Origin of the sequence: Ectopseudomonas guguanensis, from assembly GCF_900104265.1 — a bacterium.
GTDB lineage: Bacteria > Pseudomonadota > Gammaproteobacteria > Pseudomonadales > Pseudomonadaceae > Aquipseudomonas > Aquipseudomonas guguanensis.
Genome location: NZ_FNJJ01000005.1, coordinates 1 through 113,888 on the forward strand (window position 1 = coordinate 1; position 113,888 = coordinate 113,888).

The 113,888-nt window shown below is 65.7% G+C and carries 99 protein-coding genes and 1 other RNA gene (1 of these 100 running past the window's edge); 60 read left to right on the forward strand and 40 right to left on the reverse strand.

Annotated elements, in window-relative coordinates:
- From BLS61_RS23830 to BLS61_RS08745, 4 genes are all read left to right on the forward strand, one after another.
- The coding region (locus BLS61_RS23830; protein ID WP_244157926.1) for an HNH/ENDO VII family nuclease at positions 1–894 on the forward strand (894 nt) is incomplete at its 5' end.
- Complete coding sequence (locus BLS61_RS08735) at positions 891–1,352, forward strand: SMI1/KNR4 family protein (RefSeq protein WP_090429914.1); 462 nt, start codon at positions 891–893, stop codon at positions 1,350–1,352. The genes BLS61_RS23830 and BLS61_RS08735, both read left to right, overlap by 4 nt.
- A gap of 78 nt (positions 1,353–1,430) precedes the next feature.
- Positions 1,431–2,132, forward strand: a complete 702-nt coding sequence (locus BLS61_RS08740) for a transposase (RefSeq protein ID WP_090429916.1) — start codon at positions 1,431–1,433, stop codon at positions 2,130–2,132.
- 431 nt (positions 2,133–2,563) lie between these two features.
- Complete coding sequence (locus tag BLS61_RS08745) at positions 2,564–2,722, forward strand: DUF3309 family protein (RefSeq protein ID WP_036988588.1); 159 nt, start codon at positions 2,564–2,566, stop codon at positions 2,720–2,722.
- Between the two features lie 159 nt (positions 2,723–2,881).
- Here the strand turns inward: BLS61_RS08745 and BLS61_RS08750 are convergent, their stop codons facing one another.
- The gene (locus tag BLS61_RS08750) at positions 2,882–3,871 is read right to left on the reverse strand and encodes an NADPH:quinone oxidoreductase family protein (protein WP_090429919.1); all 990 of its coding nucleotides are present in this window, start codon (positions 3,869–3,871) and stop codon (positions 2,882–2,884) included.
- A gap of 155 nt (positions 3,872–4,026) precedes the next feature.
- Here BLS61_RS08750 and BLS61_RS08755 point away from each other — a divergent pair, with 155 nt between their 5' ends.
- Positions 4,027–4,431 (forward strand): flagellar basal body-associated FliL family protein, encoded by a 405-nt coding sequence (locus tag BLS61_RS08755; RefSeq protein ID WP_090429921.1) that lies wholly within the window; start codon positions 4,027–4,029, stop codon positions 4,429–4,431.
- A 153-nt stretch (positions 4,432–4,584) separates the two neighbouring features.
- Here the strand turns inward: BLS61_RS08755 and BLS61_RS08760 are convergent, their stop codons facing one another.
- From BLS61_RS08760 to BLS61_RS08800, 9 genes are all read right to left on the reverse strand, one after another.
- Positions 4,585–5,709, reverse strand: coding sequence for an ABC transporter permease (locus tag BLS61_RS08760; protein WP_090429923.1), 1,125 nt, complete (start codon positions 5,707–5,709; stop codon positions 4,585–4,587).
- A complete protein-coding gene (rbbA, locus tag BLS61_RS08765; RefSeq protein WP_090429925.1) occupies positions 5,709–8,414 on the reverse strand; it encodes a ribosome-associated ATPase/putative transporter RbbA in 2,706 nt (901 codons plus the stop codon). The genes BLS61_RS08760 and rbbA overlap by 1 nt, the downstream gene beginning before the upstream one ends.
- Positions 8,411–9,475, reverse strand: a complete 1,065-nt coding sequence (locus BLS61_RS08770; RefSeq protein ID WP_090429927.1) for an HlyD family secretion protein — start codon at positions 9,473–9,475, stop codon at positions 8,411–8,413. The genes rbbA and BLS61_RS08770 overlap by 4 nt, the downstream gene beginning before the upstream one ends.
- A 92-nt stretch (positions 9,476–9,567) precedes the next feature.
- Positions 9,568–11,406, reverse strand: coding sequence for a sensor domain-containing diguanylate cyclase (locus tag BLS61_RS08775; protein WP_090429929.1), 1,839 nt, complete (start codon positions 11,404–11,406; stop codon positions 9,568–9,570).
- 49 nt (positions 11,407–11,455) lie between these two features.
- The gene (locus BLS61_RS08780; protein WP_090429931.1) at positions 11,456–11,905 is read right to left on the reverse strand and encodes an EVE domain-containing protein; all 450 of its coding nucleotides are present in this window, start codon (positions 11,903–11,905) and stop codon (positions 11,456–11,458) included.
- A 380-nt stretch (positions 11,906–12,285) separates the two neighbouring features.
- Positions 12,286–12,882 carry a 5-formyltetrahydrofolate cyclo-ligase gene (locus BLS61_RS08785; RefSeq protein WP_090429934.1) on the reverse strand — a complete coding sequence of 199 codons (597 nt, stop codon included), beginning with the start codon at positions 12,880–12,882 and terminating at the stop codon, positions 12,286–12,288.
- Positions 12,883–12,931: 49 nt separating this feature from the next.
- Positions 12,932–13,110, reverse strand: a non-coding RNA gene (gene ssrS, locus BLS61_RS08790) — 6S RNA.
- 67 nt (positions 13,111–13,177) lie between these two features.
- Complete coding sequence (locus BLS61_RS08795) at positions 13,178–13,483, reverse strand: cell division protein ZapA (protein ID WP_024306451.1); 306 nt, start codon at positions 13,481–13,483, stop codon at positions 13,178–13,180.
- Positions 13,480–13,689: a TIGR02449 family protein gene (locus BLS61_RS08800; protein WP_024306452.1), complete on the reverse strand. Its 210-nt coding sequence runs from the start codon at positions 13,687–13,689 to the stop codon at positions 13,480–13,482. The genes BLS61_RS08795 and BLS61_RS08800 overlap by 4 nt, the downstream gene beginning before the upstream one ends.
- 336 nt (positions 13,690–14,025) lie before the next feature.
- On the opposite strand from BLS61_RS08800, the gene BLS61_RS08810 reads away from it, so the two are divergent.
- From BLS61_RS08810 to BLS61_RS08865, 12 genes are all read left to right on the forward strand, one after another.
- Positions 14,026–14,580 carry a YecA/YgfB family protein gene (locus BLS61_RS08810; RefSeq protein WP_090429938.1) on the forward strand — a complete coding sequence of 185 codons (555 nt, stop codon included), beginning with the start codon at positions 14,026–14,028 and terminating at the stop codon, positions 14,578–14,580.
- A gap of 19 nt (positions 14,581–14,599) precedes the next feature.
- Complete coding sequence (gene pepP / locus BLS61_RS08815) at positions 14,600–15,934, forward strand: Xaa-Pro aminopeptidase (RefSeq protein ID WP_090429940.1); 1,335 nt, start codon at positions 14,600–14,602, stop codon at positions 15,932–15,934.
- Between the two features lie 4 nt (positions 15,935–15,938).
- Positions 15,939–17,123, forward strand: coding sequence for a 2-octaprenyl-6-methoxyphenyl hydroxylase (gene ubiH / locus BLS61_RS08820; RefSeq protein WP_090429942.1), 1,185 nt, complete (start codon positions 15,939–15,941; stop codon positions 17,121–17,123).
- A 16-nt stretch (positions 17,124–17,139) separates the two neighbouring features.
- Complete coding sequence (locus BLS61_RS08825) at positions 17,140–18,357, forward strand: 2-octaprenyl-3-methyl-6-methoxy-1,4-benzoquinol hydroxylase (protein WP_090429944.1); 1,218 nt, start codon at positions 17,140–17,142, stop codon at positions 18,355–18,357.
- A gap of 137 nt (positions 18,358–18,494) precedes the next feature.
- The gene (locus BLS61_RS08830; RefSeq protein WP_090429947.1) at positions 18,495–19,496 is read left to right on the forward strand and encodes an extracellular solute-binding protein; all 1,002 of its coding nucleotides are present in this window, start codon (positions 18,495–18,497) and stop codon (positions 19,494–19,496) included.
- A 144-nt stretch (positions 19,497–19,640) separates the two neighbouring features.
- A complete protein-coding gene (locus tag BLS61_RS08835) occupies positions 19,641–21,257 on the forward strand; it encodes an ABC transporter permease (RefSeq protein ID WP_090429949.1) in 1,617 nt (538 codons plus the stop codon).
- 306 nt (positions 21,258–21,563) lie between these two features.
- Entirely contained in the window at positions 21,564–22,661 is a 1,098-nt protein-coding gene (gene gcvT / locus BLS61_RS08840) for a glycine cleavage system aminomethyltransferase GcvT (RefSeq protein ID WP_090429951.1), read from the forward strand.
- 94 nt (positions 22,662–22,755) lie between these two features.
- Positions 22,756–23,145 carry a glycine cleavage system protein GcvH gene (gene gcvH, locus BLS61_RS08845; RefSeq protein WP_090429954.1) on the forward strand — a complete coding sequence of 130 codons (390 nt, stop codon included), beginning with the start codon at positions 22,756–22,758 and terminating at the stop codon, positions 23,143–23,145.
- Between the two features lie 527 nt (positions 23,146–23,672).
- Complete coding sequence (locus tag BLS61_RS08850) at positions 23,673–23,987, forward strand: ArsR/SmtB family transcription factor (RefSeq protein ID WP_090429956.1); 315 nt, start codon at positions 23,673–23,675, stop codon at positions 23,985–23,987.
- Positions 23,984–24,418 (forward strand): YeeE/YedE family protein, encoded by a 435-nt coding sequence (locus tag BLS61_RS08855; RefSeq protein ID WP_090429958.1) that lies wholly within the window; start codon positions 23,984–23,986, stop codon positions 24,416–24,418. The genes BLS61_RS08850 and BLS61_RS08855 overlap by 4 nt, the downstream gene beginning before the upstream one ends.
- A gap of 2 nt (positions 24,419–24,420) precedes the next feature.
- Positions 24,421–24,840, forward strand: coding sequence for a DUF6691 family protein (locus BLS61_RS08860; RefSeq protein WP_090429960.1), 420 nt, complete (start codon positions 24,421–24,423; stop codon positions 24,838–24,840).
- Positions 24,841–24,854: 14 nt separating this feature from the next.
- Positions 24,855–25,043 carry a YgaP family membrane protein gene (locus BLS61_RS08865; RefSeq protein WP_004373268.1) on the forward strand — a complete coding sequence of 63 codons (189 nt, stop codon included), beginning with the start codon at positions 24,855–24,857 and terminating at the stop codon, positions 25,041–25,043.
- Between the two features lie 78 nt (positions 25,044–25,121).
- Here the strand turns inward: BLS61_RS08865 and aguA are convergent, their stop codons facing one another.
- The 5 genes from aguA to BLS61_RS08890 all read right to left on the reverse strand — a co-directional run bounded on the left by aguA (position 25,122) and on the right by BLS61_RS08890 (position 30,775).
- Positions 25,122–26,228 (reverse strand): agmatine deiminase, encoded by a 1,107-nt coding sequence (gene aguA / locus BLS61_RS08870; protein WP_090429962.1) that lies wholly within the window; start codon positions 26,226–26,228, stop codon positions 25,122–25,124.
- 70 nt (positions 26,229–26,298) lie between these two features.
- Positions 26,299–27,183 carry an N-carbamoylputrescine amidase gene (gene aguB / locus BLS61_RS08875; RefSeq protein ID WP_090429964.1) on the reverse strand — a complete coding sequence of 295 codons (885 nt, stop codon included), beginning with the start codon at positions 27,181–27,183 and terminating at the stop codon, positions 26,299–26,301.
- A gap of 263 nt (positions 27,184–27,446) precedes the next feature.
- Positions 27,447–28,088: a TetR/AcrR family transcriptional regulator gene (locus BLS61_RS08880; RefSeq protein ID WP_090429966.1), complete on the reverse strand. Its 642-nt coding sequence runs from the start codon at positions 28,086–28,088 to the stop codon at positions 27,447–27,449.
- Positions 28,089–28,160: 72 nt separating this feature from the next.
- On the reverse strand, positions 28,161–29,219 hold the full coding sequence (locus BLS61_RS08885) for a polyamine ABC transporter substrate-binding protein (RefSeq protein ID WP_090429968.1): 1,059 nt from the start codon (positions 29,217–29,219) through the stop codon (positions 28,161–28,163).
- 176 nt (positions 29,220–29,395) lie between these two features.
- Positions 29,396–30,775: a glutamine synthetase family protein gene (locus BLS61_RS08890; RefSeq protein ID WP_090429970.1), complete on the reverse strand. Its 1,380-nt coding sequence runs from the start codon at positions 30,773–30,775 to the stop codon at positions 29,396–29,398.
- A gap of 785 nt (positions 30,776–31,560) precedes the next feature.
- On the opposite strand from BLS61_RS08890, the gene BLS61_RS08900 reads away from it, so the two are divergent.
- The 7 genes from BLS61_RS08900 to BLS61_RS08930 all read left to right on the forward strand — a co-directional run bounded on the left by BLS61_RS08900 (position 31,561) and on the right by BLS61_RS08930 (position 39,952).
- Positions 31,561–32,919, forward strand: coding sequence for a glutamine synthetase family protein (locus BLS61_RS08900; RefSeq protein WP_090429975.1), 1,359 nt, complete (start codon positions 31,561–31,563; stop codon positions 32,917–32,919).
- Between the two features lie 127 nt (positions 32,920–33,046).
- Positions 33,047–34,414, forward strand: a complete 1,368-nt coding sequence (locus BLS61_RS08905) for an aspartate aminotransferase family protein (protein ID WP_090429977.1) — start codon at positions 33,047–33,049, stop codon at positions 34,412–34,414.
- 138 nt (positions 34,415–34,552) lie between these two features.
- Entirely contained in the window at positions 34,553–35,650 is a 1,098-nt protein-coding gene (locus BLS61_RS08910; protein ID WP_090429979.1) for a polyamine ABC transporter substrate-binding protein, read from the forward strand.
- Between the two features lie 212 nt (positions 35,651–35,862).
- Positions 35,863–36,954 carry a polyamine ABC transporter substrate-binding protein gene (locus tag BLS61_RS08915; RefSeq protein WP_090430402.1) on the forward strand — a complete coding sequence of 364 codons (1,092 nt, stop codon included), beginning with the start codon at positions 35,863–35,865 and terminating at the stop codon, positions 36,952–36,954.
- Between the two features lie 54 nt (positions 36,955–37,008).
- Positions 37,009–38,163 carry a polyamine ABC transporter ATP-binding protein gene (potA, locus tag BLS61_RS08920; protein WP_090429981.1) on the forward strand — a complete coding sequence of 385 codons (1,155 nt, stop codon included), beginning with the start codon at positions 37,009–37,011 and terminating at the stop codon, positions 38,161–38,163.
- The gene (locus BLS61_RS08925) at positions 38,160–39,068 is read left to right on the forward strand and encodes an ABC transporter permease subunit (RefSeq protein ID WP_394328139.1); all 909 of its coding nucleotides are present in this window, start codon (positions 38,160–38,162) and stop codon (positions 39,066–39,068) included. The genes potA and BLS61_RS08925 overlap by 4 nt, the downstream gene beginning before the upstream one ends.
- The gene (locus BLS61_RS08930) at positions 39,065–39,952 is read left to right on the forward strand and encodes an ABC transporter permease subunit (RefSeq protein WP_090429983.1); all 888 of its coding nucleotides are present in this window, start codon (positions 39,065–39,067) and stop codon (positions 39,950–39,952) included. Before BLS61_RS08925 ends, BLS61_RS08930 begins: the two co-directional genes overlap by 4 nt.
- Before the next feature lie 118 nt (positions 39,953–40,070).
- On the opposite strand, the gene BLS61_RS08935 is transcribed toward BLS61_RS08930, so the two are convergent.
- Positions 40,071–41,435, reverse strand: a complete 1,365-nt coding sequence (locus tag BLS61_RS08935; RefSeq protein ID WP_090429985.1) for a CYTH domain-containing protein — start codon at positions 41,433–41,435, stop codon at positions 40,071–40,073.
- A 112-nt stretch (positions 41,436–41,547) separates the two neighbouring features.
- Here BLS61_RS08935 and BLS61_RS08940 point away from each other — a divergent pair, with 112 nt between their 5' ends.
- The 4 genes from BLS61_RS08940 to argA all read left to right on the forward strand — a co-directional run bounded on the left by BLS61_RS08940 (position 41,548) and on the right by argA (position 46,135).
- The gene (locus BLS61_RS08940; protein WP_090429987.1) at positions 41,548–42,225 is read left to right on the forward strand and encodes a TIGR00153 family protein; all 678 of its coding nucleotides are present in this window, start codon (positions 41,548–41,550) and stop codon (positions 42,223–42,225) included.
- A 39-nt stretch (positions 42,226–42,264) separates the two neighbouring features.
- Entirely contained in the window at positions 42,265–43,536 is a 1,272-nt protein-coding gene (locus tag BLS61_RS08945) for an inorganic phosphate transporter (RefSeq protein ID WP_090429989.1), read from the forward strand.
- A gap of 69 nt (positions 43,537–43,605) precedes the next feature.
- Entirely contained in the window at positions 43,606–44,772 is a 1,167-nt protein-coding gene (argE, locus tag BLS61_RS08950) for an acetylornithine deacetylase (protein ID WP_090429991.1), read from the forward strand.
- Between the two features lie 64 nt (positions 44,773–44,836).
- The gene (gene argA, locus BLS61_RS08955) at positions 44,837–46,135 is read left to right on the forward strand and encodes an amino-acid N-acetyltransferase (RefSeq protein WP_090429993.1); all 1,299 of its coding nucleotides are present in this window, start codon (positions 44,837–44,839) and stop codon (positions 46,133–46,135) included.
- A 238-nt stretch (positions 46,136–46,373) separates the two neighbouring features.
- Here argA and rmf read toward each other — a convergent pair whose 3' ends face one another.
- The 4 genes from rmf to BLS61_RS08975 form a co-directional block, all read right to left on the reverse strand.
- On the reverse strand, positions 46,374–46,565 hold the full coding sequence (gene rmf, locus BLS61_RS08960) for a ribosome modulation factor (protein ID WP_090429995.1): 192 nt from the start codon (positions 46,563–46,565) through the stop codon (positions 46,374–46,376).
- Positions 46,566–46,720: 155 nt separating this feature from the next.
- Positions 46,721–48,301, reverse strand: coding sequence for a glutamate--cysteine ligase (gshA, locus tag BLS61_RS08965; protein WP_090429997.1), 1,581 nt, complete (start codon positions 48,299–48,301; stop codon positions 46,721–46,723).
- Between the two features lie 102 nt (positions 48,302–48,403).
- Entirely contained in the window at positions 48,404–48,790 is a 387-nt protein-coding gene (locus BLS61_RS08970; RefSeq protein ID WP_090429999.1) for a PaaI family thioesterase, read from the reverse strand.
- A complete protein-coding gene (locus BLS61_RS08975; RefSeq protein ID WP_090430001.1) occupies positions 48,787–51,111 on the reverse strand; it encodes a Tex family protein in 2,325 nt (774 codons plus the stop codon). Before BLS61_RS08975 ends, BLS61_RS08970 begins: the two co-directional genes overlap by 4 nt.
- A 206-nt stretch (positions 51,112–51,317) precedes the next feature.
- Between BLS61_RS08975 and ompR the strand changes: the two genes are divergently transcribed.
- The 3 genes from ompR (at position 51,318) to BLS61_RS08990 (ending at position 57,310) form a co-directional block, all read left to right on the forward strand.
- Complete coding sequence (gene ompR, locus BLS61_RS08980) at positions 51,318–52,055, forward strand: osmolarity response regulator transcription factor OmpR (RefSeq protein WP_004373226.1); 738 nt, start codon at positions 51,318–51,320, stop codon at positions 52,053–52,055.
- 76 nt (positions 52,056–52,131) lie between these two features.
- Positions 52,132–53,448 (forward strand): ATP-binding protein, encoded by a 1,317-nt coding sequence (locus BLS61_RS08985; protein ID WP_090430003.1) that lies wholly within the window; start codon positions 52,132–52,134, stop codon positions 53,446–53,448.
- Between the two features lie 97 nt (positions 53,449–53,545).
- Positions 53,546–57,310, forward strand: coding sequence for a bifunctional diguanylate cyclase/phosphodiesterase (locus tag BLS61_RS08990; protein WP_090430005.1), 3,765 nt, complete (start codon positions 53,546–53,548; stop codon positions 57,308–57,310).
- Between the two features lie 6 nt (positions 57,311–57,316).
- Here BLS61_RS08990 and BLS61_RS08995 read toward each other — a convergent pair whose 3' ends face one another.
- The 3 genes from BLS61_RS08995 to rimB are packed head-to-tail and all read right to left on the reverse strand — an operon-like array spanning position 57,317 to position 59,582.
- Positions 57,317–58,213, reverse strand: a complete 897-nt coding sequence (locus BLS61_RS08995; RefSeq protein WP_090430006.1) for a S66 peptidase family protein — start codon at positions 58,211–58,213, stop codon at positions 57,317–57,319.
- The gene (gene rimK, locus BLS61_RS09000) at positions 58,210–59,115 is read right to left on the reverse strand and encodes a 30S ribosomal protein S6--L-glutamate ligase (RefSeq protein WP_090430008.1); all 906 of its coding nucleotides are present in this window, start codon (positions 59,113–59,115) and stop codon (positions 58,210–58,212) included. The genes BLS61_RS08995 and rimK overlap by 4 nt, the downstream gene beginning before the upstream one ends.
- Positions 59,112–59,582, reverse strand: coding sequence for a retropepsin-like aspartic endopeptidase RimB (gene rimB / locus BLS61_RS09005; RefSeq protein ID WP_090430010.1), 471 nt, complete (start codon positions 59,580–59,582; stop codon positions 59,112–59,114). Before rimB ends, rimK begins: the two co-directional genes overlap by 4 nt.
- Positions 59,583–59,695: 113 nt before the next feature.
- Here rimB and BLS61_RS09010 point away from each other — a divergent pair, with 113 nt between their 5' ends.
- Positions 59,696–60,127 carry an RNA-binding S4 domain-containing protein gene (locus BLS61_RS09010; protein ID WP_090430012.1) on the forward strand — a complete coding sequence of 144 codons (432 nt, stop codon included), beginning with the start codon at positions 59,696–59,698 and terminating at the stop codon, positions 60,125–60,127.
- 78 nt (positions 60,128–60,205) lie between these two features.
- On the opposite strand, the gene BLS61_RS09015 is transcribed toward BLS61_RS09010, so the two are convergent.
- Positions 60,206–61,000, reverse strand: a complete 795-nt coding sequence (locus BLS61_RS09015; RefSeq protein ID WP_090430014.1) for a phosphatase PAP2 family protein — start codon at positions 60,998–61,000, stop codon at positions 60,206–60,208.
- A gap of 214 nt (positions 61,001–61,214) precedes the next feature.
- Between BLS61_RS09015 and hslO the strand changes: the two genes are divergently transcribed.
- The 3 genes from hslO (at position 61,215) to BLS61_RS09030 (ending at position 65,989) form a co-directional block, all read left to right on the forward strand.
- Positions 61,215–62,102, forward strand: coding sequence for an Hsp33 family molecular chaperone HslO (gene hslO / locus BLS61_RS09020; RefSeq protein ID WP_090430016.1), 888 nt, complete (start codon positions 61,215–61,217; stop codon positions 62,100–62,102).
- Positions 62,103–62,259: 157 nt separating this feature from the next.
- Positions 62,260–63,801, forward strand: a complete 1,542-nt coding sequence (locus tag BLS61_RS09025) for a phosphoenolpyruvate carboxykinase (RefSeq protein ID WP_090430018.1) — start codon at positions 62,260–62,262, stop codon at positions 63,799–63,801.
- Between the two features lie 259 nt (positions 63,802–64,060).
- The gene (locus BLS61_RS09030; RefSeq protein WP_090430020.1) at positions 64,061–65,989 is read left to right on the forward strand and encodes a RecQ family ATP-dependent DNA helicase; all 1,929 of its coding nucleotides are present in this window, start codon (positions 64,061–64,063) and stop codon (positions 65,987–65,989) included.
- 56 nt (positions 65,990–66,045) lie between these two features.
- Here the strand turns inward: BLS61_RS09030 and BLS61_RS09035 are convergent, their stop codons facing one another.
- Genes BLS61_RS09035 through BLS61_RS09050 form a run of 4 tightly spaced genes read right to left on the reverse strand, consistent with a single transcriptional unit; the run spans position 66,046 to position 69,481 of the window.
- Positions 66,046–66,645, reverse strand: coding sequence for an ABC-type transport auxiliary lipoprotein family protein (locus tag BLS61_RS09035; RefSeq protein ID WP_090430022.1), 600 nt, complete (start codon positions 66,643–66,645; stop codon positions 66,046–66,048).
- On the reverse strand, positions 66,642–67,559 hold the full coding sequence (locus BLS61_RS09040) for an MlaD family protein (RefSeq protein WP_090430024.1): 918 nt from the start codon (positions 67,557–67,559) through the stop codon (positions 66,642–66,644). Before BLS61_RS09040 ends, BLS61_RS09035 begins: the two co-directional genes overlap by 4 nt.
- On the reverse strand, positions 67,560–68,345 hold the full coding sequence (locus BLS61_RS09045) for an ABC transporter ATP-binding protein (RefSeq protein WP_090430026.1): 786 nt from the start codon (positions 68,343–68,345) through the stop codon (positions 67,560–67,562). It lies immediately after the preceding gene.
- Positions 68,342–69,481, reverse strand: coding sequence for an ABC transporter permease (locus BLS61_RS09050; protein WP_090430028.1), 1,140 nt, complete (start codon positions 69,479–69,481; stop codon positions 68,342–68,344). The genes BLS61_RS09045 and BLS61_RS09050 overlap by 4 nt, the downstream gene beginning before the upstream one ends.
- A gap of 158 nt (positions 69,482–69,639) precedes the next feature.
- Between BLS61_RS09050 and BLS61_RS09055 the strand changes: the two genes are divergently transcribed.
- The 4 genes from BLS61_RS09055 to BLS61_RS09065 all read left to right on the forward strand — a co-directional run bounded on the left by BLS61_RS09055 (position 69,640) and on the right by BLS61_RS09065 (position 73,877).
- On the forward strand, positions 69,640–71,127 hold the full coding sequence (locus BLS61_RS09055) for a flavin-containing monooxygenase (RefSeq protein WP_090430030.1): 1,488 nt from the start codon (positions 69,640–69,642) through the stop codon (positions 71,125–71,127).
- A gap of 144 nt (positions 71,128–71,271) precedes the next feature.
- The gene (locus tag BLS61_RS23635) at positions 71,272–71,436 is read left to right on the forward strand and encodes a hypothetical protein (RefSeq protein ID WP_167358708.1); all 165 of its coding nucleotides are present in this window, start codon (positions 71,272–71,274) and stop codon (positions 71,434–71,436) included.
- A 235-nt stretch (positions 71,437–71,671) separates the two neighbouring features.
- Entirely contained in the window at positions 71,672–72,592 is a 921-nt protein-coding gene (locus tag BLS61_RS09060; protein WP_090430031.1) for an aldo/keto reductase, read from the forward strand.
- Position 72,593: 1 nt separating this feature from the next.
- Positions 72,594–73,877, forward strand: a complete 1,284-nt coding sequence (locus BLS61_RS09065) for an NTP/NDP exchange transporter (protein ID WP_090430033.1) — start codon at positions 72,594–72,596, stop codon at positions 73,875–73,877.
- 170 nt (positions 73,878–74,047) lie between these two features.
- Here the strand turns inward: BLS61_RS09065 and BLS61_RS09070 are convergent, their stop codons facing one another.
- Positions 74,048–74,944, reverse strand: a complete 897-nt coding sequence (locus tag BLS61_RS09070) for a LysR family transcriptional regulator (protein ID WP_090430035.1) — start codon at positions 74,942–74,944, stop codon at positions 74,048–74,050.
- A gap of 256 nt (positions 74,945–75,200) precedes the next feature.
- On the opposite strand from BLS61_RS09070, the gene BLS61_RS09075 reads away from it, so the two are divergent.
- The 6 genes from BLS61_RS09075 (at position 75,201) to BLS61_RS09100 (ending at position 81,957) form a co-directional block, all read left to right on the forward strand.
- Positions 75,201–76,442: a 3-hydroxyacyl-CoA dehydrogenase gene (locus BLS61_RS09075; RefSeq protein WP_090430036.1), complete on the forward strand. Its 1,242-nt coding sequence runs from the start codon at positions 75,201–75,203 to the stop codon at positions 76,440–76,442.
- Positions 76,439–78,229 (forward strand): acyl-CoA dehydrogenase C-terminal domain-containing protein, encoded by a 1,791-nt coding sequence (locus BLS61_RS09080; RefSeq protein WP_090430039.1) that lies wholly within the window; start codon positions 76,439–76,441, stop codon positions 78,227–78,229. Before BLS61_RS09075 ends, BLS61_RS09080 begins: the two co-directional genes overlap by 4 nt.
- A 194-nt stretch (positions 78,230–78,423) precedes the next feature.
- On the forward strand, positions 78,424–79,587 hold the full coding sequence (locus tag BLS61_RS09085) for an iron-containing alcohol dehydrogenase (RefSeq protein ID WP_090430041.1): 1,164 nt from the start codon (positions 78,424–78,426) through the stop codon (positions 79,585–79,587).
- Positions 79,588–79,672: 85 nt separating this feature from the next.
- Complete coding sequence (locus BLS61_RS09090) at positions 79,673–80,107, forward strand: acyl-CoA thioesterase (protein ID WP_090430043.1); 435 nt, start codon at positions 79,673–79,675, stop codon at positions 80,105–80,107.
- Between the two features lie 42 nt (positions 80,108–80,149).
- Positions 80,150–81,205: a DUF2157 domain-containing protein gene (locus tag BLS61_RS09095; protein WP_090430045.1), complete on the forward strand. Its 1,056-nt coding sequence runs from the start codon at positions 80,150–80,152 to the stop codon at positions 81,203–81,205.
- A complete protein-coding gene (locus BLS61_RS09100; RefSeq protein WP_090430047.1) occupies positions 81,202–81,957 on the forward strand; it encodes a DUF4824 family protein in 756 nt (251 codons plus the stop codon). Before BLS61_RS09095 ends, BLS61_RS09100 begins: the two co-directional genes overlap by 4 nt.
- On the opposite strand, the gene BLS61_RS09105 is transcribed toward BLS61_RS09100, so the two are convergent.
- The gene (locus BLS61_RS09105) at positions 81,951–82,385 is read right to left on the reverse strand and encodes a hypothetical protein (RefSeq protein WP_090430405.1); all 435 of its coding nucleotides are present in this window, start codon (positions 82,383–82,385) and stop codon (positions 81,951–81,953) included. The two genes, BLS61_RS09100 and BLS61_RS09105, sit on opposite strands and share 7 nt — an antisense overlap.
- 131 nt (positions 82,386–82,516) lie before the next feature.
- On the reverse strand, positions 82,517–83,605 hold the full coding sequence (locus BLS61_RS09110) for a substrate-binding domain-containing protein (RefSeq protein ID WP_090430049.1): 1,089 nt from the start codon (positions 83,603–83,605) through the stop codon (positions 82,517–82,519).
- A gap of 198 nt (positions 83,606–83,803) precedes the next feature.
- On the opposite strand from BLS61_RS09110, the gene BLS61_RS09115 reads away from it, so the two are divergent.
- The 5 genes from BLS61_RS09115 to fdhD all read left to right on the forward strand — a co-directional run bounded on the left by BLS61_RS09115 (position 83,804) and on the right by fdhD (position 90,000).
- Positions 83,804–84,298 (forward strand): formate dehydrogenase subunit gamma, encoded by a 495-nt coding sequence (locus BLS61_RS09115; protein WP_090430051.1) that lies wholly within the window; start codon positions 83,804–83,806, stop codon positions 84,296–84,298.
- On the forward strand, positions 84,295–85,866 hold the full coding sequence (locus tag BLS61_RS09120) for a formate dehydrogenase beta subunit (RefSeq protein WP_090430053.1): 1,572 nt from the start codon (positions 84,295–84,297) through the stop codon (positions 85,864–85,866). The genes BLS61_RS09115 and BLS61_RS09120 overlap by 4 nt, the downstream gene beginning before the upstream one ends.
- Before the next feature lie 15 nt (positions 85,867–85,881).
- Positions 85,882–88,716, forward strand: a complete 2,835-nt coding sequence (gene fdhF, locus BLS61_RS09125; protein WP_090430055.1) for a formate dehydrogenase subunit alpha — start codon at positions 85,882–85,884, stop codon at positions 88,714–88,716.
- A 106-nt stretch (positions 88,717–88,822) separates the two neighbouring features.
- Entirely contained in the window at positions 88,823–89,071 is a 249-nt protein-coding gene (locus tag BLS61_RS09130) for a formate dehydrogenase subunit delta (protein WP_090430056.1), read from the forward strand.
- A 95-nt stretch (positions 89,072–89,166) separates the two neighbouring features.
- Positions 89,167–90,000, forward strand: coding sequence for a formate dehydrogenase accessory sulfurtransferase FdhD (fdhD, locus tag BLS61_RS09135; protein WP_090430058.1), 834 nt, complete (start codon positions 89,167–89,169; stop codon positions 89,998–90,000).
- A 175-nt stretch (positions 90,001–90,175) separates the two neighbouring features.
- Here the strand turns inward: fdhD and yrfG are convergent, their stop codons facing one another.
- Positions 90,176–90,838, reverse strand: a complete 663-nt coding sequence (gene yrfG / locus BLS61_RS09140) for a GMP/IMP nucleotidase (RefSeq protein WP_090430060.1) — start codon at positions 90,836–90,838, stop codon at positions 90,176–90,178.
- A 124-nt stretch (positions 90,839–90,962) separates the two neighbouring features.
- Between yrfG and nudE the strand changes: the two genes are divergently transcribed.
- Complete coding sequence (gene nudE / locus BLS61_RS09145; protein WP_090430062.1) at positions 90,963–91,529, forward strand: ADP compounds hydrolase NudE; 567 nt, start codon at positions 90,963–90,965, stop codon at positions 91,527–91,529.
- Positions 91,526–92,344 carry a 3'(2'),5'-bisphosphate nucleotidase CysQ gene (gene cysQ, locus BLS61_RS09150; RefSeq protein WP_090430064.1) on the forward strand — a complete coding sequence of 273 codons (819 nt, stop codon included), beginning with the start codon at positions 91,526–91,528 and terminating at the stop codon, positions 92,342–92,344. Before nudE ends, cysQ begins: the two co-directional genes overlap by 4 nt.
- Positions 92,345–92,433: 89 nt before the next feature.
- On the opposite strand, the gene BLS61_RS09155 is transcribed toward cysQ, so the two are convergent.
- From BLS61_RS09155 to gshB, 8 genes are all read right to left on the reverse strand, one after another.
- Positions 92,434–94,341, reverse strand: a complete 1,908-nt coding sequence (locus BLS61_RS09155) for a beta-ketoacyl synthase (protein WP_090430066.1) — start codon at positions 94,339–94,341, stop codon at positions 92,434–92,436.
- Between the two features lie 300 nt (positions 94,342–94,641).
- A complete protein-coding gene (locus tag BLS61_RS09160; RefSeq protein WP_090430068.1) occupies positions 94,642–95,913 on the reverse strand; it encodes a dihydroorotase in 1,272 nt (423 codons plus the stop codon).
- Positions 95,913–96,920: an aspartate carbamoyltransferase catalytic subunit gene (locus BLS61_RS09165; RefSeq protein WP_090430070.1), complete on the reverse strand. Its 1,008-nt coding sequence runs from the start codon at positions 96,918–96,920 to the stop codon at positions 95,913–95,915. The genes BLS61_RS09160 and BLS61_RS09165 overlap by 1 nt, the downstream gene beginning before the upstream one ends.
- 11 nt (positions 96,921–96,931) lie before the next feature.
- Positions 96,932–97,435, reverse strand: coding sequence for a bifunctional pyr operon transcriptional regulator/uracil phosphoribosyltransferase PyrR (pyrR, locus tag BLS61_RS09170; protein ID WP_090430072.1), 504 nt, complete (start codon positions 97,433–97,435; stop codon positions 96,932–96,934).
- A gap of 30 nt (positions 97,436–97,465) precedes the next feature.
- Entirely contained in the window at positions 97,466–97,903 is a 438-nt protein-coding gene (ruvX, locus tag BLS61_RS09175; RefSeq protein ID WP_090430074.1) for a Holliday junction resolvase RuvX, read from the reverse strand.
- Complete coding sequence (locus tag BLS61_RS09180; RefSeq protein ID WP_090430075.1) at positions 97,900–98,469, reverse strand: YqgE/AlgH family protein; 570 nt, start codon at positions 98,467–98,469, stop codon at positions 97,900–97,902. Before BLS61_RS09180 ends, ruvX begins: the two co-directional genes overlap by 4 nt.
- Before the next feature lie 131 nt (positions 98,470–98,600).
- Positions 98,601–99,497, reverse strand: a complete 897-nt coding sequence (locus BLS61_RS09185; RefSeq protein WP_090430077.1) for an energy transducer TonB — start codon at positions 99,495–99,497, stop codon at positions 98,601–98,603.
- Between the two features lie 88 nt (positions 99,498–99,585).
- On the reverse strand, positions 99,586–100,542 hold the full coding sequence (gene gshB / locus BLS61_RS09190) for a glutathione synthase (protein ID WP_090430080.1): 957 nt from the start codon (positions 100,540–100,542) through the stop codon (positions 99,586–99,588).
- Positions 100,543–100,784: 242 nt separating this feature from the next.
- On the opposite strand from gshB, the gene pilG reads away from it, so the two are divergent.
- The 8 genes from pilG to BLS61_RS09230 form a co-directional block, all read left to right on the forward strand.
- Positions 100,785–101,192 (forward strand): twitching motility response regulator PilG, encoded by a 408-nt coding sequence (gene pilG, locus BLS61_RS09195; protein ID WP_003458788.1) that lies wholly within the window; start codon positions 100,785–100,787, stop codon positions 101,190–101,192.
- A gap of 47 nt (positions 101,193–101,239) precedes the next feature.
- Entirely contained in the window at positions 101,240–101,605 is a 366-nt protein-coding gene (gene pilH / locus BLS61_RS09200; RefSeq protein WP_004373130.1) for a twitching motility response regulator PilH, read from the forward strand.
- Positions 101,606–101,650: 45 nt separating this feature from the next.
- Complete coding sequence (locus BLS61_RS09205; protein ID WP_090430082.1) at positions 101,651–102,187, forward strand: chemotaxis protein CheW; 537 nt, start codon at positions 101,651–101,653, stop codon at positions 102,185–102,187.
- A 223-nt stretch (positions 102,188–102,410) separates the two neighbouring features.
- Positions 102,411–104,447 carry a methyl-accepting chemotaxis protein gene (locus tag BLS61_RS09210; protein ID WP_090430407.1) on the forward strand — a complete coding sequence of 679 codons (2,037 nt, stop codon included), beginning with the start codon at positions 102,411–102,413 and terminating at the stop codon, positions 104,445–104,447.
- A gap of 60 nt (positions 104,448–104,507) precedes the next feature.
- On the forward strand, positions 104,508–105,368 hold the full coding sequence (locus BLS61_RS09215; protein ID WP_090430410.1) for a protein-glutamate O-methyltransferase: 861 nt from the start codon (positions 104,508–104,510) through the stop codon (positions 105,366–105,368).
- Positions 105,369–105,393: 25 nt separating this feature from the next.
- Positions 105,394–112,662 carry an Hpt domain-containing protein gene (locus BLS61_RS09220; RefSeq protein ID WP_090430083.1) on the forward strand — a complete coding sequence of 2,423 codons (7,269 nt, stop codon included), beginning with the start codon at positions 105,394–105,396 and terminating at the stop codon, positions 112,660–112,662.
- Positions 112,659–113,678 (forward strand): chemotaxis protein CheB, encoded by a 1,020-nt coding sequence (locus tag BLS61_RS09225; RefSeq protein WP_090430085.1) that lies wholly within the window; start codon positions 112,659–112,661, stop codon positions 113,676–113,678. The genes BLS61_RS09220 and BLS61_RS09225 overlap by 4 nt, the downstream gene beginning before the upstream one ends.
- Before the next feature lie 10 nt (positions 113,679–113,688).
- Positions 113,689–113,888 carry the start of a chemotaxis protein CheW gene (locus tag BLS61_RS09230; RefSeq protein WP_090430087.1) on the forward strand. 271 nt of this gene lie beyond the right edge of the window, so the window shows 200 of its 471 coding nt (coding positions 1–200); it begins with the start codon at positions 113,689–113,691; its stop codon lies off the right edge, out of view.

The following is a 113,888-nucleotide window of genomic DNA, read 5'->3' on the forward strand; positions in this document are numbered from 1 at the left end:
CTTCAGGAAAGTGGCTTGTTTAGCTACTCACTTAGTGAGCGGTTTAACGACGCGGTTTCCAGTCGTGGGGAGGGGCTTTATTACACCAGCGCTGCTGGCAGTGTCATTGGAGGCGCTGGCGGAGCTATCGTCTCGGGTGTCGGAGGAGCGGGAGCTTGTACTGTTTCCTTCGGGGTGGGGTGTGCACTCGGAGCGGCTGGTGTCGTGGGTGGCATCTCGGAATACAGCGACGGCTTGGATCGCATCAGCAACGGCTATACCTCCACGGAAGGCCAGAAAGTTATAGACTCGTTTAGGCCGGGAACGCATCAGGGCGATGTGAGCTTGGCTGGAAATATGGGTGACTTTGTCGTATCCGCTGCTGCTGATCTTGTGCTGCAGCGTGTTGGCGGTAAGGTTGTTGATCGTGTTGCCAAGGCCGTTGACGGGAAGCTGAATGTCCCCAAAACGGACTCTGGTGCTGTGGGGGGGAATGGTGCAAAAGGAACTGCCGCTGATGCTGGTTCGGTCTTTAGCCAGCAACGCAACTTCTGGTCTAAAGACCCAATCCAGTTCAACGGGAACAAGGTCTACCAGCGAGATGACTTGTTTGAACCGAACCTCATTAGTAGCTGGCGTGAAGGTGGGAAGGTTGTAACTGGAACCAATCTTGAGCGTATGGCGAGCGGTCGAGCCCCTATTGGCGTAGATGGAAAATCCGTCAACCTACATCACACGACACAAACTCAATCTTGGCCTATTGCTGAAATGACACAGACATTCCATCAGCAAAACAGTTCGGTTATTCATGTGAACCCAAATACTATTCCTTCCGGGATTGATCGTGCTGCCTTTGATAAATGGAAGACTCAGTATTGGCAGCAGAGGGCAGCTGGATATGGTGGTGCTCAATGAGTGCTTATAGTGCGGAAAAAGTTGAAGAGTTGGTGAAGGCGCACTGCGAGATAGTTGATTTTGGTGATGAATCTGGCGCAGTGGGTGATGAGTGGGTCAAGAGAGCCGAGCAAAGATTGGGGCTGGTCTTGCCGGCCTCATATAAATGGTTCTTGAGGAGATATGCCGGAGGGGAAATTGGTGGTGAGGAGATATACAGCCTCTACGGTATGGACTTTGATACCGTTAATGGCGGGGATATTGTCCATCAGCACTTGATTGGGCTGAGAAATGGTCTTGTGGATGATCAGAGCCTTGTGGTGAGTGAAACAGACTTCGGGGAAGTGTTCTTTTTTGATTTCTCTACGTACAAGGACGGGGAGTGTTCAATAAAAGTCAGAATTCCATCGGGGGAAAGTTTGCACTATGCGGGAAGCTTTTATGAGTTTCTGTGCAAGCGGATTTTGGCTCACGTTTAATTGCATGAGCGAAAAAGGGGACAGATTTATTTTCCGCCTGCTCGGCTAAGCTGAAGGTCTCAGTGGATGGAGGTCGTTATGCCAAGGATGGGGCGTATTGTGTTACCGAACTACCCACATCATGTGGTGCAGCGAGGGCATAACCGGCAGGTGGTGTTTGCCGCTGAACAGGATTATCAGCGTTACGTTTCTGATCTGCGTGAGCTGAAAGATGTCTTCGGGGTCAAGGTCTACGCCTATTGCCTGATGACCAATCATGTTCACCTGCTACTGGCACCCGGTGAAGCGATCTCCGGGCTGGGGCAGTTGATGAAAGCGCTGGCGGCGCGCGCCACCCGTTATCGGAATCGTTTAGAGGGACGAACTGGCACTCTCTGGGAGAGTCGCTACAAGTCCAGCGTGGTCGAGTCAGACGCATACTTGCTTACCTGCTGTCGCTATATTGAGCTGAACCCGGTTCGAGCCCGTATGGTTGCCGAGGCGGGTGATTATCCTTGGTCGAGCTATCGGACGCGGGTAACGGATCAGTCGGACAGCGATTGGCTGGACATGGACCCTTGCTTCTTCGCACTTGGCGACACGCCTGAAAGGCGTCGTATCCGTTACATGGAATTCATGCGACAAGCCGTTCCATCAAGTGAGCTTGATTTGATTCGTGCAGCACTGCAGAGGGGGCAGCTAACCGGCAGTGCTCGTTTCGTGGATGAGATAGAAAGAATCCAAGGGCTGCGGGTTGAGCTACGAGGTCAAGGCAGGCCGAGGCGTAATCCCGGAAAATAAATCTGTCCCCTTTTTCCCGTAGCCGCAGAGCGCGTGCAGCCCACTGCTTACTGGCTTGGCGGGTTTCACCCGCCCTACATGGTGCAGCGAAGCGTCATCACTTGCCCACCGTCTTGCTCTGACCGAGGGAAGCGATCGCTGCGCCGCCGCGTTTCAGGGAGGGTCGGGCTCCGTCCCGTCGCCTTGCCTCAGCCTATCCATGGGTTTTCGTCGCCACGTCCTGGCTCTGCGCCACCCATTTAAAGTTGGCACTTTCCGATTCGCTGCCGAGTCGTAACTGATGTAGGGGATGGCGAAGCATCAAGAGCATTGCCAGGTATTGGCTTCGCAGCCGTGTCATGCCCTGCGTACGAACGGCAGCCGGATAAGCGCTGCCGGTTCCAGGCGCGCCGCTCCTTCTTTGGCCGCCACAGACATGCGAGGAGATTGTCATGGGCTTGGGAACCATACTGCTGATCATTCTGCTTCTGATGCTGGTTGGTGCGCTACCGGCGTGGCCCCATAGCCGCGGCTGGGGCTATGGGCCTACAGGTGGCCTTGGGCTGGTGCTGGTCATCGTGCTGGTGCTGGTGCTGCTCGGTTACATATGAGCCTGCGCCTACATCGCTGACGGGCCGGCAACGCCAGTTGGATCTAGCAGTCCGTAGGGTGGGCTTCAGCCCACCAGCGGCGGTTGGTATGGGCTGAAGCGGATCGCCGCCCGGCCCACCCCACAAGGCTTGGCGCCCGGGGGCGGACCGTACCGTTCCCTAGGCGCCCTGGCGAACCTGCACCACCAGCTTGCCCACCGCCTTGCGCTGGCCGAGGGCATCGATGGCCTCGCCACCACGCTCCAGCGGGAAGGTCTGCGACACCAGCGGCTTGAGCTTGCCTTCGGCATGCCAGGCGAACAGTTGCTGGAAGTTCGCGGCGTTGTCCTGCGGCTGGCGCTGGGCGAAGGAGCCCCAGAACACGCCGACCAGGGAGGCACCCTTGAGCAGCGGCAGGTTGGCCGGCAGCGCCGGGATGCCACCGCCAGCGGCGAAGCCCACCACCAGGAAGCGGCCATTCCAGCCGATGCTGCGGAAGGCTTCCTCGAACAGCGCGCCGCCTACCGGATCGTAGATCACGTCAACGCCCTGGCCGCCGGTGAGCTTCTTCACTTCGTCCTTCAGGCTTTGTTCGCTGTAGTTGATCAGCTCGTCGGCGCCGGCGTTGCGCGCCACTTCCAGTTTCTCGGCACTGCTTGCTGCAGCAATCACTTTCGCGCCCATGGCCTTGCCGATTTCCACCGCCGCCAGGCCGACGCCGCCGGAGGCGCCGAGCACCAGCAGGGTTTCACCCGGTTGCAGGTTGGCGCGCTGCTTGAGCGCATGCATCGAGGTGCCGTAGGTCATGCCGAAGGCGGCTGCAGTAGTGAGGTCCATGCTCTTGGGCACCGGCAGTACGTTGTAGGCCGGCACGGCGACTTCTTCGGCGAAGCCGCCCCAGCCGGTCAGTGCCATGACCCGGTCACCGGCGCGCAGGTGGCTGACCTTCTCGCCCACGGCCTTGACCACGCCGGCTACCTCGCCACCCGGGGCGAAGGGGAAGGGCGGCTTGAACTGGTATTTGCCTTCGATGATCAGCGTATCGGGGAAGTTGACCCCGGCGGCCTGTACCTCGATCAGCACCTCGTTTTTCTTGGGTTCGGGGCTCGGCAGGTCTTCCAGTACCAGGGTATCGGCGGGGCCGAAGGCTTTGCACAGCAGGGCTTTCATCAAGGTCATTCCTCTTGCAGGGTGCCATGCAGTGTAGAAAGCACCCGCCGAGGGTCAACGAGCATGCCGGAGCCTGATAGGCCGGCATAAGCGTCGGGCTTGGGTGCTGGCCTGTGGATGGCTATGCTAGGCACATCCCCGATGGAGTACCGAATGTGAAACTGTTGACCGCCCTGTTGCTGAGCCTGTCGATCTGCCTGCCTGCCCTGGCGTCTTCGGAGAAGAAGGAAGAGGCGCCGACGACGCTCTATCACAACCTGTTTCCGGCGCTGATCGGCAATCTGGCGGATTCGGGCAACCGCCTGAAGTTCTTCAAGGCTGATGTGTCGTTGCGGGTGACCGGTACCGAGGCGGAGGAGAAGCTCAAGCAGCACGAGCCGTTGGTCCGTCACCAGTTGGTGATGCTGTTCTCGGCCCAGACCAGCGAGACCATCAACGCCCCGGATGGCCGCGAAAACCTGCGCCTGGAGGCCTTGAAGAGGGTGCAGGACGCGCTCAATGGCGAAGAGGGCAAGCCCATCGTCGAAGACCTGCTGTTCAACAATTTGATCATTCAGTAGTGGGCGCAGTCAGTTAAGCGTCGGCGCTGCGAATGCGTAGGAGCGGCGCCCCGCCGCGAACCAGGGTGAGGTGCAATTGAAAAGCTTCGCCTCGGGGGCGGGGCTCCTACGAAAAGCCGCTTTTTCGCGGCTGAAGCCGTTCCCACGGTTCTCTCAGGCCATCTGTGCCAGGGTCTTGCGAAAGCGGGCGAGCGCCGCGACGAAGAACAGCGTACCGATGCCGGCGATGGCCAGCATGTAGGGCCAGACGATGGCCAGGCCCGCGCCGCGATAGAGAATGGCCTGGGCCAGCGCGACGAAGTGGGTGGTCGGCGCCGCCAGCATGATCTGCTGCACCAGCTCCGGCATGCTCTCGCGCGGCGTGGTGCCGCCGGAGAGGATCTGCAGCGGCAGCAGCACCAGGATGATCAGCAGGCCCAGCTGCGGCATCGAGCGCGCCACGGTGCCGAAGAAGATGCCCATCGAGGTGGTGGCGAACAGGTGCAGCGCCGCGCCCGCCAGGAACAGCGCGATGGAGCCCTCGATCGGCACCTGCAGCCAGCCCTGCACCACCAGCAGCAGAGATAGCGCCGCCGCCGTCAGCACCACCAGGCCCATCGACCAGACCTTGGCCAGCATGATCTGCAGCGGCGTCACCGGCATAACCAGCAGGTGCTCCACGGTGCCGTGCTCGCGCTCGCGGATCAGCGCCGCGCCGGTGAGGATGATCGACAGCATGGTGATCTGGTTGATCACCTCCATCACCGAGCCGAACCAGCTGCGCGTCAGGTTGGGGTTGAACTGCACGCGCAGCACCAGCTCGGCCGGCTGCTGCAGCTCGCCGCGGTAACGGCGGACGAACTCGGTCACCTCGCTGATGCCGATGTTCTGGATATAGCCGGCGCCGGTGAAGGCCATGCTCACCTGGGTGGCGTCGACGTTGAGCTGGATCGCCGGGCTGCGCCCGGCCAGCACGTCGCGCTGGAAGTTCGGCGGGATGTTCAGGGTGAAGGTGTAGCGCCCGGAATCCATGCCGCGGTCCATCTGGCTCAGGTCGATGCGCTCCGGGGTGCGGAAATAGGGCGCCTGGAAGGCCTGGATCAGGCGTTCGGAGAGTTGCGACTGGTCCTCGTCGAGCACGGCGATGGCGGCATTGTGCAGGCTCTCCGGGATGCTGGTGGCGGCCGAGTAGATGCCCAGGCTGAAGGCCCAGAGAATCAGCAGCACCAGCGCCAGGTCGTGCTGCAGGCTGCGCAGTTCCTTGATGCCGAGATGCAGGATGTTGGCCAGGCGTTGCATCACACCTCCTGTTTGCGCAGCAGGCTGGCGCTGAGCAGGGTCAGCAGCGGCACGGTCAGCGCCAGGGCGGCGAAGTAGCCGGTAAGGTCACGCAGCTCCAGCGCCTTGGAGAACACCCCGCGGCTGATCACCAGGAACTGCGAGGTCGGGTAGAGCTGGCCGACCAGGGCGCCGATCCCTTCCAGCGAGGCCACCGGGTAGATCAGTCCGGAGAACTGGATGGCCGGCACCAGGGTGGCGATGGCGGTGCCGAACACGGCGGCGATCTGGCTGTTGGTGAAGGTCGACATCAGCAGCCCCAGGGCGGTGGCGCAGGCTACATAGAGCAGCGCGCCGAGGCCGAGGGTGAGCACGCTGCCCTTGAGCGGCACGTCGAACACCGTCACCGCCAGCAGCACCAGCAGGGCGCAGTTGAACAGGCCCAGGGCGACGTAGGGCAGCTGCTTGCCGATAAGAAATTCCAGGCGGGTGACCGGGGTGACGTAGAGGTTGATGATCGAACCCAGCTCCTTCTCGCGCACCACGCCGAGGGCCGTGAGCATGGCCGGGATCAGCATCAGCAGCAGCGGAATCACCGCCGGCACCATGGCCTTGAGGCTCTCCACGTCCGGGTTGTAGCGGTAGCGCACCTCCAATTCTGCGGCGCTGGCCGCCTGCGGTTGCGGCGAACGCCGGGCCAGTTCGGCCAGGTAGTGCTGGTGCAGGCCGGTGACATAGCCCTTGATGGTCTCGGCGCGGGTCGGCATGGCACCGTCGATCCACATGGCGATCTGCGGGCCGGCACCGCGCTTGAGGTCGCGGCCGAAGTGCGGCGGAATCTCTACCGCCAGGCTGATGTCGCCACTGCGCAGGCGTCGCTCCAGCTCGTCGTAATCACGTAGCGCCGGCTTCTCCAGAAAGTAGCGCGAGCCGGACAGGTTGCGGTGGTACTCCTGGCTGGTGGTGGTCTGGTCGCGGTCGAGCACGGCGAAGGCCAGGTCCTCCACGTCCAGGCTGATGCCGTAGCCGATGATGAACAGCAGCAACACCGTACCGAGCAGCGCCATGCCGCCGCGGATCGGGTCGCGGCGCAGCTCCAGCGCCTCGCGGCGGGCGTAGCTGAGCAGGCGGCGCAGGCTGAAGCGCTGGCGCTGTGGCGGCGGCGTCTGCTCCAGCGGCGGCGCCTCGCTGGCCGGCTGTTCGCCGAGTGCCTCCTGCAGGTAGGCGATAAAGGTGGCTTCCAGGCTGTCCAGTCCGCGTTTCTCCATCAGCCCCTGCGGCGTGTCGCTGTCCAGCACCTTGCCGGCGTGCATCAGCGAGATGCGGTCGCAGCGCTGCGCCTCGTTCATGAAGTGGGTGGAGATGAAGATGGTCACGCCGTCCCGGCGCGACAGGTCGAGCATCAGTTGCCAGAAGCCGTCGCGGGCCACCGGATCGACGCCCGAGGTGGGCTCGTCGAGGATCAGGATCTCCGGCTTGTGAATCACCGCCACGGCCAGCGACAGGCGCTGGCGGATGCCCAGCGGCAGGCGCTCCGGGAGCATGTCCATGACCGCGCCGAGGTCGAAGCGCGCGGCCATTTCGGCTACCCGTGGCTCGATCTCGGCGGCCGGGACATGGAACAGCCGGGCGTGCAGCACCAGGTTCTGCCGCACCGTCAGCTCGCCGTACAGGGAGAAGGCCTGGGACATGTAGCCGACCCGCTGGCGCGTGGCCATGTCGCGCGGGTCGATCGCCTGGCCGAACAGCAGCGCCTCACCCCCGGACGCCGGCAGCAGGCCGGTGAGCATCTTCATGGTGGTGCTCTTGCCGCAACCGTTGGAGCCGAGGAAGCCGAAGATTTCGCCGCGGCGGATGCGAAACGACACCGAATCGACCGCGACGAAGTCGCCGAAGCGCATGCTCAGGCCCCTGGCCTCGATGGCGATCTCGCTGCTGTCCCGCAGCGGGGGAATCACTACCTGCTGGTGCCCGCGGCGGCGCTCTTCCGGCAGCAGGGCGATAAAGGCCTGCTCCAGGCTGGCGCAACCGGTGCGCGTGCGCAGTTCGGCCGGGCTGCCTTCGGCCAGCACGCGGCCGGCGTCCATCGCCACCAGATGGTCGAAACGCTCGGCCTCCTCCATGTAGGCGGTGGCCACCAGCACGCTCATCTGCGGGCGCTGCGCGCGAATACGGGCGATCAGCTCCCAGAACTGGTTGCGCGACAGCGGGTCGACGCCGGTGGTGGGTTCGTCGAGGATCAGCAGGTCGGGGTCGTGGATCAGCGCGCAACACAGCCCGAGCTTCTGCTTCATGCCACCGGACAGCTTGCCCGCCGGGCGCTCGCGGAACGCGGCCATGCCGGTGCTGCGCAGCAGGTCGTCGATGCGCCGCTCGCGCTCGGCGGCGTCCTGGCCGAACAGGCGGCCGAAGAAGTCGAGGTTCTCGAACACCGACAGCGTGGGATAGAGGTTCTTGCCCAGGCCCTGCGGCATGTAGGCGATATGCGGGCAGACGCGGCGGCGGTGGCGCGCATCGGCCATATCGCCGCCCAGCACTTCGACCGTACCGTCCTGAACCCTGCGCGCCCCGGCGATCAGCGCCAGCAGGCTGGATTTGCCGACGCCATCGGGGCCGATCAGGCCGACCATGCGACGCGCCGGAAGCTGCAGATCGATCTGCTGCAGGGCGTGGGTCTGGCCGTAGCGCAGGCCGACGCCGGCCAGGCGTGCGACCGGCGTGTTCATTGCGGAACCTTGATCGCCAGATGCGCGGGCCACTCGGCGTCGGAGTCGAGGCGCAGGTAGGCCATGCCCGGTACGCCGGTCTTGACCTGCTGCAGGTGTTTTTGCAGCAGCTCGGGATCGATGCGCGCCTTGACCCGGAACATCAGCTTCTCGCGCTCGCTGGCGGTTTCCACGGTCTTCGGGGTGAACTGGGCGACGCTGGCGACATAGCTGACCCTGGCCGGGATCACGTATTGCGGCGCGGCGTCGATCACCAGGCGCACCTCGCTGCCGAGGGCGACGCGGCCGGCCTGGCGCTCGGGCAGGAAGAAGGTCATGTAGACGTCGGTGAGATCCACCAGGTTGAGCAGCTTGCCGCCGGCGCCGAGTACCTCGCCGGGTTGCGTGACGCGGTATTGCACGCGGCCGGCGCGCGGCGCCCTGAGCAGGCTGTCGTCGATGTCCACCTGCAGGCGTTCGACGCTGGCGCGGGCCGCCTCGCTGGCCGATTGCGCCTCGATGGCCTGTGATTGCGCCGCGGCGATGCCGGCCGTGGCCGCGCTGACCTGGGCGCGCGCTGCCGCCAGCGCGGCCTCGGCGCTCTGCAGGCGGGCCAGGTCATCATCCAGTTGCTGCTGGGCCATGGCGTTGCGCTGCACCAGGGTGGCGCTGCGCGCATGACGCTTGCGCGCCGCCTCCAGCTCCGCCTGGCGCTGGCGTACTACGGCCTCGGCGGCGAGCTTTTCGCTCTCGCGCAGGCGGATCTGGCTGGCTGCGGTGACTTCGCCGTTCTCGGCCTGACGCAGCTGGGCGCGGGCCTGGGCCAGCTGGGCTTCGAGCACCTGGGTATCCATGCGCGCAAGAATCTGGCCCGGCTCGACGAAGTCACCTTCGTCGACTTCGATGCTGGCGATGCGCCCGGCCAGCTTGGTCGCCACATCCACTTCAGTGGCCTCGATGCGCCCGTTGCCGCTGGCGAAACCCTCGCCCAGCCCGTCCGGACGCAGCTGCCACCAGGCGAACGCTGCCAGCAGGGCGAGCCCGGCGGCCAGCAGATAGGGCAGATGAGGTGGTTTTTTCATGGTCGCTGCTTCCCTTCGGTCACCCCCTTGGCGGGGCTTCATCGGCAGGCTTCCATTCTCGTCCGTCCGCTCCACGGCGGTCTTGATGCAGGTCAAGCGTCAGGCGGCTGCCACAGGTAGGTGCAATTGCGGCCGCGACGCTTGGCGCCATAGAGCGCCTGGTCGCTGCGCGATACCAGCTCGCCGGGCTGCTCGTCGTCGACCGGGTCGAGCACCGCCAGGCCGATGCTCAGGCTCAGGCGTCCCAGCGGGCTGGCAGGGTGGGCGATGGCCAGGCTGGCGATGCCGTCATGGATGCGCGCCGCCACGTGTTCGGCACCGTCCAGACCGGTGTCGGCCAGGATGATGACGAATTCCTCGCCGCCGTAGCGGCAGGCCACGTCGCCCTCGCGCTGCAGGCTCTCCTGCAGCACCGTGCTGACCTTGCGCAGCGCATCGTCACCGGCCAGGTGGCCGAGGGCGTCGTTGTAGGCCTTGAAGTGATCGATATCCAGCATCAGCAGGGCCAGTGGCGCGCCGCTGCGGCGCAGGCGACGCAGTTCGGAGGGCAGTTGCTGGTCGAAATAGCGGCGGTTGTACAGCCCGGTCAGGCCGTCGAGCTGCGACAGGCGCTGCAGCTGCGCCTCCAGTTGCAGGCGCTCGCTGTTGTCACGCGATACCGCGATGAGGAATTCGCGGCCGTGCAGCTGCACCAGCTGGGTGTTGATCTCCGCCGGCTGGCGGCTGCCATCGCGGCGGATCAGCTCGCGCTGGAAGATTCGCGAGAGGTTGTCGCGTTGCGCCTGGCGGGCCTGCTCCAGCCAGCGATGGAAGCCCGGCATGAGCTTTTCCGGAGTCTCGCGCAGCAGCTCGGCGAACTGCTCGGGGCGGTAGCCGAGCGTGGCGTAGGTGGCCTGGTTCATGTGCAGCAGCTCGCGGCTGTCGCTGTCGAAGATGAACAGGCCGTCGTGGCTGGAGTCGGTGAGGTCGAGCACCAGTTGCAGGCGTTCGCGGTTTTCGCGCAGGCGCTGTTCGGTTTCTTCGCGGCGCTCGGCCTCCACCTTGAAGCGCCGGTTGGCCGCCTGCAGGGCGTGGGCGCGACGGCTGTTCTCCAGGGCCAGGGCGAGGGCGGCGACCAGCAGCAGGCTGATCGCCAGGCTGGCGCCGAGCACCACGCCGGGCAACGGCGAACCCAACTGTTCGAGCAATTGCGCAGTGGGGCTCAGGCGCAGGGCGAAACCCTGGTTGTTGAGCAGGCTGATGCCCAGCTGCAGGCTGTGCCGTTCATCGGCCTGCGCCGCGCCATGACGAAACAGGCTGTGGCCGTTCTCCAGCAATTCGACGTTGAAGTCGTCGCGGTCGATCTGGGTGAGCAGTTGCAGCATCAGTGGCTCGACGCGAAACACGCCCTGGAGAAAACCGTCGAAGACCCGGGCGCCGTCCTGGGTACGATACAGCGGGGTATAGAGCACGAAGCCGCGGCCGCCCTGGACCAGTTCGAAGCTGTTGGAGAAGCGCTGCTCGCCGCTCTGGCGAGCCTCCATCGCCAGCGAGTAGTTGGGGTGTTGCGGGTGCAGACGAAAACTCAGCGCCGCCTCGTTGCCGGCCAACGGCAGCAGCCAGCGCATGCGCAAGTCGTCACCGACCCACTGAATCGACTGGTAGGCGGGGAAGCCTCGCAACGCGCGCTCCACCTCCTCGTCCCAGCTGGCGCGTGGCAGACGGCCGAGGCTGTTCCACAGGCGGGCGATGCGCTCGAGGCTGGCCACTTCCAGGTGCAGCGTGCTTTCCAGTTGGCGTACCAGGGCACGTGCCTGGTAACCGACGCGCTCGTCGACGCGTTGCAGCTGTACGGCCTCGATCTGCCGCCAGAGCAGCACGCTGGCGCTGCTCAGCACCACCAACAGGAAAGCCAGCGCAAGCCGCGCTGGCCAGACAGAAGATGCCGACATGGATAACTCCCAAGGCTCTGTGTGGTGATAGCACAGTGCTGTCAGCTACTCAACGCATGGCGAGAATCGCCTGCCATTGGCTTTCGCTCACCGGCATCACCGACAGGCGACTGCCGCGCTGCACCAGCGCCAGGTCGGCGAGCAGCGGGTTGTTCTTCAACTGCTGCAGGGCCAGTACCTCGTCGAAGGCCTCGACGAACTCCACGTCCAGGGCGCTCCAGGGATTCTTCTCGGCACTGGCCTTGGGGTCGTGGTAGTGGCTTTGCGGGTCCAGCGCGGTGGGGTCCGGGTAGACCTCGCCGGCAATGCGTGCGATGCCTGCGATACCCGGTTGCGGGCAGCTGGAGTGATAGAAGAAGAACAGCTCGCCCGCTTTCATCGTTCGCATGAAGTTGCGCGCTTGGTAATTGCGCACGCCATCCCAGCGCGTTTTGCCCACCCGCTTCAGATCGTGGATGGACAGTTCGTCGGGTTCCGATTTCATCAGCCAATAAGGCATGAACTTTGCTCCTGCAGGTCTGCCCGTAAGCGGACGCGTGTTTCAGTGAGATCTCCGACAGCCGGTTGGCGGCGGAAATTGCGTAGCGTCTTTTACTGGCGGAAAATGCCCGGCTAAACGCCTGGCGCCGTCATGTTGCATAGAACAATAACGCGCGACCAACGCGCGCATTGCCTGGAAGGGGGAGGCAATAGATGAAACGCAAGCCAGATCTTTTGTGGGTTCTCGTCGTACTGTTCAGTCTGGGCGTGGTTACCACGGGTTACACCCAGAGCCTTTGGGAGCGCCAGAGCGACGCTCCGATCAATGTAACGCAGCAGCCCTGACTCATCGGCTGCCGGCGTAGGCACCGCAGGGAGCGCGGTGCGCCGCTTCTGTTCTCAATACCAGGCCCTGTCCGTCACCGTCGCCTGCAAGGGCACGTCCCAGCTGGCCATCGCCAGTTCGTCCACGCGCTGACACTCATGCGCCAGGCCCAGTAGTGTCGGCATGTGCCAATTTTTGCGCCTGTGCAGATAAGCCAGGCTGCGGTCGTAGAAGCCGCCCCCCATGCCCAGGCGTCCGCCACGATCATCGAAGCCCACCAATGGCAGCAGCACCAGATCCAGCGCCCAGACCTTGCGTTGACGCTTGGGCTGCGGGCGCGGTTCGAGGATGCGAAAGCGATTGCCCGCCAGCTTCTCGTGCCGGGTGACGCGCTGAAACACCATCTTGGTGCGTGGCCAGGCGCTGAGCACCGGCAGGTAGGTGCGCTTGCCGCGTTTCTGCGCAGCAGCCAGCAACGGGCGCGGATCGATTTCGCCATCGTTGGGCAGGTACAGAGCGATATGCCTGGCGCGGCGAAATGCAGGACTCTGCACCAGTTGTCGATAAAGCTTGCGGGCGGCAGTGCGTTGCTGGCTGCGGCTGAGCGCTCGACGACGCTGGCGCAGCACGCGGCGCAGTTGCGGGCGACTGAGTGGTGCGGAGGCGGTCATGAGAACAGGAGGGGGCGAGGCAGGTAGCCGTGGCTACCGGGGGAAATGATGACTTCCCAGCGTGCCGCTGTCGGTTTAGCCCTTGAACCCGAAAGTTCAAGGTGGAGGTTGCAGGAGGCGTTAAGGCTTTCCGTCAGGCGGACATGCACACCGGCCCCAACATGCAACCCCCGTGGTTGTGCGTATCGGCTCAGGGACATCCCCGACTGGCGCACACCCCAGGAAGTTGCGCCCAGTATACCCGAACAGAGGGCTTGCGGGGCGGCCTGCGACGAACAGGCAGGCATTCCGGCGCTCAGGATGCCGAGTCGTCGGCCAGGGCCTGGTCAACGCGATCGAGCAGATCGCGCACCTGCTGGCGGGTGGAGCTGGCGTCCTGGTCCAGGCGTTGCTGCTTGTGCAGCAGGTCGTGGGTAATGTTCAGCGCGGCCATCACGGCGACGCGGTCGGCGCCGATCACCTTGCCGCTGGTGCGGATCTCGCGCATCTTGCCGTCCAGGTAACGGGCGGCGCTTTCCAGGTTGGCGCGTTCGTCCTGCGGGCAGGCGATGCAATATTCTTTGTCCAGGATGTGGACGGTCACGGTGTTCGACTGGGTCATGTGTCCTGCTCCAGGGCTTTGAGGCGCGAAATCATCGATTCGACCTTGTGCCGGGCCAATTCGTTCTTTTCGATCAGATGGGCGCGTTCCTCGCGCCAGGCCTGTTCATTCGCCAGCAGGAGTCGGTTGTGAGCCTTCAGCTGCTCGACACGCTGGATCAGCAGCTCCAGCTTGGCGGTCAATGCGTGCAGTTCGGCGTCTTCCATGGGCTCTCGCTATGGGAGGGAATGGCTGGACTATATAGGCCTGTCCCGTTCAGGGCACCTCTAAAAACTACCTGCGTTGTCATCACTGCGTTAAAAACAAGCTCAAAATGCTCATTTACAACTCGTAAACTGCGCTTTCTCGCTTGTTTTTGCCTTGTGCTGACTGCCTCGCCTACGTTTTTAGATGCGCCCGTCATGGGTCAAACCTCGGTCGGCAGGGGTGTGATGCAGATGGCGGCATCACACCGGCGGCCTCGGATGGTCTTGGCGCGTCTGCCGGTGCTAGGATACGAGGCCTCCATTCTAGAGATTGCGCCGCCTGGCGCCTAGCTATCTATGTCGATTCCAAGCTCTCCCTACGCCGCCTTCGCCGCTCTGCTCAGCAGCGCCGGGCATTCCGTTTCCCCTGCCGAACTGCATGGCCTGCTGCTGGGGCGCAGCTGCGCCGGTGCCGGCTTCGATGCCGATGCCTGGCTGCTTGACGCGGCCGATCTGCTCGGCGGCGAGCCGCAGGACAACGTGCGCCAGGCGCTGATCGGCTTGCAGGAGATGGTCAAGGGCGAGCTGTGCAGCGAGGACATCACCGTAGTGCTGCTGTTGCCGGATGACGAAACCCCGCTGGCGCAGCGCGCAGCCGCTCTGGGTCAATGGTGCCAGGGCTTTCTTGCAGGCTTCGGTCTGACCGCCCGTGACGGCGCGCTGAGTGCCGAGGCCATGGAAGTGTTGCAGGATCTCTCCGCCATCGCCCAGGTGCAGAGCGCCCTGGAAGAATCCGAAGATGGCGAGAGCGACTATATGGAGGTCATGGAGTACCTGCGTGTGGCGCCGCTGCTGCTGTTCACCGAGTGCGCCAAGCCCGTCGCGCCTGCCGCCAAACCCTCCCTGCACTGATTGCCTGTCGGAGCCTGCCTTGATCAGCATCCCCAAGTCCGAATATGCCCGTCGGCGCAAGGCGCTGATGGCGCAGATGGAACCCAACAGCATCGCCATCCTGCCGGCCGCGCCGGTGTATATCCGCAACCGTGACGTCGAGCACGTCTACCGCCAGGACAGCGATTTCCAGTACCTCACCGGCTTCCCCGAGCCGGAGGCGGTGATGGCGCTGATCCCCGGGCGCGAGCATGGCGAGTACGTCCTGTTCTGCCGCGAGCGCGACCCGGAGCGCGAGCTGTGGGACGGTCTACGCGCCGGCCAGGACGGCGCGATCGCCAACTACGGCGCCGACGATGCCTTCCCCATCGGCGATATCGACGACATCCTGCCCGGCCTGATCGAAGGCCGCGAGCGCGTCTACTATGCCATCGGCTGCAACCAGGAGTTCGATCACCGGCTGATGGAATGGATCAACCATATCCGCGCCAAGGCGCGCCAGGGTGCCACGCCGCCGAACGAGTTCGTCGCCCTCGACCATCTGCTGCACGACATGCGTCTGTACAAGTCGGCCGCCGAGGTGAAAGTGATGAAGGAAGCCGCCGAGATCAGTGCGCGCGCTCATGTGCGCGCCATGCAGGCCAGCCGCGCCGGGCTGTTCGAATACCACCTGGAAGCCGAGCTGGATTACGAGTTCCGCAAGGGCGGGGCGAAGATGCCGGCCTACGGCAGCATCGTCGCCGCTGGTAAAAATGCCTGCATCCTGCACTATCGCGAGAACGATGCGCCGCTCAAGGACGGCGATCTGGTGCTGATCGACGCCGGCTGCGAAATCGACTGCTACGCCAGCGACATCACCCGCACCTTCCCGGTCAGCGGCCGATTCTCCGCCGAGCAGAAGGCCATCTACGAGCTGGTCCTGGCCGCCCAGGAAGCCGCATTCAAGGAGATCGCTCCGGGCAAGCACTGGAACGAGGCGCACGAGGCCACCGTGCGGGTGATCACCGCCGGCCTGGTGGAATTGGGCCTGCTCAGCGGCGATGTCGACGAGCTGATCGCCAGCGAGGCCTACAAGGCTTTCTACATGCACCGCGCCGGCCACTGGCTGGGCATGGACGTGCACGATGTCGGCGACTACAAGGTCGGCGGCGAGTGGCGCGTGCTGGAGCCGGGCATGGCGATGACCGTCGAGCCGGGTATCTATATCGCCGCCGATAACGACAAGGTCGCCAAGAAGTGGCGCGGTATTGGCGTGCGCATCGAGGACGACGTGGTGGTGACCAGGCAGGGCTGCGAGATTCTCACCGGCGGCGTGCCCAAGACCGTCGCCGAGATCGAGGTGCTGATGGCCGCCGCACGTACCGAGGCCGCCTGAGCCCATGTCCCGCGTGAACCTGGCGATCATCGGTGGTGGGCTGGTGGGCGCCAGCCTGGCGCTGGCCCTGCAGGACACTGCGCGTCAGCGCGGCTGGCGCATTGCTCTGATCGAACCCTTCGCCCCGGGCAGCGAATACCAGCCCAGCTATGATGCCCGCTCCACCGCGCTGTCCTACGGCAGCCGGCTGATCTACGAGCGCCTGGGCTTGTGGCAGCGCATTGCCCAGCGTGCCGAGCCAATCCAGCAGATTCACGTATCCGACCGCGGCCGCTTCGGCGCCACGCGTCTGCAGGCCATCGAGGAAGGCGTGCCGGCGCTCGGCTACGTGGTGGAGAACGCCTGGATCGGCCATTGCCTGTGGCAGGCGCTGGATCAGGAACTGATCGAGTGGCGCTGCCCCGCCGAGGTGGTGGGCATGCAGCGCCTGGGCGACGGCTATCGCCTGACCCTGAACGATGAGACCTGCCTCGATTGCGACCTGGCCGTGCTCGCCGACGGCGGGCGTTCCGCTCTGCGTGAACAGCTCGGCATCAACGTCAGCAGCAAGCCCTATGGACAGAGCGCACTGATCGCCAACGTCAGCCCGCTGGAGGCGCATCGTGGTCAGGCTTTCGAGCGCTTCACCGATGACGGCCCGATGGCCATGCTGCCGCTGGAAGGTAACCGCTGCGCGCTGGTCTGGACGCGCAGCAACGCCGATGCCGAGCGCCTGTTGCGCGTCAGCGAGGCACAGTTTCTCGGCGAGCTGCAGCAGGCCTTCGGCTATCGTCTGGGCGCCTTGCAGCAGGTCGGTGCACGGCACCTCTATCCGCTGAGCCTGGTCGAGGCGCAGGAGCAGGTGCGGGCGCATTTGGTGGTGCTGGGCAATGCCGCGCACAGCCTGCACCCCATCGCAGGTCAGGGCTACAACCTGTCGCTGCGCGATACCCTGGCGCTGGCTGAAGTGTTGATCGCCAGCGAGGCGCCACTGGGCGATTTCGCCACGCTGCAGCGCTACCGGCAGCGGCAGCAGCTCGATCAGCAAATGACCGTCGGCTTTTCCGACCAGGTCACGCGGCTGTTCAGCAATGCCCAGCCGCTGCTGGCGGCGGGGCGCAACCTCGGCCTGCTTGGTCTCGACCTATTGCCGCCGGCCAAGCGCTGGTTCGCCCGGCAGGCCATGGGCATGGGCACGCGAAGTCTGTGACAGCCAAGGAATGAATATGCGAGCGGATCTGATCATCGTCGGCGCCGGAATGGTCGGCAGCACCCTGGCCCTGGCGCTGGAGCACAGTGGCCTGGACATCCTGATCGTCGACGGTGGCCCGCTGAGCGTATCGCCGTTCGCTGCGCAGGCGCCGTTCGAGCCGCGCGTCAGTGCGCTGTCCATGGCCAGCCAGCGCATCCTCGACCGCCTCGGCGCCTGGCCAGGTATCGCCGCACGGCGCGCCTGTCCCTACGGCGAGATGCGCGTGTGGGACGGCTCCGGTACCGGCAGCATCCACTTCGCCGCCGCCAGCGTGCATGCCGAGACGCTGGGGCACATCGTCGAGAACCGCGTGGTGCAGGACGCCCTGCTCGAACGCCTGCATGACAGCCAGATCGGCCTGCTGCCGGGCGCACGCCTGGAGCAGCTGCGTCGCTCCGGCGACGACTGGCTGCTGACCCTGGAGGGTGGCCGTCAGCTGCGCGCACCACTGCTGGTGGCGGCTGACGGTGGCAACTCCGCGGTGCGCCGCCTGGCCGGCTGCGCCACCCGCGAATGGGATTATCTGCATCACGCCATCGTCACCAGCGTGCGCTGCGAGCGCCCGCACCAGGCCACGGCCTGGCAGCGTTTCACCGACGATGGGCCGCTGGCCTTCCTGCCGCTGGCGGGGCCGGCTGGCGAGCACTGGTGTTCGATCGTCTGGTCCACCGTGCCGGTCGAGGCCGAACGCCTGATGGCGCTTGGCGATGAGGCCTTCTGCGCCGAGCTTGGCAAGGCCTTCGAGCATCGCCTCGGCAAGGTGCTGCATGCCGACCGTCGCCTGTGCATCCCGCTGCGCCAGCGTCATGCCAAACGTTACGTCGAGCCGGGCCTGGCGCTGATCGGCGATGCCGCGCACACCATCCACCCGCTGGCGGGGCAGGGCGTCAATCTCGGTTTTCTCGATGCCGCGGTGCTCGCCGAGGTGCTGCTGCACGCCGTCGAACGCGGCGAGAATCTCGCCGAAGAGCGGGTGCTGAGCCGCTTCGAACGTCGGCGCATGCCGCACAACCTGGCGATGATGGCGGCGATGGAGGGCTTCCAGCGCCTGTTTCAGGCCGACCCGCTGCCACTGCGCCTGCTGCGCAACGTCGGTCTCGATCTGGTCGACGGCCAGGCCGAAGCCAAGGCGCTGTTCGTACGTCAGGCGCTGGGGCTGTCGGGCGACCTGCCGGAGCTGGCGCGGGCCTGACGAGCGGCCCAACTCCGGGTTTCCCGGTGAAAATGCTTTGTAACAACTGGCCATCGCTGCAACGAAGGTTTCGTTGAGAAGGCAAATAACATTCACTACTATTCAGCCACTTTGCTCACCCACAAGAGGCTGGTCCCATGAAGGCTCGCAACGCGCTTCTCGCTGCATTCACTCTCAGCACCCTGGCTACTGCCGTTCAGGCTGCTGACGAAGTGGTGGTCTATTCCGCCCGTATCGACGAGCTGATCAAGCCGGTATTCGATCTCTACACCGAGAAGACCGGGGTCAAGGTGAAGTTCATCACCGACAAGGAAGCCCCGCTGATTGCCCGCCTCAAGGCCGAAGGTGCCAACACCCCGGCTGACCTCCTGATCACCGTCGACGCCGGCAACCTCTGGCAGGCCGAGCAGGAAGGCGTGCTGCAGCCGACCAAATCCGATGTCATCAGCGCCAACATCCCCGCTCAGTATCGCTCCAGCACCGACAGCTGGACTGGCCTGTCGCTGCGCGCGCGGACCATCTTCTACTCCACCGAGCGGGTCAAGCCGGAAGAGCTGTCCACCTACGAAGCCCTGGCCGACAAGAACTGGGAAGGCCGTCTGTGCCTGCGTACCAGCAAGAAGGTCTACAACCAGTCGCTGACCGCCACCCTGATCGAGACCCACGGTGCCGAGAAGACCGAAGAGATCGTCAAGGGTTGGGTCAACAACCTGGCCACCGACGTGTTCCCGGATGACACCGCGCTGCTGCAGGCCATCGATGCCGGTCAGTGCGACGTGGGCATCACCAACACCTACTACTATGGCCGCCTGCACAAGCAGCAGCCGGACCTGAAGGTCAAGCCGTTCTGGCCGAACCAGAATGACCGTGGCGTGCACGTCAACCTGGCCGGTGCCGGCGTGACCAAGCATGCACCGCATGCCGAGCAGGCCAGGAAACTGCTGGAGTGGATGACCACCCCGGAAGCGCAGAGCATCTTCGCCGGCGTCAACCAGGAGTTCCCGGCCAACCCGGCGGTCGCGCCGTCCGAGGAAGTGGCTGCCTGGGGCAACTTCAAGGCTGACTCGGTTGCCACGGAAGTGGCCGGCAAGCGCCAGGCTGAGGCCACCATGCTGATGGATCGCGCCGGTTGGCAGTGAGGCGGCTACAGGCTATAGGCCGCAAGCTCCAAGCCTGAAGCCTGAAGCCTGAAGCCTGAAGCTTGCAGCTTGCAGCCTCTGGCTGTTTTACTTCGACGCCCCGCCTAGCCGGGGCGTCGTCATTTGCGTAGTCGAGGAATCCGCGTGCCGCATCCCGTCCAGCGTCGCTGGTACCCCATCGTCCTTGCCGTTGCCGCCCTGGTACTGATGCCGCTATCGGTTTTGCTGCTGAGCTGGCATGAGGTCGATCAGCAGATCTGGACGCATCTGTGGCAGACGCAGATGACTCGGCTGATCGGCAATACCCTGACCCTGGTGCTTGGCGTCGGCCTCGGCGTGACACTGCTGGGCGTCAGCCTGGCCTGGCTTACCAGTCTCTGCGAGTTCCCCGGTCGGCGCTGGCTGGACTGGGCGCTGATGTTGCCGTTCGCCATTCCCGCCTACGTGCTGGCGTTCGTCTTCGTCGGCCTGCTGGATTTCGCCGGGCCGGTGCAGACGCTGCTGCGCGAATGGTTCGGCAGCGGTTTTCGTTTGCCCCGCGTGCGCTCCACCGGCGGCGTCATCATCGTTCTGGTACTGGTGTTCTACCCCTATGTCTACCTGCTTGCGCGCGGCGCCTTCCTGGCCCAGGGCAAGGGACTGATGGAGGCGGCGCGGGCGCTCGGGCAAAGCCCGTGGCAGGCCTTCTGGCGCGTGGCACTGCCGATGGCGCGCCCGGCGATCGGGGCCGGCCTGGCGCTGGCGATCATGGAAACCCTGGCCGACTTCGGCGCGGTATCGGTGTTCAATTTCGATACCTTCACCACCGCGATCTACAAGACCTGGTACAGCTTCTACAGCCTGACCAGCGCGACCCAGCTGGCCAGCCTGTTGCTGCTGGCCGTGGCCCTGGTGCTCTACGGCGAACGTCGCGCCCGCGGCGCCGCACGCCCGGCCAACGAACGCCCGCGCGGCAAGGCGCTGTACCACCTGCACGGCTGGAAAGCCTTCGCTGCCAGCGCCTGGTGCGGCCTGGTGTTCGCCTGTGCCTTCGTCATCCCGCTGCTGCAACTGCTGGTGTGGTTCTGGCAGCGCGGCCGCTTCGACCTCGACGAGCGCTATGCCGGGCTGATCCTGCATACCCTGTACCTGGGCGGCATGGCGGCGCTGATCACCGTCAGCGTGGCCATGCTGCTGGCCTTCGCCAGGCGTCAGGCGCCGACTCGTGGCATGCGTATCGGCGTGGCGCTGGGCAACCTGGGTTATGCCCTGCCTGGCTCGGTGCTGGCGGTGGCGATCATGCTGGCGTTCAGCTTCCTCGATCGCGAGCTGGTGATTCCGCTGTCCTCGGCCCTGGGGGGCGCCGGCAAGCCCTTGTTGCTGGGCAGCCTGGCGGCGCTGCTGGTGGCCTACCTGATCCGCTTCATGGCGGTGGCGTTCGGGCCGCTGGAAACCAGCCTGGCGCGAATCCGCCCGTCGCTGCCGGAGGCTTCGCGCAGCCTGGGCGTTGGCGGCTTTGGCCTGTTCTTCAGGGTCTACCTGCCGCTGCTGCTGCCGGGCACCCTCTCTGCCGCGTTGCTGGTGTTCGTCGATGTGCTCAAGGAAATGCCGGCGACCCTGCTGATGCGCCCCTTCGGCTGGGACACGTTGTCGGTACGCGTATTCGAGATGACCAGCGAGGGCGAATGGGCGCGTGCTTCGCTGCCGGCGCTGACCCTGGTGCTGGTCGGCCTGCTGCCGGTGATCCTGCTGATCCGTCGCTCGGCGCGGCGGGTCGGCTGAGCGCACGGTGACCCAGCCAGGCTGTAGGGCGGGTGCAACCCGCCAGTGTTGGGGCATGGCGGGTTGCACCCGCCCTACGACCTGAAGCCAGGATGACCCTCCGGGCGCATGCGGCTACAATGCGCGCCATTCGCGAGCCGGGGCAGCCCGGCAAGATTCATCTAGAAGCTATCCGACGACTGCATGGATGCAGGCGGTAGGGCGAAGCACGGAGCTTGAGCCGATGCCGCGCTGCAAGACGCAGGCAATGGCAACGCAGGTAGCTTCTAAGGGTCTGAATCGCCAAGCCCGGAAGGAGATTTACCCATGGGACAGCGTACCCCCCTTTATGACCTGCACCTGGCGCTGGGGGCCAAGATGGTGGACTTCGGCGGCTGGGACATGCCGCTGCATTACGGTTCGCAAGTCGAGGAGCATCATCAGGTGCGCCGCGACTGTGGCGTGTTCGACGTCTCGCACATGTGCGTGGTGGACGTTGCCGGCAGCCAGGCCAAGGCCTTTCTGCAACGCCTGCTGGCCAACGATGTGGCGCGCCTGGAAGGTCCCGGCAAGGCGCTGTACAGCGCCATGCTCAACGAGCAGGGCGGGGTGATCGACGATCTGATCGTCTACCTAACCGGCTCTTCTTCCCAGGAGCAGGGTTACCGCCTGGTGGTCAATGCCGGCACCCGCGACAAGGACCTGGCCTGGATGCACGCCCAGGCCGGCGACTTCGACGTGCAACTGCGCGAGCGGCGCGACCTGGCCATGCTCGCCATCCAGGGGCCGAAGGCGCGTGCGCGCGTCGCCGAGCTGCTGACCCAGGCGCGTGCGGCGCTGATCCACGAACTCAAGCCGTTCCAGGGCCTGGCCGAGGGCGACTGGTTCATCGCGCGCACTGGTTATACCGGCGAAGATGGCCTGGAGATCGTGCTGCCGGTGACCGAGGTGGTGCCCTTTCTCAACGACCTGGTGGGCGCCGGTATCTCGCCCATCGGCCTTGGCGCCCGTGACACCTTGCGCCTGGAGGCCGGCATGAACCTCTATGGCCAGGACATGGACGAGCAGGTCAGTCCGCTGGCCGCCAACATGGCCTGGACCATCGCCTGGGAGCCCGCCGCCCGTGACTTCATCGGCCGCGCGGCGCTGGAGGCGCAGCGTGCAGCCGGTTGCCCGAGCAAGCTGGTTGGCCTGGTACTGGAAGAGCGCGGTGTGCTGCGCGCACACCAGGTCGTACGGGTCGAGGGCATCGGCGAGGGTGAGATCACCAGTGGCAGCTTCTCGCCGACGCTGAACAAATCCATCGCGCTGGCGCGGGTGCCGGCCGTGACCGGGGATCGTGCCGAAGTGGAGATCCGCGGCAAGTGGTACCCGGTGCGGGTGGTGAGGCCGGGTTTCGTGCGTAATGGCAAAACCCTTATCTGAATCATCAGGTCGCGGCGCTGGCTTTCCCTCCTGCCGCGGCCTGCTAAATTGTCCTGACGGCCCGCTTGCCGTCATCGCTTACGAGGAAAGACACATGAGCAATATCCCCGCCGATCTGCGTTATGCCGCCAGCCACGAGTGGGCGCGCCTGGAGGCCGACGGCAGTGTGACCGTGGGCATTTCCGACCACGCCCAGGAAGCCCTCGGCGACGTGGTGTTCATCGAGCTGCCGGAAGTCGGCAAGCAGCTGGGCGCCGGCCAGGAAGCTGGTGTGGTGGAGTCGGTCAAGGCTGCCTCCGACATCTACGCCCCGGTGGGCGGCGAAGTGATCGCGATCAACGAGGCGCTGGTCGACAGCCCCGAGAGCGTCAACAGCGATCCGTATGGCAGTTGGTTCTTCAAGCTCAAGCCGAGCGATGCCAGCGAGCTGGACAAGCTGCTGGACGCGGCTGCCTATGCGGCTGCCGCTGACGCCGACGCCTGATTCATCTGGCTTCGACCCGGAAACCCGCCAAGGCGGGTTTCTGCATTTCTGGGCTCCGCTAATGAATTCGCATGTAGGGCGTCAGTGGTAGCCCGTATGTAACCCTGGGAGTGACGATACCCCATGTGGGAGGCGCTTCAGCGGCGAGCTCTCGTCGCGGCTAAAGCCCCTCCCACGATTTGTACCGTGCATGCATCGGTTGATGCAGGTAGGCGCGCTCTTGTAGGCCCGTTCAATCCCTAATGCTGTTCACTTAAGAAATGGTCGAGCTTGATCAGTCCCCTCGCCCTCCGGGGAGAGGGTTAGGGCGGGCCGCGTTCGGAGAGGGGGGAAACTGGCAGTTTTGCGGTGTCTTCTGCCCTCTCCCCCAGCCCCTCTCCCATAAGTGGGAGAGGGGAGCCACACGCGTGCAGCCTTAAGTGAACAGCATTATGTTCAATCCCCTCTTTAACCGCTGGTCAGCATGGGTAGCACCTTCACTCAATACAATATATAAAAATACATATTGTATTGAGTGAAGGTGTGCCGTGGCTGAGTCCATCGATATCCAGCAATTGCGTGCCAATGCCGATGCTGCCGGGCAGTTGCTCAAGGCGTTGGCCAATCCGGATCGCCTGCTGCTGCTGTGTCAGCTGTCGCAGGGCGAGCGCAATGTCAGCGAGCTGGAGGCATTGCTCGGCATTCAGCAGCCGACGCTGTCGCAACAACTGGCCGTGCTGCGCCGTGAAGGGCTGGTGGAGACCCGCCGCGACGGCAAGCAGATCTTCTATCGCATCAGCAGCCCGGCGGCGCTGGCGGTGATCGAGACGCTCTACCGCCTGTTCTGCGAGGGCCGGCAATGAGTATCGACTGGGCCGGCTTCACGCCCTGGAGCGCCCTGGCCGGCGGTGCCCTGATTGGCCTGGCGGCCGCCCTGTTTGCCCTGGTCAATGGTCGCGTGGCCGGCATCAGTGGGCTGCTCGGCAGTCTGCTGCAGCATCAGGGCGAAGGGCGAGGTGAAAAGCTGGCCTTTCTGCTTGGCCTGTTGCTGGCGCCGGGGCTCTGGGCGATGTTCGCCGCGTTGCCGCCGGTTCACTTCGACACCGGCAGCCTCGGCCTGATCTTGGCCGGCCTGCTGGTGGGCATCGGCACGCGCTACGGCTCCGGCTGCACCAGCGGTCATGGCGTATGCGGCATCTCGCGCCTGTCGCCGCGCTCGCTGGTGGCCACCCTGTGCTTCATGGTCATGGGTTTCGCCACGGTGTTTGTCCTGCGTCATCTGCTCGGGGGCTGAACATGCCCAGACTCAGCGCATTCATCGCCGGGCTGCTGTTCGGCCTCGGTCTGCTGCTGGCAGGCATGGCCGATCCGGCCAAGGTGCTGGCCTTTCTCGATCTGGCGGGTGACTGGGACCCATCGCTGGCACTGGTGATGGCCGGCGCCATTGGCGCGGCTGCGTTACCGCTGAATCTGGCGCAGCGGCGTACCAAGGCGTTGCTCGGCGGCGCCATGCAGTTGCCGAACCGGCGCGATCTGGATGCCCGACTGGTCGGCGGTAGCCTGCTGTTCGGGGTTGGCTGGGGCATCGCCGGCATCTGCCCGGGGCCGGCGCTGGCCATTCTGTTGACCGGGCACTGGCAGGCGGCGTTGTTCGTTGCCGCGATGCTCGCCGGCATGCTGATCTTTACCGCGCTGGAGGGCCGGCGCGGGCGTTGACCTGGAGAACCTCGATGAAAGCCAATGTTGGAACGCTCGACCGTAGCCTGCGCATTGCCGCGGGTCTGATTCTCATCGCCCTCAGCCTCGCCGGCGTGATCGGTCTGTGGGGCTGGATTGGCGTGGTGCCGCTGGCGACCGGTGTCTTCCGTTTCTGCCCGGCCTATCCCTTGCTGGGTATCAATACCTGCAAAGTGAAATGAAGCCTGTGCCTCGATGCAGCTGAACGAAAAACGCCCGGCATCTGCCGGGCGTTTTCATGCTGCTGCGGTGAGAAGCCGTCAGGCACCGTGCGGCGCCGGTTGCTGCTGGGTGATGCAGTGGATATTGCCACCGCCGAGCAGAATCTCGCGGCCGGGCACCATCACCACGCGATGCTCGGGGAAAATACGCTCAAGGATGGCGCGGGCCTCCGCGTCCTTCGGGTCATCGAAGCTCGGCGCGACGATGCCGCCGTTGACGATCAGGAAGTTGACGTAGGAGCCGGCCAGGCGCACTGCAGGGCTGCGCTCCTGGCTGCCTTCGGCGGCGTCGACACCGGCGCATTCCTCTTCGCTGGCGTGGATCGGGCCGGGGATCGGCATCTTGTGCACGATCAACTGGCGGCCCTTGGCGTCACGTACGCTCTCCAGCACGCGCATGGCGGCCTGGCAGCGCGGGTAGTTGGGATCGTTCTGATCATCGGTCCAGGCCAGCAGCACCTCGCCCGGGCGCACGTAGCAGCAGAAGTTGTCGACGTGGCCGTCGGTCTCGTCGTTGTACAGGCCGTCGGGCAGCCAGATCACCCTGTCGATGGCCAGGTGCTCGCGCAGCACGGCCTCGATCTCTTCACGCGACAGGTGCGGGTTGCGGTTCCTGTTCAACAGGCATTCTTCGGTGGTGATCAGGGTGCCTTCGCCGTCGACGTGGATAGAGCCGCCTTCGAGGACGAAGCCCTCGGTGCGATAGCGCTTGCAGCCTTCGATCTCGAGGATCTTGCGCGCCACCTGATCGTCGCGCTGCCACGGCCAGTACAGGCCGCCGTCGAAGCCGCCCCAGGCGTTGAAGGTCCAGTCCACGCCGCGCACCTCACCGCTGTCGTTGATCACGAAGGTCGGCCCGGTGTCACGCACCCAGGCATCGTCGGTGGTGATTTCCACCAGGCGGATGTTGTCGTCGTCCAGGCGGGCGCGGGCATTTTCGTACTGCGCGGCGGAGACGCAGACGGTCACCGGCTCGAACTGGGCGATGGCCTTGGCCACGGCGGTGAAGGCCGCCTGCGCCGGCTTGCCGCCGTTGCGCCAGTTGTCCGGACGCTCGGGCCAGACCATCCAGGTCTGGCTGTGCGGCGCCCATTCGGCGGGCATATGGAAACCGTCGGCGCGTGGTGTGGTAGTCAGGGTGGTCATGTCTCGGTTCCGTAGGGTGCGCCATGCGCACCGGCAAAGTGTCTGGAGGGCTAGGTGCGCACAGCGCACCCTAGGGGATCGACGGCGTTTCACCATCGAGCGTGGAAAGTGGCCAGTATAGGTTCGGCCGGCGGTCGCGGAACACACCCCAGGCGGTGCGCACCTTCTCCAGCTCGGTCAGATCGAAGCGGTGCACCAGCACGCCTTCCTCGCTCTGGCCCAGCTCCTCGACCTTCTCGCCGAACTGGTTGGCGATGAACGAGCTGCCGTAGAAGGTGATGTCGTAGCCGTCCTGTTCTTCGCGGCCGATACGGTTGCTGGCCACCAGCGGCATCAGGTTGGCGCCCGCGTGGCCCTGCTGTACGCGCTGCCAGTGCTCACGCGAGCTGATGGTCGGGTCATGCGGTTCGCTGCCGATGGCGGTGGGGTAGAAGAGGATTTCCGCGCCCATCAGCGCCATGCTGCGCGCGCATTCGGGGAACCACTGATCCCAGCAGATGCCGACACCGATCCTGGCGTAGGCGGTATCCCAGACCTTGAAGCCGGTATCGCCGGGGTTGAAGTAATACTTCTCGTGGTAGCCGGGGCCATCGGGGATATGGCTTTTCCGATAAATCCCGAGGTTGCTGCCGTCGGCATCGATGATGGCGATGCTGTTGAAACGGGCGCGGCCGGCACGCTCGAAGAAGCTGATCGGCAGTACCACCTTGAGCTCGGCGGCGACTTTGCGAAAGTGCAGGATCGCCGGGTTCTCCTCTGCCGTGGTGGCCAGCTGGGTGTAGTCGGCATTGGGCTTCTGGCAGAAGTAGGGCGTCTCGAACAACTCCTGAATCAGGATGATCTGCGCGCCCTGGGCGGCTGCCTGGCGTACCAGCCTTTCGGCGTTGGCGATATTCGCGGCGGTATCCCAGGAGCAGGCCATCTGGGTCGCAGCGACGGTAACGATACGGGACATAAAGCACCTCGTAGACTGGAAAGCGGTCGTCCGAGGCAGTCGGCGACCTGTGACGGGGCCGTGGCGGGTGGATCGACCATGGCGGATAGTCGATTTATATCCGATAAAAATCGGATTTAAAAGACTGAAAAGGCGTAGGGAGGGAAAAATCTCAGATTTTTATCGGATAAAAATCCGGGCGTGAGTCGTAAGGAGGCACGCGCCTAGGCCGTGCGTAATCGCAGACGCTCTGACAATGGGGAGGTTGGTGCGCACGGCGCACCCTACGTAAGCGGCGTGGCTCGTTTCGGCAGGGCGGCCGGCAGGTAGAGGCCCAGGTAGGCATCGAACACGCGCATGCCTTCCTCGGCCAGGCGCGGGGTGATTTCGCCGTGCAATTGCACCGAGCGCGCGTAGACGCGATCGCCCAGCGACATGGCCAGGCTGAATACGTCGATATCCGTCGGCAATTGCGGCAGGGGGAAATGGCGGTCGAACAGTGCGCGCATCAGGCGTCCCAGCTCCAGGTCGTGCTGGTGATCGGCCTGGGTGACTTCCGCCAGGCCGTGCTGGGCCAGGATCAGCTGGCGCGCGGCGGCGTCGGCGGCGTAGATCGCCAGCATGCGCTGCTCGATCAGGCGCGACAGGTCGTGCCAGCTGCGCAGGGCCGCATGGTCGACCGCTTCCAGCAGGCTGGCGCGGAAGGCCGCGTGCACGTCGGCGGTCAGCCCCTCGAGCAGGGCGGGCACGCTGGCGAAGAAGTGATACACCGAAGAGGGGGGAATGCCCGCACGCTCGGCCACCGTGTAGATCGACAGGTTGGCCATGCCCTGCTCGGCCAGCAGTTCGCGCGCGGCCGCCAGGATCACGGCGATACGGGCCTGGCTGCTGGCGCGCGGCTTGCGGGTGCTGGCGGGGCGCGACATGGTGAGCTCCTCGGTGGACGAGGCGCTATTGGACGTCAGGCGGTGTCGGCGAGGCAAGCCTCGCCGCGGTCATCAGCCGCCGTCGCGAAAGCGCTGCCAGACCTGGCTGCGCACCTGGGCGTGCTTTTCCGACAGCACCTCCAGCGGATACAGACGGCGCTTGGTGTCCTGATCCGGATAAAGGCCCGGTTGCTGCAGCAGGGCGTCGTCGATGAACGGCATGGAGTCGGCGTTGCCGTTGGGGTAGAGGGTTTCGGCGGTGATCCGGGCGATTACCTGCGGCTGCATCAGGTAATCGATGAAGCGGTGGGCGAGGTCCGGGCGGGCGGCGCTGGTCGGGATCACCAGGTTGTCGATGAACAGCACCGAGCCTTCGCCGGGCACCACGAAGCGCACCGGCTGGCCGGCCTGCGCCGCGGCCAGGGCGTCGCCGACCCAGGCCATGGCCAGGCACAGGCGGCCGTTGCTGAGGTCGTCGATGTAGCGCTCGCTGTCGACGTAGCGCAGGTGCGGACGCAGGGCTTCGAGCACGCTGCCGGCACGCTCGACGCGGCTCGGTGCGCTGCGCGCCAGGCTGCGGCCCTGGTAGTTCAGCAGCAGCGACAGGGTTTCATCCGGTGCATCCAGCACGCTGATGCCGCAACTGGCCAGACGTGCGCTCTGCCCGGCATCGAACAGCAGGCTCCAGCTTTCGGGCAGCGGCCCGCCGTAGGCGGCTTCGGCCCGAGGGATGTTGATCGCCAGGCCGACTGCGCCCCACAGGTAGGGGATGGCGTAGCTGTTCTGCGGATCGACGGCGGCCAGTTTGCTCAGCAGCTGTTTGTCCAGATGCTGGCGGTTGGGCAGCCTGGCCATGTCCAGGGGCTGGATGCGTGCGGCGCCGATCAGCGCCGGTAGTTCATTGTTCGACGGCACCGCGACGTCGATGGCCTCGCCGCTGTTCAACGCGGCGTTGAGCTCTTCGGCGCTGGCGAAGGTGTGGTACTCCACCGCGATGCCGGTGTCGCGGGTGAAGTCGTCCAGCACCTGCGGCGCGATGTAGTCGTTCCAGTTGTAGACCCGGATGCTGTCGGCAGCCTGAGCCAGGCCGCAGGCCAGGCCGAGCAGGACGGCGGCAAGTGCGCGTTGCATGAGTAGCTCCCCGTTGATGAAGGCAACAGTATCCGGCGGCCCTGGTCGCCGGAGGTTGATTCACGTCAGCGGAGTCGCCGTGCGGCGAACCGCTGTTCCCGACGCGAGGCGCCGGAGCTTTCGGTTGGCAGTTGGCAGGCAAAAAGAAGCCGGCTCTGCGGCCGGCTTTCTCGGTGTCACACGGTATGCAGGTACCAGTTGTATTCGAGGTCGGAGATGGTGGTCTCGAACTCCTGCAGTTCGGCTTCCTTGCAGGCGACGAAGATGTCGATGTATTTCGGATCGATGTACTTGTTCAGCACTTCGCTGTCGTCCAGCTCGCGCAGAGCGTCGCGCAGGTTGTTCGGCAGGCTGGGTTCGAGCTGCTCGTAGGCGTTGCCCTCGATCGGCTCGCCCGGCTCGATCTGGTTGGTCAGGCCGTGGTGAATACCGGCGAGGATCGACGCCAGCATCAGGTAAGGGTTGGCATCGGCACCGGCCACGCGGTGTTCGATGCGCACGGCGTCCGGGCTGCCGGTCGGCACGCGCACGGCCACGGTGCGGTTGTCCAGTGCCCAGCTCGGCGCGTTGGGTACGTAGAACTGCGCACCGAAGCGGCGGTAGGAGTTGACGTTGGGGCAGAGGAAGGCCATCGAAGCTGCCATGGTGTCGAGGATCCCGCCGACGGCGTGGCGCAACGAGGTGTTCTGCAGCGGGTCTTCGGCAGCGAAGATGTTCTTGCCGGTCTTCTTGTCCAGCAGCGAGATGTGCACGTGCAGGCCGTTGCCCGCCTGGCCCGGGTAGGGCTTGGCCATGAAGGTGGAATCCATCTCATGGTCGTAGGCGATGTTCTTGATCAGGCGCTTGAGCAGCAGGGCATAGTCGCAGGCCTTGATGGCGTCTTCGACGTGATGCAGGTTGACCTCGAACTGCGCCGGAGCACTTTCCTTGACGATGGCGTCGGCCGGGATGTCCTGCTCCTTGGCGGCTTCGAGCATGTCCTGCAGGCAGTCGACGTACTCGTCGAGGTCGTCGATCAGATAGACCTGGGTGGAGTGCGGCCGCTTGCCGGAGATCGGCGAGCGCGGCGGCTGCGGCCGGCCGTTCACGTTCTCCTGATCGATCAGGTAGAACTCCAGTTCGAAGGCTGCGCAGATACGCAGGCCCAGTTCGTCGAACTTCTGCACCACCTGGCGCAACACCTCGCGCGGGTCGGCGAAGAAAGGCGTGCCGTCCAGCTCGTGCATGGTCATCAGCAGTTGTGCGGTCGGGCGCTTCTGCCAGGGTTCGTTGCACAGGGTATTGGGGATGGGGAAGCAGATACGGTCGGCGTCGCCGATGTCCAGGCCAAGGCCGGTGCTCTCGACGGTGGAGCCGTTGATGTCGAGGGCGAAAAGCGAGGCAGGCAGGTTGATGCCTTTCTCGTACACCTTGTGCAGGGCGTTCCGGTCGATGCGCTTGCCGCGCACCACACCATTCATATCTGCAATAAGAAGGTCGACGAACTGGACCTCGGGATGTTCCTTGAGGAACGCGTTCGCTTCGTTAAGCTGAACGGCACGCGGGGGTACCGACATGATGCAACACCTTTTTGTTAAATATATCAATCATGCGACTGCATGGGTGTGAGTCAATCCGAAACGCACTTTACTGTCAAGCAGGCCACATGGTGCCCTGTAGTGGGGCATGATGGCCATTTTTGGGGCGTTCCAAGGCCTTTCAAAGGGGGCCAAACGCCGATCCTTCAGGGTGCTCAGTGGGGTGTGTTCAATTTTTTACAGGGCTATTGTGTAAAAAAATGAACAAGGCTAAGCTCCGTTCAAACCCATAACAGCAATAATACGGGTGTCTCATGTTTTGCCTGCCGGCCATCGGCGTCAGCGCCTGTGCCAGGATCCTCGGTCACGCTACCCCTTCGCTCGTCAACGCGGCGCGTGCGCGCTTCAGGCGGGAGCGAGTGGCCATCAACATGACCGTCGCAATGCGGCACTCTCCTTTCTCTGCGGCTGCCACGCCGCGCGACCTGCCCGTCGGGCAGGCGTTTCGCCCTTTATCTACCCTGCACGATAGCGTACGCAGCCGTACGGCGCTGCCTGGCACGCGTCCTGCCAGGTACGAGATGCGCGCTGACTTCGCCAGGCTCGTGCCATGCCGCGAGATAGACAGCTTGGTGTGCGAAGGTCAGGGCAAGCGATTTAATTTCGGTGGAGTGAAATGCGAGGTACCGGAGGTGCCGCACCCCTAGTAGCATCCACACGAATATCTCGCCTTCTTCCAGGCCTTTGGTGAGGCTTGCAGGGAGAGGGCGGGGCAACGCTGAGCCCACTGCAATCCAGGCGGGTTCTACAACCCTGAGGTCTCTATGAGTACCAAGCTAGACCAGCTCACGAGCTGGCTGAAAGAACGCAAAATCACCGAAGTCGAATGCCTGATCAGCGACCTGACCGGCATTGCCCGCGGCAAGATCTCGCCGACCAACAAGTTCCTCGACGAGAAGGGCATGCGCCTCCCCGAGAGCGTGCTGCTGCAGACCGTGACCGGCGACTACGTCGAGGACGACATCTATTACGACCTGCTGGACGAGGCGGACATCGACATGTTCTGCCGTCCGGACGCCAACGCTGTATTCGTCGTGCCCTGGGCCATCGAGCCCACCGCCATGGTGATCCACGACACCTTCGACAAACAGGGCAACCCCATCGAGCTGTCGCCGCGCAACATCCTCAAGAAGGTGCTGCAGATGTATGCCGACAAGGGCTGGAAGCCCATCGTCGCGCCGGAGATGGAGTTCTACCTGACCAAGCGCAACAGCGACCCGGACTTCCCGCTGGTCGCCCCGGTGGGCCGCTCCGGTCGCCCGGAAACCGGTCGCCAGAGCTTCTCCATCGACGCGGCGAACGAGTTCGACCCGCTGTTCGAGGACATGTACGACTGGTGCGAACTGCAAGGCCTGGATCTGGACACCCTGATCCACGAGGAAGGCCCGGCGCAGATGGAAATCAACTTCCGCCATGGCGATGCGCTGCACCTGGCCGACCAGATTCTGGTGTTCAAGCGCACCATGCGCGAGGCGGCGCTCAAGCACGATGTGGCCGCCACCTTCATGGCCAAGCCGATCACCGACGAGCCGGGCAGCGCCATGCACATCCACCAGAGCGTGGTGGACATCAAGACCGGCAAGAACATCTTCTCCAACGACGACGGGACGATGAGCGAGCTGTTCCTCAATCACATCGGCGGCCTGCAGAAGTACATCCCCGAGCTGCTGCCGCTGTTCGCGCCCAACGTCAACTCGTTCCGCCGCTTCCTGCCCGATACCTCGGCGCCGGTGAACGTGGAGTGGGGCGAGGAGAACCGCACCGTCGGCCTGCGTGTGCCCGAGGCGACCCCGCAGAACCGCCGTGTGGAAAACCGTCTGGCGGGCGCCGACGCCAACCCCTACCTGGTGCTGGCGGCGACCCTGCTGTGCGGCTACATGGGCATGGTTGGCGGGGTCAAACCCAGTGCGCCGGTCAAGGGGCGTGGCTACGAGCGACGCAACCTGCGCCTGCCGGTGACCATCGAGAGCGCCCTGGAGCGCATGGAAGCCTGCAAGGACGCCGAGAAATTCCTCGGCGAGAAGTTCATCCGTGGCTATGTCGCGGTCAAGCGTGCCGAGCATGAGAACTTCAAGCGGGTGATCAGCTCCTGGGAGCGCGAGTTCCTGTTGTTGTCGGTGTAGTTCCGGCGCAGCTGTAGGGTGGGCTTCAGCCCACCATTGCAGGCCGACTCGGTGGGCTGAAGCGGATCGCCGCCCGGCCCACCCTACAGTGCCGCGAGCCGGCAGGGCCAACAAATAAGGTGTGGTAATGAGTAAGCAAGCGAACAACCCCAAGACCTCGCAGTGGCAGGCCCTGAGCCAGGCCCACCACCTGGCGCCGTTCAGTGACTACAGGCAGCTGGCCGAGAAGGGCCCGCGCATCATCACTGAAGCCAAGGGCGTGCACCTGTGGGACAGCGAGGGCAACAAGATCCTCGATGGCATGGCCGGCCTGTGGTGCGTGGCGGTCGGCTACGGCCGCGAGGAACTGGTCGAAGCGGCAGCCCAGCAGATGCGTCAGCTGCCGTTCTACAACACCTTCTTCCAGACCGCCCACCCGCCGGTGCTGGAGCTGGCCCACGCCATCTCCCAGCTGGCGCCGGCCGGCATGAACCATGTGTTCTTCACCGGTTCGGGCTCCGAGGGTAACGACACCATGCTGCGCCTGGTACGCCACTACTGGGCGTGCAAGGGGATGCCTGCCAAGAAGATCATCATCGGCCGCGACAACGGCTACCACGGCTCCACCGTGGCCGGCGCCAGTCTCGGCGGCATGAAGTTCATGCACGAGCAGGGCGATCTGCCGATCCCCGGTATCGCTCATATCCCGCAGCCCTACTGGTTCGGTGAGGGCGGCGAGCAGTCGCCGGAGGAATTCGGCATCTGGGCTGCCGACCAGCTGGAGCAGAAGATTCTCGAGCTGGGCGAAGAGAACGTGGCCGCCTTTATCGCCGAGCCGATCCAGGGCGCCGGTGGCGTGATCATCCCACCGGAGACCTACTGGCCGCGGATCAAGGAGATCCTGGCCAAGTACGACATCCTGTTCGTCGCCGACGAGGTGATCTGCGGTTTTGGCCGTACCGGCGAGTGGTTCGGCAGCCAGTACTACGACCTCAAGCCGGACCTGATGACCATCGCCAAGGGCCTCACCAGCGGCTACGTGCCCATGGGCGGGCTGATTGTCAGCGACAAGGTTTTTGACGTTATCGAGGCGCACGGCGACTTCAACCACGGCTTCACCTACTCCGGCCACCCGGTGGCGGCGGCGGTGGGCCTGGAGAACCTGCGCATTCTCAAGGATGAGGGCATCGTCGAGCGGGTGAAAGCAGAAACGGCACCGTATTTGCAGCAACGCCTGCGCGAACTGGCGGATCATCCGCTGGTGGGCGAGGTGCGTGGCCTGGGCATGCTCGGCGCCATCGAGCTGGTGCAGGACAAGGCCACGCGCAAGCGTTACCCGAGTGACCGGGCGGTGGGCATGATCTGCCGCGGCCATTGCTTCAACAACGGCCTGATCATGCGCGCCGTGGGCGACACCATGATCATTGCTCCGCCACTGGTGATCAGCCGGGCGGAAATCGACGAACTGGTGGAAAAAGCACGCAAGTGCCTGGATCTGACCCTGCGTGACCTGTAGGTCTGAAAGCCCCGCAGTCACGGAAAGTTGTCAGCGGTGCCATGACCTTGCCAGACTGCGCCAGAGTGTGCGAGCCGGGCTGATTCGAACGGCTTGCGCGTCCTCTGGATTACCGACACAACAACAGGAGCTGTACGCATGAAAACATTCGGCAAGACCCTTCTCGCGTTGTCCCTGACCGCGGCCGTGGCAGGCGCTGCTCAGGCTGACAGCAAGGTGCTGCATGTCTACAACTGGAGCGACTACATCGCCGAAGACACCCTGGCCAACTTCGAGAAGGAAACCGGCATCAAGGTCGTCTACGACGTCTTCGACAGCAACGAAGTGCTGGAAGCCAAGTTGCTCGCCGGCAGCTCCGGTTACGACGTGGTGGTACCGTCCAACCCCTTCCTGGCCAAGCAGATCAAGGCGGGCGTGTTCCAGAAGCTGGACAAGTCCAAGCTGCCGAACTGGTCGAACCTGGACAAGGACCTGCTGCATGCGCTGGAGCCGAGCGACCCGGGCAACCAGTACTCGATTCCCTACATGTGGGGCACCATCGGCATCGGCTACAACGTCGAGAAGGTCAAGGCCGTACTCGGCGAAGACGCGCCGGTCGATTCCTGGGATCTGGTGTTCAAGCCGGAAAACATGGAGAAGCTGAAGTCCTGCGGCGTTTCCTTCCTCGACTCGCCGACCGAGATCCTCCCGGCCGCCCTGCACTACCTGGGCTACGCCCCGGACAGCAGCAAGGCTGACGAGCTGAAGAAGGCCGAGGAGCTGTTCCTCTCCATCCGTCCTTCGGTGGCCTACTTCCACAGCTCCAAGTACATCTCCGACCTGGCCAACGGCAACATCTGCGTCGCCATCGGCTACTCGGGCGACATCTACCAGAGCAAGGCGCGCGCCGAGGAAGCCAAGAACGGCGTGGAAGTCGGCTACAACATTCCTAAAGAGGGCGCAGGCTCCTTCTTCGACATGCTGGCCGTGCCGGCCGACGCCAAGAACGTCGAGGCTGCCCACGTGTTCCTCAACTATCTGATGGAGCCGGCGGTAATGGCCAACATCACCAACTACGTGCAGTTCCCCAACGGCAACGCCGCCGCCACGCCGCTGGTGGATGAGGCCCTGCGCACCGACCCGGGCGTGTACCCGACGCCGGAAGTGCTGAAGAAGATCTACACCTTCCCGGACCTGGCTCCGGCGGTGCAGCGCAACATGACCCGCAGCTGGACCAAGATCAAGTCCGGTCGCTGATCGCAGCAGCGCTACTACCCTGGCGGGCATGCCCGCCAGGTTTCTCAGTGACACTTTACAGGGCCACGACGGCCATCGATGTGCGCGTGTTCAGGCCGAGAGCCTTGGGGTGGTAACGGTGCGGCTTGATCTGGCAGTCGCTGATTCCCAACGCGTTTTCCTATAAAGTGCCGCGCTTTTTTCAGGCGGCGCACCAAAGCGAGGATGAAACTGTGCGAGTAACCCTGCCCAAGACTCTGATCGCCCTGGCAGCCGCTACCCTGAGTGGAGCCGCCCTGGCTCAGCAGACGGTGCACATCTACAACTGGAGCGACTACATCGGCGAACAGACGCTCGCCAGGTTCGAGGCGAAAACCGGCATCAAGCCGATCTACGACGTCTTCGACTCCAACGAAACCCTCGAAGGCAAGCTGCTCGCCGGCCGCAGCGGCTACGACGTGGTAGTGCCTTCCAACCATTTTCTCGGCAAGCAGATTCGCGCCGGCGCCTTCCAGCCGCTCGACCGTAGCAAGCTGCCGAACTGGAGCAATCTGGACCCGGCGCTGCTCAAGCAGTTGGAAACCAACGACCCCGGCAACCAGTACGCCGTGCCCTACCTGTGGGGCACCAACGGCATCGGCTACAACGTCGAGAAGGTCAAGGCCGTGCTCGGCGTCGAGGAGATCGACTCCTGGGCCGTGCTGTTCGAGGCGGAGAACATCAAGAAGCTCAGCCAGTGCGGCGTCGCCTTCCTCGATTCGGGCGACGAGATGATCCCGGCCATGCTCAACTACCTCGGTCTCGACCCCAACAGCACCAACCCCGACGACTACGCCAAGGCCGAAGCCAAGCTGCTGGAAGTGCGTCCCTACGTCACCTACTTCCACAGCTCCAAGTACATCGGCGATCTGGCCAACGGCAACATCTGCGTGGCGGCCGGTTTCTCCGGCGACATCCTGCAGGCCGCCGACCGCGCCGAAGAGGCCGGCAAAGGCATCGAAATCGCCTACGCCATTCCCAAGGAAGGCGCCAACCTCTGGTTCGACATGATGGCCATTCCCGCCGATGCCGCCAATGCCGAGCAGGCGCATGCCTTCATCAACTTCCTCCTCGATCCCGAAGTGATCGCCGAAGTCAGTGACTACGTCGGCTATGCCAACCCCAATACCAGGGCGGACGAGTTCATGGACGAGGAAGTACGCAACGACCCGTCCGTCTACCCGCCACAAGCGGTGCTGGACAAGCTGTACGTCTCTGCCGAGCTGCCAGTTCGCGTGCAGCGCCTGATGACTCGCACCTGGACCAAGGTCAAGTCGGGTCAGTAATCGTTCCTGCCCGGCCACCGGGGTCGGGCACAATCTTCCGGGAGTTTTCCGATAATGGCTGTTGCCTCCAGCGCCTACAAAAAAGCCCTCGAGGGAGATCAGACACCGAAAGAGGTGCTGGTCAAGATCGATCGGGTGACCAAGAAGTTCGACGAGACCGTGGCGGTCGACGACGTCTCGCTGACCATCAACAAGGGCGAAATCTTCGCCCTGCTCGGTGGCTCCGGCTCCGGCAAGTCCACGTTGCTGCGCATGCTCGCCGGCTTCGAGCGGCCCACCTCCGGGCGCATCATCCTCGATGGCGTGGACATCACCGACATGCCGCCCTACCAGCGGCCGATCAACATGATGTTCCAGTCCTATGCGCTGTTCCCGCACATGACCGTGGCGCAGAACATCGCCTTCGGCCTGCAGCAGGACAAGCTGCCCAAGGCCGAGATCGAAGAGCGCGTGGCCGAGATGCTCAAGCTGGTGCACATGACCCAGTACGCCAAGCGCAAGCCGCACCAGCTTTCCGGCGGTCAGCGCCAGCGCGTGGCCCTGGCCCGCTCCCTGGCCAAGCGGCCCAAGCTGCTGCTGCTCGACGAGCCGATGGGCGCGCTGGACAAGAAGCTGCGTTCGCAAATGCAACTGGAGCTGGTGGAGATTATCGAGCGCGTCGGCGTGACCTGCGTGATGGTCACCCACGATCAGGAAGAGGCCATGACCATGGCCCAGCGCATCGCCATCATGCACCTGGGCTGGATCGCCCAGACCGGCAGCCCGGTGGACATCTACGAAACCCCGACCAGCCGCCTGGTGTGCGAATTCATCGGCAGCGTCAACCTGTTCGACGGCCAGATCGTCAGCGACGAGGCCGATCACGCGATCATCGATTGCCCGCACCTGGACAAGCCGATCTACATCGGCCACGGCGTCAGTACCCGCGCCGAGAACAAGTCCGTCAGCTACGCGCTACGCCCCGAGAAGCTGCTGATGGCCACCGCGCTGCCGGATGACCACGAGCACCCCGAGTACAACTGGAGCCATGGTCATGTGCATGATATCGCCTACCTCGGCGGCCACTCGGTGTACCACGTCAAGCTGACCTCCGGGCAGATCGTGCAGTGCTTCATCGCCAACGCCGAGCGCCGCGGCAAGCGCCCGACCTGGGACGATCCGGTGGTGGTGTACTGGGAAGACGACAGCGGCGTGGTACTGCAATCATGAAATTGAGCAAACTGACGCGTCATCTGCCCGGAGGACGGCATGTCGTGATCGGCATTCCGTTCCTCTGGCTGTTCATGTTCTTCCTGCTGCCCTTCGTCATCGTGCTGAAGATCAGCTTCGCCGAAGCCGACGTGGCCATTCCGCCGTACACGGAAATCTACCAGTGGGCGGACAACAAGCTGACCCTGCTGCTGAACTTCGGCAACTACATCTTCCTCACCGAGGATGCCCTGTACCTGTCTGCCTACCTGGGCTCGCTGCAGGTCGCCTTCTTCAGCACACTGCTGTGTCTGGTGATCGGCTACCCGATGGCCTATGCCATCGCCCGGGCGCCGAAATCGCAGCAGACCGTGCTGCTGCTGCTGATCATGATGCCGACCTGGACCGCGATCCTGATCCGCGTCTATGCCTGGATGGGCATCCTCGGCAACAACGGCCTGCTCAACAGCCTGCTGCTGGGCATCGGCCTGATCGACTCGCCGCTGCAGATCCTCAACACCAACACCGCGGTCTACATCGGCGTGGTCTATTCGTACCTGCCGTTCATGATCCTGCCGCTCTACGCCAACCTGGTGAAGCACGACCCGAGCCTGCTGGAGGCCGCCTCCGACCTGGGCTCGAGCAACTTCAACAACTTCTGGCGGATCACCGTGCCGCTGTCGAAGAACGGCATCATCGCCGGCTCCATGCTGGTGTTCATCCCGGTGGTGGGTGAGTTCGTCATCCCCGAACTGCTCGGTGGTCCGGAGACCCTGATGATCGGCAAGGTGCTGTGGCAGGAATTCTTCAACAACCGCGACTGGCCGGTGGCGTCCGCTCTGGCCGTGGTGATGCTGGCGATCCTGATCGTGCCCATCATCCTGTTCAACCGTAACCAAGCGAAAGAGCTGGAGGGCCGCCCATGAAGCGTTTCAGTTTCTCCAGCATCATGCTCTGGGCGGGGCTGGTGTTCATCTACCTGCCCATGGTCATTCTGGTCATCTACTCGTTCAACGCCTCGCGGCTGGTGACGGTCTGGGGTGGCTGGTCGGTGAAGTGGTACGTCGGCCTGCTGGACAACACCCAGCTGATGAATTCGGTGATGCGCTCGCTGGAAATCGCCTGCTACACCGCCATCGCGGCGGTGGCGCTGGGCACCCTGGCGGCCTTCGTGCTGACCCGCATCACCCGCTTCAAGGGCCGTACCCTGTTCGGTGGCCTGGTCACCGCCCCGCTGGTGATGCCGGAAGTGATCACCGGCCTGTCGCTGCTGCTGCTGTTCGTGCTGATGGCGCAGCTGATCGGCTGGCCGATGCAGCGTGGCATGACCACCATCTGGATCGCCCACACCACCTTCTGCTCGGCCTACGTGGCAGTGGTGGTGTCGTCGCGCCTGCGTGAGCTGGACATGTCCATCGAGGAAGCCGCCATGGATCTGGGGGCGCGGCCGTGGAAGGTGTTCTTCCTGATCACCGTGCCGATGATCGCGCCATCGCTGGCAGCGGGCGCCATGATGTCCTTCGCCCTGTCGCTGGACGACCTGGTGCTGGCCAGCTTCGTCTCCGGTCCGGGCTCGACCACCCTGCCGATGGAGATCTTCTCCGCCGTGCGCCTGGGGGTTAAGCCGGAGATCAACGCGGTGGCCAGCCTGATCCTGCTGGCGGTGTCGTTCGCCACCTTCCTGGCCTGGTTCTTCGCCCATCGCGCCGAGGAAAAACGCAAGAAGGCCATGCAGCAGGCCATGGACGAGACCGCCAATCCGTCCTGGCAGCAGGTCATCGACAGCCGCCGCGGTGCCAGCGGCAACTGAGCATCAAGCTGAAAGCAGAACGGGCCCCGCGGGGCCCGTTTTTCATGGTGTCACTGATCGGGGCGGTACCGCGATCTGTAGGAGCGGCTTCAGCCGCGAAGGTTGTGAGGCCCAGCCGCTATTTCACCAGCGCCTTCCACGCCTTGAGGCTGCTCACGATCTGCGTCTGAGTTGCGCGCAATTGGCGCTGCTCGTCGTCCAGTTCCTGCTGCGCCAGCTCATACAGCTTGTTCAGCTCGCCATACAGGCGGTCGACCTCGGGGACTTCCAGCAGGCCACGGGCCAGACGCAGCCAGACCAGCAGGCGCTCCAGGCGCGGCATCTGCTCGGCCAGGTCTTCCGGCTGCTGCTGGTAGCGGCGCAGTTGCACAGCAGCCCCTTCTTCGCCCAGCAGGGTCGGCAGCCAGTTACCCAGTGCGGCGTTGCCCTGACGATTGCCGCGATTGTTGCGCTCTGTCGTCCAGCTACGTAGCAGCAGCCAGTGCGACAGCTTCAGCGACAGCAGGCCCCAGCGGCAGCCATCCAGTTCCGCGGCGAATAGCGCAGGAGCGTTGCGGCGCATGCTGTCGTCGTGCTGGCCAGCCGCCAGGCGCGGGCGCCAATCGTCGAGCAGGGCATCGAGCGCTTCGCGCAGCTCACGCGAGCTGGCGCGCGGTGCGGCCTGGCCGAGGCTGGCGAGCAGGGCACGCAGGTCGATCAGTTGCTCCAGCCATTGCTGCAGCAGGCTCCAGTGGCCGTTGAAACGGTACTGCTCGGCCAGGCGCTGGCTGGCGCCGAGCAGATGCCAGGCCAGCGCCGCGAAAGCGTCGTCCAGGCTCATTTCGGCCCTCAGCTCGGGAGCCGGCAGGCTCAGGCTGTAGCTGCCGGCATCGAACAGACGATAGCCACGCTCGGCCTTGCTGATGTCGCAGGGCATCAGCGGCAGCTCGGCGGCCAGCTCGCAGGCCAGCTCCAGCAGGGCTGCGGGCTCGCCCTGGCGCAGTTCCAGCTCCAGCTCGCAGATTTCTTCCTCGCCTTCGCCAGCGATCACCTTGCCCAGGTCCAGCGCGGCCTCGATGACCACCTTGGCCTTGCCACGGCCCCAGGCGATCTCGGCCTTTTCGCGGACGAAATCGGTGGTGAACAGCGGCTGCAGGGTGTTTTTGTCCAGCTCGGCCAGGCTGGCCGGCCAGCAACTGTCGTCGAGCTTTTTCAGGTCGAGCTTGGCCTTGCTCAGGTACCAGTCCCACTCGTTGCGCTCGGACAGGCCGGCCACGCTCTGGCCGCGACTTTTCAGGGTCTGGATGAACTGTTCGCCATCGCGGCGCAGGCGCAGGGCGACCTTGGCACTGGCCAGGTCGCGGTCCGGGGTGTCGTAGTACTGGTTGAACAGCGGGGTGCGTTGCCAGCCGCTCTTGTTGCGCTTCTTCAGCAGCGGATGCTCGCGCAAAGCGGCCAGGGTGGCACGACTGGCGCGCAGTTTGATTTCGGTTTCTTTGACCATGGTGGAGAGCTAGATAGCCTTTTATGAAAATGTGACAGACCGATGACACGCGCTGGCGGATGGCGAAGCCGGTCCCTATACTTGCGGCCTTCTCAAAACGGGGGCTTACCCTATGCCTATCAATCCCTTTGTCAGCCTGTTCGGCCGTTCACCCATCGGCCCCATGCAACAGCATATCGCCAAGGCCCACGAGTGCGCGGCGAACCTGGTGCCCTTCTTCGAGGCCGTGATGGCCGAGGATTGGGCCAAGGTGGAACAGGTACAACAGGAGATGTCCCGCCTGGAGCACGAGGCCGACAAGCTGAAGAAAAGCGTGCGCCTGCACCTGCCCAAGAGCCTGTTCCTGCCGGTGCCGCGTTCGGACCTGCTGGAGCTGCTCAGTGTACAGGACAAAGTCGCCAACCGTGCCAAGGACATCGCCGGCCTGATGCTCGGCCGTCAGATGGCCATTCCGCAGGCGTTGCAGCCGCTGATGCGTACCTACGTGCAGCGCAGCGTGGACGCCAGCGCCCAGGCGCTAAAGGCGATGAACGAACTGGATGAGCTGCTCGAAACCGGTTTCGCCGGTCGCGAGGCCGTGCTGGTGGAAACCCTGATCGAGGAACTCGGTGTCATCGAGCACGACACCGACCGCCTGCAGATCGAGGTACGCCGCAACCTGTTCGCGCTGGAGAAGGACCTTCCCCCGGTCGATGTGATGTTCCTCTATCAGATCATCGACTGGATCGGCGACGTCGCCGACCGCGCCCAACGAGTGGGCAACCGACTGGAACAACTGCTGGCGCGCTAAGCGCCAGTGTCCTTTCTGGGATCTACGGAAAACTAATTTATGTCTCTGATTGCGGACTACGGGCTGGTTCTGCTCGTGCTTGCCTGCCTTTTCGGTTTTTTCATGGCCTGGGGTGTTGGTGCCAACGATGTGGCCAATGCCATGGGTACATCCGTTGGCTCGCGTGCGCTGACCATCAAGCAGGCGATCATCATCGCCATGGTCTTCGAATTCGCCGGCGCCTACCTGGCCGGCGGCGAAGTGACCGAAACCATCAAGAACGGCATCGTCGATGCCGATCTGATCAGCCCTAACCTCATGGTGCTGGGCATGATGTCGGCATTGCTGGCTGCCGGCACCTGGCTGCTGGTCGCCTCGACCCGCGGCTGGCCGGTCTCGACCACGCACACCATCGTCGGTGCGGTGATCGGTTTTGCCGCCGTCGGCGTGTCGATGGATGCGGTGCACTGGAGCGGCGTCGGTCCCATCGTAGCCAGCTGGGTGGTCACGCCAATGCTGGCCGGGATCATCTCCTTCTGCCTGTTCGTCAGCGTGCAGAAGCTGATCATCGACACCGACAATCCCTTCCTCAATGCCAAGCGCTACGTGCCGCTGTACATGTTCATCACCGGTTTCGTGATCTCGCTGATGACCATGACCAAGGGCCTCAAGCATGTCGGCCTGAACCTCTCCAGCACCGAAGGGTTCCTGCTTTCGATCGGCATCGGTGTGCTGGTGATGTTGCTCGGTATTGCCCTGCTCAGCCGCATTCACGTCGATGTCGAGGCCGACAAGGCCTTCCATTTCTCCAGCGTGGAGAAAGTGTTCGCCATCCTGATGATCTTCACTGCCTGCTCCATGGCCTTCGCCCACGGCTCCAACGACGTGGCCAACGCAGTCGGTCCGCTGGCCGCCATCGTCGGCGTGATCCAGAGCGGTGGTGAGCAGGCCGCTGGCGCCAAGTCGCTGGTGCCGGGCTGGATCCTGCTGCTCGGTGCGCTGGGTATCGTGGTCGGTCTGGCCACCTACGGCTACAAGGTGATCGCCACCATCGGCAAGGAAATCACCGAGCTGACTCCCAGCCGTGGTTTCGCTGCCGAGCTGGCCGCCGCCACCACCGTGGTCAGCGCCTCGGGCCTGGGCCTGCCGGTTTCCACCACCCATACTCTGGTCGGCGCCATTCTCGGCGTTGGCCTGGCACGTGGCATTGGTGCGCTGAACCTGGGCATGATCGGCAAGATCTTCCTGTCCTGGATCATTACCCTGCCGGCCGGCGCGATCCTGTCGATCATCTTCTTCTTCATCCTGCGCTCGCTGTTCGGCGGAGTCTGATTCGACTTCGGCGGTTTCACCGACAGGACGATGCCCCTATGATGGGGCATCGTTTTCTGGAGATCGCCGATGCCCCTGCCGTCCTTCCGAGAGCAGTTCGCCGCGCTGATCGCAGCGCCATCGGTGAGCTGCACCCAGCCCAATTGGGACCAGAGCAACGCGCCCGTCATCGAGCTGCTTGCCGCCTGGCTCGGTGATCTGGGCTTCACCTGCGAAACCCAGCAGATCACCCCGGGCAAGTTCAATCTTCTCGCCAGTTATGGCTCCGGCCCCGGCGGCCTGGTGCTGGCCGGGCACAGCGATACCGTGCCCTTCGATGCGGCCCTGTGGCAGACCGACCCGCTCAAGCTGAGCGAGGTGGGCGACCGCTGGGTGGGCCTGGGCAGCTGCGACATGAAAGGCTTCTTCGCCCTGGCCATCGAGGCCGTGCGGCCCTTGCTCGACCAGCCTTTCCAGCAACCCTTGCTGATTCTCGCCACCTGCGACGAGGAAAGCTCCATGGCCGGTGCCCGCGCCCTGGCCGAGGCCGGCAGGCCACTGGGCCGTGCGGCGGTGATCGGCGAACCGACCGGCCTCAAGCCCATCCGCCTGCACAAGGGCGTGATGATGGAGCGCATCGACATCCTCGGGCGCAGCGGCCACAGCTCCGACCCGGCGCTCGGGCATAGCGCGCTGGAGGCCATGCAGGACGTGATGGGCGAGCTGCGCGGCCTGCGTGCGCAGTGGCAGCGCGAATTCAACAACCCGCAATTCGGCGTGCCGCAACCGACGCTGAACCTCGGCTGCATCCATGGCGGCGACAACCCCAACCGCATCTGCGGGCAGTGCGCGCTGGAGTTCGACCTGCGCCCGCTGCCGGGCATGGACCCGGAACAGCTGCGCGCGGCGATTCGCGGCAAGCTGCAGCCGCTGGCGCTCAAGCATCAGGTGCGCATCGACTATGGCCCGCTGTTCCCCGAAGTGCCGCCGTTCGAGCAGCGCGCCGACGCCGAACTGGTGCGCCTGGCCGAGCGGCTGACCGGGCATGCGGCGCAGGCGGTGGCATTCGGCACCGAAGCGCCTTATCTTCAGCGCCTTGGCTGCGAGACCCTGGTGCTCGGCCCGGGTGACATCGACTGCGCGCATCAGCCGGGGGAACACCTGGAGCTGGCACGCATCGAACCTACCGTGGCGCTGCTGCGCCAACTGATCCAGCACTATTGCCTGACCCGGAGCGAAGACGTGCAGCGACGATGAGACCGACCTTCTGACCGAACACGACGGCCATGCCGTCCTACGTCTCTACGCTAATGGATTGCTCATGCAAGACTACGTTACCTGGCTACGCCACGCTTCGCCCTATATCAACGCCCACCGCGACTGCACCTTTGTGGTCATGTTGCCCGGTGAGGGCGTTGCCCATCCGAATTTCGCCAATATCGTCCACGATCTGGTGCTGCTGCACAGCCTCGGCGTGCGCCTGGTGCTGGTGCACGGCTCGCGCCCGCAGATCGAGGCGCGCCTGGCCGCCCGCGGTCTGACCCCGCACTTTCATCGCGACCTGCGCATCACCGACGCGCCGACCCTGGAGTGCGTGATCGATGCCGTCGGCCAGCTGCGCATTGCCATCGAGGCGCGCCTGTCGATGGACATGGCGGCGTCGCCGATGCAGGGCTCGCGCCTGCGCCTGACCAGCGGCAACTTCGTCACCGCACGGCCGATCGGTGTGCTCGATGGCGTCGACTACCACCACACCGGCGAGGTGCGGCGCATCGACCGCAAGGGCATCAATCGTCAGCTCGACGAGCGCAGCATCGTGCTCTTGTCGCCGCTGGGCTATTCGCCCACCGGGGAGATCTTCAACCTGGCCTGCGAGGACGTCGCCACCCGCGCCGCCATCGACCTGGGCGCGGACAAGTTGCTGCTGTTCGGCGCCGAGGACGGCCTGCTCGACGAGCACGGCCAACTGGTGCGCGAGCTGCGCCCGCAGCAGGTGCCGGCGCACCTGGCGCGCCTGGGCAGCAACTACCAGGGCGAGCTGCTCGATGCCGCGGCGCAGGCCTGCCGCGGTGGCGTCAAGCGCAGCCATATCGTTAGCTATGCCACCGATGGCGCGCTGCTCAGCGAGCTGTTCACCCGCACCGGCAACGGTACCCTGGTGGCCCAGGAGCAGTTCGAGTCCCTGCGCGAGGCCAGCATCGAGGACGTCGGCGGCCTGATCGAGCTGATCAGCCCGCTGGAAGAGCAGGGCATTCTGGTGCGTCGTTCGCGCGAGGTGCTGGAGCGTGAGATCGAGCAGTTCAGCATCGTCGAGCGCGAGGGGCTGATCATCGCCTGCGCGGCGCTCTATCCCATCGCCGACTCGGACTGCGGCGAGCTGGCCTGCCTGGCGGTCAACCCCGACTACCGCCACGGCGGTCGCGGTGACGAACTGCTCGCGCGTATCGAGGCCAGGGCGCGGGCGCAGGGCATCAAGACCCTGTTCGTGCTCACCACCCGTACCGCCCACTGGTTCCGCGAGCGCGGCTTCGAGCCGAGCAGCGTCGAGCGCATGCCGGCGGCGCGCGCCTCGCTGTACAACTACCAGCGCAACTCCAAGGTGTTCGAAAAGGCTCTGTAGGCTGCGCCGTGCGCACCGAGCCAGGACGAAAAGCCCGGATGGCATCCGGGCTATGGGCTGAGGAGGCGGATTATCCGCGAGCTTCGTGGCTGAAGCCGCTCCTACGCTGGAGCGATGCAGGAGGTCAAGGCCGAGCATGTAGCCCGGATGCAATCCGGAGAGCGAGCCAGAATACCCCCGGATTTCATCCGGGCTACATCTGTCGCGGCTGAAGCCCCTTCCACCATGCGTTCAGAATTCAGGCGCTGTGCTGCTGCAGGCGCAGCTGCTCGAAGCCGTCGTCCCAGCCGGCCTCCCAGGCGGCGGCGGGGATTTCCTCGGGGTAGGGCTGGCGATTCTTGGCCTGGCCGGTGAGGCCGGCCATATAGCCTTGCTGGTAGGCCTTGGTCAGGCTCTCCAGGCTCCATTGCGGCGTGGCGTCTTCGGCCATGGGCGCTGCTCGTCTATCGTCCTTTACCCGGCAATGCTAGCTTGCCGGGCGGCCCGGCATATGGCCGCCCATCCCGGGTTTTGCCCCGCTGGTTGGCTTTGTGATGAAGTCGACCTTTTTGGCCTGCCATCCCTGGCCGCTAGCCGTCGGGCCGACTACACCGCCAGCGCCAGGATGCTCGCCTGGTAGGCGGCGACGAAGGCATCGAAATCACCCCTGGGCTGGGCCTCCAGTTCTGCCTGCTCGGCCAGGGAGTCGTGAGCGGCCTGCTCGAAGGCCTGCTGCCGCTCGGCGTCGAGTGGCCGGGCGCGGAAGTATTCGGCGTGACGCAGGCTCTGCTGCAGGGCGAAGTCGGTGAAGCTCTGGCCCTGCCGGAGAATCGCCAGCACCTGCGCCGAGGGCGTCATTTCCACGTCGGCGACCTTGGCCTGTTGTTGCGCCAGGGCCTCGACATGCGCGCCGCTGCCCTGGCTGCGGTCGAGCAGCTCGGCCAGCGGCAGGATGCGTTCGAGCAGCTCGCCGGCCCAGACCTTGAGTTCCACCTGTTGGCTGCCCTTGCGCAGATGCAGGCCGGGACGACGGCCTTCCTTGACCACCTTGAGGAAGTTGCTGGTGCAAGCGCTGCACTCGCCGTTTTCCAGCAGCGGGCTATCTGCCAGGGCACAGAACAGCAGGAAGGCGTCGATGAAGCGCGCCTGCGCCTCGTCGATGCCCAGCGGCAGGAAGGGGTTGATGTCCAGGCAGCGCACTTCCACGTACTGCACGCCACGGCTCATCAGCGCCTGGATCGGCCGTTCGCCGCTGTAGGTGACGCGTTTCGGGCGGATGCTCGAGTAGTACTCGTTCTCGATCTGCAGGATGTTGGTATTGAGCTGCAGCCACTCGTCGCCGCGCTTGGTACCGGCCTCGACATAGGCCGGGTAGGGCGTGCCGACCGCCAGGCGCAGGCTATCGGTGTAGCTGGCCAGGTCGTTGTAGCAGGGGGTCAGGCCGGATTGCGCGCTGCTCTGGTAGCCCAGGTCGCTCATGCGCAGGCTGGTGGCGTACGGCAGGTACAGGGTGCTGGCGTCCAGCTCCTGCAACTGGTGCGGGCGGCCGCGCATGAAGCCCTTGTCCAGGGCCGGCGAGGCGCCGAACAGGTACATCAGCAGCCAGCTGTAGCGACGGAAATTGCGGATCAGCGCGATATAGCGCGCCGACTGATAGTCACGCGCACTCTGCTCGCTGCCTTCGCTGTGCTGTTGCAGCTGCCACAGCCTCTCGGGCAGGGAGAAGTTGTAATGGATGCCGGCGATGCACTGCATGGTCTTGCCGTAACGCAGCGCCAGGCCCTTGCGATACACGTACTTGAGGCGGCCAATATTGGAGTTGCCGTAGCGGGCGATGGGAATGGTCTCCTCGTCCGGCAGGGCGCAGGGCATCGACGGGCTCCACAGCAGTTCGCCATCGAGCTTGTCGTAGGCGAAGCGGTGGATGCTGTCCAGTTCGGCGAGGGTGGCGGCTGGATCATTGGCGGTGCCGGTGATGAACTCCAGCAGCGACTCGGAATAGTCGGTGGTGATCTGCGCATGGGTCAGCGCCGAGCCCAGGGCCTGCGGGTGCGGGGTCAGGGCCAGTTGGCCATCGCGGTCGACGCGCAGGCATTCGCGCTCGATGCCGTGCAGACACTCACCCAGCAGGGACAGGTTGGCCGGCTCGCCGAGCTGAGCCAGGCGGCGGGAGAGAAGATCGCTCAAGATGCAATTCCTAACTGGGCAGTCGCCACAATATGGGGATCGCCCCTGCACTCTGCAAGGGGCGAACGGTTTGCCAGATTAGACCAGACCGAGCGCGGGCGATTACACGCAGGCGAAGGTGCCTTGCGCCTTGGCGACCAGCTTGTCGCCCTGCAGCACTTCGGCTTCCACCACCTGTGTGCGGCGACCGGCGTGCAGCACCTTGGCGTGGCACAGCACGTTGCCCTCGGATACCGGGCGGATGTAGTTGATCTTGCACTCCAGGGTCACGCTGCTCGGGCCGCCATCGCCCAGGCTATGGCTGGCCTGACCCATGGCGGTGTCGATCAGCGAGAACAGCGCGCCGCCGTGCAGCTTGCCGTGCAGGTTGCGCAGCTCGTCGGTGAGAGTCAGGCGCACGCGCGCCTCGCCGCCGCCGACCTGGAGAATCTCCAGCCCGAGCAGGCGGGAGAAGGCGCTGCTCGCGCCCACCTCCTGTGCGCTGCTCATCGCTTGAGCTGTTTGGCGTTGGCGAATAGCGCGGCCATGCCGCCCGTGGCGGGAGCCGGCTTGTCCTGGCTGGAGTGGCGCTCGTTGCGTGGGGTATTGCCGCCACGGTTGCCGCCGCGCGCACCACCGCGTGCGCCCTCTACCTTCTCGCCCGGGGTATCGCCCATGCGCATGGACAGGGCGATGCGGTTACGCGGGATGTCCACTTCCATCACCTTGACCTTGACCACGTCGCCGGCCTTGACCGCCTCGTGCGGGTCCTTGATGAACTTCTCCGACAGCGCGCTGATGTGCACCAGGCCGTCCTGGTGCACGCCGATGTCGACGAAGGCGCCGAAGTTGGTGACGTTGGTCACCACGCCTTCGAGCACCATGCCCAGCTTGAGATCGTTCAGCGTTTCCACGCCTTCCTGGAACTCGGCGGTCTTGAACTCCGGGCGCGGGTCGCGGCCGGGCTTGTCCAGTTCCTTGAGGATGTCGCCGACGGTGACGAGGCCGAAGCGCTCGTCGGTGAACTTGGCTGGATCCAGTCGCTTGAGGAAGGCCGAGTCGCCGATCAGCGAGCGGATGTCGCGGCCGGTGTCCTGGGCGATGCGCTCGACCAGCGGGTAGGTTTCCGGGTGCACCGCCGAGGCGTCCAGCGGGTTGTCGCCGTTCATCACACGGAGGAAGCCGGCGGCCTGCTCGAAGGTCTTCTCGCCCAGGCGCGGCACCTTCTTCAGCTCGGCGCGCGAAGCGAAGGCGCCGTTGGCGTCGCGGTACTGCACGATGTTCTGCGCCAGGGTCGCGTTGAGGCCGGAAATGCGTGCCAGCAGGGCGGCGGAGGCGGTGTTCACATCGACGCCGACGGCGTTCACGCAATCCTCGACCACGGCGTCCAGGCTGCGCGCCAGCTTGAGCTGGGAGACGTCGTGCTGGTACTGGCCGACACCGATGGATTTCGGGTCGATCTTCACCAGCTCGGCCAGCGGGTCCTGCAGGCGGCGGGCGATGCTCACTGCGCCGCGCAGCGACACGTCTAGGTCGGGGAATTCGCGGGCGGCCAGTTCCGAGGCCGAGTACACCGAGGCGCCGGCTTCGGAGACCATCACCTTGGTCAGCTTGAGGCCCGGCACCTTCTTGATCAGCTCGGCGGCCAGCTTGTCGGTTTCGCGGCTGGCGGTGCCGTTGCCGATGGAGATCAGGTCGACGCCGTGCTTGGCGCACAGTTTGGCGAGGATCGCCAGGGTGCCGTCCCAGTCGTTGCGCGGGGCGTGCGGGTAGACGGTGGCGGTTTCCAGCACCTTGCCGGTGGCATCGACCACCGCCACCTTGCAGCCGGTGCGCAGGCCCGGGTCGAGCGCCAGGGTGGCGCGCGGGCCGGCCGGGGCGGCCAGCAGCAGGTCGTGCAGGTTGCGGGCGAACACCGCAATCGCCTCGTCCTCGGCCTTCTCGCGCAGCTCGCCGAGCAGGTCGGTTTCCAGGTGGTTGTACAGCTTGACCTTCCAGGTCCAGCGCACCACCTCGGCCAGCCACTTGTCGGCGGCGCGGCCCTGGTTCTGCAGGCCGAAGCGCTCGCCGATCATCATCTCGCAGGGGTGCAGGGTGCCCGGCAGTTCTTCGCCGACCTTGAGGCTGGCGCTGAGAATGCCTTCGTTGCGGCCGCGGAAGATCGCCAGCGCGCGGTGCGACGGCACGCCCTTGAGCGGCTCGTCGTGCTCGAAGTAGTCGCTGAACTTGGCGCCCTCGTTCTCCTTGCCCGGCACCAGGCGGGCGCTGAGGGTGGCGTTGTCCTTGAGGAAGCTGCGCAGCTTGTCCAGCAGGCTCGCATCCTCTGCAAAACGCTCCATGAGGATGTACTTGGCGCCTTCGAGCACGGCCTTGACATCGGCGAAGCCTTTCTCGGCGTCGATGAAGCGCTCGGCTTCCTGCTCCGGGGTCAGGCTCGGATCGTTGAACAGCGCATCGGCCAGCTCGCCGAGGCCTGCTTCCAGGGCGATCTGGCCCTTGGTGCGGCGCTTCTGCTTGTACGGCAGGTACAGGTCTTCGAGGCGCGTCTTGGTGTCGGCCAGGTCGATCTCGCGCTTGAGCTCGGGGGTCAGCTTGCCCTGCTCCTCGATGCTGGCGAGGATCGCCACGCGGCGCTCGTCCAGCTCGCGCAGGTAGCGCAGGCGCTCTTCCAGATGGCGCAGCTGGGTGTCGTCGAGGCTGCCGGTCACTTCCTTACGGTAACGGGCGATGAAGGGCACGGTGGAGCCTTCGTCGAGCAGGGCCACGGCGGCGGCGACCTGTTGCGGGCGCACGCCCAGCTCTTCGGCGATGCGGTTGTTGATGCTGTCCATAGATAAAGCTACCCACACTGGAACGACTAGGGTGGCCGCAGGGATGCAGGCCAGATACAAAAGCGGCGCATTATAAACACCGCGTTCAGGGGTGCTGGGAACCGTTCGGGGAAAAATCTGCTAACAATGGCTAAAGCGCCCACTCAAGCGCCTGAGCGATAATGCCGCCACTTGCCGTCCTTAGTACGGCTGTCCAAGGAGACGCCATGACCCAGACCGCTGCTACTGTCGCCGAAGGCGAGAAGATTCTCATCGTCGATGACGACGCCCGTCTGCGCCGCCTGCTCGAGCGCTTCTTCGACGAGCAGGGCTACCGGGTACGCGCGGTGGAGAACGTCGAGCAGATGGACCGTCTGCTGGCGCGCGAACTGTTCAATCTGGTGGTGCTGGACCTGATGCTGCCCGGCGAGGATGGCCTGTCCGCGTGCCGCCGCCTGCGCGAATCGAACAACCAGATCCCGATCATCATGCTCACCGCCAAGGGCGACGAGTCCAGCCGTATCCAGGGCCTGGAACTTGGCGCCGACGATTACCTGGCCAAGCCCTTCAACCCGCGCGAACTGCTGGCGCGGATCAAGGCCGTGCTGCGTCGCCAGGTGCCGGTGGTGCCGGGCGCACCCGGTACCGAGGACGAGAGCGTGAGCTTCGGCGAGTACGAGCTGTCGCTGGCCACCCGCGAGCTGAAGAAGGGTGATCAGGTGCACATGCTCACCACCGGCGAATTCGCCGTGCTCAAGGCCCTGGTGCAGCACGCTCGCGAGCCGCTGACCCGCGACAAGCTGATGAACCTGGCCCGCGGCCGCGAATGGGACGCCCTGGAGCGCTCCATCGACGTGCAGATCAGCCGCCTGCGCCGCCTGATCGAGCCGGACCCGTCCAAGCCGCGCTATATCCAGACCGTCTGGGGTGTGGGTTACGTGTTCGTTCCTGACGGCAACAAGTGACGCGTAGGAGCGAGCGCGGCTCGCGAATTGAAGTAACGTTTCCGCGAGCCGCGCTCGCTCCTACGGTTCTGTGCTGATGAAAGCCCCCTACTGGTTCCCGCAAAGCTTCTTCGCCCGCACCCTGTGGCTGGTGCTCATCGTCGTGCTGTTTTCCAAGGCACTGACGCTGGTGTACCTGATGATGAACGAGGACGTGCTGGTCGATCGCCAGTACAGCCATGGCGCGGCGCTGACCCTGCGTGCCTACTGGGCAGCGAACCCCGAGGACCGCGACCATATCGCCCAGGCCGCCGGGCTCAAGCGCATCCCGCGCGACAAGGTGCCGGCCAGCGAGCAGCACTGGCCCTACAGCGAAATCTTCCAGCGGCAGATGCAGACCGAACTTGGCCCCGACACCGAAACCCGGGTGCGCGCCACCACGCCGCCGGCGCTCTGGGTGCATGCGCCGAGCCTCGGCGATGGCTGGGTGCGGGTGCCGATGTACCCGCATCCGCTGCGTGGCCAGCGGATCTGGAGCGTGCTCGGCTGGTTCCTCGGCATCGGCCTGCTTTCCACCGCAGCGGCCTGGATCTTCGTGCGTCAGCTCAACGCACCGCTCAAGCGCCTGGTCTACGCCGCGCGCCAGCTTGGCCAGGGCCGTAGCGTGCGCCTGCCGGTGGGCGATACACCGAGCGAGATGACCGAGGTGTACCGCGCCTTCAACCAGATGGCCGAGGATGTCGAGCAGGCCGGCCGCGAGCGCGAGCTGATGCTGGCGGGGGTTTCCCACGACCTGCGCACGCCGCTGACGCGCCTGCGTCTGGCCCTGGAGTTCATGGACAACGATTCCGAGCTGACCGAGGACATGGTGCGCGACATCGAGGACATGGACGCCATCCTCGATCAGTTCCTCGCCTTCATCCGCGACGGCCGCGACGAGCCGGTGGAGGAGGCCGACTTCCCCGAACTGGTGCGCGAAACCCTGGCGCCCTACAACCAGGGCGGCGAGCGGGTGCGCCTGTGCCTGGAAGCGATTCCGCCATTCCCGCTGCGCCGCGTGTCGACCAAGCGCCTGCTCACCAACCTGGTGGAGAATGCGCTCAACCATGGCGGCGGCGACGCCGTCGAGGTGGTCGCCAGCCTGGCCGGTGATCACAGTGCGCCCTATGTGGTGCTGAGCGTGCTGGACCGCGGCAACGGCATCGATCCGGCCGAGCTGGACAGCATCTTCAACCCCTTCATCCGTGGCGACCGGGCCCGTGGCGGACGCGGTACCGGCCTCGGCCTTGCCATCGTCAAGCGCATCGCCGCGCTGCATGGTGGCAGCGTCGAATTGCGCAACCGCAGCGGCGGCGGTCTCGAGGCGCGGGTGCGTCTGCCGCTGGGGCTGCTGTTGCCGCGCGACGCGGTCTAGGCGGAGCGTCCCAAGACCGCGCCCTGGTGCTGGCAATCTGCTGCCAAGCACTTCGGCGCTGGGCTATGCTGTGCCAGCGCATCAACTCGAGGCCCGCATGCCCGCCGCCTTCCCCGACCGCTTGCCCAACTGGACCTGGTGGCTGCCGCTGCCGATATTCCACCTGGCAACCTGGATTTCCCTGGCGACCCGTCTGAACGACGGCGTGGCGCTGTGCTACCTGCCCCTGGTGCTCGGCCTGGCGCTGTGCCTGTGGTGGGGGCCTCGGGTGCTGCCGGCGCTCTACCTCAATGCCCTGTTCAGCGTGCCGTTATGGGGCCTGCCCTGGCAGTGGGCGCCGCTCTATGCCGTGCCGGAAACCGCCGCCGTGGCCCTGGGCTGGTGGTTGTTGCAGCGCCAGTCGTTCGATCCGGCACTGGGGCGCTTGCGCGATGTGCTGAGGTTTCTCGCCTTCGCCGTGCTGATGCCGGCCACCCTGGTAGCCCTCGGCCTGCAGAGCAATCTCTGGCTTACCGGCTTCCAGGGCGATGAGCAGTGGGCGCAGGCGAGCCTGGCGGTCTGGTTGAGCGACACCATCAACCTGCTGGCGCTGACGGCGCCCTTGCTGGCCCTCTGCACGCCGCTGCTGCATGCCCGCGGCTGGCTGCGCGAGCGGGGTCGGGTCAAGGCCTCGCCGCTGGCCATCAGCCGCTCGCCAGGTGACTGGCTGCTGGCCGCCGGCGTGCTGCTGGTGCTGATGACGCTCAGCGCCAGCCTGCCGGCCCAATTCGCCCTGCCGCTGCTGGGGCTGAGCATGCTGGTGCTGGCGTTGCGTCATGCCTTCGTGGGCGCCCTGTATGGCGTGCTGCTGGTGTACGCCGCCACCCTGCCATTGCCGCTCTGGCGTGACCGCTTGAGTTTTGCCGAAGTCGACCTGCAGCTTAATCAGCTGCATTTCGTCGTGCTGTTGCTGATGGGCGCGACACTGGTGGTGGGGCGTGCGCTCAGTGACCTGCGCCAGGCGCTGGCGCGTAGCGCGCAGATGCAGCAGCAACTGGCGCGCGCCAACCTGGCCATGGAGGCCACCCCGCTGGGCGTGACCATCGCCGACGCGCGCCAGGCCGACCTGCCGCTGGTCTACTGCAATGCGGCGTTCAGCCAGATAACCGGCTACCGCGCCGAGGAGGTGCTGGGGCGCAACTGCCGCTTCCTGCTCGGCGAGGATCGCGCCCAGCTCGAGCTGCAACCCCTGCGTGCGGCCCTGCGCGATGGCCGCAGTGGTCATGCCGTGGTGCGCAACTACCGCAAGGACGGCCAGCCGTTCTGGAACGAGGTGGTGCTGGCACCGATGCGCGACGATCAGGGCATCAGTCATTTCGTCGGCCTGCAGCAGGATGTCACGGCGCGCGTGGAGCTGGCGGCGCAGGTCGAGCAGCAGCGCTCGCAACTGCTGCGGCAGAACCACCTGTTCAGCCAGACCGAGGACATCGCCAACCTGGGCGGCTGGGTGTTCGAACTCGGCGATTCCAGCCTGTTCTGGAGCGACGGCTGCTACCGCATCGTCGAGCGTGACATCCATCTGGGGCCGCCCAGTTTCGAACAGGCGCTGCATTACTACGACGCGCCGAGTCAGGCGCTGATCATCGAGACCCTGCAGGCGGCGCTGGGCGAGCTCGACGAGTTCGACATCGAACTGCGGCTGGCGGCGCGCCTCGGCGGGCGTCTGGTGCGGGTGCGGGGCATGGCCGAGCGCGATGACGACGGCAGCCTGGTGCGCATCTATGGCGTGGTGCAGGACATCAGCGAGCGCCGGCGTACCGAGTCGCAGCTGCGCGAGCGTGACGAGCGCCTGCGCCTGTTTTTCGAGGCGCCGCTGATCGGCATGGCGCTGACCACCCAGAGCTTCGGCTGGGAAGAGGTCAACCAGAAACTGTGCAGCATCCTCGGGCGCAGCCGCGACGAGCTGTTGGCCAGCAGTTGGCAGCAGCTGTCGCACCCGGAGGACCTGGCGGCCGAGCAGGCCAGCGTGGAGCAGGTGCTGCTGGGCGACAGCGACGGTTTCGAGATGGACAAGCGCTTCCTGCGCGCCGACGGTCAGGTGGTGTTCACCCGCGTCAGCCTGCGTGCCGTGCGCGCTACTGCCGGGCGGCAGACCCTGTTCCTGCTGCTGGTCGAGGACATCAGCGCGCGGCACCAGGCCGAAGCGCGTTATCGGACCCTGGTCGAGCATGCGCCCGAGGCGATCCTGCTGTTCAACCCGGATGGCGGCATCGTCGAGTGCAACGAGAACGCCCTGCGCCTGTTCCGCTATCGCCGCGAAGAGCTGCTCGGCAAGACGATCCAGAGCATCAGCCCGTTGCGCCAGGGCGATGGTCGTCTGTCCTCGCGCGCCGGCAGGGAGCATTTGCAGCGGGCCATCGCCGGTGACACGCCGGTGTTCGAGTGGACCCACCGTGACAGCGCCGGGCGCCAGCTGCCCTGCGAGGTGCGCCTGGTACGCATGCCCGGCGAGGAGCTGCTGGTTCGCGCCAGCGTCACCGACATCTCCGAGCGCCAGCGTTACCAGCGCGAGATCGAGCGCCTGGCCTACAGCGACGAGCTGACCGGCCTGCCCAACCGGCGCCTGCTGCTCGACCGCCTGCAGCATGCCATGGACCGGGAGAATCGCGAGGGCAGCCTGGGCGCCCTGCTGTTCATCGATCTGGATCACTTCAAGACGGTCAACGACAGCCTCGGCCACCTGGTCGGCGATGCCCTGCTGGTCGAGGTGACCACCCGCCTGGCTGGCGAACTGCGCACCGAGGACACCCTGGCGCGCCTGGGGGGCGACGAGTTCGTGGTGCTGCTCGAGGCGCTCGGCAACGAGCCGCAGGCCGTTGCCGAACAAGCCGCCGCGGTGGGCGAGAAGTTGCTGCGCGGCCTGCAGGGCAGTTGCCTGATCGACGGTCACGAGCTGGCGATCAGCGCCAGTATCGGCATCGCCCTGCATCCGCTGGGCCTGCAGCACGCGGCGGACATTCTCAAGCAGGCCGACACGGCCATGTACCGGGCCAAGCATGCCGGGCGCAATGCCCTGCACTTCTTCGCCCCGGAGATGCAGGCGGCCATCGACCAGCGCCTGCAGCTGCAAAGCGAGCTGCGCCAGGCCATTGCCCGTCAGCAGCTGCAGCTGGTGTTCCAGCCGCAGCTGATGCTGGCCGAAGACTCGGTCGCCGGTGCCGAGGTGCTGCTGCGCTGGATACACCCCGAGCGTGGCGAGATCGCGCCGGATCAGTTCATCCCGCTGGCCGAGGAAACCGGGCTGATCCAGGATATCGGCCAGTGGGTGCTGGAGCAGGCCTGTGCGGCCCTGGCGCGCTGGCAGGCGCAATGGCCGCGCCTGGTGCTGGCGGTCAACCTCAGCCCGCGCGAACTGCGCCAGGCCGGCTGCGTGGAGCGCGTCGAGCGCTGCCTGCGCGATCACGGTGTGCCGGCGCAGGCGCTGGAGCTGGAGATCACCGAAGGCGTGCTGCTCGAGGACGTCGAGCGCTGCATCGGCCACATGCAACGGCTCAAGGTGCAGGGGGTGCGCTTCGCCATCGACGATTTCGGCACCGGCTACTCGTCGCTGACCTACCTCAAGCGCCTGCCGCTGGACCGCCTGAAGATCGACCGCAGTTTCGTCGCCGACCTGGACGGCGCGGCCAGTGGGCGCATGCTGGTGCAGACCATTCTGATGATTGCGCGCAATCTGGATCTGGAGTGCGTGGCCGAAGGCATCGAGCACGACAGCCAGCTGGCGCTGCTGCGCGAGCAGGGCTGCGCGCTGGGGCAGGGCTATCTGTTCGGCCGGCCGATGACCGAGACGGAGTTTCTCGCCTGGCTGCAGGCGCGCTCGCGCTGAGGCGAATCACCAGCTCAGGCGGTTGGCGCTGAGCCGCGCCTTTTGCCCGTAGGGCCAGGGATGGTTGAGGTCACCATGGCCGCTGGGCAGGTCGCCGTACAGCGGTACGCCCAGCGGTGCCAGGTATTCGCCGATGATCTGCTCCAGGCTGTGGTGCACGCCGCGCCGCGGGCAGTCGGTGAAGCTGCCCAGGCACACCGCCCGCGGCTTTCTCCCGGCGAAGCTGTGCAGCAGTTGCCAGAGACTGCGCTCCAGACGGTAGTAGGGCTCGCCAACGTCTTCCAGAATCAGGATCGAATCCTCGGCCAGACGCATTCCCGCGTCCGTGCCGCAGACGCTGGCCAGCGCCGTCAGGTTGCCGCCCTGCAGGGTGCCCTCGATGGCATGTTGCGGGCCGCTGATATGGCGCAGCGGCAGCTGCCGGTGCTGGCCCTCGAGCAGGCTCCACAGTGCCTGCATCGAAGCCAGGCGTTCGCGCTGGCCTCCTGGCGCTGACAGCACCTGATGGCCGAGCGCGGTGGCCACCGGGCCATGAATGGCGGGCAGACCGCGCCGGGCAAAGGCCTCCAGCAGAATCGACAGGTCGGAGAAGCCGATCAGCGGGCGCGGGCTGGCCTGGCTCAGCAAGGTCCAGTCGATATCCGCCACCAGTTGCGCGCAACCGTAGCCGCCGCGCAGGCACCAGACGGCGGCGATATCGGGCAGGGCGAAGGCCTGGTGCAGATCCTCCAGGCGCTGCTCCGGCGTGCCGGCCAGGTAACGATGGCGGGCGCGCACGTGGCGCCCCAGGTGGTAGCGCAGACCCAGTACATCGAGCTGCGCCAGGGTCGCTTCCAGTACGTCTTCGGCAATGGCGGCGGCGGGGGCGATCAGCGCCAGGCGGCCGGCGAAGGCTCGGCTCATCCGCGGCCCTTGGTGCGGGTCTGGCCGGGCTCGGCGTTCTTTTCCAGATGCTCGATGATCATCCCGGCGACGTCCTTGGCGGTGGTGGTCTCGATGCCTTCCAGGCCCGGCGAGGAGTTCACCTCCATCACCAGCGGGCCGTGGTTGGAGCGCAGGATGTCCACCCCGGCGACGTTCAGGCCCATGACCTTGGCCGCGCGCACCGCGGTCATGCGCTCTTCCGGGGTGATCTTGATCAGGCTGGCACTGCCGCCGCGGTGCAGGTTGGAGCGGAACTCGCCGGCCTTGGCCTGGCGCTTCATCGCCGCGATCACCTTGTCGCCGACCACGAAGCAGCGGATGTCGGCACCGCCGGCCTCCTGGATGTACTCCTGAACCATGATGTCCTGCTTGAGGCCGAGGAAGGCCTCGATCACCGACTCGGCGGCCTTGCTCGTTTCGGCCAGCACCACGCCCATGCCCTGGGTGCCTTCCAGCACCTTGATCACCAGCGGCGCGCCACCGACCATCTGGATCAGGTCGGGAATGTCGTCGGGGGAGTGGGCGAAACCGGTCACGGGCAGGCCGATGCCCTTGCGCGACAGCAGCTGCAGGGCGCGCAGCTTGTCGCGCGAGCGGCTGATGGCCACCGACTCGTTGAGCGGGTAGACGCCCATCATCTCGAACTGGCGCAACACCGCGCAGCCATAGAAGGTCACCGAGGCGCCGATGCGCGGGATCACCGCATCGAAGCCTTCCAGCGCCTGGCCGCGGTAATGAATCTGTGGCTTGTGGCTGGCGATGTTCATATAGGCGCGCAGGGTGTCGATCACCACCATTTCATGGCCGCGCTGCTGACCGGCCTCCACCAGACGGCGGGTGGAATACAGACGCGGGTTGCGCGACAGCACGGCGATCTTCATTGGGCACCTGGAACGGACGAGGAAAGTGAGGGTTTGTCCTGCACGTAGCTGAGTGCAGGATTGACCACCAGTTGGCCGGTGATCAGCGCCTTGGAGCCGAGTAGTACGCGATAACGCATGGTCTTGCGACAGGCCAGGGTGAATTCCACTGGCCACAGGCGATTGCCGAGGGCCAGATCGGTACGGATCACGTAGCGGCTCTGTGCCTGGCCGTTGGAACTCTTGATGCGTTTGACCGACACCAGCGGCGCCTCGCAACGATGGCGGCGCTGCACCTGGGTGCCGAGGTAGGCGGTGAAGCGCACCCAGTCCTCACCATCGCGCTGGAACGGCTGGATGTCGCTGGCGTGCAGGCTCGACGTGCTGGCGCCGGTGTCGATTTTGGCGCGCAGGCCGATGATGCCGAGCTCGGGCAGGTTGATCCACTCGCGCAGGCCGATCACGCTGAGCTGGTCGAAAGTCTTCAAGGTGAGAGTGTCCCCTGCGGCCTACACGGCCTATGATTCCGCGCATTCTAGTTGTGCCTTATGACAACTGCATCAGGCGCCCGTGCCGGATGCGAAATCCATCAGAGAGCCAGATGAGCGAAAAAGACGACGACAAGGTGCGCCTGGACAAATGGCTGTGGGCGGCGCGTTTCTACAAGACCCGCGCGCTGGCCAAGGCGGCCATCGAAGGGGGCAAGGTGCATCACCGCGGCGAGCGCTGCAAGCCGGGCAAGGAGCCCAAGGTCGGCGATGAGTACGTGCTGCGCACCGGCTTCGACGAGCGCACGGTGGTGGTGCTGGCGCTATCGGCGGTACGCCGCGGCGCCCCCGAGGCGCAGCTGCTGTATCGCGAAACCGACGAGAGCATCGCTCGCCGCCAGCAGGCCGCGGCCATGCGCAAGGCCGGCGCCCTGGGCGTGCAGACCGATGGCCGGCCAAGCAAGAAGCAGCGCCGGCAGATCCATCAGTTCAACGAACAGCAGGAGGGTGGCCTGCGCCACCCCTGGGCGGACGAGGACGAATAGCCTCGTATGTACGTAGGGTGCGCTATGCGCACCGAATCCTCACCGATTGATGTTGGTGCGCACGGCGCACCCTACGCTTCAGCGCCCGCTGACAATGCTCAGGCGGCCCAGCAGCGGCAGTCTGGCCAGGCGCGAGGTGATCGGCAGGGTGACTTTTTCCAGCCATTCGCTGGCGCGGTAACCGAGTGGGGTGTAGCAGCTCCACGCCAGGGCCAGCAGGCTGAGGAACACGCCGCCGACGAAGGCGTCCGCGCCCCAGTGGGCGCCGGCCACCAGGCGCGGCAGGATGCCGATCGCGGTAATCGCCCAGACCAGCAGCAGGCGCCAACCGCGGGCGAAGAAGCTCATGAAATAGGCCCAGATCAGCAGCACGGAGGCGTGATCACCGGGGAAACTGCGGCTGGCGCTGTCCTTCAGGTCCCAGCGTTCTTCCCAGGCCGGGAACATCTCGGTCAGGCGCGCGCTGCCTTCCACCACCAGCGACGGGCTGGCGTGTTGCCAGCCCATGTATTCGACCAGGTCGGCGAACAGCACACGCATCAGCAGCATCACCGTCAGGGCGACGAGAAAGGCGAACAGCGCGCGACGTACCTGGGCACCGGTGAAGATCAGATCGGCCTTGAGCATCACCGCCAGCATCACCACGCCGACCCCGGCATCGACCGGGCGCATGCTGCCGATGGCCCAGACATGTGCCCACAGGCCGCCGGCGTGTACCGGGTCGTTGAGCAGCTTGAACAGCCACAGATCGAAGACGTTCCACAGCTCGCGGGTAGGCTGCCACAGCCAGCTGGCGAGCAGTGCGAAGGCCACGACATGGCAGACCAGCAGGGCGCGTGGCTGCCAGTGACGATTGATGAACGTGCTCGACATGAAAGATCCCTTTGCAGATAGATGACAGGCCCTGTCCCGGGCGCGCGGATGATAGGTCGTGCTGACCGTCGTACAAGGGCGGCAGCGTGCTTGTTCAGCCAGGGTTCAGGGTGCAGTCGTGCCTGTGAACAGCCGCACATGACGTTCGGCCCTTGGTTGTGCTGGCGTTTGTGCATAAAATCGCCAGCCCTTTTGCAGACCCGGGCCAGCCGCCATGAATGACTTCAGTCAACGCTTTCTCTTCGACGACACCGACGTGCGCGGCGAGATGGTCGCGCTGCGCGAGAGCTACGCCCATGTGCTGGCCAAGCACGCCTACCCGCAGCCGGTGGCGCAGCTGCTCGGCGAGCTGATGGCCGCTGCCGCCCTGCTGGTCGGCACGCTGAAGTTCGACGGCCTGCTGGTGCTGCAGGCGCGCGCCGAAGGCCCGCTGTCGCTGCTGATGGTCGAATGCTCCAGTGCCCGCGAGCTGCGCGGCATCGCCCGCTACGACGCCGAGCAGATCGGCGCCGACGCCGACCTGCAGAGCCTGATGCCCAATGGCGTGCTGGCCATCACCATCGACCCCACCCGCGGCCAGCGTTATCAGGGCATCGTCGACCTTGACGGCGTCGACCTGGCCGCATGCCTGACCAACTACTTCGCCAGCTCCGAGCAGTTGCCGACCCGCTTCTGGCTCAAGGCCGATGGCCAGCGCGCCCGCGGCCTGCTGCTGCAGCAGCTGCCGCCGCACCACCAGAGCGAGCCGCAGGAACGCGCCGAGAGCTGGAACCACGTGCTGACCCTGGCCGATACCCTGACCGCCGAAGAGCTGCTGGGCCTGGACAACCCGACCCTGTTGCATCGCCTCTATCACCAGGAAAACGTGCGCCTGTTCGACGGGCAGCCGCTGCAGTTCCGCTGCAGCTGCTCGCGCGAGCGCTCGGCCAGCGCCCTGGCCAGCCTCGGCCAGGCCGACGCCGAGCTGCTGCTGGCCGAGCAGGGCGGCAGCGTGGTGATCGATTGCCAGTTCTGCAACGAGCGCTACGCCTTCGATGCCGCCGATATCGCCCAGCTGTTCGCCGGTGCCGGCAGCGAAGCGCCGTCGCAGACACGCCATTGATGAACTTTTCTTCCTTATAGAAGTTCTCTATCGGATCGGAGGCTGCCAAGCGATTCGCTTTTCTGGCATACTCCCGCGACTTTTTTACCGTGTAGTGCAGTTGCCCCTGCACTACACAACGTTCGGAAGACTCGGCCAGCGGCCGACGGGGACCCTCATGACGCAAGCCAACAACGCCGTGTATACCGACATCAGCGCCGCGCAACTGGTCGAAGAAGCCATTCGCCGTGGTGAAGGGGAACTGGCCGCCAACGGCGCGCTGGTCGTTCGTACCGGTCATCGCACTGGCCGCTCGCCGGCAGACCGCTTCATCGTTCAGGAGCCGAGCACCGAGGCGCAGATCGCCTGGGGCAACATCAACCGTCCGTTCCCGGCCGACAAGTTCGATGCCCTGTGGGATCGCGTGGAAGCCTTCAACAACGCCCAGGAACACTTCGTTTCCCACGTTCACGTAGGCTCTGCCGAAGCGCACTACCTGCCGGTGAAAATGACCACCGCCACCGCCTGGCAGAACCTGTTCGGCCGTCAGCTGTTCATCAACCCGAGCGCCTACAACCCGGCCGGCAAGGCCGAGTGGCAGATCCTCAACGTGGCCAACTTCGAGTGCGTGCCGGAGCGTGACGGCACCAACTCCGACGGCTGCGTGATCATCAACTTCGCCGCCCGCAAGGTGCTGATCGCCGGTATGCGTTACGCCGGCGAGATGAAGAAGGCCATGTTCTCCGTGCAGAACTTCCTGCTGCCGGAAAAGGACGTGCTGCCGATGCACTGCGCCGCCAACATCGGCGAAGATGGCGACGTGACCCTGTTCTTCGGTCTGTCCGGCACCGGCAAGACCACCCTGTCCGCCGACGAATCGCGTTACCTGATCGGTGACGACGAGCACGGCTGGGGCGAGGACGTGGTGTTCAACATCGAAGGCGGCTGCTACGCCAAGTGCATCGACCTGTCCGAGAAAAACGAGCCGGTGATCTGGAAAGCCATCCAGTTCGGCACCGTGCTGGAGAACGTGGTGCTCGATGAGCAGCGCACCCCCGACTACAGCGACGACAGCCTGACCCAGAACAGCCGCGCGGCCTACCCGCTGGAGTACGTCGAGAAGCGCAGCGAGAAGAACCTGGGCGGCGAACCGAATGCCGTGATCTTCCTGACCTGCGACCTGACCGGCGTACTGCCGCCGGTGTCGATCCTCAACAACGAGCAGGCGGCCTATCACTTCCTGTCCGGCTACACCGCGCTGGTCGGTTCCACCGAAATGGGTTCGGGCGGCGGCATCAAGTCGACCTTCTCCACCTGCTTCGGCGCGCCGTTCTTCCCGCGTCCGGCCGGCGTCTACGCCGAGCTGCTGATCAAGCGCATCAACGCCTTCGGCTCCAAGGTCTATCTGGTCAACACCGGCTGGACCGGCGGTGGCTATGGCGTCGGCAAGCGTTTCAACATCCCCACCACCCGTGGTGTGATCGCGGCGATCCAGAGCGGGGCGCTGATCGGTGCCGAGACCGAGCACCTGCCGATCATCAACCTGGACGTGCCCAAGGCCGTGCCGGGCGTCGAGACCAACCTGCTCAACCCGCGCAACACCTGGGCAGACAAGAACGCCTACGACGAAGCCGCCAAGGGCCTGGCCAAGCTGTTCATCGACAACTTCGCCAAGTTCGATGTCAGCGAAGCGATCAAGAACGCCGGCCCGCAGCTCTAAGCTGGGCAGGGCAAAAGAAACCGCCTTCGGGCGGTTTCTTTTTTTTAGGCTGCAGGCTGCAGGCGGCAGGCAAGAGCAAAAGCAGCAGGCGTAGGGCGGGTGAAACCCGCCATGGCCGCAGCGCGGGTTGCACCCGCCCTACGAGACTCGGGCCGTAGGCTGCGCCGTGCGCACCTTGTTTGTTGGCGGCGCACATGGCGCACCCTACGCAACCGCGTTATGGTCAGGGGCCAATCCGCAGTCAATGGAGTGACGGCCCATGTCCACCCTCAAACGTGTCTTCGGTTTCGATCAATTGCGCCCCGGCCAGGAGGCGGTGATCAGCGCCGTACTCGCCGGACGTTCGGCGGCGGCGATCTTCCCCACGGGCTCGGGCAAGTCCCTGTGCTACCAGCTGCCGGCGCTGCACCTGCCGCACCTGACCCTGGTCATCTCGCCGCTGCTGGCGCTGATGCAGGATCAGCTGGCCTTCCTGCACGCCCATGGCATCGCGGCAGCGAGCATCGACTCGGCGCAGAGCCGTGAGCAGAGCATGGAGGTGATGAACCGCGCACGCAGCGGCGAGCTGAAGATTCTGATGATCTCGGTGGAGCGCCTGAAGAACGAGCGCTTCCGAAACTTCATCGCCCAGGTACCGATCTCCCTGCTGGTGGTCGACGAAGCGCACTGCATTTCCGAGTGGGGCCACAACTTCCGCCCGGATTACCTCAAGCTGCCCGACTATCAGCGCCAGTTCGGCATCAAGCAGGTGCTGCTGCTCACCGCCACGGCCACGCCCAGGGTGATCGCCGACATGCGCGAGAAATTCGCCATTGCCGAGGCGGATGTGGTCACCACCGGCTTCTATCGGCCCAATCTCAACCTGCTGGTCGAGCCGGTGCCTGGTGGTGCCAAGGCGCAGCGCCTGCAGCAATGGCTGGCGCCGCGGCGCGGTCAGGCGAGCATCGTCTACGTCACCCAGCAGAAAACTGCCGAGCAGGTCGCCGAGTGCCTGGCGCGTGACGGTCTGGCGGTCAGCGCCTACCACGCCGGCATGGGCCATGAGGTACGCGAGTCGATCCAGCGGCGCTTCATGGCGGGCGAGCTGGAGTGCATCGTCGCCACCATCGCCTTCGGCATGGGCATCGACAAGCGCGACATCCGCAACGTGGTGCACTTCGACCTGCCCAAGTCGGTGGAGAACTACAGCCAGGAAATCGGCCGCGCCGGGCGCGATGGCCAGGCCTCGGACTGCCTGGTGCTGGCCAGCCGCGACGGCCTCAGCGTGCTGGAGAACTTCGTCTACGGCGATACCCCGGAGCTTGCCGGCATTCGCGCGGTGCTCGACGACCTGCGCGCAGCCGGCACGGGCGGGCAGTGGGAGCTGATGCTCGGCCAGCTCTCCGAGCACAGCAATATCCGCGCGCTGCCGCTCAAGACCCTGCTGGTGCAGCTGGAACTACGCGGCATCATCGCGCCGCGTTATGCCTACTTCGCCGAGTATCGCTTCAAGCTGCTGCTGGAGGACGAGGCCTTGCTGGCGCAGTTCGAGGGCGAGCGGCGCCAGTTCGTCGAGGCGATCCTTGCCTGCTCGAAGCGCGCGCGTACCTGGTCGACGCTGGACTTCGACGCGCTGTATCGACAGTACGGTGCCGAACGCGCGCGGGTGGTCAAGGCGCTGGATTACTTTCAGGAAAAGGGCTGGCTGGAGCTGGAAAGCAAGCAGATGACCGAGGTCTACGTCGTGCTCGACGGCGGCTTCGAGAGCGAGACCCTGGCGGCCGATCTGCATGCGCATTTCTGCGCCCACGAGGCCAGCGAGATCGGCCGTATCCAGGCCATGCTCGGCTTGTTCGAGAGCCGCGAATGCCTGAGCCGACGTCTGGCGCTGTATTTCGGCGACGAGCAGGCGCCCGAGCGTTGCGGGCATTGCTCCGTGTGTCAGGGGCACGTCGCGACCTTGCCGCAACCACCGGAATTACCGCCCTTGAGCGGTCGCGACGCCCGGGCGTTAGGCGCCGCCTTCGTCGAGAAGCACCGGCAATACGCCGGGCACGAACCGAGCCATGAGTGCCTGACGCGTTTTCTCTGCGGGGTGACCACGCCGTTGTTCACCAAGCTCAAGGCACGCCAGCTGGCCGGCTTCGCCGCGCTGGAGGAATACCCCTACGCCGAAGTGCGCGGTTGGTTGACGGCGTCGTTCGTGTAGGGACTCTTGGCCGTGTGCACCGGATTACGCGCAGGCATTGGTGCGCACGGCGCACCCTACGGGGTAGCGCGCTGCCCCTGGTTCAGCGTCCAGTCCACCAGTTCGCGGGACAATTGATCGGCAGCCTTGCCGAAAGCCGCCACCACCGCGGCAATCGAGGTATCGCCAGCCGCCTGGCTGGCGCTGAAGCGGCGGCTGGCGATGATCTGCTGGCTGCGCGTATCGACCAGGTTGACCTCGAGACGGATCAGCGCGTGCGGGGTGCCGTCGCGGTATTCGCTGTGGAAGCTGCGCAGATCGCTGACCAGTTCCAGATCGGCCTGCAGGCGCTGCTCCTCGTTGCTCAGCGCCTTGATCCGCCCGTCATCCTGGAAGGCGTCGAGCAGGCGGCCGCGCAACAGCTGCGGCGTGCGCTCGCTCCAGCGTACGCCCTGGTAGGTGTTGACCCGCCCTGGCTCGGGCAGCACGACGATGCGCGTGCCGTCGAGCAGCTGGTTGCTGACCGGGCTGTTCACCCGCAGCGACCAGTCGACCCGTTGCGTCTGCGGCGGCAGCGCAGTGGCCGGCAGCAGATAGATATCCAGCGGTTCGCTCTGCGGCAGGATCGAGCAGGCGCCGAGCAGGGCGGCGGCCAGCAACAGGGTGAGACGCTTCATGGTTGGAACTCCTTGATGCTGTCGCTGCGCAGCAGGTAACCGCTGGGGTCCTGCTCCAGGCGGCGGGAAAAGCCGCGCAGGGCGCCGAGGGTTTCGCGCAGCTCGCTGATCGTCGGGCCGAGATCGCCGAGGCCCTGCAGACCGCTGTCCAGTGCGCCGCGGTTGTTCTGCAGCAGCTCCTCGATATTGCGGCTGCTGCGCTCGAGCGAGGCCATCAGGCGCTCGGCGCTTTCCAGCACCTGGCTGCCCTGGCTGTCGAGCAGATGATTGGCGTTCTTCATCAGCGCGGCGGCTTCGCGGGTGGCGGCGCTGGTCTGGCGCAGGGCCTCGCTCAGCTCGCCACGCTGGTCGGCGAGGCCGGCGGTGGCCTGTTCGAGGTTCTCCAGGGTGCGCGCCACCCGCTCGACGTTGTCCCGCGAGAGCAGGTTGTTGGCGCGGTTGAGCAGGCGCGTGACGCTGCTCACCAGGTCCTCGCCATTGGCCATCAGCCGCGACAGCGGCGAGCGGTCGGCGACTATGATCCCCGGCTGACCGTCCTTGCCCTTGAGCGGCGGACTTTCCGGGCTGCCGCTGTACAGCTGGATCACCGCCAGGCCGGTGATGCCGGTGATCGCCAGGCGAGCGCGGGTATCCTGCTTGATCGGCGTGTTGCCGACGATGCGAATGCGTGCGCGCACCGTGCGCGGGTCATCGGGGTCGAGGCCGAGGCTGATCACGTCGCCGACCTTGATCCCGCTGTACTGCACCGCGCTGCCCTGCGACAGACCGGTGACCGCCTCGTTGAAGATCACCTCGTAATCGGTGAAGGCGCGATCCGCTCCGGCCTTGTTCAGCCACAGGCCGAACAGCAGCGCGGCGCCAACCGTGAGCACGGTGAACAGGCCGATCAGTACATGATGGGCTCTGGGTTCCATTCATCGACTCCCTGCCGCCGCAGCGGCCTGTGCAGCCGCGCGTCCACGCGGGCCGTGAAAATAATCCTGAATCCAGGCGTCGTCGGTAGCGGCCACCACATCCAGGCGGTCGGCCACCAGCACCCTCTTCTGCGCCAGCACCGCGACCCGGTCGCAGATGCTGTAGAGCGTGTCCAGATCGTGGGTGACCAGAAATACACTCAGACCCAGGCTGTCACTGAGGGTGCGGATCAATTGGTCGAAGGCCGCCGCTCCTATGGGGTCGAGGCCGGCGGTGGGCTCGTCGAGGAACAGGATGTCCGGGTCCAGTGCCAGGGCACGGGCCAGGGCGGCGCGCTTGACCATGCCGCCGGACAGCGAGGCGGGATACTTGTCGGCAGCATTGCTCGGCAGTCCGGCCAGGGCGATCTTGACCCGCGCCAGGCGCTCGGCCGCGGCGCGCGACAGGCCGGCATGCTCGATCAGCGGCAGGGCGATGTTCTCGCTGACGGTCAGCGAGGAGAACAGCGCGCCGCGCTGGTAGAGCACGCCGAAACGCCGTTCCAGCTGCGAGCGGCGCTCGGCCGGCAGGCTCAGCAGCTCTTCGCCGAACACCCGCACGGTGCCGGCGTTGGGCTGGCGCAGACCGACGATGCTGCGTAGCAGCACCGACTTGCCGGTGCCCGAGCCGCCGACCACACCGAGTATCTCGCCGCGATAGAGGTCGAAATCCAGATGCTCGTGCACCACCTGGCTGCCGAAGCGGTTGTTCAGGCCGCGCACCTCGATGACCTTGTCCCGACTCACCAGCCCATCTCCATCAGAAACAGCGCGGCCAGGGCGTCGAGCAGGATGACCACGAAGATCGACTGCACCACTGCCGAGGTGGTGTGCTCGCCCACCGATTGCGCGCTGCCGCTGACCTTGAAGCCTTCGCGGCAGCCGATCAGGGCGATCAGGAAGGCGAAGATCGGCGCCTTGAGCAGGCCGACCAGAAAGTGCTGCAGCAGGTCGCTGTCCTGCAGGATCGACAGATACATGGTCACCGGAATGTCCAGCGCCACGGCGCACACCACGCCGCCGCCGAGCATGCCGCTGAGCATGGCGATGAAGGTCAGGATCGGCAGGGCGATGAGCATGGCGAACACCCGCGGCAGCACCAGCAACTCGATCGGGCTCAGGCCCAGGGTGCGGATGGCGTCGATTTCCTCGTTGGCCTTCATCGAGCCGATCTGCGCGGTGAAGGCGCTGGCGGTACGTCCGGCCATGAGAATGGCGGTGAGCAGCACGCCGAACTCGCGCAGGAAGGAGAAGGCCACCAGGTTCACCGTGTAGATGCTGGCGCCGAAGTCGGCGAGGATGGTGGCGCCGAGAAAGGCCACCACGGCGCCGACCAGGAAGGTCAGCAGGGCGACGATGGGCACGGCGTTGAGCCCGCACTGTTCAAGGTGCGCGGCCAGCGAGGTAAGGCGCCAGCGCATCGGGCGCACCAGGATCACCAGCATGCTGACCAGGGTCAGGCCCATGAAACCGAGCAGTTCCCGGGCATGGCACCAGGTGGTTTCCACTGCCTCGCCGATATGCCCGAGCACCTCGCGCAGTGCCGACGGCGTGGCGTGTTCCTGCGCCTGCTGGCTGCCGGCCATGGCATCGGCCACCGCCAGCAGCAGGGCGCGACGCTCGGTGCTGAGGTTGTCCTGTTGCGCCAGTTGGCGCAGGCGCTCGCTGCCCAGCAGCTCCACCAGCAGTGCCGCACCGGCGGTATCCAGCGCGGCCAGGCCGCCGAGATCGACGCTTTCCTGGCCGTGCAGGCGTTCGCGCAGAGCCAGTACCTGAGGTTCGAGTCGGCTGTAATGGGCCAGCGTCCAGTCGCCACCGATGTGCAGGCCGCTGGCGGCGTCCGTGCTGCTGGTCGGTTGCGAGGTCAGGTAGGGAATGGTCATCGCTACAGCTTAGCGCCGCATAGCGGCCGCAGGCCAGTCGCGACGTCGAGCGGCCGGCCATGGCGCCGCGCATCAACCGCCTGGCCACACCAAAGATCGGATGACAGACGCATGGACTAAGGTGATCCTCAATGTCCCGAGCCGAGCGAGGCTGAGTCATGTCCACCGAGCATCTGGATGTCCTGATCATCGGCGCCGGCCTGTCCGGAGTCGGCGCCGCCTGCCACCTCCAGCGCCTTTGCCCGGGCAAGCGGTTCGCCGTTCTCGAAGGACGCGAGGCCTTGGGCGGCACCTGGGACCTGTTTCGTTATCCGGGCATCCGCTCCGATTCGGACATGTACACACTCGGCTACAACTTCAAGCCCTGGCGCGAGCCGCAGGCCATCGCCGACGGCCCGTCGATTCGTCGTTACATCGAGGAAACGGCGGCCGAGCATGGCGTCGACCGCCTGATTCGCTATCGGCACAGGGTGCTCGAGGCCAATTGGTGCAGCGCCAGCGCCACCTGGCAGTTGCGGGTGCAGCGCGGCGAGGAGAGCGAGCCGCTGCGCATGAGTTGCCAGTTCCTGATGATGTGCACCGGCTACTACCGCTACGAGGCCGGCTACACCCCCGAGTTCGCCGGGCGCGAGGACTACCGGGGCACCTTCATCCATCCGCAGCGGTGGCCCGAGGGCTTCGACTACAGCAACAAGCGCGTGCTGGTGATCGGCAGCGGCGCCACCGCCGTGACCCTGGTGCCGGCCCTGGCCGAGCGCGCGGCGCAGGTCACCATGCTGCAGCGTTCACCCAGCTACGTGATCAACCTGCCGCAGCGCGATGCGCTGTCCAACGCGCTGCGCCGTGTGTTGCCGGAGAAGTGGGTGTATCGCCTGGCGCGGGGGCGCAACGTGACCCTGCAGCTGGTCTTCTACAAGCTGGCCAAGCGCTTTCCCAATCTGGTACGACGGATACTGCTGGGGCTGGTGCGGCGCCAGCTGGGCGAGCGGGTCGATATGCGCCATTTCAGCCCGTCCTACAAACCCTGGGACCAGCGCGTCTGTGCGGTGCCCGATGGCGACCTGTTCCGCGTGCTGCGCCAGGGCAGGGCGCAGGTGGTCACGGCCGAGATCGAGCGTTTCACCGCGCAGGGGATTCGCCTGAAGAATGGCGAAGAGCTGGCTGCCGACGTGATCGTCAGTGCCACCGGTCTGCAGCTGCAGCTGTTCGGCGGCATCGAGGTAAGCGTCGACGGGGTGCCCTTCGAGGCGCCCAAAAGCATGGGCTACCGCGGCATCATGCTGCGCGATCTGCCCAACCTGGCGGTGGTGATGGGTTACACCAACGCCAGCTGGACGCTCAAGGCCGATCTTTCCAGCGAGTACTTCTGCCGCTTGATCAGGCACATGGACGCCATCGGCATGCGCCAGGTGACGCCACACGACAATGGCGGCGGCGTCCGCCCGCAGCCCTTTCTCGATCTGCAGTCGGGCTATATCGAGCGCGCCGCGCACCTGTTGCCGGCGCAGGGCGACCGGGTGCCGTGGAAGCTGCACCAGAACTACCTGCTCGATCTGGCGCTGCTGCGCTACGGCCAGCTGGAAGACGACTATCTGGTGTTCTCTGCGCCCCAGGCAGAACCGCAAACGGCAGTTTTGCAGCCCTGAGTGGAAGGTGCCAATGGCGAATGTCCTACAAAAAAATGCACAATCGCGCCGCTTACTTTTCTGGCACAGCGCCACTACACTTTTGCGAGCTGTGTCACGGAAGCACAACGAAGCGCCAAGCGCCCATTCAATGAGAGGTCGGCCATGAAGGAACAGCGCCATCTACCCGCACTGCGTGCTCATATCGAGCAACTGCTGAGCAAAGGCTGGATCATCGCCAGTCGCAGCCCTCTGATGCTGCAGAACGGCCATCGTTGCTACCTCGTTTCCCACGGCATGCTGATCAGCGAATCCACACGCGCTGCCTGACCGCTTTCCCGACCGCTGCGCCCTCAACCCCATCTGGCGCAGCGGCGTTTTTGGTTACCGGATATTGCTCCGCTGCCCCTCCTCGATTCCCCTCTTCGCCCCGTGACAAGCGGGCTGCAGCCGTTCCAGCGGCCTCTCATCGCCTCTCTCCGCATGCTCCTTTGCTGGTGTAACGCCTTGGTCGGCGCGTGGTCAGTGCCTATAACCAACCGGTCACCGAGAGAGGAGCCACGTCATGCCCAGTCGTCGTCGAGTCCTGCAAGCGGGCGCCAGCCTGACCGCGCTGGCCGCCCTGCTGCCCTGGTTGCCAGCGTCCGCCTTCACCGCCGGCACCCTGTTGAGTCGGGCGATCCCCAGCAGCGGCGAGCAACTGCCGGTAATCGGCCTGGGCACTTCGCGCACCCACGACGTGGCGCTGACCGACGAAGCCTTGCAACCTCTGCGCGAGGTACTGCAGGCCCTGGTCAATGGCGGCGCCAGCCTGGTGGATACCGCGCCCAGCTACGGGCGCGCCGAGGCGGTATGTGGCGCGTTGGCCGCCGAGGACGACATGCGCAAGAAGCTGTTTCTCGCCAGCAAGGTGTCCTCTACCGGGCGCGCGGCCGGCGAGCGTCAGGTCGAGGCCAGTTTCGCCGCCCTGCGCACCGACACCATCGACCTGATGCAGGTGCACAACCTGCAGGACACCGGCACCCAGCTCGGCCTGCTGCGCGAGCTCAAGGAGCAGGGCCGGGTGCGCTATGTCGGCGTCACCCATTATCTGGATTCCGCTCACGAGCGCCTGCTCGAGGTGCTGCGCCAGGAGCCGGTGGATTTCGTCCAGTTCAACTATTCCATCGGCGAGCGCAACGCCGAGCGCGAGCTGCTGCCCTACTGCGCCGACAAGGGCATCGCGGTGCTGGTCAACCGGCCCTTCCAGCGCTCGGTGCTGTTCGACCGGGTAAAGGGCAAGAACCTGCCCGACTGGGCTGCCGTGGAGCTGGACGTCACCTCTTGGGCGCAGCTGATGCTCAAGTTCATCCTCGCCAACCCGGCGGTGACCGCGGTGATTCCGGCCACCTCCAACCCGCGTTACATGGCCGACAACATTCTCGCCGGGCAGGGACGCCTGCCCGACGCGGGGCAGCGCAAGCGCATCATCGAGCTGTTCGCCTGAGATGCAGGCGCTCACCCGGCGCCTGGCGCGGGCCATCAATGCCGAGGGGCAGGAGCTGACGGCGGTGCTCGCCGGCTTCGCCCTGTTCTTCTGCCTGTTCGCCGGCTACTTCATGCTGCGCCCGATCCGCGAGGCGATGGGCATCACCGGCGGGGTGAACAACCTGCAATGGCTGTTCACCGCCACCTTCGTCGCCATGCTGCTGGCGGTGCCGCTGCTGGCCTGGCTCAACTCGAAGGTGCCGCGCATCCATTTCATCGACTGGGTGTACGGCTTCTTCTGCCTCAATCTGCTGGTCTTCGTCCTGCTGTTTCGCCTCGATCACGACAGCGTCTGGCTGGCGCGGGTGTTCTACGTGTGGATCTCGGTCTACAACCTGTTCGTCGTCTCGGTGGCCTGGAGCCTGATGGCCGATGTGTTCGACGGCGCCCAGGCCCGCCGACTGTTCGCCTTCATCGCCGCGGGCGCCAGCGTCGGCGGGTTGTGCGGGCCGCTGCTGAGCGCTCTGTTGATCGGCGCCATCGGCGAATCCGGGCTGATGCTGATGGCCGCCGTGCTGCTCGCTGCGGCCATGGCGCTCAAGCGCTACCTGATGGCCTGGCGTGAACGCCAGGGCGCCGGGCGGCCGGGAGCGGCGCCCAGCGAGAGCCCGCGCAGGCCGGTGCCGGGCAATCCGTTCAGCGGGCTGACGCGCATGCTCGGCTCGCGTTACCTGCTGGGCATCGGCGCATTCATCCTGCTGCTGACCTCGGTCAGCACCTTCCTCTACTTCGAGCAGGCGCGTCTGGTGGCCGAACTGTTCCCGGATCGCGCCGCGCAGGTGCGGGTGTTCGGCGTGATCGATTTCGTCGTGCAGGCCGGCGCCCTGGCCTCGCAGCTGTTCATCACCGGCCGCGTGGCGCAGAAGCTCGGCGTACGCGTGTTGCTGTCCGTCGTGCCGGCACTGGTCTGCCTGGGCTTTATCGGCCTGGCGCTGGCGCCGACCTTCGCCATGCTGGCGGGGTTGATGATCGTGCGGCGTATCGGCGAGTACGCCTTCGTCCGGCCGGGGCGGGAGATGCTCTTCGCGCCGCTGGATGCCGAGAGCAAGTACAAGGCGAAGAACTTCATCGACACCGTGGTCTACCGCGGCGGCGATGCCCTCAGCGGCTGGGCCAAGGCCGGCCTGGACATGCTCGGCCACGGTGCCTGGCTGGTGGCCATGGTCGGTGCGCTGTGCGCCGCGCTCTGGGGCATGCTCGGCTGGAATCTGGGCGGCCGCGCAGACAGGCAGGCGCAAGGGTGATCGTTGGGCTGGCGGGTTGCACCGGCCCTACGCAGCCCGTAGTCCCAATGCGATTTGGGCGGCCAGGCAAGGATTTCCCGGATTGCATCCGGGCTACGCGGACGGTCAGCGCAGGTAGGGCGGGTGAAACCCGCCATTGCAGGCTGGCGGGTTGGTGAATCACACCTGCCCTACGCCACTGCGACGATCTCCTCGATCAGCCACTGCAGCGCGGCGTCGCGCTGACGTTGCGCCAGGCTGACGATCTCCAGGTGGAAGGGGCCCAAGGCGAAGGGCAGGTCGAACAGTTCAAGCGGCAGCAGGGTGGCGAAATGCCGGGCCAGGGCAGTGGGCAGTACCGCCGCCAGCTCGCTGCCGGCGACGATGTGCGCCGCCTGCAGGTAGTTCGGCGTGGTGTAGAAGATCTGCCGCGACAGGCCCTGTTCGCCCAGCCACTGATCGACCATGCCGCGGGTCTGCCCGCCGTGCACCCAGAGGTGGCGCAGGCGCAGGAAGGTCTCCAGATCCAGGCTGCCCCGACGCAGCAGCGGATGCTCGCGGCGTACCGCCAGCTTGAGCGTCTCGCTCATCCAGTCACGGCGGGCAAAACGCGCCGGCATCTCGTCGAAGCGGCCCAGCACCAGGTCCAGCTCGCCCTTGTCCAGCGCCTCCATCGGCAGGCTGGGGCTGAGGTGGCGAATATCGATGCCGATGCCCGGTGCCTTGTGGCTGAGGCGGTCGAGCAGGCGCGGCATGCACACCAGCTCGACGTAATCGGTGACGGCGATGCGAAAGCGCTGGCGGCTTTCGCCCGGCTCGAAGGCCTCGCCGGCGCTCAGGCTCTGCTCCAGCTGGCGCAGCGCGCTGCGAATCGGCGCCTCCAGCGCCAGCGCCCGCGGGGTGGGCTGCATGCGCCGGCCCACGCGCACCAGCAGCGGGTCGCCGAGCAGTTCGCGCAGACGGCCCAGGGCATTGCTGACCGCCGGCTGGCTCAGCGCCAGGTGCTCGGCGGCGCGCGAGACGTTCTGCTCGCGCAGCAGGGCGTCTAGCACGCGCAGCAGGTTGAGGTCGAAGTTGGTGAAATTCATCTACTGAATACGTCGTATCACAAGACTAAATTTCAAAAATAGTAGCGGCTTGCTTATCGTGACCCAAGCTTCTGGGCGCCTTTAAAAACGTAGGCGAGGCAGTCAGCGCAATACCGATGGCGGCCCCGCAAAAACAGGCGAAGAAGCGCAGTTTACGTGCTGTAAATGAGCATTCTGAGCCTGTTTTTAACGCAGCGATGACAACGCAGGTAGTTTTTAGAGGTGCCCTGTCCGTGCGTAATCGAGAGGAAAAACAATGACTAAAGTCGTCTCGCCGCTTCGCTGTGCCGCCGTGATTGGCGCCGGCACCATGGGCCGCGGCATCGTCATCAGCCTGGCCAATGCCGGCCTGCAGGTGCTGTGGCTGGACAACAATCCGCAGATGGTCGAGCAGGGCCTGGCAATGGCCGAGGAAACCTGGGAGCACAACGTCGCCAAGGGTCGCATCGATGAGGCCGAAGCCGCGGCGCGACGCGCCAGAATCCATGCGGTGCAAAGCTATGCGGCCCTGGCCGACGCGGATTTGGTGATCGAGGCGGTGTACGAGAATCTCGAGCTCAAACAAAACATCTTCCGTGAGCTGGACGCGGTGCTGAAGCCCGGCGCCATCCTCGCCAGCAACACATCGGCGCTGGATGTCGACGCTATCGCTGCAGTCACCACGCGGCCAGAATCGGTGCTGGGCCTGCACTTCTTCAGCCCGGCGCACATCATGAAACTGCTGGAGATCGTCCGCGGCGGCAAGACCGCGCCGGCCGTGTTGCAGGCCGCACAGGAGCTGGGCGAGCGCATGGGCAAGGTGGCGGTGGTGGCCGGCAACTGCCACGGCTTTATCGGCAACCGCATGCTGCACACCTACGTGCGCGAGGCACGCATGCTGTTGCTCGAAGGCGCCTGGCCGCACCAGGTGGACGCGGCGCTGCAGGGCTTCGGCTTCGCCATGGGGCCGTTTCGCATGTACGACGTGGTCGGCATCGACCTGGAATGGCGCGCCCGCGAGCTGGCCGGCCAGGGGCAGGATGATCCGGCGGTACAGGTGGACAACCGCCTGTGCGAGCTGGGCCGCTTCGGCCAGAAGAGCGGTAAGGGCTACTACCTCTATGCGCCCGGCAGTCGCCAGGCCGAGCATGACCCGGTCGTCGACGGCTTGGTGCAGATGCAGTCGGAGCGCCTCGGCTTCACCCGCCGCGATATCGGCACCGAGGAGATTCTCGAGCGTTGCCTGCTGGCGCTGGTCAACGAGGGGGCGAAGATTCTCGAGGAAAACATCGCCGCCAACAGCCGCGACATCGATCTGGTCTATCTCAACGGCTACGGCTTTCCCGCCGAGCGCGGCGGCCCAATGGCCTGGGCCGATGGCGAGGGCGTCGCGGCGATTCATCGGCGCCTGCTGCAACTGACCGAGCGTTTCGGCGCGCACTGGCAGCCGGCGGCGCTGATCGAGCGCCTGGCTGCCGAGAACAAACATTTCAGCGACGTACAGGAGGGTCGGGTATGAGCTATCAGGCGCCATTGCGCGATATGCGCTTCGTGCTGCATGAGTTGTTCGACGCTGCCGGCCACTGCGAGCGCCTGGGTAACGGCCTGGACCGTGAGCTCATCGACGGCGTTTTGGAAGAGGCGGCGGCTTTCGCCGCGGGCGAGGTCGCCCCGCTCAATCGCAACAGCGACGAAGAGGGCTGCCGCCTGGAGAATGGTCAGGTCAGCACGCCCAAGGGCTTTGCCGAGGCCTACCGGCAATACGTGGACAACGGCTGGGCGAGCATGACCGGGCCGGTGGAGTACGGCGGCCAGGGCTTCCCGCAGCTGGTGGCCTTCGCCTTCCACGAAATGCTGATGGGCGCCTCGCTGTCCTTCCGCGTCTACTCCGGGCTGACCGAAGGCGCCGTACTGGCGCTCCACAAGCACGGCAGCGAAACGCTCAAGCAGCAGTATCTGAGCAAGCTGGTCAGCGGCCAGTGGACTGGCACCATGTGCCTGACCGAGCCGCAGGCCGGCACCGACCTGGCCCTGCTGCGCACCCGCGCCGAACCGCAGGCCGATGGCAGCTACAAGGTCAGCGGCAGCAAGATCTTTATCAGCGGCGGCGAGCAGGATCTGTCGGAAAACATCGTCCATCTGGTGCTGGCGCGCCTGCCGGATGCGCCGGCTGGCGTGAAGGGCATTTCGCTGCTGCTGGTGCCGAAGTTCATCGCCGCTGCCGATGGCACGCCGGGTGAGCGCAACAGCCTGTCGTGCGGGGCCATCGAGCACAAGATGGGCATCAAGGGGGCCTCCACCTGCGTGATGAACTTCGACGGCGCCACCGGTTGGCTGGTGGGCGAGGCCAACCAGGGCCTGGCCTGCATGTTCACCATGATGAACGACGCGCGCTTTCAGGTCGGCCTGCAGGGCCTCGGCATTGGCGAGGCGGCCTTCCAGGGTGCGCTGCGTTATGCCCGCGAGCGCCTGCAGTCGCGTGGCCTGGCGGGTGTGCAGGCGCCTGACAAGGCGGCCGATCCGATCATCGTTCACCCCGATGTGCGGCGCATGCTGCTGACGCAGAAGACCCTGGTCGAGGGCAGCCGCATGCTCGCCGCCTACACTGCGCGCCAGCTGGATCTGGAGCACGGCGCCGAGTCGGCCGAGGCGCGCAAGGCGGCCGGCAAGCGCGCGGCGCTGCTGATTCCCATCGTCAAGGCGTTCTTCACCGACATGGGCCAGGAAGTGGCCAGTCATGGCGTGCAGGTCTATGGTGGGCACGGTTTCATCCGCGAATGGAGCATGGAGCAACTGATGCGCGACAGCCGCATCACCCAGCTGTACGAGGGCACCAACGGTATCCAGGCGCTGGACTACATTCGTCGCAAGCTGCTGGGTGACGGCGGCGCCGAATTGAGCGCGCTGCAGGCAGAGTTCAGCGCGCTGTGCGATGCCCAGACCACGCGCCCGGCGCTGAAGGAAATGGCGACCGTCGTGCAGGCGCGTCTTGGCGAATGGCGTGAGCTGAGCACGCAAGTGATCGCCGCCTGCCAGCGCGACCCGCAGGAGATCGGTGCCACTTCGGTGGACTTCCTCCAGTACTCGGCCTACGTGCTGCTCGCCGGTTTCTGGCTGCAGGCCGCGGCGCGGGCGCAGGATGCGCTGGAGGCAGGGAGCGGCGAGGCCGCGTTCTACCAGGCCAAGCTGCACAGCGCCGAGTTCTATCTGCGCCGCGTGCTGCCGCGCGCCAGCGCGCACCGCGAAGTCCTGCTGGGCGGCGCGGATTGTTTGATGGCCATGGATGAGGGCAGTTTCGCCTTTTAGAACCCTCTCCCCCAGCCCCTCTCCCGCAAGCGGGATAGGGGAGTAATAACGCCTTATTCAGGCCTACCACGGACAGCTCCCTCTCCCATTTATGGGAGAGGGCTGGGGAGAGGGATCGTAGCCCGGATGTAATCCGGGGAAATTTGCATGACCGGTCCCGGATTGCATCCGGGCTACAACAAGAGGAGCACCCCATGCATCCCTTCAGCTTCGCCACCACCGCGCAGATGCTCTGCGAATCCGGCGCCAGCCTGCGTCTGGCCGAACTGTGCCGCGAGCGCGGCGCACAGCGCGTGCTGATCGTCACCGATCCCGGCATCACCCGCCTGGGCCTGCTGGAACCCCTGCTGCCGGGCTTCGCCCGCGCCGGTATGGGCGTGCAGGTGTTCGACCAGGTGCTGGCCGATCCGCCCGAGGCCGTGGTGCTGGCCGCCGTGGCTCAGGCCCGCCAGCTGCAGGCGGAGCTGGTGGTCGGTTTCGGCGGCGGCAGCTCGATGGATGTGGCCAAGCTGGTGGCCTTGCTGGCACATCCCGACTGCGGCCAGGCGCTGAGCGAGATCTACGGCGTGGGCAATGCCCGCGGCCGGCGCCTGCCGCTGATCCAGGTGCCGACCACCGCCGGCACTGGCTCCGAGGTGACGCCAATTGCCATCGTTACCACCGGCGAGACCACCAAGATGGGCGTGGTTTCGCCGCTGCTGCTGCCGGATCTGGCCCTGCTCGATGCTGACCTGACCCTCGGCCTACCGCCTGCGGTCACCGCCGCCACCGGCATCGACGCCATGGTGCATGCCATCGAGGCCTATACCAGCGCGCTGAAGAAGAACCCGCTTTCCGATCTGCTGGCGCGCGAAGCGCTGCGCCTGCTGGCGGCCAACCTCGACGAGGTGGTGCGCAACGGCGGCAACCGCGAGGCGCGCCAGGCCATGCTGCTCGGCGCCTGCCTGGCCGGGCAGGCCTTCGCCAACGCGCCGGTGGCAGCGGTACATGCGCTGGCCTACCCCCTGGGCGGGCATTTCCATATTCCCCACGGGCTGTCCAATGCTCTGGTGCTGCCGCAGGTGCTGGCATTCAATGCGCCGGTGGCTGCGCCGTTGTATGCCGAGCTGGCGCCGCTGGTATTGGGCGAGCAGTTGCGGGCCGGCAATGCCGCAGCGCAGACCGAGCAACTGATCGAGGCGCTGGCAGCGTTCAGTCAGCGCAGCGGCCTGCCGACGCGCCTACGCGATGCCGGAGTGAGCGAGGCCATGTTGCCCACGCTGGCGGCGGACGCCATGCTGCAGCAGCGCCTGCTGGTGAACAATCCGCGCGAGATGAACGAGCAGCAGGCGCTGGCCATCTATCAGGCTGCCTATTGATTCAGGTCGCGGCTAAAGCCCCTCCCACAAGAGCGCCGCAGTCTGTGGGAGGGGCTTTAGCCGCGATACCAACCCAAGGATCATCATGAGCCAACCCCAACACCTGCGTGGCGACTATCGCCACTTCCAGCCGATCACCACGCGCTGGCACGACAACGACATCTACGGTCACGTCAACAACGTGACCTACTACAGCTACTTCGACAGTGCGGTGAATGCCTACCTGATCGCCGAGGGCGGGCTGGATATTCATGGCGGCGAAGTGGTCGGCTTCGTGGTCAGCTCCAGCTGCGACTACTTCGCCTCCATCGCTTTCCCTGACGCCATCGAGGTCGGTCTGCGCGTCGGCAAGCTGGGTAACAGTTCGGTGCAGTACGAGCTGGCGATCTTCAGGGCCGGTGAGGAGCAGGCCTGCGCCGCCGGGCGTTTCGTCCATGTGTTCGTCGATCGGGCGAGTAATCGTCCGGTGAGCATCCCCGAGCCGCTGCGCTCGGCGCTGGAGCGTCTGCTGGCCGCCTGAGGCGTGCTAGGCTGTGGCGATTCATGCCGCCAGGGAGTGCCCATGTCCGATCTGCAACGCGAGCAGGCGCAACGCCGTGCCGAGCGCATCGCTGCGTTCCGCGCCGAGCTGGCCGAGCTGCACCGCGAGCAGGTGTTGCAGCTGAGCACCGAGCAGGAGCAGGGCCTGACTGCCTATCACGAGCAGTTGCTGGCGCATTACCGACAGACTCTGGATATCGACGCCGATGCCCGCGCGCGCCAGCTGTCGCTGGGCATGCGCCTGGCCTCACTGGTCGGTGCGCTGGCCCTGGCAGCCGGGTTGTTCTTCCTCTTCTACCAGTTCTGGGGCCTGTTCGATGCCGGCGTGCAGGTCGCTGTGCTGCTCGGCAGCTCACTGGGCAGCCTGCTGCTGTGCTTCTGGCTGCAGGCGCGCGACGCTTCCGGTTACTACGCCAAGCTGGCGGCGGTGCTGGCATTCGTCTGCTTCGTGCTCAATCTGTCGATGCTCGGGCAGATCTTCAATATCACGCCCTCGGACAAGGCGCTGTTGCCCTGGGGTGCGCTGGCGCTACTGCTGGCCTATCAATGCCGCCAGCGCCTGCTGCTGGTCATCGCGTTGCTGTGCTTCGGCCTGTTCCTCGCTGCGCGGTTGAACGACTGGACGGGCCTGTACTGGTGGTCGCTGGATGACCGCCCGGAGAACTTCCTGCCGGCCGCGCTGCTGTTCGTGCTGCCACAGTTCATCGATCAGACGCGACGGATCGGGTTCGCCGCCTGCTATCGGGTGGTCGGCTTGCTGTACCTGTTCGGGCCGGTGCTGATCCTCAGCTACTGGGGCCAGGGCAGCTACCTCGATTGGCCGCCGCGCTGGGTGGAGGCCTTCTACCAGACGCTGGGCTTCGTCCTGGCGGGGCTGGTGATCTGGCTGGGCGTACGCCGCGGCTGGGCCGAGGTGGTCAATACCGGGTTGGGCTTCGCCCTGGTGCTGCTGTTCAGCAAGCTGTTCGACTGGTGGTGGGAGCTGCTGCCACGCTACCTGTTCTTCCTCCTGCTCGGGCTGATCGCGCTGTTGTTGCTGGTCATGCTGCAGCGCTGGCGTCGTGGAGGTGCAGCATGAACCGCCCACTTTGGCTCGGTGTCGGGCTGATCCTGGCGAGCAATGCCGTGGCCCTGGCGGGCGTCTGGTACAACCGCAGCGGTGAGCCGCAGGCACAGCTGCAATTGAGCGAGCGGGAGATCCAGCTGCCCTACGACAGCTGGCTGCGCGGCGAAGAGAACAGCGGCCTGCGTCTGCAACTGGCCTGGCGACAGGCGGATGCCGACTGGTCCTGGCTGGACGAGGCCAAGCTACGGGAACTGGGTTTTGCGCCGAACGACCTGGGCCGCAGCGCGGAGCGGCCGCTGTGGCTGGTGCTGGAACTGGATGGGCCGAGCTATCGAAAGCAGGTCGAGCGGGCCAAGGCCGCACTGGCCAGTGCGCAGGCGGTGCTGGCCTTACGACCGCAAGACGAGAGCTTGCGCCAACAGCGCGATCAGCGCCGGCTCGAGCTGCGGCACGAGCAGCAGCAAGCCACGCGTCTGTTGCTGGTGGATGCCGGCCTCGATGCCGAGGCTCTGCGCCAGGCCTGGCCGGATCGTCAGCGCCAGGTCATCCTGGCGGGTCGCCTGACCCCCTATCGCTATGGCGACATGCCCAACTACAGTGCCAGCGTAGTGCTAGAGAGTGATCGCATCAGCGTGCCCAGGCGCTACCGCGAGGCCTTCGCTCAATGGCGGCTGCGCGCCTATGACGAAAAAAGGCCCAAGGTGCAGGTCGAAGTTGCCTTCGGCCGGCGCCATGAGCCCTGGTTGATCGGCGTCGGTCAGTGACGGCGCCAGTGTTTCTTGTGCTTCTTGCCGTGGTAGTGACGATGCTTGTCGCGGCGGGCATCGTCGTAGCTGGCATTGCCCATGTGGTTGCCCAGCGCGCCACCGGCGCCGCCACCGACTGCGGCGCCAACCACGCCACCGGTATTGCCGCCCACCTGCTGACCGATCACGTTGCCGCCTGCCGCGCCCAGCGCGCCGCCGATGGCCGCCTCGGTACGGCTGCGACGATCCGCGCCGACCATACTGCCGGCCGCGCCGCCGAGGCCGGCACCCACTGCCGCGCCGGTATTGCCGCCGACCTGTTGGCCGACCATGGCGCCCACTGCGCCGCCCAGAGCACCGCCAAGGCCGGCTTCGGTATTGCCCGCCAGGGCGACGCCGCCACTGGTCAGACCCAGAGAGAGGAGGAGCAACTGCAGAGATTTCATGGACACCTCGATCACGGGAGCCGCTTTGCGGCGGATTTGCTCCATTGACCCAAACGGCTCGCCCGTGGTTCCCGACCTCCCGTCGGCAGCCTGCCGACAAGCGGAACGGGTTCACAGTGTCGCTCAACTGCTTACAGCGGGCTCTCGCGGCCCCACTGTTCCAGCGCCTGGGTCAGCGGCAGCACCTCGCCGGGGCGGCTCAGGGCGTAGCCGGGCAACTGGCCGATACGCGCCTGGAACTCCGGGTTCTGCAGTACCCGCAGCAGCGCGGCCATGGCCGGCAGCTCGAGGCTGTCCTCGCGGCACAGCAGGCAATAGTGCTCGCGCGCCATGGGAATGAAGTCTAGGCCGAACTGGCGCGCCGCCGCTTCGACACCGAAGCCGACATCGGCCATGCCGCTGGCCACAAAGGCCGCCACTGCCGCATGGGTGAATTCCTCGTTGTGGAAACCCTTGATGGTCGCGCTGTCCAGGCCACCTTGCTGCAGCAGGTCCTGCAGCAGCAGGCGCGTGCCCGAACCCGGCTCGCGATTGACGAAGCGCAGCTCGCCGCGTGCCAGGTCTGCCAGGCCGCGCACGCCATGCGGGTTGCCGGGAGCGAGCATCAGCCCCTGGGTGCGCACGACGAAGGTGATCACCCGCTGGTCGGGGCGCAGCCAGGGCTGGATGCGGCTCATGCTCAGCGTACCGAGCGGCCCGGCCGGCACGTGCAGGCCGGCCACCTCGCAGTCGTGGCGGTGCAGGGCGATGATCGCCTCGCTGCCGCTGCGAAACTGCACCTCCCACTGCCAGCTGGCGTCGCGTTCCAGCCATTCGCGCAGTGCCGCCACGGCGAAACCGTGGCTGGCGTGGATGCGCAAGCCGGGATTGCTAGCCTGCAGCACGCGGTTGAGCTCCAGCTCCAGCTCGCCGGCCAGGTTGTCCAGCTGCGGCGACAGCCTGGCGCGAATGCGCTGGTCGGCCCACAGCAGCCTTTCCCCCAGTGGCGCCAGGCGTGCGCCCTTGCCGCGCTCCAGCTCGATCAGTGGGCTGCCGAAGAACGCCTGCCACTTGCCCAGGAGGTTCCAGGCATGGCGGTAGGAGTAGCCGACGCGGGCGGCGGCCTCGGTCAGCTTGCCGGTGTCATGCACGGCCTGCAGCAGCTCCAGACCCTGCGGATCGAGGCTGTTGCCATCGCGCTGGTGAAAGCGCAAACGCGGTTGAATATCGATACGGATCATATGCTCAAGGATTCATATTTGTTCGGCCGATTACCCATGATAATTTGCGTCGCATGGGCGCTTTATGACCCAGTATAAGAACTTTACTTCATATGTGGCGAGCCCAATGGCTGCGCCTGGGATAAGCCGACCAGCAGCCGTGACTGGCCGGATTATCTCCTGACAGTACCGGTATAGCCGCCGGCTGGAGCATCGAACATGGCCCTTCTTCCCCAGCGCTTCGCCCCCGAGCAGTGCGAGGCCGTCGCCCGTGAGGTGCTGGCCGCCCACCGCGGTCAGCCCGGCGCCCTGCTGCCCATCCTCCACGACATCCAGGACCGCCTCGGCGCTGTACCGCCCGAGCTGTTGCCGCTGATCGCCGAGGACCTCTGCCTGTCGCGCGCCGAGGTGCACGGGGTGGTCAGCTTCTACCACGACTTCCGCGCCACGCCGCCCGGCCGCCAGGTGCTCAAGCTGTGTCAGGCCGAGGCCTGCCAGTCGATGGGGGTCAAGGCGCTGACCGCCGAACTCGAGGAGAAGCTCGGTCTGCCCCTGGGCGAGACCCGCGAGGACGGCAGCCTGAGCTTCGAGCCGGTGTACTGCCTGGGCAACTGTGCCTGTGCGCCGAGCGTGATGCTCAATGGCGAACTGCACGGTCGTGTCGACGCCGAGGAAGTGCTGGCGCTGCTGGCCGAACAGGAGGCCCAGGCATGAGCGAACCGATCAAGATCTTCGTCCCGCGCGATGCCACCGCGCTCAGCCTGGGCGCCGACAAGGTAGCCCAGGCCATCGCCGCCGAGGCCGCGGCACGCAATATCGAGGTGCAACTGGTGCGCAACGGCTCGCGCGGGCTGTTCTGGCTCGAACCGCTGGTCGAGGTCGCCACCGAAGCCGGTCGCGTCGCCTATGGCCCGGTCAAGGCACGCGACGTTGCCGGCCTGTTCGACGCCGGTTTCCTCGAGGGCAAGCAGCACGCGCTGGGTCATGGCCTGACCGATGAAATCGACTACCTCAAGCGCCAGGAGCGCCTGACCTTCGCCCGCGTCGGCATCACCGACCCGCTGTCGCTGGAGGACTACATCGCCCACGACGGCTACCGCGGCCTCAAGCGCGCCCTCGGCATGACGCCCGAAGCGATAGTCGCCGAGGTCACCGAGTCCGGCCTGCGCGGCCGTGGTGGTGCGGCATTCCCCACCGGCATCAAGTGGCGCACCGTGCTCGGCTGCCAGGCCGAACAGAAGTACATCGTCTGCAACGCCGACGAAGGCGACTCGGGCACCTTCTCCGACCGCATGGTGATGGAAGACGACCCCTATGTGCTGATCGAGGGCATGACCATCGCCGGCCTCGCGGTGGGAGCTACGCGCGGCTACATCTACCTGCGTTCTGAATACCCGCACGCCGAGGCGGTGCTGCTCGAAACCATCGCCCGCGCCACGGCCGCCGGCTACCTGGGCGATGATGTGCTCGGCAGCGGCAAGGCCTTCCATCTGGAGCTGCGCCGCGGCGCTGGCGCCTATATCTGCGGCGAGGAAACCGCGCTGCTGGAAAGCATCGAGGGCAAGCGCGGCACCGTGCGGCCGAAGCCGCCGCTGCCGGCCATCGAGGGCCTGTTCGGCAAACCGACGGTGATCAACAACGTGATCTCGCTGGCTTCGGTGCCGATCATCCTCGACAAGGGCGGCGCCTACTACAAGGACTACGGCATGGGCCGCTCGCTCGGCACCCTGCCGATCCAGCTGACCGGCAACATCGCCTGCGGCGGCCTGATCGAGAAAGCGTTCGGCATCACCCTGCGCGAGCTGCTGTATGAATACGGCGGCGGTTCGGCCAGTGGCCGGCCGATCCGCGCGGTGCAGGTCGGCGGCCCGCTCGGCGCCTACCTGCCCGAGTCGCAGTTCGACACCCCGCTGGACTACGAGGCCTTCGCCGCTCTCGGCGCGGTGCTCGGCCACGGCGGCATCGTGGTGTTCGACGACACCGTCGACATGGCCGACATGGCGCGCTACGCCATGGAGTTCTGCGCGGTGGAATCCTGCGGCAAGTGCACGCCCTGCCGGATCGGCTCGACCCGCGGCGAGGAGCTGCTGTCGCAGATCATCGTGGCCCGTTCCGAAGGTCCGCAGCCGGGTCGCATCGAGCTGCTCAAGAGCCTCTGCGACACCATGCTCGGCGCCTCGCTCTGCGCCCTCGGCGGCATGACACCCTATCCGGTGCTGAGCGCCATCAACCACTTTCCCGAGGACTTCGGCGTGTCGCAAGACAGCGCCGAAGCCCGCTGATCCGGAGGCGTCCCCATGGCCCTGTATCGTGAACTCGACTATGGCACCCCTGCTCGCAGCGGTGCCCCGGTAACCCTGGAAATCGACGGCAACGCCATCACCGTGCCGGCCGGCACCTCGCTGATGCGCGCCGCCCAGGAGGCCGGCATCGCCGTGCCCAAGCTGTGCGCCAGCGACAGCCTGGAGCCGTTCGGCTCGTGCCGCCTGTGCATGGTGGAAATCGAAGGCCGCCGCGGCTTCCCCGCCTCCTGCACCACCCCGGTGGAGCCGGGCATGGTGGTGCGCACGCAGAGCCCGAAACTGGCCGAACTGCGTCGCGGCACCATGGAGCTGTACATCTCCGACCACCCGCTGGACTGCCTGACCTGCTCGGCCAACGGCAACTGCGAGCTGCAGGACATGGCCGGTGTGGTCGGCCTGCGCGAAGTGCGCTACGACCCGGTGAAGACCCACCTGGCCGAGGCCAAGGACGAGTCCAACCCCTATTTCAGCTACGACCCGTCCAAGTGCATCGTCTGCAACCGCTGCGTGCGCGCCTGCGAGGAAGTGCAGGGCACCTTCGCCCTGACCATCGACGGCCGCGGCTTCGATTCGCGCGTGGCCGCCGGCCAGGCCGAGGATTTCCTCGACTCCGAGTGCGTGTCCTGCGGTGCCTGCGTCAACGCCTGCCCGACTGCCACACTGATGGAAAAGTCGGTGATCGAGCTGGGCCAGGCCGAGCGCAGCGTCACCACCACCTGCGCCTACTGCGGCGTCGGCTGCTCGTTCAACGCCGAGGTCAAGGGCAACACCGTGGTGCGCATGGTGCCGAACAAGAACGGCCACGCCAACCACGGCCACGCCTGCGTCAAGGGCCGCTTCGCCTGGGGCTACGCGACCCACCCGGACCGCATCAAGACCCCGATGATCCGCGACAGCATCCACGAGCCGTGGCGCTCGGTGAGCTGGGACGAGGCCATCGGCTACGCCGCCCGGCGCTTCAAGGAAATCCAGGCGCAATACGGTCGCAATGCGGTAGGCGGGCTGACCTCCTCGCGCTGCACCAACGAGGAAACCTACCTGGTGCAGAAGCTGGTGCGCGCCGCCTTCGGCAACAACAACGTCGATACCTGCGCCCGCGTCTGCCACTCGCCGACCGGCTACGGCCTGAAGGTGACCCTCGGCGAGTCCGCCGGTACCCAGGATTTCGACTCGGTGCTGTCCGCCGACGTGGTACTGGTGATCGGTGCCAACCCCACCGACGGCCACCCGGTGTTCGGCTCGCAGCTCAAGCGCCGCCTGCGCGAGGGCGCCAAGCTGATCGTCGCCGACCCGCGCGGCATCGACCTGGTGCGCAGCCCGCACATCCGCGCCGAGCATCACCTGCAGCTGCGTCCGGGCAGTAACGTCGCCCTGCTCAACAGCCTGGGCCATGTGATCGCCACCGAGGGCCTGATCAACGAGGCCTTCGTTGCCGAGCGCTGCGAGGCCGAAGCCTTCGAGCAATGGCGCACCTTCGTCAGCGAACAGCGTAACAGCCCCGAAGCCATGGAGGCCTTGACCGGCGTGCCGGCCGCTTCGGTGCGCGCTGCCGCGCGCCTGTACGCTACCGGAGGCAACGCGGCGATCTACTACGGTCTGGGCGTCACCGAGCACAGCCAGGGCTCGTCCACCGTGATGGCGATCGCCAACCTGGCCATGGCCACCGGCAATATCGGCCGTCCGGGTGTCGGCGTGAACCCGCTGCGCGGACAGAACAACGTGCAGGGCTCCTGCGACATGGGCTCCTTCCCCCACGAGCTGCCGGGCTACCGCCACGTTTCCGATCCGGTGGCACGGCCGCAGTTCGAGGCCGCCTGGGGCGTGAAGCTGCTCGACGAGCCGGGCCTGCGCATCCCCAACATGCTGGCCGCGGCGCATGCCGGCACCTTCAAGGGCATGTACATCCAGGGCGAGGACCCGGCGCAGTCCGACCCCGACACCCGGCACGTCACCGATGCGCTCAAGGCCATGGAGTGCGTGGTGATCCAGGACCTGTTCCTCAACGAAACCGCCAAGTACGCCCACGTGTTCCTGCCCGGCGCCTCCTTCCTGGAGAAGAACGGCACCTTCACCAATGCCGAGCGGCGCATCTCGCCGGTGCGCAAGGTGATGCCGGCGCTGGCCGGCAAGGAAGACTGGGAAGTGACCGTGGCGTTGTCCAACGCCCTCGGCTACCCGATGAACTACAAGCATCCGTCCGAGATCATGGACGAGATCGCCGCGCTGACGCCGACCTTCAGCGGTGTCAGCTACGCCAAGCTCGACCGCCTGGGCAGCATCCAGTGGCCGTGCAACGACGAGGCGCCGGAAGGCACGCCGATCATGCACGAGGACGCCTTCGTGCGTGGCAAGGGGCGCTTCGTGGTCACCGAGTTCATCCCGACCGAGGAGCGCACCTCGCGCAAGCGGCCGCTGGTGCTGACCACCGGGCGTATCCTTTCGCAGTACAATGTCGGCGCGCAGACCCGGCGTACCGCCAACAAGGCCTGGCACGCCGAGGACATCCTCGAGCTGCACCCGGTGGACGCTGAGGATCGCGGTATCAAGGATGGCGACTGGGTCGGCATCAACAGCCGTGCCGGCGAGACGGTGATGCGCGCCAAGGTCACCGAGCGCATGCAGCCGGGTGTGGTGTACACCACCTTCCACCACCCGGAATCCGGCGCCAACGTGATCACCACCGACAACTCCGACTGGGCCACCAACTGCCCGGAGTACAAGGTCACCGCGGTGCAGGTGCGCAAGGTCGAAGTCCCGTCGCAGTGGCAGCAGGAGTTCGACACCTTCACCCGCGAGCAGGTCAGTCTGCTGCCGGTGGTGCAGCTATGATGCCGCTGGCACCGGTAACGGCAGCGGCCCGTAGGGTGCGCCGTGCGCACCACTGCCACGCCGGCCTATTCTTTGCGGCTTCCCGGTTATTCAGCGGAGCACGTCCATGGGTATGAACGCCACCCAACTGATCAAGATGGCCAACCAGATCGGCGCCTTCTTCGCTTCCCAGCCTGACCCCGCCCAGGCGCGCACTGAATACGCCCAGCATCTCAAGCGCCAATGGGACCCGCAGATGCGCACGGCGCTTTACGCCCACCTGGACGCCAGCGACGGCGAGGGTCTGAGCGAGTTCGCGCTGCAGGTGCTGCGCGATTTGCGCGGGCAGATCGAGCCACGGGCTGCTAGTGTCTGAACGCTCCATGAACTGCACGTGGCCTTTGGGTGTCTCGTGAGGTGCTAGGGGCTGGTGCGCACGGCGCACCCTACGACCGCGAGGAATCCGCATCCATGTCACGCCGTACCGCCGACCCGCTTACCGATGATCGCGCCGCCGCTCCGGCGCCGGACGGTTACGCCTATGTCGAGCTGGACGAGACGGCGCTCCATGGTCACGCCGTGCTGGCCGAGGAATGCGCCCTGGCCATCGCCTACAACGGCATCAGCCATGCGGTGATGATGGTTTCGCCCAGCGCGCTGGAGGATTTCGTCGTCGGCTTCAGCCTGACGTCTGTAGTCGTGGCGGCGGCCGAGGACATCTACGACATCCAGCTCAAGCGCGCCGGCGAGGCGTTCAGCGCCGAGGTGCAGATCGCCAGCCGCGCTTTCTGGGCGCTCAAGCAGCAGCGGCGCAATCTGGCCGGCACCAGTGGCTGCGGCCTGTGCGGCGTCGAGGCGCTGGAGCAGGCGCTGCCGCAACTCGATACCCTGAGCCTCAACCCGCTGCCGCCGGCCGCGCACCTGGCCGACCTGCGTACGCGCATCAGCCAGGTGCAGAAGCTGGCGCGTCAGAGCGGCGCGCTGCATGCGGCATTGTTCGTCGATGAGTCTGGCGAGATCGTCCTGTGCCGCGAAGACATTGGCCGGCACAACGCGCTGGACAAGCTGATCGGCGCGCTAAACCGTGAAAGCCGCGACGCCCGCCGCGGCTTTGCCGTGGTCACCAGTCGCTGCAGCCTGGAGCTGATCCACAAGGCGGTACGCGCCGGCTTCGCCAGCCTGGTCAGCCTGTCGGCGCCGACCGATCTGTGCGTGCGCTGGGCACGCCGGCACCGTCTCAACCTCATCCACCTGCCGCACCACAGTCCACCGCGGGTCTATAGCCCGGCCCCGGATTACGCCTAGGCTAATCCAGGCTACGAGTTTCTCCACCCCGGCAGGTAAAGCAGACGAACGGCCATGGCCGCGCAACGTTGTCTGCCAAGCTCGTAGGGTGCGCCGCGCGCACCAGGCACCTAGAGCCGCCAGTGGTGCGCACGGCGCACCCTACAGGGTTGTCGCATCACAGTGCGCCACGGATCTACAACCCCTCGATCAGCGCCCGGTAATCCTCCACCGCGTCGAATTCCTCGGTGTCCTTGGGCTCGGCCTGGCTGTCCGGCTGGTGCACGGCGAGCAGATGGGCGATGCCGAAGCGACCGGCGCTACGAAGAATCGGCAGGCTGTCGTCAATGAACAGACTGCGCGCCGGATCGAAGTCCACGTCCTGACGCAGGGCAAACCAGAACTGCTGGTTCTCCTTGGGAAAGCCGTAGTCGTGGGAGCTGATCAGGCGTTCGAACCAGGGCGCCAGCTCGACGCGCTCCAGCTTCAGCGACAGCGAATCGCGGTGCGCATTGGTGATCAGCACCACGCGTTTGCCGGCCTCGCGCAGGGCGCGCAGGAACAGCTCGGCATCCGCACGCAGGGCGATCAGATGGGCCACCTCGCGCTTGAGATCGCGGATCGAGAGCTTGAGCTCGCGGCTCCAGAAGTCCGTGCAGTACCAGTTCAGCGTACCGGCATGTTGGCGAAACAGCGGCAACAGCTCGGCCTCGGCCAGCGCCAGGCTGGTGCCATGGTGCTCGGCATAGCGCTGCGGCAGGTGCTTGAGCCAGAAGTGGTTGTCGAAATGCAGGTCGAGCAGGGTGCCGTCCATGTCCAGCAGGACGGTGTCGATCTGGTGCCAGGGGAGTGAAGGCATGGGCGCGCCCAGTGATGAGAGTCGTGAATCTGCCGGCCCGCGTCGCGATCATGCAATCTGCGCCGGGGATAATCGCAAAAGCCGGGGTATGATAACCCGCCAGGTCACGCCAAGGAGTTGTCCCATGCGTCAGAAGCCCACGGTGCTCGCCCGTGAAATAGTCGCCAGCAGTCGCCTGTTCCGCGTCGAGGAACTGCAGCTGCGCTTCTCCAATGGGGTCGAGCGTACCTACGAACGCCTGGTGGGCAAGGGCGCCGGCTACGGCGCGGTGATGGTGGTGGCCATGCTCGATGCCGAGCACGCGGTGCTGGTGGAGGAATACTGCGGCGGCACCGACGACTACCAGCTGTCGCTGCCCAAGGGGCTGATCGAACCGGGCGAGGACGTGCTGGTGGCGGCCAATCGCGAGCTCAAGGAGGAGGCGGGGTTCGGCGCACATGAGCTGGAGTACATCACCGAGCTGAGCCTTTCGCCCGGTTACATGAGCCAGAAGATCCAGGTGGTGCTGGCGCGCGATCTGTACGAGGAGCGCCTGCCCGGCGACGAGCCGGAGCCGATGCGGGTCGACCGCATCAACCTGCGCGAGTTGTCCAGCCTGGCCCAGCACGCCCAGTTCAGCGAGGGCCGCGCCCTGGCCGCGCTGTACCTGGTGCGTGACCTGCTGAGTCAGCGCGGGGAGTTCGTGCAGTGAGTCATCCCCATATTCCCCGGGTGATCGAGCTGGTACGTGCCGCAGGTGCGGCGACCCTGCCGTACTGGCGCAGCGACCTGGCCGTGACGGAGAAGGCCGATGCCTCGCCGGTCACCGCTGCCGACCTGGCCGCCCACCATATCCTGCTCGATGGCCTGCGCGCGCTGGCGCCGGATGTGCCGGTGCTGTCGGAAGAGGCCGCCGACATTCCGCTGGCCGAACGCGCGGCCTGGACGCGCTGGTGGCTGGTCGATCCGCTCGATGGCACCAAGGAATTTATCGCCGGTTCCGAGGAGTTCACCGTCAATGTCGCGCTGATCGAGCGTGGCCGCGTGGTCTTCGGCGTGGTCGGCATTCCGGCCAATGGCCGTTGCTATTACGGCGGTGCCGGCCTGGGCGCCTGGCGCAGCGAAGCGCCGGGCGATGAGCGGCCGATCAACGTGCGTCTGGCGCCGGCGCAGGGCTTTACCCTGGTGGCCAGCAAGCGCCATTCGAGTCCGGCGCAGGAGCGCTTGCTCGGTGAGCTGGTCGCGCGCTTCGGCGAGCCGGCGCTGGCCAATATCGGCAGTTCGCTGAAGTTCTGTCTGCTGGCCGAGGGCAATGCCGACTGCTACCCGCGCCTTGCGCCCACCTCGCAGTGGGACACCGCCGCGGCGCAGGGCGTGCTGGAAGGGGCGGGCGGCGCAGTGCTGAATCTGGCTGGCGAAGTGCTGACCTACGAGGCGCGCGAATCCTTTCTAAACCCTTCGTTCCTGGCCTTGCCGGCGGCCGCCGAGTGGCGTGGCGAGCTGATCGAATTGGCGAGGACGTTGTAGGGTGCGCTGTGCGCACCGATGACGAGGCGGATTTGCTGGTGCGCACGGCGCACCCTACGGATTGTGTAGGGCGGTTGCCGTGCTGAGCCTCAATCGAGCATATCGCTGTAGCGCTCGTCCTTCCTGAACACCAGCGGTTGGTCGAAACCCGGCACCTTGATCTCTTCAGTGGTGATGGAGATCGCCTGGTCGTCGATCATGTCGTTGCCGAAGTTGTAGATGATGTCCAGCTTGCCCTGCAGCGCCTGCTGGTCGTAGGCAGCTGCGGCGGCGCGGGTGGCTTCGCGGCGGGCCAGGTAGGCGTCGAAGGCGGCCTGGCCGTGGCGCTTGCGCAGCATGCGCTCGACCACGTGCGGGGCCAGCACCAGGGCGCTGGCGTTGTTGCCGCCAAAACCCTTGGAGTTGATGAAGGCCACGTCCAGTGCCTGCTCACCCACCTTGCGATCGACGGTGGACAGGCTCAGGTGCTCCTGATGCACGTCGCCGGCGACCGCGTCGATGGTCTTCAGGCCCGGCACGATGCCGTACTTGAAGGCGCCGAGGGCGGCGATCACCTGGTCGCCGCTGGCGGTGGCCAGGGAGTGGCCGACGAAGGCCTTCACCGCCGTGACCGGCCACTGCTCGATGCCGAAGGCCGCCGCGACGCGGTCGAGAATCTCCGACTCGGTGACGCGGTTGGCCGGGGTGCTGGAGCCATGGGCATGGACGAAGCTGCGGCTGCGTACGGCATCCAGGCCGAGCAGTTGCACGGCGCTGGCCACGGCCTTGGCCACGGTCAGGTAGTTGCCCGGGCCGGGAGCGGAGATGGACTTCTTGAAACCGTCGGCATTGATGAACACGTCCGGCACCGCGCCGTGAATGTCGGCACCCAACTCCAGCGCAAGCTCGTCGTCCATCAGCACCACGAACTGGCAGGCTTCGGCCAGGGTGAAGCCGCAGTTGTCGCCGAACGGGCGGCTGGCGCGGCGGAAGTCCACCTCGTCCTTGCCCTCGATCTGGCGCAGGCCTTCCTCGGTGGCCAGCGCGCCCATGGCGCCGTAACCCTCGATGCACTCCTGGTTGATCGGCGCCTCGCTGCTGCCGACGATGACCACGCGCGCCTTGCCCGAGGCGATCTGCTCGATGCCCTTCTGCAGGTTGTAGAGGAAGGTGGCGCAGGCACCGGTGATGCTGCCGGTGGTGCCGACGCTGCCGAGCACGTAGGCGTTGATGAAGTCGGCCGGCATGGTGTTCAGGCCCAGGGCCAGTTGCTTGGCGGTTACGCGGCCGCCCTTGAGGCGCGACTGCATCATGCCGCCGAAGCCGTTCTCGTCGAGCTGGCTCATGATGCAGCTGGCGAACACGGCGATCTCGTCCGGGGCGACATGTTGAACGATGCGCTGCCAGTCGATGCCCACCGAACGCAGCGCGTCGGTGACGCCGACCACGGTCATGGCCAGGCCGCGCGGATGGAAACGCGAGTTGTACAGCTCGCTCGGCTCGAAACCGGTGGGCAACTGGCCGGCGGACTTCACCGCCAGCGGGCGGTAGCTGTCGACCTTGAATTCGCAGCTGTCGTGCAAGGTGACGCGCACTTCATTGCTGTCGAGCTCTTCTACCGACCAGTTGGCCGGCAGTGGCTCGGGCAGTTGTTTGCGCTGGGTGATGAAGCTCAGGTTGGCGCCATTGGCGGGGGCGACGCCGATGCTCTTCTGCCAGTGGGCGGCGTCCGGGTCCAGATGCTGCTTCTCGATGCGGCGCACCAGGGTGCCTGCGAGAATGTCCTTGGCGTAGCGGCTTTCGATGTCGGCCAGGCTCAGCGGCTGGCCATCCTGATCGCGGTACTGGCCATCGACCACGCGTACCAGCTTCATCATCTGCGCCAGCCCGGCCAGGGTTTCCTGGCGTGCCTGAGGCTCCAGCGACTCCTGCACGGTACGACGGAAACCGTGGTGGAAGGAGCTGCGCCCGGCTGCGTTGTAACCCCCAAAACCCACGATCACAGGTAAGCGCGACATAACTCAAAAGCTCCTGAACAAGGCCAGCGCGACGCCAGGCCGGCGCCATTGGGCGCGAGCGGAGTCATAGGGCGGTGGCGTTTGGAAATATTCGGCTGCCTAACCTGACGTGGATCATGACTGTCGAGTCACTCATTCGTCCAATGTCGTGGCGAGTGCAAGGCGTGTCGCGGGTGGGAAGGTCGTTAGCGGGTAGGGTGCGCCGTGCGCACCGCTGCCCTCAGAGGTTGGTGCGCACGGCGCACCCTACGGGACAGCGTATTTCGCTGGCGAGCCCGCCGGCTGGCGGGCTCGAAGGGCTCAGCCCTGGTAGCTGATATGCCCGTCGACCAGGGTGTAGCGCACCGCGCCGGGCAGGCAATGGCCGATGAACGGGCAGTTGCTGCCCTTGGAGTACCACTGCTCGCCGGCGACGGTGGAAGCCTCTGCATCGAACAGCACGATATCGGCGGCGCTGCCGACGCCCAGGCCGCCGGCCGGCAGGCGCAGGGCCGCGGCCGGGCCGCTGGACAGGCGCGCGAGCAGTGTCGACAGATTGAGCAGGCCGTCCTGTACCAGGCTCATGGCCAGCGGCAGCAGCAACTGCACGCTGCTGATGCCTGGCTCGGTGGCGGCGAAGGGCGCCAGCTTGGCGTCGCGCTCGTGCGGCTGGTGGTGGCTGGCGATGGCCGTGATCACCCCGGCCTTCACCGCCTCGCGCAGGCCGTCGCGATCAAAGCGCGAACGCAGCGGCGGCTGCACGTGGTAGAGGCTGGAGAAATCGATCAGCGCCTCATCGGTGAGGATCAGCTGGTACAGCGCCACATCGGCGGTTACCGGCAGGCCGCGGGCCTGAGCATTGGCGATCAGTTCGGCGCCGCGGGCGCTGGTGATCTGGCTGAAGTGCGCGCGCACGCCGCTCTGTTCCACCAGCAGCAGGTCGCGGGCCAGGGCCACGGTCTCGGCGGTTTCCGGAATGCCGGCCAGGCCGAGGAAGCTGGCGGTCGGGCCTTCATGCGCCAGGCCGCCTTCGGCCAGGTCGGCATCCTGCGAGTGGAAGATCACCTGCAGGTCGAAGGTGGCCGCGTATTCCAGCGCGCGGCGCAGGGTGCGGGCGCTGCGGAAGTTGTCCAGGCCGTTGCCGAAGGCGACGCAGCCGGCATCGCGCAGGGCGACCAGCTCGGCCAGCTGCTCGCCGGCGAGATTCTTGCTCAGTGCTCCGATGGGGAAGACCTTGGTGTGCCCGGCTTCGCGGGCGCGATCGAGGATCAGCTCGGCCACCGCCGGAGTGTCCAGCACCGGCTTGGTCAGCGGCGGGCAGCACAGGCTGGTGACGCCGCCGGCCGCGGCGGCCAGGGTTTCCGTGGCGATGCTGCCCTTGCGGCTGTAGCCGGGCTCGCGCAGGGCCACGGACAGGTCGACCAGGCCGGGGGCGGCGATCAGGCCCTGGGCGTCGAGCGTCTTGTCGGCAGTGAAACCGGCCGGGGCCTGGCCGATGGCGGTCAGCTTGCCGCCGTCGATATAGAGGTCGGCGACCCGGTCCAGGCCGCTGGCCGGGTCGATCACGCGGGCGCCGAGGATTGCGGTACGCATCAGTTGGCCTCCTCGGCGTTGAGTTGACGTTGGGCGTTCTGCCCGCTCATGGCCATGGACAGCACGGCCATGCGGATGGCGATGCCGTAGGTGACCTGGTTGAGGATCACCGACTGCGGGCCGTCAGCCACCGCCGATTCGATCTCCACGCCGCGGTTGATCGGGCCCGGATGCATCACCAGGGCATCGGGCTTGGCCAGTTTCAGGCGCTGCTCGGTGAGGCCGAACAGGCGGTAGAACTCGCCCTCGCTGGGCAGCAGGCCGCCCTGCATGCGCTCACGCTGCAGGCGCAGCATGATCACCACGTCGACATCCTTGAGGCCTTCGTTGGCATCGGTGAACACGCGCACGCCGTAGCTTTCCTCCAGGCCGATGGGCAGCAGGGTCTTCGGCGCGATCACGCGGATATCCGGGCAACCCAGGGTCTTCAAGGCCAGCATGTTCGAGCGCGCCACCCGCGAGTGCAGGATGTCGCCGACGATGGCCACCGAGAGCTTGTCGAAGTCGCCCTTGTGGCGGCGGATGGTGAGCATGTCGAGCATGCCCTGGGTCGGGTGCGCGTGACGGCCGTCGCCGCCGTTGATGATCGCCAGGTTCGGGCACACGTGCTCGGCGATGAAGTGCGCGGCGCCGGAGTCGGCATGGCGCACGACGAAGATGTCGGCGGCCATGGCCTCGAGGTTGCGCAGGGTGTCGAACAGCGTCTCGCCCTTGCTGGTCGAGCTGGTCGACACGTTGAGGCTGATGACGTCGGCCGACAGGCGCTGGGCGGCCAGTTCGAAGGTGGTACGGGTGCGCGTGGAGTTCTCGAAGAACACGTTGCACACGGTCTTGCCGCGCAGCAGCGGGACTTTCTTTACCGCGCGCGCGCCGACTTCGAGGAAGGAGTCGGCGGTGTCGAGGATTTCGGTCAACAGCTCGCGGGGCAGGCCGTCGAGTGAGAGGAAGTGACGCAGCTGACCTTGGTCGTTCAGCTGCAGCGGGCGCTTGGCGGCGAGTGGCGTCATCGCGGGGAGTCTCAGTTGGCGAGCGTCTGGAGTTCGAGGGTCAGCGGCGTGGGGCCGGACAATTTTACCCGCTCGTTGGCCGCCAGCGACAGGGTAGCGCCGACCACGTCGGGGCGGATCGGCAACTCGCGGGCATTCAGGTCGAGCAGGCTGACCAGGGTCACGCTGGCCGGGCGGCCGTAGTCGAACAGCTCGTTCAGCGCAGCGCGGATGGTGCGCCCGCTCATCAGTACATCGTCGATCAGCACCAGGTGCTGGCCTTCGATCTCGAACGGCAGTTCGGACGGTTGTACCTGCGGGTGCAGGCCGTTCTGGGTGAAATCGTCGCGGTAGAAGGAGACATCGAGGATGCCCAGGGCGTCATCGCGTCCCAGCACCTGCAGCAGGGCCTGGGCGACCCAGACGCCGCCGGTGCGGATGCCGATGAAGCGCGGCTCGCTGATCTGGCGTTGGTTCAGATGCTGGGTCAGGGCGCTGGCCATGGCCGGCAGCAGGTCGTTGGGGTTCGGTAGCATGGCGAAACTCCTTGGTGCGGGCCGACTCGCTCAGCCCGGACAGTTTTCCTCTAGCCAGCCTTGTAGCAAAAGGGCGGCAGCAATGGCATCGACGGGGCGCTCGCGGTAGCCGCCGCTCTGGCCTTCGCGCAGGCGCTGGCCCTTGGCCTCGAAGGTGGTCAGGCGTTCGTCGTGGGTATAGGCCGGCAGGTTGAAGCGGCCATTGAGGCGGCGGGCGAACTTCTCGGCGCGGGCGCTCATCTCGCTGGGCGTGCCGTCCATGTTCAGCGGCAGACCGACCACCACGGCGTCCGGCTGCCATTCCTTGATCAGTGCCTCGACGCGGCTCCAGTCCGGCACGCCGTTCTGCGCCTTGAGCACGCACAGCTCGCGGGCCTGGCCGGTGATTACCTGGCCGACGGCGACGCCGATCTGCTTGGTGCCATAGTCGAAGCCCAGTAGCAGGCGCAGTGGCTTGTCGCTCATCAGGCGTGCCCGACCTGCGAGGTGAGCAGGCTGAGGTTGACCCCCAGGCGTGCTGCCGCGGCATTAAGGCGCTGATCGAAGGGCAAGTCGAAGAGAATGGCGCTGTCGGCCGGGCAGGTCAGCCAGGCGTTGTCGGCCAGCTCCGCCTCCAGCTGCCCGGCCTCCCAGCCGGCGTAGCCAAGGGCGATCAGGTACTTGTCCGGGCCAATGCTGTCGGCGATGGCGAACAGCACGTCCTGCGAGGTGGACAGGCCCAGCTCGCCCAGCTCCAGGGTCGCCTGGAACTGCATGCCAGCCGGATGCAGGACAAAGCCGCGGTCGGTCTGTACCGGGCCGCCGGCGAAGATCGGCAGGCTGTGGCACAGCGCTGCCGGCTCTTCCTCGGGGCGCAGCTGCTCCATCACGTCGGCCAGGCTGAGGCCATTGGGCTTGTTGATCACCAGGCCCATCGCACCCTGCTCATTGTGTTCGACCAGGTAGGTGACGGTCTGCGCGAAGTTCGGATCGGCCATGTGCGGCATGGCGATCAGGAAGTGATGCTTGAGCGAGATGGGGGCTGAATTCTTCATGGCGCCTAGTTTGGAGCGACAAGCCTCGGGCTACAAGCCATCCCGTAGGATGCGCCGTGCGCACCGGCCAATGCTGTCGCTTGAAAAATGGTGCGCACGGCGCACCCTACGTCGGGCCAGTGCCGTTGTCGCTAGTTGCTCGAAAGCCGATCGCCGCGTTCGAAGCGCCAGGTGCGGATGATTTCCAGGCGGTCGATATCGGCCAGGTCGCCGGTGAAGGGGGCGTAGGGCGCGGCCAGGCGCACGATGCGTTGCGCGGCCTGGTCGAGCACCGGCTGGCCGGAGGACTCGAGCACCTGGACTTCATAAAGGCTGCCATCACGGTTGATCGACACCAGCAGGCGCAGGCTGCCGTAGATGCGCTGGCGGCGGGCATCGTCGGGGTAGTTGAGGTTGCCGATGCGCTCGACCTTCTTGCGCCACTCGTCCTTGTACCAGGCACCCTTGTCGCGCATGGTCGAGGCGGCGTTGAGGCGGTGGATCTTCGGGCGCTTGGCGTAGGCCTGGACCTCCTGCGCCAGTTCGGCCTCCAGGCTGGCGATCTCCGCCGACAGCTGAGTGGCGTCGAACACCGGGGCCGGGCGCGTTTCCGCAACCGGTTTGCTTTCCTCGCGTTTGACCGGTGTTTTCTGCTGCTGCGGCGCGCGGGTGGCGACCGCGGCCTTGGGCGCTTCCTGCCGGGTGGCAGGCTGCTGCGGAGTGGCGGGCGGCGTGACCTTGCGCACCTCGCTGTCCTGGAAGGGCGCCTGTTCGGTGGTCTTCGGCGCGGCGGCATGTTCCAGCGTACCGCTGCCCTGCTGGTTGTCCTGCGCCAGGAAGTCCGCCTCCTTGGGCTTTTCCTCGCTCTTGAAGGTAGACAGGGTGATTTCCAGCGTCTTGCTGATTTCCGGCGGCGACTCCAGGGTGAAGCCGACGCCGAGGATCAGCGCCACGTGCAATGCGGCAGCGAGAAACAGGGTGAACCCCAGGCGATCCGCCGGTCGGACGGTGGCGGAGGACATGGTCGGTGGGGTGGCTGCTGCGTTCATCGTGTTTCGGGTCTGCGTTCGAATGGGGCGCAGTCTGCCGGGTAGCGGTGGGCGCCTGCAAGTTGCAGGCGCCAGGCTGCCACCTGCGTCAAGCTTTTGCTCCGCGCTTGCTGGCGATGCAGTCCATCAGGCGTTCGCCGATGCGGGTATCGAAGGCCGCATCGATCTCGCGGATGCAGGTTGGGCTGGTGACGTTGATTTCGGTCAGGTGATCACCGATCACGTCCAGTCCGACGAAGATCAATCCCTTTTCGCGTAGGGTCGGGCCGACGGCCGCGGCAATCTCGCGATCGCGCTCGGTCAGCGGCCTGGCCTCGCCGCGCCCGCCGGCCGCCAGGTTGCCGCGGGTTTCTCCGGCGGCGGGAATGCGTGCCAGGCAGTAGGGTATCGGCTCTCCGTCTATCATCAGGATGCGCTTGTCGCCGTCCTTGATGGCGGGCAGGTAGGCCTGCACCATGATCTGCTGCTGGCCGTGCAGGGTCAGGGTTTCCAGAATCACCGAGAGATTGGGGTCGCCTGCGCGGTGGCGAAAGATCTGCGAGCCGCCCATGCCATCAAGGGGTTTGAGAATGATGTCACGGTGCTCATCGGCAAACTGGCGCACAATGTCGGGGCGCCGACTGACCAGGGTCGGTGGTGTGTATTGGGGAAACTGGGTGGCGAAGAACTTTTCATTGCAGTCGCGCAGGCTCTGCGGCCGATTGACCACCAGTACGCCATCGCGCTCCGCCTGCTCGAGCAGGTAGGTGGAGTAGACGAACTCGTTATCGAAGGGCGGATCCTTGCGCATCAGGATCACGTCCAGTTCGGCGAGCGGCGTGTCCTGTTCCATGCCAAGGGTGAACCAGCGCTGCGGATCGTTGAACACTTCCAGCGGGCGCATGCGGGCGCGAGCCTGGCCGCGAACCTGATACAGATCCTGCTGCTCCATGTAGAGCAGCGACCAGCCGCGTGCTTGAGCGGCCAGCAACATGGCCAGCGAGCTGTCCTTCTTGAAGGAAATGCTGGCAATCGGATCCATGACGATCCCGAGACGAAGGCTCATGGGGGTAACTCTCCGCGAGATAAGAGGGTAGAGGCCGGGTTGGCCATGCCGTAAGAAGCTGTCAGGGTGGCGTTGGCCGGGGCCTTGGTCAAGGGTTGGCGCTGCCCCGGCGGGCTTATAGATTGCATCTGGAGAGTGTGCTAAAAAGGCCCGACGATTGGGTCAAGCCCCATCGGCGACTGGGCCTCAGGCATACTGATAACGCGAATATAACGACTCACCGAGGCGATGGTAGGGCGAACATGGAACAGCATTCCGAGGGTTTGAAAGTGATGGTGATCGACGACTCGAAAACGATTCGTCGCACCGCCGAAACTCTGCTGAAAAAAGTGGGTTGTGACGTCATCACCGCGGTCGATGGCTTCGATGCCCTGGCCAAGATTGCCGACACTCACCCCAGCATCATCTTTGTCGACATCATGATGCCGCGTCTCGACGGGTATCAGACCTGTGCCCTGATCAAGAACAACAGTGCCTTCAAATCCACCCCGGTGATCATGCTGTCCTCCAAGGACGGCCTGTTCGACAAGGCCAAGGGTCGTATCGTCGGCTCCGATCAATACCTGACCAAGCCCTTCAGCAAGGAAGAGCTGCTCGGTGCGATCAAAGCCCACGTGCCGGACTTCACCCCGGTGGAACAAGCCTCCTGACGTAGCGGCCTTGCGGCCCCCGCGTCTCTTCTGCATTGGGAAACACCATGGCTCGAATTCTGATTGTTGATGACTCCCCGACCGAGATGTACAAGCTGACCGCCATGCTGGAAAAGCACGGTCACCAGGTACTGAAAGCGGAAAACGGCGCCGACGGCGTGGCCCTGGCCCGTCAGGAGAAGCCGGACGCGGTCCTGATGGATATCGTCATGCCCGGCCTCAATGGCTTCCAGGCGACTCGTCAACTGACCAAGGACGCCGAAACCAGCCACATCCCGGTGATCATCGTCACCACCAAGGATCAGGAAACCGACAAGGTCTGGGGCAAGCGCCAGGGCGCCAAGGATTACCTGACCAAGCCGGTCGACGAAGAAACCTTGCTGAAAACCCTCAATGCGGTGCTGGCCGGCTGATGCCGTGCCGTCCGCGTATTAGATAAGAAGAAGGCCACGGCTGGTATGTCGGACGCGCAGACTCCCTTCCAGATTCTCCTCGAGATCGACCAGCGTTGCCGAGCCCTGGCGGCCGGCCTGCCGTCGCAGCAGGCGGCGGTGCAGACCTGGAGCGGTATCGGCTTTCGCATGGGCGAGCGCTTCTTCGTCGCGCCGATGGGGGAGGTGGGGGAGGTGCTGCACGAGCCGCGCTATACCCTGCTGCCGGGTGTGAAGGGCTGGGTCAAGGGGGTGGCCAACGTGCGTGGCCGCCTGTTGCCGATCATGGACCTGTGCGGGTTCTTCGGTAATGAACTTTCGCCGTTGCGCAAGCTGCGGCGTGTCCTGGTGGTCGACCATCAGGAAATCTTCGCCGGCCTGACGGTCGACGAAGTCTTCGGTATGCAGCATTTCCCCGTGGATGCCTTCTCAGAACAATTGCCGCCCCTCGAGGCGAGCATTGCGCCGTTCATCCACGGTGTCTTTCAACGGGAACAGCCCTGGTTGGTGTTCAGCCCGCATGCGCTGGCGGCCGATCCGGGCTTTCTCGATGTTGCCTATTAGCAGGCTGTTTGAAGGCGTAGGCGAGGCAGGCAAGACAAGGCGAAAGTCGGCGGACAGTGCAGCTCATGGCAGTAGATGAGCGAACTCAAGGCACTTTCGAGGCAGGATTGCCAGAGCAGGCGGTCGTTGCAGAGCCTGCGGATTTTTCGGTTGGGTCGGTTCTTCCGACCTTTTGGCGTTACATGGGAACCCTAGTGCGGTCGGTCCAGGCGGGGGCCAGATGATGAAAAAACTCAATGCAGGCAATTTGTTGGCGGGGGCACGCAGCAGTACGCTGATCGCAGCGCTGTTCGTCGTGCTTATCGTTTCCATCGTGCTGTTGTTCGCGAACTTCGCCTACATCAACACCCAGTCCAGCTACGATACCGAGTACATCGGCCACTCCGGTGAGCTGCGCGTACTGTCCCAGCGTATCGCCAAGGATGCCACCGAAGCGGCAGCGGGTACCGCCGCGGCCTTCGGCCTGTTGCGCGAAGCCCGCAACGACTTCCAGCAGCGCTGGGGTTATCTGACCGATGGCGATGCCAGCACCGGCCTGCCGCCGGCGCCGGCAGCCGTGCAGGCGCAGATGGCCGCGGTGCAGCAGGACTGGGATGCGCTGCGGCAGAACACCGACGCCATTCTCGCCAGCGAGCAGACCGTACTGTCGCTGCACCAGGTAGCCGCCACCCTGGCGGAAACCATTCCGCAGCTGCAGGTCGAGTACGAAGAGGTGGTCGACATCCTGCTGGAGAGCGGTGCGCCGGCAGCCCAGGTTTCCGTGGCCCAGCGTCAGTCGCTGCTGGCCGAACGTATCCTCGGCTCGGTGAACAAGGTACTGGCCGGTGACGAGGATTCGGTGCAGGCCGCCGACATGTTCGGCCGCGACGCCAGCCTGTTCGGCCGTGTACTGGCCGCCATGCTCGAAGGCAACGCGGCGATGGAGATCAGCCAGGTGACCGACGAGGAAGCCCTCGAGCGTCTGGCGGAGATTTCCGAGCTGTTCGAATTCGTATCCGGTTCGGTGGACGAGATTCTCGAAACCTCGCCGGAACTGTTCCAGGTGCGTGAATCGGCGAACGCCATCTTCACCGTGTCGCAGACCCTGCTGGACAAGGCCTCGCAACTGGCTAACGGCTTCGACGATCTGGCCTCGGGGCGTGCGCTGAACACCCTGTTCGGTTACGTGCTGGGCGCCCTGGCGCTGGGCTCGATCATCCTCATCGGCCTGGTGATGGTGCGTGAGACCAACCGCCGACTGGCCGAAACCGCCGAGAAGAACGAACGTAACCAGGCGGCGATTCTGCGTCTGCTCGATGAAATCGCCGACCTCGCCGACGGTGACCTGACCGTGGCCGCGACGGTAACCGAAGATTTCACCGGTGCCATCGCCGACTCCATCAACTACTCCATCGACCAGCTGCGCGACCTGGTAGCCACCATCAACCTGACCGCCGTTCAGGTAGCCGGTGCGGCCCAGGAAACCCAGGCCACGGCGATGCACCTGGCGGAAGCGTCCGAGCACCAGGCGCAGGAAATTGCCGGCGCCTCCGCGGCGATCAACGAAATGGCCGTGTCGATTGACCAGGTATCGGCGAACGCCTCGGAATCCTCTGCGGTAGCGGAACGCTCCGTAGCCATCGCCAACAAGGGCAACGAAGTCGTACACAACACCATCACCGGCATGGATAACATCCGTGAGCAGATCCAGGACACCTCGAAGCGGATCAAGCGCCTCGGTGAATCGTCCCAGGAGATCGGTGACATCGTTAGCCTGATCAACGACATTGCCGACCAGACCAACATCCTCGCACTGAACGCCGCGATCCAGGCGTCCATGGCCGGTGATGCGGGCCGCGGCTTCGCCGTGGTAGCGGACGAGGTACAACGCCTCGCAGAACGTTCCTCGGCGGCGACCAAGCAGATCGAGGCGCTGGTGAAGACCATTCAGACCGACACCAACGAAGCCGTTATCTCCATGGAGCAGACGACCTCCGAAGTGGTGCGCGGTGCCCGCCTGGCGCAGGACGCGGGTGTGGCACTGGAAGAGATCGAGAAGGTATCGAAGACCCTCGCGGCCCTCATCCAGAACATTTCCAACGCGGCCCGTCAGCAGGCCTCTTCGGCCGGCCACATTTCCAACACCATGAACGTGATCCAGGAGATCACCTCGCAGACGTCCTCGGGTACCACCGCCACCGCCAAGAGCATTGGTAACCTGGCCAAGATGGCCAGCGAGATGCGCAAGTCGGTGTCCGGCTTCACCCTGCCAGACGCCTGATAAAGGAGCGCGGTGGCTGGCTGCAGCCACTGCAACACAGCCATGACCCAGGGCGAAGGTATGCAGTCAGCGGGCGTGTGGGCATTGCGCCCGGTGACCGATATGTCGCAAGCCGATTTCCACGACTGGCAGACGCTGCTCGAGGCGCGTACCGGCGTGGTGATCAGCGAGCAGCGGCGCGCCTTTCTGCAAACCAACCTGAGCGCGCGCATGCGCGAACTGGGCGTGGCGGATTACGCCAGCTACTACCGCCAGGTTACCGATGGCCCGCGTGGCGCGGTGGAGTGGTCGACCCTGCTGGATCGACTGACCGTGCAGGAAACCCGTTTCTTCCGTCATCCGCCTTCCTTCGAGGTGCTCTCGCAGTACCTGCAGGAGCGGCTGGCAGCGGGTCTGGGCAAACCCTGGGAACTGTGGAGCGTGGGTTGCTCCAGTGGTGAAGAACCCTACTCGCTGGCGATTCTGGCCGCCGAGACCCTGCAGGGCAGCGAATTGCCCGAGCACTTCGCGGTGACCGGTACGGACATCAGCCAGGGTGCGCTGAGCAAGGCACGCGAGGCCTGCTACTCGGCGCGGCGCCTGGAGCAGGTGAGCGATGAGCTGCGCGAGCGCTACTTCATCGCGCAGGCCGATGGACGTTTCAAGGTGGTACCGAGCCTGGCGGCGCGCGTGTGCTGCGCCAAGCTCAATGTGCTGGAACTGGCCAAGGCGCCGATGTCCGGCATGGATGTGATTTTCTGTCAGAACTTGCTGATCTATTTCCGCCGCTGGCGTCGCCGCGACATCCTCAACCGCCTGGCCGAGAGCCTGGCGCCGGGTGGCCTGCTGGTCGTGGGCGTGGGCGAAGTAGCCGGTTGGCAGCACCCGCAACTGGTGCCGGTGGCCGACGAGCGAGTTCTGGCGTTTACCCGCAAGGGATAAGGCCAAGTTTATGAGTGGAGTGGCTATGGGTGATCGGCATGATTATGTCGCCCTGGAGTGGGTCAAAGGCGAGATAGGGGAAACCCTGAAGCAGGCGCGGCAGGCCCTGGAGGCGTTCGTCGAGAACCCGCAGGACCCCACGCGCATGCGCTTCTGCCTGACCTACGTGCACCAGGTTCACGGCACCTTGCAGATGGTCGAGTTCTACGGCGCCGCATTGCTCGCCGAGGAAATGGAGCAGCTGGCCAAGGCGCTGATGGAGGGCCGCGTGGCCAACCAGGGCGAGGCGCTGGAAGTGCTGATGCAGGCCATCCTGCAGCTGCCGGTGTACCTGGACCGCATCCAGACCGCGCGCCGCGATCTGCCGATGGTCGTGCTGCCGCTGCTCAATGACCTGCGCGCCGCCCGCGGCGAGAAGCTGCTGTCGGAAACCAGCCTGTTCTCCCCGGACATGTCCACTCGCCTGCCGGCGCTGCCGGAAGGCAGCATGGCGCGCCTGCGCACCGCCGAACTACCGGTGCTGCTGCGCAAACTGCGGCAGATGCTGCAGATGGCGCTGGTCGGCGTGATCCGCAATCAGGACCTGGCCACCAACCTTGGTTACATGGCCCGCGTCTTCGCGCGTCTGGAAAGCCTGTGCAAGGACGCCCCGCTGGGCGGCCTGTGGCAGATCGCCTCCGGCCTGGTCGAAGGCCTGGCCAACGGCAGCGTGGTCAATGGCACCTCGGTGCGTACCTTGCTGCGCCAGGTCGACAAGGAGCTCAAGCGCCTGGTCGAGCAGGGCGCCGACGGCATCAACCAGTCCGCGCCGGACGAACTGACCAAGAACCTGCTGTTCTACGTGGCCAAGGCGCCGGCGCAGTCGCCGCGCATCCGCGCCCTCAAGGAACAGTACCGTCTCGACGAAGCACTGCCCGACAACGAGGTGGTGGACGAGGAGCGCGCCCGTCTGGCCGGCCCCGACCGCGATGCCATGCGCTCGGTGGTCGCCGCGCTGTGCGAGGAGCTGGTGCGGGTCAAGGACAGCCTGGACCTGTTCGTGCGCAGCGATCGCACTCAGCCCGGCGAACTGGATGCCCTGCTGGCACCGCTCAAGCAGATCGCCGATACCCTGGCCGTGCTCGGCTTCGGTCAGCCACGCAAGGTCATCCTCGATCAGATCGACGTGGTCCACAGCCTGTCTCTCGGTCAGCGCGAGCCCAACGACGCGGTGCTGATGGACGTCGCCGGTGCGCTGCTCTACGTCGAGGCCACCCTGGCCGGCATGGTCGGTCCGAGCGACGACAGCCAGAACGAGCAGAGCCACCTGCCGACCACCGATGTGGCGCAGATCCACCAGCTGGTGATCAAGGAAGCGCGCAACGGCCTGGAACAGGCCAAGGACGCGATCATCGAGTTCATCGCCTCGCAGTGGAACCACGAGCACCTGGCCCGCGTGCCCGAACTGCTGACTCAGGTCCGTGGCGGCCTGGCGATGATCCCGCTGCAGCGCGCCGCCGACCTGCTCAACGCCTGCAACCGCTACATCCAGGAGCAACTGCTGGCGCGCAAGGCCGTGCCCAACTGGCAGAGCCTGGACACCCTGGCCGACGCCATCACCAGCGTCGAGTACTACCTCGAGCGTCTGGCCGAAGACCATGGCGCCCAGGGCGACCTGATTCTCGATGTCGCCGAGGAAAGCCTGGAAGCTCTGGGCTATCCGCTCAAGGAGAAGCCGTCGATCCTCGATCGCGTCGAGCCGCAGGAAGAACCGCTGGCACCGCTGGCCGACCCGCTGCAGGAGATCGAGCTGCTGGGCGCCGAGGACGAACACCTCGAAGAGCCCCTGGCCGAGCCAGCGCCGCTGACGTTCGAGCTGGCCGAGCCCGGCGAAGACGCCGTCGCGCTCGAATCGCTCGACGCCGAGCCCGAGCTGCCTACCGCGAGCGAGGCTGGCGACACCTTCACCTTCGAAGTGGACGCGCTCGAGGAACTGCCCGCGCTGCAGAGCGAAGAAATCATCGCCGCGCCGTTGCTCGATGCCGAGTCCGAGCCTGTGCTGGAACTCGAAGAGCTGAGCCTGGACCCGCTGGCCGAGACGCCGCAGTGGGACGAGCTTGAGCTGGCCGAGCTGGAGTTGCCGGAAGTCGAATTGCCCAGCGCCCCCGAGCCCGAACCCGAGGTGCCAGCGGCGGAGAAACCGCTGTCGATGGCTGACGTGATGGCCGCACCGGTACAGGCCATCAACCCGCCTGCCGCCGACGTGCCGCCGAGCCTGCTGCCGCCACCGGCGGACGAGGAGCCGGTGGATGAAGAGCTGCTGGAAGTCTTCATCGAGGAAGTCGGCGAGGTGCTGGAAACCATCGCCGAATACCTGCCACAGTGGCAGGCCGATACCGCCAACAAGGACGCGCTGATCGAAGTCCGTCGCGCCTTCCATACCCTCAAGGGCAGCGGCCGCATGGTGCGTGCGCTGATCATCGGCGAGCTGGCCTGGTCCATCGAAAACCTGCTCAATCGCGTGCTGGACCGCAGCATCGAGCCGAACGAGCCGGTACAGCAGGTGGTGCTCGACGTGGTGGCGCTGATGCCGGCGCTGGTCGAGGAGTTCGCCGCCAAGGCGCAACGTCAGCGTGATGACGTCGACCTGCTGGCCGCTACCGCGCATGCCCTGGCCAAGGGTCTGACGCCCCCAAAATCTGACGCCCCGGCCGCCCAGCAGGTAGCCGAGCCCGCGGGCGTTGACGAAGCTACCGCGCTTGTCGAGCAGACCGAGTCGGTTGCCGACTCGTCGCTCGACGACGATCCCCTCGACCCGCAGTTGCTGGAAATCTTCCGCAACGAGGCGGAAACCCACCTCGATACCCTGGTGGGTTTCCTCGCCGATTGCGCGCAGGAATTGCCGCAGCCGGTGACCGATGACCTGCAGCGCGCGCTGCATACCCTCAAGGGCAGCGCCTACATGGCCGGTATCCTGCCGGTGGCGGAAATCGCCGCGCCGCTGGAAAAGCTGGTCAAGGAGTTCAAGACCAACCTGATTCAGGTGGACCTGGCTGCCGCCGAGCTGCTCAGCAGCGCCGAGGGCCTGTTCCGCATCGGCCTCGATAATCTGGAGAGCCAGCCGCTGGCGGCCATCCCCGGTGCCGAGGCGTTCCTCGCACGGGTGCAGAGCCTGCATCAGGAGCGCCTCGCCAACGTCGAAGACGAGCGCATGGCGCAGCATGGCGAAAGCCGTGACCCGCAGCTGATCAGCATCTTCCTCGCCGAAGGCATGGACATCCTGCTCGATGTCGAGGACCTGTTGCGCAAATGGCGCGAGCATCCGTCCGAGCGTCAGGAGCTGTCTGCGCTGCTGGAAGAGCTGACCACCCTCGGTCGGGGTGCCGAGATGGCCGAGCTGCCGCAGATCGACGAGCTGTGCGAAGCCCTGCTGGACCTCTATGGCGCGGTGGAAGAAGGCAGCCTGGCCGTCAGCGAACGCTTCTTCGACGAAGCGGAAAAGGCTCACGAAGCGCTGATCGGCATGATGGATCAGGTTGCGGCCGCCTTGCAGGTCAGCCCGCAGCCCGAGCGGGTGCAGGCCCTGCGCGACCTGCTCAGCGAAGCCATCGACCCGAACACCCTGGCCCTGCTGGCGCCTGGCGCCGAGGGGCTGGAAATCATCGAACTGGACCAGGCCACTGCCGAACTGCAGCAGGCCGATGCCGAGCCGGACGCCCCGGACGAGCTGACGATCGAGGCACCGAGCATCGACGAGCAGGGCGAAGAGCCGCAGGTCGAGGCGCCGGTCGCAGAACAATCGTTCTCTGCCGACGCCGATCTCGATGAAGAAATGGTGGAGATCTTCCTCGAAGAGGCCGTGGATATTCTGGAAAGCGCCGGCCAGGCGCTCGAGCGCTGGCTCGGCGAGCCGGACAACACCCTGCCGCTGTCCTCCCTGCAGCGTGACCTGCACACCCTCAAGGGTGGCGCGCGCATGGCTGCGATTAGCCCGATCGGTGATCTTGGCCATGAGCTGGAGTCGCTCTACGAGGGGCTGGTCGACCGCCGCTACAGCTACTCGCCGGAGCTGGGCAGCCTGCTGCAGCAAAGCCACGATCGCCTGGCGCAGATGCTCGATCAGCTGCAGGCTCGCCGTCCCTTGGTCTGCGGTGATGACCTGATCGAGGCGATCCGTCAGTTCCGTCAGGGCGGAGCTCCGCAGAGCCTGTCGGCCGCCGTCGCTCAGGTCGAGCCTGAGCCGGACGACATGCCCATCGAGGTCGCCGAAGAGCAGGCCGAAAGTTTCGAGCTGCCGCCCCTGGCACTGGTCGAGGACGATCTGCTGCTCGATGCAGAGCCACAGGCCGAGCCCGAGACCGAGTTGCCGCTGGTCGATGAAATCGAGCTGCAGTCCGACGCCGAGCCGCTTGCGAGCGAAGCTGTTGCCGAGCCCGAGCCCGAGCCCGAGCCCGAGCCCGAGCCACAGAGCGCAACCCTGGCCAACTGGCACGATGAGCGCGATCCCGAGCTGGTGGAAATCTTCCTCGAGGAAGGTTTCGACATCATCGACAGCGCCGGCGCCGCGTTGCAGCGCTGGATGGCCGACGTCGACAACAGCCTGGAGCTGGAAGCCCTGCAGCGCGACCTGCACACCCTCAAGGGTGGTGCGCGCATGGCCGAGATCCGCGAGATCGGTGATCTGGCCCACGAACTGGAGTTTCTCTACGAAGGCCTCGGCGCCGGTCGTCTGCGCGCCAGCCCGGAGCTGTTCGGCCTGCTGCAGGCTTGCCACGACCGTCTTGCCGAGATGCTCGAAGCCGTGCGCGGCCAGCGTGCGGTTCCGCAGGGCGATGCCCTGATCGAAACCATCAAGCGCTTCCGGGCCAACCCAGACGAGCAGCTGAGCATGCCGTCGGCGGTGCAGCTCAAGGCCGTGGTCGAACACGACGACGCCGAGGAAGCGGACAGCGACATCCTGGATATCTTCCTCGAGGAAGGCGACGACCTGCTCGAGGCGATGGAAAGCGCCATCGGCCGCTGGGAAGAACAGCGCGACGACGGCAATGCCATCGACGAGATGCTGCGCATCCTGCACACCCTCAAGGGTGGCGCGCGCCTGGCCGGGCAGAAGCGTCTCGGCGATCTGAGCCACGACCTGGAACAGCATCTCAGCGAGGCGCTGCAACAGGGCGCGCCCTGGCCGGAAAGCCTGTTGCTCGACGTGCAGTCCGGCTTCGAAGGGCTGCAGCAGGAACTCGACCTGCTGCGCCAGCGCCTGAGCGCCAGTCTCGCCGATGAACCGGCAGTGGCTCCCGTGATCGAGGCCGAGCCGGAAGCGGCCACGGTCGCCAGCCTGCGCAACCCCATCGTCGCCGCCAGTGAAGCGCCGACGCAGATACAGGCGCCCAAGGTCCTGCCGTTCGTGCAGCGTGCGCAGGAGGCCGCTCAGGAGGCTGCCGCCCGCCGTGCGCCGCAGGAGCTGGTCAAGGTACCGGCGGAGCTGCTCGAAGGTCTGGTCAACCTGGCGGGTGAAACCTCGATCTTCCGCGGCCGCGTCGAACAGCAGGTCAGTGATGTCAGTTTCACCCTGAGCGAGATGGAAGCCACCATCGACCGGGTACGCGATCAGCTGCGTCGTCTCGACACCGAAACGCAGGCGCAGATTCTCAGCCGCTACCAGGCCGAGGCCGAGCGTGCCGGCTACGAGGACTTCGACCCGCTGGAGATGGACCGTCACTCGCAGCTGCAGCAGCTGTCGCGGGCGCTGTTCGAGTCCGCTTCCGACTTGCTCGATCTGAAGGAAACCCTGGCGGCGAAGAACCGTGACGCCGAGACCCTGCTGCTGCAACAGGCGCGGGTCAACACCGAGCTGCAGGAAGGCCTGATGCGTACGCGCATGGTGCCGTTCGATCGCCTGGTGCCGCGTCTGCGCCGTATCGTGCGGCAGGTGGCCGGCGAGCTGGGCAAGCAGGTCGAATTCATCGTCGGCAACGCCGAAGGCGAGATGGACCGCACCGTGCTCGAACGTATCGTCGCGCCGCTGGAGCACATGCTGCGCAACGCCGTCGACCACGGCATCGAGATGGCCGATGTGCGCCGCGCCGCCGGCAAGCCGGACACCGGCACCATCCGCCTCAATCTCGGCCGTGAGGGTGGCGACATCGTCCTCACCCTGGATGACGACGGCGGTGGCATTCGCCTGGAGGCCGTGCGGCGCAAGGCCATCGAGCGTGGCCTGATGGATGCCGACAGCGACCTGAGCGATCACGAGGTGCTGCAGTTCATCCTCGAAGCCGGCTTCTCCACCGCGGAGAAGGTCACGCAGATTTCCGGGCGCGGCGTCGGCATGGACGTGGTGCATTCGGAGGTCAAGCAGCTCGGCGGCTCGATGAGCATCGACTCGACGGTCGGCCAGGGCACCCGCTTCACCATTCGCCTGCCGTTCACCGTGTCGGTCAACCGTGCGCTGATGGTGTACTCCGGCGAAGACCTCTACGCCATCCCGCTGAACACCATCGAGGGTATCGTGCGCGTCTCGCCCTACGAGCTGGAGGCCTACTACGCCCCCGATGCGCCGCGCTTCGAATACGCCGGGCAGGCTTACGAGCTGAAGTACCTGGGTGACCTGCTGAACAACGGCCAGCAGCCCAAGCTGGTGGGCCAGAGCCTGCCGCTGCCGGTGATCCTGGTGCGCTCCAGCGAGCACGCCGTGGCGGTGCAGGTGGACAGCCTGGCCGGTTCGCGCGAGATCGTGGTGAAGAGCCTCGGGCCGCAATTCGCCGGAGTGCATGGCATCTCCGGTGCGACCATCCTCGGTGACGGCCGCGTGGTGGTGATTCTCGACCTGCTGGCGACCATCCGCGTGCTGCACGCGCATCTGCAGAGCCAGCTGATGCCACGCCTGGCCTCGCGCCAGGCTGCCGCCAACGAGGACGTTGACCTCGACCGCCCGACGCTGGTCATGGTGGTGGATGATTCGGTCACCGTGCGCAAGGTCACCAGCCGCCTGCTCGAGCGTAACGGCATGAACGTGGTCACCGCCAAGGACGGGGTGGACGCCATCGCCCAGCTGCAGGAGCACAAGCCCGACATCATGCTGCTGGACATCGAGATGCCGCGCATGGACGGCTTCGAGGTGGCCACGCTGGTGCGCCACGACGAGCGCCTCAAGGACCTGCCGATCATCATGATTACCTCGCGTACCGGCGAGAAGCACCGTGAGCGGGCCATGGCCATCGGCGTCAACCAGTACCTCGGCAAGCCCTATCAGGAGTCCTTGCTGCTCGACACCATTGCACAGTTGGTGGATAGCCACCGGGTCAAACGGACATGACAGACAAATCCTCAGCGCGTATTGCAGTAATTGCCGACACCTCGCTGCAGCGTCATGTGCTGCAGCAGGCCCTGGCCGGCGGCGGCTACCAGGTGGTGCTCAACAGTGACCCGGCGCGCCTCGACGAGGACGCGCTGGCCGCCTGCGACACCGACCTGTGGCTGGTGGACCTGGCGCAGTCGGAAGATTCGCCACTGGTCGACAGCCTGCTGGAGCGCGCCAGCGCCCCGGTGCTGTTCGGCGAGGGCCACGCGCCGGAGCGCCATTCGGAGAATTACCCGCGCTGGGAGCGCAGCCTGTTCGGCAAGCTCAAGCGCCTGGTGGGCGATCCGACCCAGGCGGTCGGGCCGAGCCTGCAGGCGCTGCTCGACGAGGCGCAGCGCCCGACGCGTCTGGAGTTGCCGCAGGCACTGGCCAACACGCCGCTGAAGGCCGGCGAGCCGGCGCGGCAAGTGTGGTTGCTGGCCGCCTCGCTGGGCGGTCCGGCGGCGGTCAAGGCCTTCCTCGATGCGCTGCCCGGTGGGCTGCCCATCGGCTTCATCTATGCCCAGCACATCGACGCCAGTTTCGAGGCGGCGTTGCCGCAGGCGGTCGGCCGTCACAGCCAGTGGCATGTCAACTCGGCGCGGCATGGCGACCCGGTGCGCTGTGGCGAGGTGGTGGTGGCGCCCATCGCACGGGAGCTGGGCTTTGCCGAGGACGGCGCGATGCAGATCGCCGAACGCGGCTGGCCGGAACCCTACAGCCCTTCCATCGACCAGATGATGCTCAACCTGGCGCAACAGTTCGGTGCCCAGTGCGGCGTGATCGCATTCAGCGGCATGGGCAGCGACGGCAGCGCCGCCGCTGCTTACGTCAAACGCCAGGGCGGGGTGATCTGGACCCAGCGCGCCGACAGCTGCGCCAGCCCGAGCATGCCCGACAGCCTGCGCGAAGGCGGTTACAGCAGCTTCAGCGCCGATCCGCGCGAGCTGGCCGTGGCGCTGGTCAATCACCTCGCCGAACATTGCAGTTGAGGACCTTTCAATGAGCCAAGCCGTCGCCACCCAGAACAGCGCCGCCGGTCTTACCGGTCTGCTGGTACCCCTGGCCGACCGCACCCTGCTGCTGCCCAACGTGGCGGTGGCCGAGCTGATTCCCTATCGCGCGCCGCAGGTCAGCGAAGGTACCCCCGACTGGTTTCTCGGTCAGATCGCCTGGCGTGATCTGCGCTTGCCGCTGCTGTC

Coding starts and splice junctions, on each gene's coding strand:
- BLS61_RS09030 (WP_090430020.1), top strand. CDS start 64,061: ATGTCCACCCTCAAACGTGTCTTCGGTTTCGATCAATTGCGCCCCGGC.
- BLS61_RS08910 (WP_090429979.1), top strand. CDS start 34,553: ATGAAAACATTCGGCAAGACCCTTCTCGCGTTGTCCCTGACCGCGGCC.
- BLS61_RS09160 (WP_090430068.1), bottom strand. CDS start 95,913: ATGCGTACCGCAATCCTCGGCGCCCGCGTGATCGACCCGGCCAGCGGC.
- BLS61_RS09065 (WP_090430033.1), top strand. CDS start 72,594: ATGCAGGCGCTCACCCGGCGCCTGGCGCGGGCCATCAATGCCGAGGGG.
- hslO (WP_090430016.1), top strand. CDS start 61,215: ATGAATGACTTCAGTCAACGCTTTCTCTTCGACGACACCGACGTGCGC.
- rimK (WP_090430008.1), bottom strand. CDS start 59,115: ATGAAGATCGCCGTGCTGTCGCGCAACCCGCGTCTGTATTCCACCCGC.
- BLS61_RS08935 (WP_090429985.1), bottom strand. CDS start 41,435: ATGGTCAAAGAAACCGAAATCAAACTGCGCGCCAGTCGTGCCACCCTG.
- BLS61_RS09165 (WP_090430070.1), bottom strand. CDS start 96,920: ATGACGCCACTCGCCGCCAAGCGCCCGCTGCAGCTGAACGACCAAGGT.
- BLS61_RS09225 (WP_090430085.1), top strand. CDS start 112,659: ATGACAGACAAATCCTCAGCGCGTATTGCAGTAATTGCCGACACCTCG.
- gcvH (WP_090429954.1), top strand. CDS start 22,756: ATGAGCAATATCCCCGCCGATCTGCGTTATGCCGCCAGCCACGAGTGG.
- BLS61_RS08810 (WP_090429938.1), top strand. CDS start 14,026: ATGTCGATTCCAAGCTCTCCCTACGCCGCCTTCGCCGCTCTGCTCAGC.
- pilH (WP_004373130.1), top strand. CDS start 101,240: ATGGCTCGAATTCTGATTGTTGATGACTCCCCGACCGAGATGTACAAG.
- BLS61_RS09155 (WP_090430066.1), bottom strand. CDS start 94,341: ATGTCGCGCTTACCTGTGATCGTGGGTTTTGGGGGTTACAACGCAGCC.
- BLS61_RS09130 (WP_090430056.1), top strand. CDS start 88,823: ATGGGTATGAACGCCACCCAACTGATCAAGATGGCCAACCAGATCGGC.
- BLS61_RS08775 (WP_090429929.1), bottom strand. CDS start 11,406: ATGTCGGCATCTTCTGTCTGGCCAGCGCGGCTTGCGCTGGCTTTCCTG.
- BLS61_RS09100 (WP_090430047.1), top strand. CDS start 81,202: ATGAACCGCCCACTTTGGCTCGGTGTCGGGCTGATCCTGGCGAGCAAT.
- BLS61_RS09215 (WP_090430410.1), top strand. CDS start 104,508: ATGCAGTCAGCGGGCGTGTGGGCATTGCGCCCGGTGACCGATATGTCG.
- aguB (WP_090429964.1), bottom strand. CDS start 27,183: ATGTCCCGTATCGTTACCGTCGCTGCGACCCAGATGGCCTGCTCCTGG.
- potA (WP_090429981.1), top strand. CDS start 37,009: ATGGCTGTTGCCTCCAGCGCCTACAAAAAAGCCCTCGAGGGAGATCAG.
- BLS61_RS08830 (WP_090429947.1), top strand. CDS start 18,495: ATGAAGGCTCGCAACGCGCTTCTCGCTGCATTCACTCTCAGCACCCTG.
- BLS61_RS08745 (WP_036988588.1), top strand. CDS start 2,564: ATGGGCTTGGGAACCATACTGCTGATCATTCTGCTTCTGATGCTGGTT.
- argA (WP_090429993.1), top strand. CDS start 44,837: ATGCAAGACTACGTTACCTGGCTACGCCACGCTTCGCCCTATATCAAC.
- BLS61_RS08890 (WP_090429970.1), bottom strand. CDS start 30,775: ATGTCGGTACCCCCGCGTGCCGTTCAGCTTAACGAAGCGAACGCGTTC.
- BLS61_RS08750 (WP_090429919.1), bottom strand. CDS start 3,871: ATGAAAGCCCTGCTGTGCAAAGCCTTCGGCCCCGCCGATACCCTGGTA.
- BLS61_RS09010 (WP_090430012.1), top strand. CDS start 59,696: ATGAGCGAAAAAGACGACGACAAGGTGCGCCTGGACAAATGGCTGTGG.
- BLS61_RS08860 (WP_090429960.1), top strand. CDS start 24,421: ATGCCCAGACTCAGCGCATTCATCGCCGGGCTGCTGTTCGGCCTCGGT.
- BLS61_RS08905 (WP_090429977.1), top strand. CDS start 33,047: ATGAGTAAGCAAGCGAACAACCCCAAGACCTCGCAGTGGCAGGCCCTG.
- BLS61_RS08885 (WP_090429968.1), bottom strand. CDS start 29,219: ATGCAACGCGCACTTGCCGCCGTCCTGCTCGGCCTGGCCTGCGGCCTG.
- BLS61_RS08995 (WP_090430006.1), bottom strand. CDS start 58,213: ATGAGCCGAGCCTTCGCCGGCCGCCTGGCGCTGATCGCCCCCGCCGCC.
- BLS61_RS09180 (WP_090430075.1), bottom strand. CDS start 98,469: ATGAAGAATTCAGCCCCCATCTCGCTCAAGCATCACTTCCTGATCGCC.
- BLS61_RS09085 (WP_090430041.1), top strand. CDS start 78,424: ATGCATCCCTTCAGCTTCGCCACCACCGCGCAGATGCTCTGCGAATCC.
- BLS61_RS08865 (WP_004373268.1), top strand. CDS start 24,855: ATGAAAGCCAATGTTGGAACGCTCGACCGTAGCCTGCGCATTGCCGCG.
- BLS61_RS09220 (WP_090430083.1), top strand. CDS start 105,394: ATGGGTGATCGGCATGATTATGTCGCCCTGGAGTGGGTCAAAGGCGAG.
- rbbA (WP_090429925.1), bottom strand. CDS start 8,414: ATGAACACGCCGGTCGCACGCCTGGCCGGCGTCGGCCTGCGCTACGGC.
- BLS61_RS09080 (WP_090430039.1), top strand. CDS start 76,439: ATGAGCTATCAGGCGCCATTGCGCGATATGCGCTTCGTGCTGCATGAG.
- BLS61_RS09025 (WP_090430018.1), top strand. CDS start 62,260: ATGACGCAAGCCAACAACGCCGTGTATACCGACATCAGCGCCGCGCAA.
- BLS61_RS09095 (WP_090430045.1), top strand. CDS start 80,150: ATGTCCGATCTGCAACGCGAGCAGGCGCAACGCCGTGCCGAGCGCATC.
- BLS61_RS08825 (WP_090429944.1), top strand. CDS start 17,140: ATGCGAGCGGATCTGATCATCGTCGGCGCCGGAATGGTCGGCAGCACC.
- BLS61_RS23635 (WP_167358708.1), top strand. CDS start 71,272: ATGAAGGAACAGCGCCATCTACCCGCACTGCGTGCTCATATCGAGCAA.
- BLS61_RS08990 (WP_090430005.1), top strand. CDS start 53,546: ATGCCCGCCGCCTTCCCCGACCGCTTGCCCAACTGGACCTGGTGGCTG.
- ompR (WP_004373226.1), top strand. CDS start 51,318: ATGACCCAGACCGCTGCTACTGTCGCCGAAGGCGAGAAGATTCTCATC.
- BLS61_RS08975 (WP_090430001.1), bottom strand. CDS start 51,111: ATGGACAGCATCAACAACCGCATCGCCGAAGAGCTGGGCGTGCGCCCG.
- BLS61_RS08780 (WP_090429931.1), bottom strand. CDS start 11,905: ATGCCTTATTGGCTGATGAAATCGGAACCCGACGAACTGTCCATCCAC.
- BLS61_RS09205 (WP_090430082.1), top strand. CDS start 101,651: ATGTCGGACGCGCAGACTCCCTTCCAGATTCTCCTCGAGATCGACCAG.
- BLS61_RS08760 (WP_090429923.1), bottom strand. CDS start 5,709: ATGCAACGCCTGGCCAACATCCTGCATCTCGGCATCAAGGAACTGCGC.
- BLS61_RS09015 (WP_090430014.1), bottom strand. CDS start 61,000: ATGTCGAGCACGTTCATCAATCGTCACTGGCAGCCACGCGCCCTGCTG.
- BLS61_RS08770 (WP_090429927.1), bottom strand. CDS start 9,475: ATGAAAAAACCACCTCATCTGCCCTATCTGCTGGCCGCCGGGCTCGCC.
- nudE (WP_090430062.1), top strand. CDS start 90,963: ATGCGTCAGAAGCCCACGGTGCTCGCCCGTGAAATAGTCGCCAGCAGT.
- rmf (WP_090429995.1), bottom strand. CDS start 46,565: ATGGCCGAAGACGCCACGCCGCAATGGAGCCTGGAGAGCCTGACCAAG.
- BLS61_RS08880 (WP_090429966.1), bottom strand. CDS start 28,088: ATGTCGCGCCCCGCCAGCACCCGCAAGCCGCGCGCCAGCAGCCAGGCC.
- BLS61_RS09115 (WP_090430051.1), top strand. CDS start 83,804: ATGGCCCTTCTTCCCCAGCGCTTCGCCCCCGAGCAGTGCGAGGCCGTC.
- BLS61_RS09070 (WP_090430035.1), bottom strand. CDS start 74,944: ATGAATTTCACCAACTTCGACCTCAACCTGCTGCGCGTGCTAGACGCC.
- BLS61_RS09040 (WP_090430024.1), bottom strand. CDS start 67,559: ATGGAACCCAGAGCCCATCATGTACTGATCGGCCTGTTCACCGTGCTC.
- BLS61_RS08970 (WP_090429999.1), bottom strand. CDS start 48,790: ATGAGCAGCGCACAGGAGGTGGGCGCGAGCAGCGCCTTCTCCCGCCTG.
- BLS61_RS08735 (WP_090429914.1), top strand. CDS start 891: ATGAGTGCTTATAGTGCGGAAAAAGTTGAAGAGTTGGTGAAGGCGCAC.
- BLS61_RS09210 (WP_090430407.1), top strand. CDS start 102,411: ATGAAAAAACTCAATGCAGGCAATTTGTTGGCGGGGGCACGCAGCAGT.
- BLS61_RS09120 (WP_090430053.1), top strand. CDS start 84,295: ATGAGCGAACCGATCAAGATCTTCGTCCCGCGCGATGCCACCGCGCTC.
- BLS61_RS08925 (WP_394328139.1), top strand. CDS start 38,160: ATGAAATTGAGCAAACTGACGCGTCATCTGCCCGGAGGACGGCATGTC.
- BLS61_RS08785 (WP_090429934.1), bottom strand. CDS start 12,882: ATGACCGCCTCCGCACCACTCAGTCGCCCGCAACTGCGCCGCGTGCTG.
- BLS61_RS08800 (WP_024306452.1), bottom strand. CDS start 13,689: ATGGAAGACGCCGAACTGCACGCATTGACCGCCAAGCTGGAGCTGCTG.
- BLS61_RS08740 (WP_090429916.1), top strand. CDS start 1,431: ATGCCAAGGATGGGGCGTATTGTGTTACCGAACTACCCACATCATGTG.
- BLS61_RS08855 (WP_090429958.1), top strand. CDS start 23,984: ATGAGTATCGACTGGGCCGGCTTCACGCCCTGGAGCGCCCTGGCCGGC.
- argE (WP_090429991.1), top strand. CDS start 43,606: ATGCCCCTGCCGTCCTTCCGAGAGCAGTTCGCCGCGCTGATCGCAGCG.
- gshB (WP_090430080.1), bottom strand. CDS start 100,542: ATGAGCCTTCGTCTCGGGATCGTCATGGATCCGATTGCCAGCATTTCC.
- BLS61_RS09060 (WP_090430031.1), top strand. CDS start 71,672: ATGCCCAGTCGTCGTCGAGTCCTGCAAGCGGGCGCCAGCCTGACCGCG.
- BLS61_RS09035 (WP_090430022.1), bottom strand. CDS start 66,645: ATGAAGCGTCTCACCCTGTTGCTGGCCGCCGCCCTGCTCGGCGCCTGC.
- BLS61_RS09110 (WP_090430049.1), bottom strand. CDS start 83,605: ATGATCCGTATCGATATTCAACCGCGTTTGCGCTTTCACCAGCGCGAT.
- ubiH (WP_090429942.1), top strand. CDS start 15,939: ATGTCCCGCGTGAACCTGGCGATCATCGGTGGTGGGCTGGTGGGCGCC.
- gcvT (WP_090429951.1), top strand. CDS start 21,564: ATGGGACAGCGTACCCCCCTTTATGACCTGCACCTGGCGCTGGGGGCC.
- BLS61_RS08795 (WP_024306451.1), bottom strand. CDS start 13,483: ATGACCCAGTCGAACACCGTGACCGTCCACATCCTGGACAAAGAATAT.
- BLS61_RS09050 (WP_090430028.1), bottom strand. CDS start 69,481: ATGACCATTCCCTACCTGACCTCGCAACCGACCAGCAGCACGGACGCC.
- pilG (WP_003458788.1), top strand. CDS start 100,785: ATGGAACAGCATTCCGAGGGTTTGAAAGTGATGGTGATCGACGACTCG.
- BLS61_RS09105 (WP_090430405.1), bottom strand. CDS start 82,385: ATGAAATCTCTGCAGTTGCTCCTCCTCTCTCTGGGTCTGACCAGTGGC.
- BLS61_RS09055 (WP_090430030.1), top strand. CDS start 69,640: ATGTCCACCGAGCATCTGGATGTCCTGATCATCGGCGCCGGCCTGTCC.
- BLS61_RS09090 (WP_090430043.1), top strand. CDS start 79,673: ATGAGCCAACCCCAACACCTGCGTGGCGACTATCGCCACTTCCAGCCG.
- BLS61_RS08900 (WP_090429975.1), top strand. CDS start 31,561: ATGAGTACCAAGCTAGACCAGCTCACGAGCTGGCTGAAAGAACGCAAA.
- fdhD (WP_090430058.1), top strand. CDS start 89,167: ATGTCACGCCGTACCGCCGACCCGCTTACCGATGATCGCGCCGCCGCT.
- BLS61_RS08940 (WP_090429987.1), top strand. CDS start 41,548: ATGCCTATCAATCCCTTTGTCAGCCTGTTCGGCCGTTCACCCATCGGC.
- BLS61_RS09185 (WP_090430077.1), bottom strand. CDS start 99,497: ATGAACGCAGCAGCCACCCCACCGACCATGTCCTCCGCCACCGTCCGA.
- fdhF (WP_090430055.1), top strand. CDS start 85,882: ATGGCCCTGTATCGTGAACTCGACTATGGCACCCCTGCTCGCAGCGGT.
- yrfG (WP_090430060.1), bottom strand. CDS start 90,838: ATGCCTTCACTCCCCTGGCACCAGATCGACACCGTCCTGCTGGACATG.
- BLS61_RS08930 (WP_090429983.1), top strand. CDS start 39,065: ATGAAGCGTTTCAGTTTCTCCAGCATCATGCTCTGGGCGGGGCTGGTG.
- aguA (WP_090429962.1), bottom strand. CDS start 26,228: ATGACCACCCTGACTACCACACCACGCGCCGACGGTTTCCATATGCCC.
- BLS61_RS08985 (WP_090430003.1), top strand. CDS start 52,132: ATGAAAGCCCCCTACTGGTTCCCGCAAAGCTTCTTCGCCCGCACCCTG.
- pyrR (WP_090430072.1), bottom strand. CDS start 97,435: ATGCTACCGAACCCCAACGACCTGCTGCCGGCCATGGCCAGCGCCCTG.
- BLS61_RS09075 (WP_090430036.1), top strand. CDS start 75,201: ATGACTAAAGTCGTCTCGCCGCTTCGCTGTGCCGCCGTGATTGGCGCC.
- BLS61_RS08945 (WP_090429989.1), top strand. CDS start 42,265: ATGTCTCTGATTGCGGACTACGGGCTGGTTCTGCTCGTGCTTGCCTGC.